This window comes from Arthrobacter sp. Hb9-2, assembly GCF_059091165.1.
The window spans coordinates 1-97,964 of sequence record NZ_JBNHGJ010000015.1; the positions used below are offsets into that span (position 1 = coordinate 1).

The 97,964-nt window shown below is 65.5% G+C and carries 99 protein-coding genes and 2 pseudogenes; 40 read left to right on the forward strand and 61 right to left on the reverse strand.

Annotated features, from left to right (window positions below; translation table 11 throughout):
• The 4 genes from AC5RV1_RS10225 to AC5RV1_RS10240 all read left to right on the forward strand — a co-directional run.
• The coding region (locus AC5RV1_RS10225; protein WP_493994446.1) for a GerMN domain-containing protein at positions 1-568 on the forward strand (568 nt) is incomplete at its 5' end.
• Between the two features lie 81 nt (positions 569-649).
• Positions 650-1,942, forward strand: a complete 1,293-nt coding sequence (locus AC5RV1_RS10230) for an aminotransferase-like domain-containing protein (protein ID WP_493994447.1) — start codon at positions 650-652, stop codon at positions 1,940-1,942.
• Positions 1,943-1,991: 49 nt separating this feature from the next.
• A complete protein-coding gene (locus AC5RV1_RS10235; RefSeq protein WP_493945437.1) occupies positions 1,992-2,420 on the forward strand; it encodes a universal stress protein in 429 nt (142 codons plus the stop codon).
• A 156-nt stretch (positions 2,421-2,576) separates the two neighbouring features.
• Positions 2,577-2,912 (forward strand): hypothetical protein, encoded by a 336-nt coding sequence (locus AC5RV1_RS10240; RefSeq protein WP_493945438.1) that lies wholly within the window; start codon positions 2,577-2,579, stop codon positions 2,910-2,912.
• Between the two features lie 13 nt (positions 2,913-2,925).
• Here the strand turns inward: AC5RV1_RS10240 and AC5RV1_RS10245 are convergent, their stop codons facing one another.
• From AC5RV1_RS10245 to AC5RV1_RS10275, 7 genes are all read right to left on the reverse strand, one after another.
• Positions 2,926-3,543, reverse strand: a complete 618-nt coding sequence (locus tag AC5RV1_RS10245; RefSeq protein WP_493994448.1) for a phosphatase PAP2 family protein — start codon at positions 3,541-3,543, stop codon at positions 2,926-2,928.
• 12 nt (positions 3,544-3,555) lie between these two features.
• Complete coding sequence (locus AC5RV1_RS10250; RefSeq protein WP_493994449.1) at positions 3,556-5,067, reverse strand: dihydrolipoamide acetyltransferase family protein; 1,512 nt, start codon at positions 5,065-5,067, stop codon at positions 3,556-3,558.
• 68 nt (positions 5,068-5,135) lie between these two features.
• Positions 5,136-6,116 (reverse strand): alpha-ketoacid dehydrogenase subunit beta, encoded by a 981-nt coding sequence (locus AC5RV1_RS10255; protein ID WP_493994450.1) that lies wholly within the window; start codon positions 6,114-6,116, stop codon positions 5,136-5,138.
• Positions 6,116-7,393 carry a pyruvate dehydrogenase (acetyl-transferring) E1 component subunit alpha gene (gene pdhA, locus AC5RV1_RS10260; protein WP_493994451.1) on the reverse strand — a complete coding sequence of 426 codons (1,278 nt, stop codon included), beginning with the start codon at positions 7,391-7,393 and terminating at the stop codon, positions 6,116-6,118. Before pdhA ends, AC5RV1_RS10255 begins: the two co-directional genes overlap by 1 nt.
• Before the next feature lie 149 nt (positions 7,394-7,542).
• On the reverse strand, positions 7,543-8,661 hold the full coding sequence (locus AC5RV1_RS10265; protein WP_493994452.1) for a histidinol-phosphate transaminase: 1,119 nt from the start codon (positions 8,659-8,661) through the stop codon (positions 7,543-7,545).
• Between the two features lie 149 nt (positions 8,662-8,810).
• Positions 8,811-10,688: a pectinesterase family protein gene (locus AC5RV1_RS10270; protein ID WP_493994453.1), complete on the reverse strand. Its 1,878-nt coding sequence runs from the start codon at positions 10,686-10,688 to the stop codon at positions 8,811-8,813.
• A complete protein-coding gene (locus AC5RV1_RS10275) occupies positions 10,688-12,058 on the reverse strand; it encodes a pectate lyase family protein (RefSeq protein WP_493994454.1) in 1,371 nt (456 codons plus the stop codon). The genes AC5RV1_RS10270 and AC5RV1_RS10275 overlap by 1 nt, the downstream gene beginning before the upstream one ends.
• A 246-nt stretch (positions 12,059-12,304) precedes the next feature.
• On the opposite strand from AC5RV1_RS10275, the gene AC5RV1_RS10280 reads away from it, so the two are divergent.
• Positions 12,305-12,727 carry a phage holin family protein gene (locus AC5RV1_RS10280; RefSeq protein ID WP_493994455.1) on the forward strand — a complete coding sequence of 141 codons (423 nt, stop codon included), beginning with the start codon at positions 12,305-12,307 and terminating at the stop codon, positions 12,725-12,727.
• A 56-nt stretch (positions 12,728-12,783) separates the two neighbouring features.
• Here AC5RV1_RS10280 and AC5RV1_RS10285 read toward each other — a convergent pair whose 3' ends face one another.
• Both AC5RV1_RS10285 and AC5RV1_RS10290 read right to left on the reverse strand, forming a co-directional pair.
• Positions 12,784-14,130: a hypothetical protein gene (locus tag AC5RV1_RS10285; protein WP_493994456.1), complete on the reverse strand. Its 1,347-nt coding sequence runs from the start codon at positions 14,128-14,130 to the stop codon at positions 12,784-12,786.
• A complete protein-coding gene (locus AC5RV1_RS10290) occupies positions 14,127-14,429 on the reverse strand; it encodes a hypothetical protein (protein ID WP_493945454.1) in 303 nt (100 codons plus the stop codon). Before AC5RV1_RS10290 ends, AC5RV1_RS10285 begins: the two co-directional genes overlap by 4 nt.
• Before the next feature lie 170 nt (positions 14,430-14,599).
• Between AC5RV1_RS10290 and purB the strand changes: the two genes are divergently transcribed.
• Both purB and AC5RV1_RS10300 read left to right on the forward strand, forming a co-directional pair.
• Positions 14,600-16,042, forward strand: coding sequence for an adenylosuccinate lyase (gene purB, locus AC5RV1_RS10295; protein ID WP_493945455.1), 1,443 nt, complete (start codon positions 14,600-14,602; stop codon positions 16,040-16,042).
• Between the two features lie 103 nt (positions 16,043-16,145).
• Positions 16,146-16,820 carry a histidine phosphatase family protein gene (locus AC5RV1_RS10300; RefSeq protein WP_493994457.1) on the forward strand — a complete coding sequence of 225 codons (675 nt, stop codon included), beginning with the start codon at positions 16,146-16,148 and terminating at the stop codon, positions 16,818-16,820.
• Here AC5RV1_RS10300 and AC5RV1_RS10305 read toward each other — a convergent pair.
• From AC5RV1_RS10305 to AC5RV1_RS10315, 3 genes are all read right to left on the reverse strand, one after another.
• Entirely contained in the window at positions 16,817-17,746 is a 930-nt protein-coding gene (locus AC5RV1_RS10305; RefSeq protein ID WP_493994458.1) for a serine/threonine-protein kinase, read from the reverse strand. The genes AC5RV1_RS10300 and AC5RV1_RS10305 overlap by 4 nt on opposite strands.
• On the reverse strand, positions 17,743-17,943 hold the full coding sequence (locus tag AC5RV1_RS10310) for a hypothetical protein (protein WP_493994459.1): 201 nt from the start codon (positions 17,941-17,943) through the stop codon (positions 17,743-17,745). Before AC5RV1_RS10310 ends, AC5RV1_RS10305 begins: the two co-directional genes overlap by 4 nt.
• 199 nt (positions 17,944-18,142) lie before the next feature.
• Positions 18,143-18,655: a MarR family winged helix-turn-helix transcriptional regulator gene (locus AC5RV1_RS10315; RefSeq protein WP_493994460.1), complete on the reverse strand. Its 513-nt coding sequence runs from the start codon at positions 18,653-18,655 to the stop codon at positions 18,143-18,145.
• Between the two features lie 145 nt (positions 18,656-18,800).
• Here AC5RV1_RS10315 and AC5RV1_RS10320 point away from each other — a divergent pair, with 145 nt between their 5' ends.
• The 5 genes from AC5RV1_RS10320 (at position 18,801) to AC5RV1_RS10340 (ending at position 24,068) form a co-directional block, all read left to right on the forward strand.
• Complete coding sequence (locus AC5RV1_RS10320) at positions 18,801-19,304, forward strand: GNAT family N-acetyltransferase (RefSeq protein WP_493994461.1); 504 nt, start codon at positions 18,801-18,803, stop codon at positions 19,302-19,304.
• Between the two features lie 70 nt (positions 19,305-19,374).
• Entirely contained in the window at positions 19,375-19,809 is a 435-nt protein-coding gene (locus AC5RV1_RS10325; RefSeq protein WP_493945462.1) for an acyl-CoA thioesterase, read from the forward strand.
• A gap of 250 nt (positions 19,810-20,059) precedes the next feature.
• Entirely contained in the window at positions 20,060-21,136 is a 1,077-nt protein-coding gene (locus AC5RV1_RS10330) for an extracellular solute-binding protein (protein WP_493994462.1), read from the forward strand.
• Positions 21,137-21,183: 47 nt separating this feature from the next.
• A complete protein-coding gene (locus tag AC5RV1_RS10335; RefSeq protein ID WP_493994463.1) occupies positions 21,184-22,248 on the forward strand; it encodes an ABC transporter ATP-binding protein in 1,065 nt (354 codons plus the stop codon).
• The gene (locus AC5RV1_RS10340; RefSeq protein ID WP_493994464.1) at positions 22,248-24,068 is read left to right on the forward strand and encodes an ABC transporter permease; all 1,821 of its coding nucleotides are present in this window, start codon (positions 22,248-22,250) and stop codon (positions 24,066-24,068) included. The genes AC5RV1_RS10335 and AC5RV1_RS10340 overlap by 1 nt, the downstream gene beginning before the upstream one ends.
• Here AC5RV1_RS10340 and AC5RV1_RS10345 read toward each other — a convergent pair whose 3' ends face one another.
• Positions 24,069-25,124 (reverse strand): FAD-dependent monooxygenase, encoded by a 1,056-nt coding sequence (locus AC5RV1_RS10345; RefSeq protein ID WP_493994465.1) that lies wholly within the window; start codon positions 25,122-25,124, stop codon positions 24,069-24,071.
• A 52-nt stretch (positions 25,125-25,176) separates the two neighbouring features.
• Between AC5RV1_RS10345 and AC5RV1_RS10350 the strand changes: the two genes are divergently transcribed.
• Positions 25,177-25,716, forward strand: a complete 540-nt coding sequence (locus tag AC5RV1_RS10350; protein WP_493994466.1) for a TetR/AcrR family transcriptional regulator — start codon at positions 25,177-25,179, stop codon at positions 25,714-25,716.
• Positions 25,717-25,747: 31 nt separating this feature from the next.
• Here AC5RV1_RS10350 and AC5RV1_RS10355 read toward each other — a convergent pair whose 3' ends face one another.
• The 3 genes from AC5RV1_RS10355 to AC5RV1_RS10365 all read right to left on the reverse strand — a co-directional run bounded on the left by AC5RV1_RS10355 (position 25,748) and on the right by AC5RV1_RS10365 (position 28,942).
• Positions 25,748-26,938: a 4-hydroxybenzoate 3-monooxygenase gene (locus AC5RV1_RS10355; RefSeq protein ID WP_493994506.1), complete on the reverse strand. Its 1,191-nt coding sequence runs from the start codon at positions 26,936-26,938 to the stop codon at positions 25,748-25,750.
• A 120-nt stretch (positions 26,939-27,058) separates the two neighbouring features.
• The gene (locus tag AC5RV1_RS10360) at positions 27,059-27,802 is read right to left on the reverse strand and encodes an IclR family transcriptional regulator (RefSeq protein ID WP_493994467.1); all 744 of its coding nucleotides are present in this window, start codon (positions 27,800-27,802) and stop codon (positions 27,059-27,061) included.
• Positions 27,803-27,874: 72 nt separating this feature from the next.
• Positions 27,875-28,942 (reverse strand): FUSC family protein, encoded by a 1,068-nt coding sequence (locus AC5RV1_RS10365; RefSeq protein WP_493945472.1) that lies wholly within the window; start codon positions 28,940-28,942, stop codon positions 27,875-27,877.
• Between the two features lie 189 nt (positions 28,943-29,131).
• Between AC5RV1_RS10365 and AC5RV1_RS10370 the strand changes: the two are divergent.
• Positions 29,132-29,572, forward strand: a pseudogene (locus AC5RV1_RS10370) (amino acid-binding protein); the annotation flags it as partial.
• On the opposite strand, the gene AC5RV1_RS10375 reads toward AC5RV1_RS10370, so the two are convergent.
• The 17 genes from AC5RV1_RS10375 to AC5RV1_RS10455 all read right to left on the reverse strand — a co-directional run bounded on the left by AC5RV1_RS10375 (position 29,573) and on the right by AC5RV1_RS10455 (position 45,518).
• Positions 29,573-30,490: a diacylglycerol/lipid kinase family protein gene (locus tag AC5RV1_RS10375; RefSeq protein ID WP_493945474.1), complete on the reverse strand. Its 918-nt coding sequence runs from the start codon at positions 30,488-30,490 to the stop codon at positions 29,573-29,575.
• 82 nt (positions 30,491-30,572) lie between these two features.
• A complete protein-coding gene (locus AC5RV1_RS10380) occupies positions 30,573-31,946 on the reverse strand; it encodes an NAD(P)(+) transhydrogenase (Re/Si-specific) subunit beta (RefSeq protein ID WP_493994468.1) in 1,374 nt (457 codons plus the stop codon).
• Positions 31,943-32,263 carry an NAD(P) transhydrogenase subunit alpha part 2 gene (locus AC5RV1_RS10385; protein WP_458780254.1) on the reverse strand — a complete coding sequence of 107 codons (321 nt, stop codon included), beginning with the start codon at positions 32,261-32,263 and terminating at the stop codon, positions 31,943-31,945. The genes AC5RV1_RS10380 and AC5RV1_RS10385 overlap by 4 nt, the downstream gene beginning before the upstream one ends.
• Complete coding sequence (locus AC5RV1_RS10390; protein WP_493994469.1) at positions 32,263-33,432, reverse strand: Re/Si-specific NAD(P)(+) transhydrogenase subunit alpha; 1,170 nt, start codon at positions 33,430-33,432, stop codon at positions 32,263-32,265. Before AC5RV1_RS10390 ends, AC5RV1_RS10385 begins: the two co-directional genes overlap by 1 nt.
• Before the next feature lie 170 nt (positions 33,433-33,602).
• Entirely contained in the window at positions 33,603-33,929 is a 327-nt protein-coding gene (locus AC5RV1_RS10395) for an MmcQ/YjbR family DNA-binding protein (protein ID WP_493994470.1), read from the reverse strand.
• Between the two features lie 128 nt (positions 33,930-34,057).
• Positions 34,058-34,861, reverse strand: coding sequence for an IclR family transcriptional regulator domain-containing protein (locus AC5RV1_RS10400; protein ID WP_493945480.1), 804 nt, complete (start codon positions 34,859-34,861; stop codon positions 34,058-34,060).
• Positions 34,862-34,885: 24 nt separating this feature from the next.
• On the reverse strand, positions 34,886-35,560 hold the full coding sequence (locus AC5RV1_RS10405; RefSeq protein ID WP_493994471.1) for a 3-oxoacid CoA-transferase subunit B: 675 nt from the start codon (positions 35,558-35,560) through the stop codon (positions 34,886-34,888).
• 1 nt (position 35,561) lies between these two features.
• Entirely contained in the window at positions 35,562-36,245 is a 684-nt protein-coding gene (locus AC5RV1_RS10410) for a 3-oxoacid CoA-transferase subunit A (protein ID WP_493994472.1), read from the reverse strand.
• Between the two features lie 3 nt (positions 36,246-36,248).
• Entirely contained in the window at positions 36,249-37,448 is a 1,200-nt protein-coding gene (locus AC5RV1_RS10415) for a thiolase family protein (protein WP_493994507.1), read from the reverse strand.
• A 51-nt stretch (positions 37,449-37,499) separates the two neighbouring features.
• Positions 37,500-37,988, reverse strand: coding sequence for a 4-carboxymuconolactone decarboxylase (pcaC, locus tag AC5RV1_RS10420; RefSeq protein WP_493994473.1), 489 nt, complete (start codon positions 37,986-37,988; stop codon positions 37,500-37,502).
• Entirely contained in the window at positions 37,985-38,803 is an 819-nt protein-coding gene (locus AC5RV1_RS10425; RefSeq protein ID WP_493994474.1) for an alpha/beta fold hydrolase, read from the reverse strand. Before AC5RV1_RS10425 ends, pcaC begins: the two co-directional genes overlap by 4 nt.
• Positions 38,796-40,277, reverse strand: coding sequence for a lyase family protein (locus AC5RV1_RS10430; RefSeq protein WP_493994475.1), 1,482 nt, complete (start codon positions 40,275-40,277; stop codon positions 38,796-38,798). The genes AC5RV1_RS10425 and AC5RV1_RS10430 overlap by 8 nt, the downstream gene beginning before the upstream one ends.
• Positions 40,274-40,846 carry a protocatechuate 3,4-dioxygenase subunit alpha gene (gene pcaG / locus AC5RV1_RS10435; RefSeq protein WP_493994476.1) on the reverse strand — a complete coding sequence of 191 codons (573 nt, stop codon included), beginning with the start codon at positions 40,844-40,846 and terminating at the stop codon, positions 40,274-40,276. The genes AC5RV1_RS10430 and pcaG overlap by 4 nt, the downstream gene beginning before the upstream one ends.
• A 3-nt stretch (positions 40,847-40,849) precedes the next feature.
• A complete protein-coding gene (gene pcaH / locus AC5RV1_RS10440; RefSeq protein ID WP_493994477.1) occupies positions 40,850-41,722 on the reverse strand; it encodes a protocatechuate 3,4-dioxygenase subunit beta in 873 nt (290 codons plus the stop codon).
• A gap of 40 nt (positions 41,723-41,762) precedes the next feature.
• Entirely contained in the window at positions 41,763-43,658 is a 1,896-nt protein-coding gene (locus AC5RV1_RS10445; RefSeq protein WP_493994478.1) for a bifunctional sugar phosphate isomerase/epimerase/4-hydroxyphenylpyruvate dioxygenase family protein, read from the reverse strand.
• Positions 43,658-44,539 (reverse strand): shikimate dehydrogenase, encoded by an 882-nt coding sequence (locus tag AC5RV1_RS10450; protein WP_493994479.1) that lies wholly within the window; start codon positions 44,537-44,539, stop codon positions 43,658-43,660. Before AC5RV1_RS10450 ends, AC5RV1_RS10445 begins: the two co-directional genes overlap by 1 nt.
• Before the next feature lie 154 nt (positions 44,540-44,693).
• On the reverse strand, positions 44,694-45,518 hold the full coding sequence (locus AC5RV1_RS10455) for an IclR family transcriptional regulator (protein WP_493994480.1): 825 nt from the start codon (positions 45,516-45,518) through the stop codon (positions 44,694-44,696).
• Between the two features lie 233 nt (positions 45,519-45,751).
• Between AC5RV1_RS10455 and AC5RV1_RS10460 the strand changes: the two genes are divergently transcribed.
• The 6 genes from AC5RV1_RS10460 to nikE all read left to right on the forward strand — a co-directional run bounded on the left by AC5RV1_RS10460 (position 45,752) and on the right by nikE (position 53,898).
• A complete protein-coding gene (locus tag AC5RV1_RS10460) occupies positions 45,752-47,071 on the forward strand; it encodes an MFS transporter (protein WP_493945495.1) in 1,320 nt (439 codons plus the stop codon).
• Positions 47,072-47,925: 854 nt separating this feature from the next.
• On the forward strand, positions 47,926-48,723 hold the full coding sequence (locus tag AC5RV1_RS10465) for an LGFP repeat-containing protein (RefSeq protein WP_493994481.1): 798 nt from the start codon (positions 47,926-47,928) through the stop codon (positions 48,721-48,723).
• 210 nt (positions 48,724-48,933) lie between these two features.
• Positions 48,934-50,490: an ABC transporter substrate-binding protein gene (locus tag AC5RV1_RS10470; protein ID WP_493994482.1), complete on the forward strand. Its 1,557-nt coding sequence runs from the start codon at positions 48,934-48,936 to the stop codon at positions 50,488-50,490.
• Between the two features lie 27 nt (positions 50,491-50,517).
• Positions 50,518-51,459: an ABC transporter permease gene (locus AC5RV1_RS10475; RefSeq protein WP_493994483.1), complete on the forward strand. Its 942-nt coding sequence runs from the start codon at positions 50,518-50,520 to the stop codon at positions 51,457-51,459.
• Complete coding sequence (locus tag AC5RV1_RS10480; RefSeq protein WP_493945497.1) at positions 51,452-52,282, forward strand: ABC transporter permease; 831 nt, start codon at positions 51,452-51,454, stop codon at positions 52,280-52,282. Before AC5RV1_RS10475 ends, AC5RV1_RS10480 begins: the two co-directional genes overlap by 8 nt.
• The gene (gene nikE, locus AC5RV1_RS10485; RefSeq protein WP_493945498.1) at positions 52,279-53,898 is read left to right on the forward strand and encodes a nickel ABC transporter ATP-binding protein NikE; all 1,620 of its coding nucleotides are present in this window, start codon (positions 52,279-52,281) and stop codon (positions 53,896-53,898) included. The genes AC5RV1_RS10480 and nikE overlap by 4 nt, the downstream gene beginning before the upstream one ends.
• 5 nt (positions 53,899-53,903) lie before the next feature.
• On the opposite strand, the gene AC5RV1_RS10490 is transcribed toward nikE, so the two are convergent.
• Together AC5RV1_RS10490 and AC5RV1_RS10495 are read right to left on the reverse strand one after the other, a co-directional pair.
• Entirely contained in the window at positions 53,904-54,980 is a 1,077-nt protein-coding gene (locus tag AC5RV1_RS10490; RefSeq protein WP_493994484.1) for an ATP-dependent DNA ligase, read from the reverse strand.
• A gap of 54 nt (positions 54,981-55,034) precedes the next feature.
• The gene (locus AC5RV1_RS10495) at positions 55,035-55,958 is read right to left on the reverse strand and encodes an AEC family transporter (RefSeq protein WP_163165099.1); all 924 of its coding nucleotides are present in this window, start codon (positions 55,956-55,958) and stop codon (positions 55,035-55,037) included.
• 170 nt (positions 55,959-56,128) lie between these two features.
• On the opposite strand from AC5RV1_RS10495, the gene AC5RV1_RS10500 reads away from it, so the two are divergent.
• Both AC5RV1_RS10500 and AC5RV1_RS10505 read left to right on the forward strand, forming a co-directional pair.
• Positions 56,129-57,169, forward strand: coding sequence for a TIGR03885 family FMN-dependent LLM class oxidoreductase (locus AC5RV1_RS10500; protein ID WP_493994485.1), 1,041 nt, complete (start codon positions 56,129-56,131; stop codon positions 57,167-57,169).
• Positions 57,166-58,860 (forward strand): alpha-amylase family protein, encoded by a 1,695-nt coding sequence (locus tag AC5RV1_RS10505; RefSeq protein WP_493994486.1) that lies wholly within the window; start codon positions 57,166-57,168, stop codon positions 58,858-58,860. Before AC5RV1_RS10500 ends, AC5RV1_RS10505 begins: the two co-directional genes overlap by 4 nt.
• A 66-nt stretch (positions 58,861-58,926) precedes the next feature.
• Here the strand turns inward: AC5RV1_RS10505 and AC5RV1_RS10510 are convergent, their stop codons facing one another.
• On the reverse strand, positions 58,927-59,322 hold the full coding sequence (locus AC5RV1_RS10510) for a hypothetical protein (protein ID WP_493945502.1): 396 nt from the start codon (positions 59,320-59,322) through the stop codon (positions 58,927-58,929).
• A gap of 165 nt (positions 59,323-59,487) precedes the next feature.
• Here AC5RV1_RS10510 and AC5RV1_RS10515 point away from each other — a divergent pair, with 165 nt between their 5' ends.
• Positions 59,488-59,724, forward strand: coding sequence for a hypothetical protein (locus AC5RV1_RS10515; protein WP_163165091.1), 237 nt, complete (start codon positions 59,488-59,490; stop codon positions 59,722-59,724).
• Between the two features lie 111 nt (positions 59,725-59,835).
• Here AC5RV1_RS10515 and AC5RV1_RS10520 read toward each other — a convergent pair whose 3' ends face one another.
• The 3 genes from AC5RV1_RS10520 to AC5RV1_RS10530 form a co-directional block, all read right to left on the reverse strand.
• Positions 59,836-60,156 carry a MoaD/ThiS family protein gene (locus AC5RV1_RS10520; RefSeq protein WP_493946368.1) on the reverse strand — a complete coding sequence of 107 codons (321 nt, stop codon included), beginning with the start codon at positions 60,154-60,156 and terminating at the stop codon, positions 59,836-59,838.
• A gap of 37 nt (positions 60,157-60,193) precedes the next feature.
• Complete coding sequence (locus tag AC5RV1_RS10525) at positions 60,194-61,300, reverse strand: WD40/YVTN/BNR-like repeat-containing protein (RefSeq protein ID WP_493994487.1); 1,107 nt, start codon at positions 61,298-61,300, stop codon at positions 60,194-60,196.
• Positions 61,301-61,362: 62 nt separating this feature from the next.
• Positions 61,363-61,563: a hypothetical protein gene (locus tag AC5RV1_RS10530; protein ID WP_493945504.1), complete on the reverse strand. Its 201-nt coding sequence runs from the start codon at positions 61,561-61,563 to the stop codon at positions 61,363-61,365.
• Positions 61,564-61,846: 283 nt separating this feature from the next.
• On the opposite strand from AC5RV1_RS10530, the gene AC5RV1_RS10535 reads away from it, so the two are divergent.
• The 6 genes from AC5RV1_RS10535 (at position 61,847) to AC5RV1_RS10560 (ending at position 67,294) form a co-directional block, all read left to right on the forward strand.
• Positions 61,847-62,596 carry a hypothetical protein gene (locus AC5RV1_RS10535; RefSeq protein ID WP_493994488.1) on the forward strand — a complete coding sequence of 250 codons (750 nt, stop codon included), beginning with the start codon at positions 61,847-61,849 and terminating at the stop codon, positions 62,594-62,596.
• A 103-nt stretch (positions 62,597-62,699) separates the two neighbouring features.
• Positions 62,700-63,443, forward strand: a complete 744-nt coding sequence (locus tag AC5RV1_RS10540; protein ID WP_493994489.1) for a class F sortase — start codon at positions 62,700-62,702, stop codon at positions 63,441-63,443.
• Positions 63,444-63,499: 56 nt separating this feature from the next.
• Positions 63,500-64,015, forward strand: coding sequence for a universal stress protein (locus AC5RV1_RS10545; RefSeq protein WP_493994490.1), 516 nt, complete (start codon positions 63,500-63,502; stop codon positions 64,013-64,015).
• A gap of 285 nt (positions 64,016-64,300) precedes the next feature.
• Positions 64,301-64,654 carry a metal-sensitive transcriptional regulator gene (locus AC5RV1_RS10550; protein WP_493994491.1) on the forward strand — a complete coding sequence of 118 codons (354 nt, stop codon included), beginning with the start codon at positions 64,301-64,303 and terminating at the stop codon, positions 64,652-64,654.
• A 66-nt stretch (positions 64,655-64,720) separates the two neighbouring features.
• Complete coding sequence (locus AC5RV1_RS10555) at positions 64,721-64,960, forward strand: heavy-metal-associated domain-containing protein (RefSeq protein WP_493994492.1); 240 nt, start codon at positions 64,721-64,723, stop codon at positions 64,958-64,960.
• A gap of 21 nt (positions 64,961-64,981) precedes the next feature.
• Positions 64,982-67,294 (forward strand): heavy metal translocating P-type ATPase, encoded by a 2,313-nt coding sequence (locus AC5RV1_RS10560; RefSeq protein WP_493994493.1) that lies wholly within the window; start codon positions 64,982-64,984, stop codon positions 67,292-67,294.
• A 24-nt stretch (positions 67,295-67,318) separates the two neighbouring features.
• Here AC5RV1_RS10560 and AC5RV1_RS10565 read toward each other — a convergent pair whose 3' ends face one another.
• Positions 67,319-67,591: a DUF2277 domain-containing protein gene (locus AC5RV1_RS10565; RefSeq protein ID WP_079598081.1), complete on the reverse strand. Its 273-nt coding sequence runs from the start codon at positions 67,589-67,591 to the stop codon at positions 67,319-67,321.
• 214 nt (positions 67,592-67,805) lie between these two features.
• Here AC5RV1_RS10565 and AC5RV1_RS10570 point away from each other — a divergent pair, with 214 nt between their 5' ends.
• Positions 67,806-68,069 (forward strand): WXG100 family type VII secretion target, encoded by a 264-nt coding sequence (locus AC5RV1_RS10570; protein WP_493945514.1) that lies wholly within the window; start codon positions 67,806-67,808, stop codon positions 68,067-68,069.
• Between the two features lie 130 nt (positions 68,070-68,199).
• Here the strand turns inward: AC5RV1_RS10570 and AC5RV1_RS10575 are convergent, their stop codons facing one another.
• Entirely contained in the window at positions 68,200-69,246 is a 1,047-nt protein-coding gene (locus tag AC5RV1_RS10575; RefSeq protein ID WP_493994494.1) for an EamA family transporter, read from the reverse strand.
• Between the two features lie 71 nt (positions 69,247-69,317).
• Here AC5RV1_RS10575 and AC5RV1_RS10580 point away from each other — a divergent pair, with 71 nt between their 5' ends.
• Positions 69,318-69,863 (forward strand): CGNR zinc finger domain-containing protein, encoded by a 546-nt coding sequence (locus AC5RV1_RS10580; RefSeq protein ID WP_493945518.1) that lies wholly within the window; start codon positions 69,318-69,320, stop codon positions 69,861-69,863.
• Between the two features lie 4 nt (positions 69,864-69,867).
• Here the strand turns inward: AC5RV1_RS10580 and AC5RV1_RS10585 are convergent, their stop codons facing one another.
• The 3 genes from AC5RV1_RS10585 to AC5RV1_RS10595 all read right to left on the reverse strand — a co-directional run bounded on the left by AC5RV1_RS10585 (position 69,868) and on the right by AC5RV1_RS10595 (position 72,299).
• A complete protein-coding gene (locus tag AC5RV1_RS10585) occupies positions 69,868-70,224 on the reverse strand; it encodes a hypothetical protein (protein ID WP_493994495.1) in 357 nt (118 codons plus the stop codon).
• Positions 70,225-70,330: 106 nt separating this feature from the next.
• Positions 70,331-70,921, reverse strand: coding sequence for a hypothetical protein (locus AC5RV1_RS10590; RefSeq protein WP_493994496.1), 591 nt, complete (start codon positions 70,919-70,921; stop codon positions 70,331-70,333).
• Positions 70,922-70,946: 25 nt separating this feature from the next.
• Positions 70,947-72,299, reverse strand: a complete 1,353-nt coding sequence (locus tag AC5RV1_RS10595; protein WP_493994497.1) for an MATE family efflux transporter — start codon at positions 72,297-72,299, stop codon at positions 70,947-70,949.
• 107 nt (positions 72,300-72,406) lie between these two features.
• On the opposite strand from AC5RV1_RS10595, the gene AC5RV1_RS10600 reads away from it, so the two are divergent.
• The 3 genes from AC5RV1_RS10600 to AC5RV1_RS10610 all read left to right on the forward strand — a co-directional run bounded on the left by AC5RV1_RS10600 (position 72,407) and on the right by AC5RV1_RS10610 (position 78,729).
• Positions 72,407-72,841, forward strand: coding sequence for a DoxX family protein (locus tag AC5RV1_RS10600; protein ID WP_493994498.1), 435 nt, complete (start codon positions 72,407-72,409; stop codon positions 72,839-72,841).
• Positions 72,842-73,228: 387 nt separating this feature from the next.
• On the forward strand, positions 73,229-77,629 hold the full coding sequence (locus tag AC5RV1_RS10605; protein WP_493994499.1) for a rhamnogalacturonan lyase family protein: 4,401 nt from the start codon (positions 73,229-73,231) through the stop codon (positions 77,627-77,629).
• A 128-nt stretch (positions 77,630-77,757) separates the two neighbouring features.
• On the forward strand, positions 77,758-78,729 hold the full coding sequence (locus AC5RV1_RS10610) for an acyl-CoA thioesterase (protein ID WP_493994500.1): 972 nt from the start codon (positions 77,758-77,760) through the stop codon (positions 78,727-78,729).
• A gap of 55 nt (positions 78,730-78,784) precedes the next feature.
• On the opposite strand, the gene dnaB is transcribed toward AC5RV1_RS10610, so the two are convergent.
• On the reverse strand, positions 78,785-80,167 hold the full coding sequence (gene dnaB / locus AC5RV1_RS10615) for a replicative DNA helicase (protein WP_163165060.1): 1,383 nt from the start codon (positions 80,165-80,167) through the stop codon (positions 78,785-78,787).
• Positions 80,168-80,835: 668 nt separating this feature from the next.
• Here dnaB and AC5RV1_RS10620 point away from each other — a divergent pair.
• Positions 80,836-81,114, forward strand: a complete 279-nt coding sequence (locus tag AC5RV1_RS10620; RefSeq protein WP_493945527.1) for a hypothetical protein — start codon at positions 80,836-80,838, stop codon at positions 81,112-81,114.
• A 3-nt stretch (positions 81,115-81,117) separates the two neighbouring features.
• Complete coding sequence (locus AC5RV1_RS10625; protein WP_493945528.1) at positions 81,118-81,690, forward strand: hypothetical protein; 573 nt, start codon at positions 81,118-81,120, stop codon at positions 81,688-81,690.
• A gap of 53 nt (positions 81,691-81,743) precedes the next feature.
• Here AC5RV1_RS10625 and AC5RV1_RS10630 read toward each other — a convergent pair whose 3' ends face one another.
• The 3 genes from AC5RV1_RS10630 to AC5RV1_RS10640 all read right to left on the reverse strand — a co-directional run bounded on the left by AC5RV1_RS10630 (position 81,744) and on the right by AC5RV1_RS10640 (position 83,697).
• The gene (locus AC5RV1_RS10630) at positions 81,744-82,079 is read right to left on the reverse strand and encodes a TFIIB-type zinc ribbon-containing protein (protein ID WP_493945529.1); all 336 of its coding nucleotides are present in this window, start codon (positions 82,077-82,079) and stop codon (positions 81,744-81,746) included.
• A gap of 45 nt (positions 82,080-82,124) precedes the next feature.
• Entirely contained in the window at positions 82,125-82,751 is a 627-nt protein-coding gene (locus AC5RV1_RS10635) for an FMN reductase (protein ID WP_493994508.1), read from the reverse strand.
• 94 nt (positions 82,752-82,845) lie between these two features.
• On the reverse strand, positions 82,846-83,697 hold the full coding sequence (locus AC5RV1_RS10640) for a PhzF family phenazine biosynthesis protein (RefSeq protein ID WP_493994501.1): 852 nt from the start codon (positions 83,695-83,697) through the stop codon (positions 82,846-82,848).
• A gap of 58 nt (positions 83,698-83,755) precedes the next feature.
• On the opposite strand from AC5RV1_RS10640, the gene AC5RV1_RS10645 reads away from it, so the two are divergent.
• Entirely contained in the window at positions 83,756-84,178 is a 423-nt protein-coding gene (locus AC5RV1_RS10645; RefSeq protein ID WP_493945531.1) for a DUF1801 domain-containing protein, read from the forward strand.
• A gap of 73 nt (positions 84,179-84,251) precedes the next feature.
• Here AC5RV1_RS10645 and rplI read toward each other — a convergent pair whose 3' ends face one another.
• The 4 genes from rplI to rpsF form a co-directional block, all read right to left on the reverse strand.
• Positions 84,252-84,704 carry a 50S ribosomal protein L9 gene (rplI, locus tag AC5RV1_RS10650; RefSeq protein WP_461173125.1) on the reverse strand — a complete coding sequence of 151 codons (453 nt, stop codon included), beginning with the start codon at positions 84,702-84,704 and terminating at the stop codon, positions 84,252-84,254.
• A 17-nt stretch (positions 84,705-84,721) separates the two neighbouring features.
• Positions 84,722-84,961, reverse strand: coding sequence for a 30S ribosomal protein S18 (gene rpsR / locus AC5RV1_RS10655; RefSeq protein WP_003800144.1), 240 nt, complete (start codon positions 84,959-84,961; stop codon positions 84,722-84,724).
• A 125-nt stretch (positions 84,962-85,086) separates the two neighbouring features.
• On the reverse strand, positions 85,087-85,665 hold the full coding sequence (locus AC5RV1_RS10660; protein ID WP_163165048.1) for a single-stranded DNA-binding protein: 579 nt from the start codon (positions 85,663-85,665) through the stop codon (positions 85,087-85,089).
• Between the two features lie 73 nt (positions 85,666-85,738).
• Complete coding sequence (gene rpsF / locus AC5RV1_RS10665) at positions 85,739-86,044, reverse strand: 30S ribosomal protein S6 (RefSeq protein ID WP_015939036.1); 306 nt, start codon at positions 86,042-86,044, stop codon at positions 85,739-85,741.
• Positions 86,045-86,528: 484 nt separating this feature from the next.
• Between rpsF and AC5RV1_RS10670 the strand changes: the two genes are divergently transcribed.
• From AC5RV1_RS10670 to AC5RV1_RS10680, 3 genes are all read left to right on the forward strand, one after another.
• Positions 86,529-89,222: a helix-turn-helix transcriptional regulator gene (locus tag AC5RV1_RS10670; protein WP_493994502.1), complete on the forward strand. Its 2,694-nt coding sequence runs from the start codon at positions 86,529-86,531 to the stop codon at positions 89,220-89,222.
• A gap of 176 nt (positions 89,223-89,398) precedes the next feature.
• Positions 89,399-89,533, forward strand: a complete 135-nt coding sequence (locus AC5RV1_RS10675; RefSeq protein ID WP_493945535.1) for a hypothetical protein — start codon at positions 89,399-89,401, stop codon at positions 89,531-89,533.
• Positions 89,530-90,189 (forward strand): acetyltransferase, encoded by a 660-nt coding sequence (locus AC5RV1_RS10680; protein WP_493945536.1) that lies wholly within the window; start codon positions 89,530-89,532, stop codon positions 90,187-90,189. The genes AC5RV1_RS10675 and AC5RV1_RS10680 overlap by 4 nt, the downstream gene beginning before the upstream one ends.
• Positions 90,190-90,292: 103 nt before the next feature.
• Here the strand turns inward: AC5RV1_RS10680 and AC5RV1_RS10685 are convergent, their stop codons facing one another.
• The 9 genes and pseudogenes from AC5RV1_RS10685 to AC5RV1_RS10725 all read right to left on the reverse strand — a co-directional run.
• Entirely contained in the window at positions 90,293-91,345 is a 1,053-nt protein-coding gene (locus AC5RV1_RS10685) for a metallophosphoesterase family protein (RefSeq protein WP_493994503.1), read from the reverse strand.
• Positions 91,342-91,566, reverse strand: coding sequence for a hypothetical protein (locus AC5RV1_RS10690; protein ID WP_493945538.1), 225 nt, complete (start codon positions 91,564-91,566; stop codon positions 91,342-91,344). The genes AC5RV1_RS10685 and AC5RV1_RS10690 overlap by 4 nt, the downstream gene beginning before the upstream one ends.
• Positions 91,563-91,901, reverse strand: coding sequence for a hypothetical protein (locus AC5RV1_RS10695; protein ID WP_493994504.1), 339 nt, complete (start codon positions 91,899-91,901; stop codon positions 91,563-91,565). The genes AC5RV1_RS10690 and AC5RV1_RS10695 overlap by 4 nt, the downstream gene beginning before the upstream one ends.
• Positions 91,898-93,676: a glycosyltransferase gene (locus AC5RV1_RS10700; protein WP_493994505.1), complete on the reverse strand. Its 1,779-nt coding sequence runs from the start codon at positions 93,674-93,676 to the stop codon at positions 91,898-91,900. Before AC5RV1_RS10700 ends, AC5RV1_RS10695 begins: the two co-directional genes overlap by 4 nt.
• Complete coding sequence (locus AC5RV1_RS10705) at positions 93,673-94,956, reverse strand: lipopolysaccharide biosynthesis protein (RefSeq protein ID WP_493945542.1); 1,284 nt, start codon at positions 94,954-94,956, stop codon at positions 93,673-93,675. The genes AC5RV1_RS10700 and AC5RV1_RS10705 overlap by 4 nt, the downstream gene beginning before the upstream one ends.
• A complete protein-coding gene (locus AC5RV1_RS10710; RefSeq protein WP_493945543.1) occupies positions 94,953-95,765 on the reverse strand; it encodes a glycosyltransferase in 813 nt (270 codons plus the stop codon). Before AC5RV1_RS10710 ends, AC5RV1_RS10705 begins: the two co-directional genes overlap by 4 nt.
• Before the next feature lie 13 nt (positions 95,766-95,778).
• Complete coding sequence (locus AC5RV1_RS10715; protein ID WP_493945544.1) at positions 95,779-96,879, reverse strand: hypothetical protein; 1,101 nt, start codon at positions 96,877-96,879, stop codon at positions 95,779-95,781.
• A 107-nt stretch (positions 96,880-96,986) separates the two neighbouring features.
• The gene (locus tag AC5RV1_RS10720) at positions 96,987-97,466 is read right to left on the reverse strand and encodes a CBM96 family carbohydrate-binding protein (protein ID WP_493994509.1); all 480 of its coding nucleotides are present in this window, start codon (positions 97,464-97,466) and stop codon (positions 96,987-96,989) included.
• 96 nt (positions 97,467-97,562) lie between these two features.
• Positions 97,563-97,964, reverse strand: a pseudogene (locus AC5RV1_RS10725) (Ig-like domain-containing domain); the annotation flags it as partial.

Here is a 97,964-nt window from a genome sequence, read left to right on the forward strand (position 1 = left end):
CGAAGGCACAACCGGGGTAACGCCGGGCGTGGTCCCGCCCAGCCCGGCCAGGACCACGCCCCGCGGCACGCCCACGGCTTCGCCAACGCCCGAAGTACCACCGTTGGAGGGCCCCGTTACATCCGAGCCGGTTCCCTCGGGCAGTGCGGCGGCCCTGCAGACGGTGACCGCCTACTACGTGCTCGTGGACGACGGCGGCAGCAACGGCGTGCGGTTCGGCTGCAATGACAGCCTGGTGGGCGTAGCCCATACCAGGTCCGCCGGAGAGGACCCGCTTCCCGCTGCCATTCGAGCGCTGCTGGAGACGCCGGCTGATGCAGTTCCGCCCCAACCATCACCGGACGTCTATAACGCCCTCCGGGGCTCGGACCTGAAGTTCCTCTCGGGAAGCTTCGACGGCACCACCGTCACGGTGTACCTCGCCGGCACACTCAGCATGGGAGGTGTTTGCGACCTCCCGCGCGTAGAAGCCCAGCTGACACAGACGGCGGTCTCGGCCGTTGGGGCTATCCGGGCGGAGATTCATATCAACGGGCGCAGCCTGGCCGAGGCTTTGCGGCAGGACTAACAGGCGGGTTGCCGCTCACTGGTACTTCTTTACTCAACGAGTGTTGCCTATCCAGCAACACTCGCCTGTATCCTGATTGATGTGAGCCACGAGACACTCGACGCCGCAGCACAGACGCTGCCTGCCGAAGCCATTGATGCCATCGAGCGGGCGGCAACGTCCGCCCACCGCCATGAGGAACTCTTCTCAGAGCGCGCCGCCAACATCCGCCAGTCCGCAGTCAGGGACGTCTTCGATATCTCCCTGCGCCCCGGGCTGGTTTCCCTCGCGGGTGGAAGTCCCTACCTGCAGTCCCTCCCCCTTGACCGGCTGGCCGCCACTGCAGCAACCATCATCGCCGAGGACGGGCTGGCGGCCCTCCAGTATGGCAGCGGCCAGGGCACCGAAGAGCTGCGAACCCAGATCTGCGAAGTGATGGCCGCCGAGGGCATCCTCGACGCCCTGCCCCGGAACGTGGTGATCACGGCAGGGTCGCAGTCCGCCCAGGACGTGGCCACCAAAGTCTTCTGCAATCCGGGAGACGTGGTGCTGGTGGAAGAGCCGACCTACGTGGGCGCGCTGAATACGTTTGAGGCGTACCAGGTCCAGGTGGAAACGGTGGAGATGGACGGGGACGGCCTCGTTCCGGACCTCCTTGAGGCGAAGATCGCAGCCCTGCAGCTCGCTGGGAAGAGTGTCAAATTCCTGTACACCATTCCGAACTTCAACAATCCCTCCGGAATCACCCTCGCCCGCGAGCGGCGGCAGGCGATCGTGGACATATGCCGCAACGCGAATATTCTGATCCTTGAGGACAACCCCTACGGACTCCTGCGCTTCGACGGAGAACCGCTGCCGCCCCTCCGCGCCGACAACCCTGCCGACGTGATCTATATGGGCTCTTTCTCCAAGATCTTCGCCCCCGGACTCCGCATCGGATGGGCCCTGGTGCCCGAACACTTGCAGCGCCGGTACTACCTTGCGGCCGAAGCCGTAACCCTGTGCCCGCCCGCCCTCAACCAGATGCTGGTGTCCGCCTACCTGCGCGACTACGACTGGCGGGGCCAGATCGAAACGTACCGTGGACTGTACGCGGAGCGCTGCCGGGCAATGCTCGCTGCCCTGGAGGCGCACATGCCCGCCGGGACCAGCTGGACCAGCCCGGAGGGCGGATTCTTCGTCTGGGTAACCCTGCCCGAAGGAGTGGACACCTACCCCCTGCTGCACAAGGCGATCGACGCCGGAGTGGTGTTTATCCCCGGCGCCGCCTTCACGCCGTCGGACGAGCCGTCCAACAAGCTGCGCCTGGCCTTCAGTGCGGTGCCGCCGGAAGCCATCACGGAAGGCGTGCGCCGGCTGGCGCCGGTACTGCGGCAAGCCATCGCCGGACTGTAGCCTTGGGCTCACTGACTTAAGCCGCAATAACCAAGCAAAGGAGCAACACATGAGCGGAATCATCGTTGTAGGGGTTGACGGCAGCGGTACAGCCAAAAAGGCAGCGGAGTCCGCCCGGGACCTCGCCGCAGCACTGAGTGCATCGCTTCACGTCGTCTCAGCCTTCGACAGTGACCGCACCGAGGTCTTCGGCAGCGGCAGCGACCAGTGGATCGTCTCCGACGCCGACGCCGCCGAGCACGTGGCCCGCACCGTGGCGGAATCCCTGGGCCGGGACATCAAGGTGACCTACTCCGCTGCCCGCGGCCGCCCGGCCGACGCCCTGATCAAGGAGGCGCTGCGGATGGAAGCCCGCATCATTGTGGTCGGAAACCGCAGGATGCAGGGCATTGGGCGCGTCCTCGGGAGCGTTGCGAACAGCGTTGCCCACAACGCTCCCTGCGACGTTTACATCGCCAACACCTACGACGCCGACTAGAAGTTACCGCGGACACTCCCCTTGGTGGCAAAGGTCGCTACGGGGAGTGTCTGTTCTCACGCCGGATACACCACTGAGGCCTCGGGCGCAACGATAAAATTGGATAAGCCCCCAACGGAGCGGACACCCAGCATCCACGATTATCAAGGGGCACCATTGATCACTCTGCAGCGCCGCCAGCTCGTAGGCCACGATATCCTCCTGGCCCGCCACGGAAACCACATCTGCTCCATGCGCGTCGACCGCAGCAACGGCAGGGTGGTGGCGCTGCTGGACGATGGAACCGTGGACAGCGCACCGAACCTGATCGCCCCGGACCTTCAGCTTCCCGAGACCGTGGCCAGCGTGCTGCGCGAAGACTGGAAGCTGCTGACCGCACTGGGCGGAGCAGGCGCCGTACTCAGCGGTTTGATGATTGCAGCGGCCGTTTCCCTCGGGACTGTGGTGGATCCCTCCACCGTTGAGATGCTCTCGGTTTACTCCACGTACTGATGTACACCTCGGGCTAAAGCACCATCCAGCCCTGCAGTACGCGCCAGATACCGGCCATCACCACCCCGCCGAAGAGCGAACCGGCAACCACCTGCGCCAGCGTGTGGGCGCGCAGCACCACCCTCGACCAGCCCACAGCGGGGATAAGCAGCAGCAGCGGAAGCCACGGGGCTCCGAGCATCAGCACAGCAATCACTGCTGAAGACGAAATTGCGGCAGCATGCCCGCTGATCTTCCAGAATGGGCTGACGCCCGCCAGCACAACCACCCCGGCCACCACTGCCAGGACCATCGCGACGACGCTCTCAGGAGCTCCTGCCGCATACAGCACCAGAAGCCCGGCAACAATCGACGCCAGTGCCATCAGCAGTACGGGCGCCCGCTGTTTGCGGTCGCTGACGTGGTGATCGGTGACTTTGCCCAGCTTCACCAGGAGCAGCAGCAGGAACAGCGGGATCACGCAGACGAACAGCGCCGCCAGGGCGCCGTAGGCCATCGTTCCGGGAAAGCCGGCCTGCGTCAGGGGGCTGATCAACAACTGCACACTCACCACCACTGGCGGCTGCAACAGCTCCGTGATCCATCTGGCTGCCCTGTTCTTGGCACGGATACGGCCGGCGTTATTGACCACTGCTGTCAGTTCCTAGTCCAGCAGCAGCGCCGGCTCCTCCAGGATGGCGGCGACGTCGGCCATGAAGCGGGCGGACAGGTCGCCGTCCACCACCCGGTGATCAAATGAGCCGCCAAGGGTTGTGATCCAGCGGGGAATTACCTCGCCGTCCAGTACCCAGGGCTTCTGCTTGATGGTTCCGAACGCCACGATCGCCACCTCGCCGGGGTTGATGATCGGCGTGCCCGTGTCGATGCCCAAAGCCCCGATGTTTGTGATGGTGAGCGTCCCGCCCTGCATTTCCGCGGGCTGGGTCTTGCCCGCCCTGGCGGTGGTGGCCAGGTTGTTCAGGGCCAGCGCCAGTTCCTTCAGGGATAGGTCCTGGGCGTTTTTGATGTTCGGCACCATCAAGCCGCGCGGGGTTGCCGCCGCAATTCCCAGGTTCATGTAGTGCTTGACCTGGATCTCGGCGCTGCCTTCGCCGTTGTCCACCCAGGTGGCGTTGACACTGGGGTTCCGGGCTGCTGCCCAGATCACGGCCTTGGCGAGGATGAGCAGCGGCGATACCCGGATGCCCTCGAAGTCACGCGAGGCCTTGAGCCTCTTGACGAACTCCATGGTGCGGCTGGCATCCACGTCCACGAAAATGCTGACGTGCGGTGCAGAGAACGCCGAGTCCACCATCGCCTTCGCCGTGGCCTTGCGGACGCCCTTGACGGGGATACGCTCCACCCGCTGGTCCTGCGGCTTTCCGGCTCTACCCCAGAAGCCGTCAGCCTTGTCCAGCTCGGCGTCCCGCTGGGCCTGGTAGCTGACCAGGTCCTCGCGCGTCACCTCACCGCGCAAACCGGTGGCCACAACATCTGCCAGGTCGATGCCAAGGTCACGGGCGATCTTCCGGACCGGGGGCTTGGCCAGGACCTTGTTCACCAGGCCTGTGATGGTGCCGCCAAGCGTTGGACGGTTGTCGACGGCGTCGCCGGCGGTTTGGCCTGGGGCCTCCTTGGCAGCGCCCGCTGTGGTCATTTCCGGCCTGGCCGTCACCGCAGCAGGGGTGTGGGGCTGGACGGGCTCCACTTCCGGGGCATTTATCGTGATGGTGCCCGCTGCGCCACCAGTGTTTGAGCTGGCCGAAATCCGCGGGCGGCGCTTGACGGCGTCGGCCTTGGGCCCGGAACCCACCAGCGGACCGCCTGCCAAGGCACTATCCGAGGTGTCGCCGTCGGGCGCCGGAAGCGTGCCGTAGAGCGGCTGCACGGGCGTCTCGGGAGCCCGCACGTCAGCCGGGGTGGGATCACCGGCAACCTCGCTGCTGACGCTGATAATGGCGGTGCCGACGTCGATGGTCACCCCTTCGGGGACCAGCAGTTCGCTGACGGTGCCGGCAAACGGCGAGGGCAGCTCCACAATCGACTTGGCCGTCTCGATCTCACACAGGACGTCGTTGATTGCGACGGCGTCGCCGGGCTTGACCTTCCAGGAGACGATTTCCGCCTCGGTGAGGCCCTCGCCGACGTCAGGCAGGTTGAACTTGTTGAGAGTCATGGTGTCCTCGGTTCGGGAAGCCCGGCTGCTGTTGGGGAACGGAAGCCGGGCGGAAAGGATGCAGCGGCTCAGTAGGAGAGGGCGCGGTCCAGCGCCTCGAGGATGCGGTCGATGTCCGGAAGGTAGTCTTCCTCCACCTTGGCAACCGGATAGGGCATGTGGAAGCCGCCCACGCGGATCACCGGCGCCTCCAGGGAATGGAACGCCCGCTCACTGATCCGGGCAGCGATTTCACCGCCGATTCCACCGAAGGTGGGTGCCTCGTGGGCCACAATCAGCCGTCCGGTCTTTTTCACCGAGGCTTCGACGGTATCGAAGTCCAAGGGTGAGATGGAGCGCAGGTCGATGACCTCAACGCTGCGGCCGTCCTCCTCCGCCGCGTTCGCCGCAGCCAGCGCCACGGGCACCAGCGGTCCGTAGGCCACGAGCGTGGCGTCCGTCCCGGCCCGGAGCACGTGGGCCTTGAAGGGGTCCTCCGCCAGGCCGGGTGCCTCGACGTCGACCTCTCCCTTAAGCCAGTAACGGCGTTTGGGCTCGAAGATGATCACCGGGTCCTGGCAGTCGACCGCCTGCTGGATCATCCAGTAGGCGTCGTGCGGGTTGGACGGGGTGATGATCCGCAGGCCGGCCGTGTGGGCAAAGAGCGCTTCGGGAGATTCCGAGTGGTGCTCCACAGAGCCGATGCCCCCGCCGTAGGGGATGCGGATGACCACGGGAACGGTGAGGTTGCCGTTGCTGCGCGCGTGCATCTTGGCCAGCTGGGTGGTGATCTGGTTGAAGCCCGGGAAAACGAATCCGTCGAACTGGATTTCACAGACCGGGGTGTAGCCGCGCAGTGCGAGGCCGATGGCGGTGCCGATGATGCCGGATTCGGCCAGCGGGGTGTCCACTACGCGGTCCGGGCCGAACTCGCCGATCAGCCCGTCCGTCACGCGGTACACGCCACCCAGGGCGCCGATGTCTTCACCCATCAGCAGCGACTTGGGGTTGTCAGTTAGTGCTGTGCGAAGGCCCTCGTTGATGGCCTTGGCGAGAGTCATGGTGGTCATCAGTGGCCTGCCTCTTGGTATGCCTGCGCTGTTGCTGCCTGCCGGGCGGGTTCTTCTTCAGTTGCAAAACCCGCTGAGTACTCCTCGAACCAGGCCAGTTCCTCTGCCACCAGCGGGTGGGCTTCGACGTAAGTGTTGGCGAAGGCGGACCGGATATCCGGGGTTTCCAGGTCATGGGTGGTGCGCCGGACGTAGGCTGCGAGCTCGTCACCGTCAGCTTTCACCTTGGCGAAGAACGCCTCGTCGGCCAGGCCTTCGGCGCGCAGGTACTTCTCCAGGCGCATCAGCGGATCCTTGGCCCGCCAGGCGTCCTCCTCCGCCGACTCGCGGTACTTGGTGGGGTCGTCCGCCGTCGTGTGAGCGCCAACCCTGTAGGTGAAGGCCTCGATCAAGACGGGGCCCTTGCCTTGGCGTGCGTGCTCCAATGCCCACTCGGTGACGGCGTGCACGGCAATGACGTCGTTGCCGTCCACCCGGATGCCGGGGAAGCCGTACCCCTTGGCCCGGTTGGACAGGGGCACCCGCGTTTGCACGTTGGTGGGGACGGAGATGGCCCAGTGGTTGTTCTGGCAGAAGAATACAACCGGCGCGTTGTAGGAGGAGGCGAACACCATGGACTCGTGGACGTCACCTTCCGAGCTGGCGCCGTCGCCGAAGTAGGCGATTACCGCGGCGTCCGGGGCGGCAGCCCCGTTGTCCTGACCGTCGGCGCGGACTGCCGCGGCACTGGAGGCTGCAAGCTTCTGGTCCCGCTGAATTCCCATGGCGTAGCCCACTGCGTGGAGCGTCTGGGCCGCCAGGACCAGGGTGTAGAGGTGGAAGTTGGTGTCCTTCGGGTTCCATCCACCGTTGGAGACGCCGCGGAACTGGCGCAGGAGCTCGGCAAGGTCCACATTGCGGGTCCAGGCCACGCCATGCTCCCGGTACGTGGGGAAGATGTAGTCCTGCGGCTGGCTGGCCCGGCCCGAACCGATCTGGGCGGCTTCCTGGCCGGTCAACGGAACCCAGAGCGCCAACTGGCCCTGGCGCTGCAAGGCTGTGGCTTCGACGTCGAACCGGCGGATTGCGGCCATGTCCGCGTAGAGCCCGCGGAGCTTCTCCGGGGTGAGCTTTTCAGCGTATCCGGTGAAGACCGGATCAAAACCCAGTTTCCCGTCGGGGCCGAGGAGCTGGACCATCTGCGCCGGAGGCTCTCCCATCACGGCTTCGGCATCAGCCTCACGCTGATCGTCTACAGCTGTTCCGTCGAACTCGGTGGCAGGCAGATGTGTGCCCATACCGTCTCCTTGCTTGCCGCATCCGGATGCAATGCAATGTCGCTGGGATATATGCTTCAAAAGGAATAGATTCCTCCGGCGGCATATATATTGGCTTACTGATCCTAACTTTATCTTCAGTAAGTAACCGCGGGGCTACTTGTTAAGTGCTAGGAACCGCGCGGGGCCTTTGTATAGTTCGCACACAGAGCGAGAAAACGCGTATTGGCGTCTTCCTCGCCGATACTGACGCGGACGCCTTCGCCCGCAAAGGCCCTCACGGACAAGGCCTGCGTGGCAGCCAGATCGGCAAACCCAGTGCTGTCAGCGCCGAGATCCAGCCAGACGAAGTTGCCCTGGGCATCTGGAACACTCCAGCCGAGGCTCCGCAGGCCTGCCGTGACGCGCTCCCGTTCGTCCACGAGCCTTTGTACCCTCTCTACAACTTGGGGGTAATTCTGCAGCGAAACAATTGCTGCAGTTTCTGCAATCTGCGACACGGCGAACGGTGTGGCCGCAACCCGCAGGTGTTGGGTCAGCACAGGATTGGAGACACTGTAGCCCACCCGGAGGCCGGCAAGCCCGTGTGCCTTGGAGAAGGTCCGGAGCACAATAACGTTCGCGTACTTCCGGTACAGCGCGATCCCATCCACGGCATCAGCCGCCCGCACGAATTCCTGGTAGGCCTCGTCAATCACCACCACCACGTCAGACGGGAGGGAGCGGATAAACGCCTCTGTTTCGGCCGCAGCCAGGGCAGGACCGGTGGGATTGTTGGGGGTGCACAGGAGGATCACCTTGGTGCGGGCCGTGACTGCCGCCGCCATGGCCTTGAGGTCGTGGCGGCCGCCGTCAGCCAACGGGACCGGGACGCCTTCTGCGCCGGAGAGGCCAACACTGATGGGGTATGCCTCGAAGGAGCGCCAGGCGTAGATGACTTCATCGGGCTTGCCGTCTTCGTTCCGCCCGGCGAACGCGGCCAGGAGTTGGTTCAGGGCGCCCAGGCTGCCGGCGCCAGTGACGATGTCTTCGGCGGGAACATCAAGGAACGCGGCGAGTTCGGCGCGCAGCCTGCTGCTCAGCGGATCAGGGTAGCGGTTGAAGTCCGTCTGCCGTGCAATCGCCTCAATGACCGCCGGAATCGGGGGCAGAGGGTTTTCGTTTGAAGACAGCTTGTAGCTGGTCAGTCCGTCCACGGCGACGGGAGGTTTGCCAGCGGCGTAGCGGGGCAGCTTTGCCACCACAGGGCGCGGCTGGATGCCCCCGGCGAGGGTATCTGATGAAGTCATGCAAACCAGCCTACTTCTCCAGCCGCGGGACGGAAGGCGGCATCTGCGCAGGGTCGCACCCCCTGCCGTAGTGGGTCGGGCAGCCGGACGGGCCGCCAAGCACGGACCGTCCGGCCACCTGTTCCTTCTCGGTTCCCTGCCCGGGGGCCCTACACCCGCGGAGTGCTGTCGGACCGGCTGCCCGCCAGCTGGGGGGCCCAACCGTCGGTTCCCTGGAGATACGCCTCCAGCGTGAACTCCTGTGCCAGCCCCGGATCAAGTTGCGGCCTCTCCGGGGTGATGCGGGACCCCGGGCCGTTGTTGTTGAACTCGTGGAAGCGCGCTTCCCGCCAGGAGAAACCGCTCATGTCCGTCCAGGGTGCGGCGGAAATGTGCGCGCCCAGCCAGGAATCCCGGATGAGCACCTGGGCGATGGCATCCACGTCCCCGCTGGGATGCCAGGGGCGGCCCAAATGGACCGAACCGGCAGCGGCGTCTGACACAAAGCGGCAGTCGGTAAACAGATACCCGTGCTTGATCCCGATATTCAGGCTGCCGGCCGAAACATAGCCGTTGTTGCTGTCGGACCCACGGTCAAGGGAGCGGATGTCACTTCCGGAGAAGACTGCAGTGCCACGGCCGAAGATGAAATCTACGTCGCCCTCGATGTAGCAGCCGCTAAAGAAGAAGCGCGCCTGTACCCCGCGGGAGGGGGAATCAACCAGCAGCGTGTCCTGGTTGCCCAGGCACCGGACGTTGTTAAGGACGGCACGGTCCCCTGTCAGGAAGAGCGCCACCGCCTGGCGGTTCTTCATCTCCTCGTTGGCGGCCTCGTCAAAGTCATTGCTGAACGTGACGTTTGAAGCCATGAAGTCCGGCCCGTCAATCCGAACGCTTGCGCTTCCGCCCGTCCCGTAGGGCCCGGTGCCATCCGGTTTAGGAGTGCCGGAGGCGTTGTTGTAAACCAGGACAACGTCTTCCGCTTTCCCGCCGAGCCCGAGAAACGAAATTCTTGGCTTGTTGGCCGGCACCCTGATGGCCTCCCGGTAAACGCCCGGCTGGATCCGGATGAGGGTTCGGCGGGTACTGCCCGTGGGCACGGCGTCCACGGCTGCCTGGACGGTCGGGAACGCCTGGCCCCTGCCCACATCCAGGACCGTGGGCTTGTCCACGGGGCGTTCGCTGGGCCAGTAGATGCCGGTGAGAGCATCCAGCCCGGCGTCGAGGTGCTGGAAGTACCCGGGGGGCAGGGCCTGTTGTGCCCGAAGTTCGGACGCAACCAGCCTGGCGACGGCCAGGGCGCCTTCAGCCTGGAAATGCGTATTGTCGGTCACGCCTTGCGGATACTGCGGATACTGGCCCGGCGAGGCATAGAGGAAGTGGGACTTGGTTCCCTCGGCCCCGAGCTTCTGCCACAGGTCCTTTGAGGAGGCGGTGAGGTCCACCAGCGGGGTCCTAGTGGCCGCCGCAAGTTCGCGTACGGCCTGCGGGTACGCGCCATGCGAGTCCTGCGCGATGCCAAGGGCGCTGAACCGGCGGCGTTCCACCGGCGTCACCAGTACAGCCTTCGCACCACGGCCGGCGGCACCGTCCATGTACTTCTGCAGGTACTCCTTGAAGGTGGTCTGCGGATCGGTTCCCCTGGCGGGGTCCTCCACCTTCTCGTCGTTGTGCCCGAACGAGATGAGCAGGTAGTCGCCGGGCTGGAGCAACGACACTACCTCGTCCAGCAGGCCGGCGTCGGCGAAACTCTTGGACGAAGCTCCGGACCAGGCGTAGTTGAAGACGTCAGCCTGTGGCCCCAACAGCAGCGGGAGGGCCTGCCCCCAGCCGGCCCGGGGACGTTCGGAGTGCTGGTAGGCGGAGGAGGTGGAATCGCCCACCACGAAGATGACGGGCTTGGTTCTTGTCCGCGGCGGGACCGTCACGGCACGGACTGCGGCTTCTGAGCGGGCAACCCCTGGTCCGGCGAGCCCCGCGGCCGCGGTGACGGCTCCGGTGGCCACTGCGGCAAGCAGTGAGCGGCGCGTGGGTTGGAAGCGGCGCATCAGCGGGCATCCCCCGCCGTGAAGATAGGCCCGACGGCGTCCGCCAGGAGTGCGGGAACGGCCTGGGCGGCGTTGACGTGCGTCCGCAGGACAGGCGTCCAGGTGTCATCGGCGCTCAGTTGCCTGTCCGCAGGCGCAGCTTCGTTGTAGGCGGCGCGGAGGTCCACGATTTTGCCGTTGACTGCGTTTCCGCTGGTGGTGATGACCTTCCCCTTGAAGTAGGAGATCAGTGACTGCACGGGGATTTCCGCCGGGAGTGTGAAGGCATTGGCCTCGGCGTGCAGGTGGGACTCAACCCCTGCACCGAACGTGTATCCATATGGGATATCGGAACCTGTGGTCGTCTTGAAGTGGTTGTTGTAGACGTCCACTTGTCCGAAACGGACCCGGGGTGCGCGCTGGCCTACGTTCTCGAAAACATTGTGGTGGATGGTCACCCGCAGCTTGCCGGCGTCTCCCCTGTTGGTCGAGTCCGTCGAGCCGATGAGCAGGAGCTTGTCGTGCTCGGAGAACCGGTTGTAGGACATCGTCACGAGGTCGGAACCGTTGGTGACATCCACTGCTCCGTCGTGCACCTGGTACGGCCGGCCGAAGTAGCTGGGCTGGGCGCTGTCCAGGTTCGGGGCATCCGTGAAGTGTGAGTGGTCCACCCACACATGCTTGGAGCCGTTGATGATCTGCAGCAGGTCATACTCGCTGTTCCAGTTGCCGGTGGCACCGTCCGTAGGGTCCCACGACGGGAAACAGTCGGCGGCATCCCGCACTGTGAGGTTCCGGAAGATGACGTTTTCGGCTCCGTTGATCCTCAGGGCAGCTCCGGTGATGCTGCTGTCCGGGCCGGCCCCCACGATCGTTGTGTTGCTGGGGATGTCCCAGCGGATGGCGGCAGCCTGCCTGGATGCGGCCAGCCGCCGCGCGTTCTCCTGCGTGCCCTCCGGCTTTTTCGCGGTTCCGTAGCGGGCCGGGTCGAAATCATGGAGGTACTGGGTCAGCGAGTAGCCGGTGCCACTGGCGTAGTCTTCACAGCTGATCGGTGCGCCGTCCGGGCTGGCATTCGCAGCAATGTCCCCGTGGACCCGGATGATTTTGGGTTCGGTGCCCGTGGCGAGGGCCGCGAGGAGTTGTCCTTTGTTGGAGACGTCGTAGATCCGGTTTTCCGCAGCGGTCGAGCCGCCAGTGGTTCCGGCCCCCGAAGCTGCCCAGCCATCATTCTGTGGGAGTACTTGGCGTTCAAGGGGTTGGCGTGCGGTCTGGGATGTTGGATCCGCCTGCGGGGATGGAGATGCTATTGAATGGGCAGGGGCTGCGAGCAGGGATACGGCGACGGCCGCGGCGACCGATACGGGCGCGAAGGGCATCTTCTTGCGCATGATCTCTCTTCCTCCGTTGGAATGAACCACGCTTCGGTGCCGGACTTGGAACCGCCAGCACGTCAGAAAGCGATTTCTCAACTATCGGAAAACGCTTTCTTCTTGTCAAGGGTCAGTTGATATTTGACACACGCTTGCGCAGGGTCGTCACGCGCGGTCACTCGGCGGGAGCCTGACCCACTGAACGGGTCCAAGCTGCAGCGCTACCCCCGCAGGGGCCTTCAGGCGGTGTGCAACCATAGGGTCATGCGACTCATTGCCCGGGTACTGATCAATGCCCTCGCCCTCTGGGTGACCAGCTGGATCCTGCCGGGGCTGGAGATCTCCAGTTCAGCAGCCACGGACGCAGTGGCAAAAATCGGCGTGACGCAGGGGGCGGACACCGCTGGGATCGCCCTCGCCTACTTGTTCATCGGCGCCATTTTCGGCTTGGTGAACGCCTTGGTACGCCCGCTCGTGAGCCTCCTCGCGCTGCCCATCACCATCCTGACCCTCGGCCTGTTCACCATCGTCATCAACGCGGCAATGCTCTACCTGACCTCCTGGATCAGCAGCTACACGCCGGTGCACTTCACCATCGACTCCTTTTTCTGGACTGCCGTTTTGGCGGCGATCATCATCACGCTGATCTCACTGGTGGCCGGCCGCATTGCTGGAACCCGAAGGTAGCTGAAGGTTCGAGGCGCTGTGCACACTGCAGGTGCTGAAGCCACGTCCCGGCCCGGCTAGCGTCCGCCATAGCCGCGCTCCTGCCTGCGGGTGTCTGCGGCATGGAGATTTGGCGTGGGGGCCTTGGTCCGGGCCAGGGAAAAGCGGGTAGCGGTGGCTGCCCCGCCGGCTCCCAGCACCGCCCCCAGTGCGGCGGTGGACCCGGCCAGCGAGGGATCGTTGCTCGCCGAAACGAGCCGCGCGCCGTCCTGATAGCCGCTGAGCTGGTGGCCTGGACCGATGCCAACGTTCTCCCCCGTCTGCACGTACAGGTTATCCGTCATCGTGGCTGTGACCTGGTTCCTGGTGTCGGGGTTGGGTGCGCCGTCGGTGCCCGGGACCCAGTCGGTCCGGTGTTCAAGATGGAGGGTATTAACGTTCCGATTCGGCGTGATTCCGGCGACGGGCGACCCTGCCGTGAGAACGTACTTGAGGTCGTAGTCGGCCAGGAATTCCTCGCTTGCCGCCAGGTTCATGGCGTGAATCCCTCCTTGGCTGTAGCCAACGCCCACCACAGTTGCTCCCCTTTGGGCTCCAGCCGCCGTCAGCGCCTCCCTAACGGCCGCCCTGACGTTCTTGGAATTGCTGCCTACCCCTTCGGCTATTCCGCTCAGGCCAAATGGATTCCCGCTCGCAACTCCACCATCCAGTTGGGTCCCCGGGATGACCACCACGTAAACCTTCTGCCCGCCGTGATCGACCTCTATGACCTCGATGAAACCCGCACCACGCTGATCGATCAGCTGTACTCGTTCAAGCAGCCCTGCAGGAGAAGGATCGAGGTCAATTGAAATGCTTTCCTCCCGTTGGACCTCCACCAGCCGGGACCGCATGCCTGGCAGTGCACCCTCCACCAGCGCCTTTAGCAGAGGCGTGGCCGATACCGCCCCTGCAGTCATGTTTTCGAGGGCGCTGTTGTTAAGGAAGCCAGTCCTCCAAAAGTCTGTGTGCCTTTCCCACTCAGCCTCAAGGTTTGGAACGCCAATACTGCGGGCAGCCGCCGCCACAGTCTCCGCCATCTCGTACTCCCGTTTGCAGGCGCGGACCTGGCTGCTGATGCGCTGCAGCTCGGTCCATACTGCGCGAAGGCTCCGCTCGGACTCACCAACCGCGTTCAGGGCCATGGTCCCGGACCACCGTGGCAGGTTCTGGAAGGGAACGAGGTCCTCCCGGATCCGGCGGACCTCAACCTCCAGTTCGGAAAGCCTGGCGGCGAGGTCATCCACCCTTTCAGCACCTCCGGCCAGTTCCTCCAACTGGAAACTGATGCCGCCGACACCGCCACGGACGGTAAGGGGCCCGTCGTCGGGAGGACCGTACAGCCTTATGGAGCCGCTCCCGGACGGCGTAGCTTCCGCCATCATGGCCTGCCCGGAAAAGTGCAATCAGCGGTGAAGGTCTCGAGGGCATGCCGCTCCACAGCAGCCTTTGCTTCAACGAGCGCCTCAAGGGCTCGCCGGAAGGCAGCACACTGCAGTGATACCGCTTCGCGGTAGGCACGGCCGGCCGGCGACTCCCATTCCAGCAACTGAATATCCCTGAAGTCTGCCAGGACGTCCTCTCCGCGACTGAGGCAATAGGCCACGCGGCCGGCCAACTGCTCCACCTGGGAAGCGCGCACCATGTCTTGCTGCAGGTTTGCGCCTGCCGGCTCACTACTCATTGCCCTTCCCTTTCCGGACTGTCCAGCGCCCCGGATGCCCGCCCCTGGAACTACTGACGTGAACGCTACGGCGGGACAACCACCCGGCCAACTCCCGCGTCGTCTATGTGGACAAGTAATCCCGCGGGAACGGCTCAAGCTGGCACAAAAGTTCATGAAAGAATCAGCACATGCCTGAAACTGCCGCCACAGCTGACACCCGTACGCCCTCAGGACGCCTGGCCCTCGCCGCGTCCCCGGAAAGAATCGCGCTCGGCCCGCTGGACGGCCGCTACCAGTCCGCCGTCGCCCCGCTCGTGGATTACCTGTCGGAGGCAGCCCTCAACCGGGACCGCGTGGCCGTGGAAGTTGAGTGGCTCATCCACCTGACCAGCAACAACGTGCTTCCCGGCGCAGGTCCCCTGACCCCCTCGCAGCAGGACCAACTGCGCGCCATCGTCACCGAATTCGACGCCGGATCGGTGGCCGAGCTGGCTGATATCGAAGCCGTGACCGTCCACGATGTAAAGGCCGTGGAGTACTACATCGGCCGGCGCCTCCCGGCCATCGGCATCGAGAACCTCACAGCCATGGTTCACTTCGGCTGCACCTCCGAGGACATCAACAACCTCTCCTACGCGCTGGGCGTCAAGGGTGCTGTGGAGGACGTGTGGCTTCCAGCAGCGCGCGCCCTGGTGGCCCAGATCAGCAAGATGGCCCGGGACAACCGCGCCGTCCCCATGCTGTCCCGCACCCACGGACAGCCCGCCACCCCCACCACGCTGGGCAAGGAACTGGCCGTCATCGCGCACCGCCTCACGCGCCAGCTCGACCGCATCGCCAAAACTGAATACCTGGGCAAGATCAACGGCGCCACCGGCACCTACGCTGCCCATGTTGCGTCGGTTCCCGGTGTGGACTGGCAGCAGGTGTCCAAATCCTTCGTGGAGGCCCTCGGACTGACCTGGAATCCGCTGACCACCCAGATCGAAAGCCACGACTGGCAGGCTGAACTCTACGCCGACGTCGCACGCTTCAACCGCATCCTGCACAACGTCTGCACGGATATCTGGAGCTACATCTCCATCGGCTACTTCGCGCAGATCCCCGTGGCCGGCGCCACAGGATCCTCCACCATGCCGCACAAGGTGAACCCCATCCGCTTCGAAAACGCCGAGGCCAACCTGGAAATCTCCTCCGGGCTGCTGGACGTACTGGGATCCACGCTCGTCACCTCCCGCTGGCAGCGTGACCTCACCGACTCCTCCAGCCAGCGCAACATCGGTGTGGCATTCGGCCACTCACTCCTGGCCATCTCCAACGTGGCCAAGGGCCTGGAACGCCTCGACGTTGCCGAGGACGTGCTGGCCGGAGACCTGGACACCAACTGGGAAGTCCTGGGCGAAGCAATCCAGATGGTCATGCGGGCAGAGGCGATCGCCGGCGTCGAAGGCATGGAGAACCCCTACGAGCGGCTCAAGGACCTCACCCGCGGACAGCGTGTTGACGCCGCCCGCATGCAGGAATTCGTCCAGGGCCTGGGCCTCTCCCCCGAAGCCGAAGCGCGGCTCCTCGCGCTGACCCCCGGCAAGTACACGGGCATCGCGGACCAGCTGGTGGACCACCTGAAATAAAAGTACGACGGCGGCGCCGGGCCTGGGAGGGCCCGGCACCTTCCTTCATTCCTGCCCCCTGCGGCCGGGACGGCACCATGCTTCAAGGTGCGAAACTGGAGGAATGAAGCTGCTCCTGATCCGCCACGGACAAACTCCGGGCAACGTGCTTGGCCAGCTGGACACTGCCCACCCCGGTCCCGGGCTTACTAAACTGGGTGAGCGGCAGGCCGAAGCCCTGGCCCGTTCGTTAGCCAACGAGCCGATCGAGGCCCTCTATGCCTCCACCCTGGTTCGAACCCAGATCACCGCGGCACCGTTGGGCCGGCTGTACAGCCTGGACGTCGAAGTCATGGATGGCCTCCACGAAATCGAGGCCGGGTCACTGGAAAAACTGACCGACCACGAGTCGCACAAACGGTACATGGGCACGGTGTTTTCCTGGGCCGCCGGGGATCTTGACCAGCGGATGCCGGCCGGGCCTGACGGGCATGACTTCTTCGAACGGTTTGATACAGCCATCGCCCGGGTTCTGGACCGCGCATCCGGGGATCAGGCCACGGCAGCAGTTGTCAGCCACGGCGCAGCCATCCGTACCTGGGCCGGACGGCGGGCCGAGGACGCCGACCACGAGTTCGCCGCGAAACATGCTTTGGCCAACACCGGGATTGTGGCGCTCGAGGGTGATCCGCACAGCGGGTGGAGGCTGATCCACTGGGACGGCAGCCCGGTGGGCGGCCTGGCACTTGCCGATCCCACAGCTCAGGACCCTACCGGACGCAATGTGGAAGGGCCCTAAACCAGCTGCCTGATCCGGCGGGCCGGGAACACGACCATTTTTCGGCACTGGCTGGTGCTCTCCACAACGGGTACCTGGTGCACGAGCCGTGCAGCCATAACGGCAGCCTCAGCCGCCGTCGGCCGTGCATCGCCGTCCATGGCCGTAAGGGCCTTCAAAAAGCTGCACCATCCGGGACCGAGGGAATCCGGGATGACCGGGCAGCGAAGGGTCCTCGCCACCAGGGACTCGATGGCGGTGCCGGGAAAGGCTTTGGACCCCGTGAGAAGCTCCAACAGGACCAAGCCCATGGCGTAGACGTCCCACGAGGTCCGGGCCGACCCGCCCGCCGCCTGCTCCGGACTCATATAGTGCGCCGTTCCTGACGAGATGCCCGGTTCGGGAGCCGATCCGGCGGCAGCCACGATGCCGAAGTCGATGATGCGTACCGGACTCCTCCGCAAGCCGCTGAGCATCAGGTTGGCGGGCTTGATATCACGGTGGACCAATCCCTGCCCATGCAGATGCGCAAGGGCCCCAAAGAGGCCGTACGCCCAACCCGCAACGTCACCGGCGCCGGGCCGGCCGCTGCGCGCTGCCTCTGCAAGGCTCGCCCCGAGGGCCAGTTCTTCAACCAGGAATGGTCGGCCGGCAAGCTGCGTCCCGGCGGGCATCACGCCGTGGGCAATGAACCTGATGATGGAGGGGTGTTTCAGTGCGGCCAGGACTTCTGCTTCATTGCGGATCCTCTCGAAGTGCTTTGCGGAGCCGCCAACAGCGACTTTGACGGCGACATCGGGACCGCCCGCAAGGTCGGCAGCGCGGAAAACCTCAGCCAGTGAGCCCCGGCCCAAGCGTTCCCTGAGGTGGTAACGGTCCGCCATCAGGGACATCCCGGGAAGAAGGGGAGCGCTCTTCTGCAGTGGCGCTGCTGCGGCGGAACTCATGCGGAGAGGGCCGCGGTATGGGCTTCTCCCGGATCAGTAAACTGCTCCCGGGAAGCGTAGGGGGAACGGATCCAGGCGTCGAGCTGAAAGCCGCAGCCGCAGCGCCAGACAGGCGGCAGCTGGACGGGACGGCCGTCGTCCGGCTCGAAGGTATAGCCGACGGCGACCGGCCCCACAGCAGGCGTCACCAGTTCCATGGTTGTTCCGCAGTGCAAGGGGGCCCCGTGCCACGCGCCGTTCATCTGCCCTGCAGGGTCCAGCGACAGCCTGTTGGTGCAGGCACTCAGAGCACCAAGGTCAGAAAAAGTTGCCAACGCTCTCACGACTCCAGCCGAAGTTATTTCAGGATTGATCGTAAGCATACATATTACTAGTCGATCTAGCTAGTCCGGCTAGTTACTTGTGTCCGTGCCCTTCATCAACGTCCTGCAACGCGTCAGTCATTCGTTGCAGGAACTCGATGACAACGCGCGCCTCGTCGGCGCTCAACCCCTCAGCAACCGCCATCATGCGGCGGTGCATCGCACCTAGGGTCACGCGGACTTCCTTGTCCGACTCAACGGTTGGAACCACCACCACGGAGCGCCGGTCCGTAGGGTGGGCTTCCCGCCGCACGTGCCCGCTCCGCACAAGCCTGTCTATCAGCGTGGTGGTGGAGGCGCTGGTGATTCCCAGGAACTGGCTCAGATCCTTTGGCGCTGTCGCCTCGCCTGCGGCCTGGACGCGCAGCAGGTAGCGCAGGGCGAGGATGTCCGTTTCACCCATGCCCATGGAGTCACGGGTAGAACGCCGGACGATCGTCTCAGCGGCCCGATAATCCCGCAGGGACTTCAGCACTGCCGCGCTGTAGTCCAGCTGGCCGTCGGGACCGTACCAATAGCCAGAGCCTTCATTACCGGTGGAACGCATGCAAACATTCTAGATCAACTGGTATCTAGACAGCCAAGCGAGTGCCGCCGTAAGCGTTATTCGGCCGCTTACCGAAGAGAAACACCAGCGTAACCAGAGCCTCCTAGCCTTGATTTGCATATCCCTTCGGCGAATCGAGGCAGACATGCAGACCAATCCGCGCCTGAACATCCGGCAGGTCACGTGGTCCAACCCGGTTGGTGCGGACCTGCGCCGTGCCCAGCAAGCTGAACTCGATGCCCGCTTTGGTACCCCTGACCATGAACCCGGCACCCCGCCGTCGGGTGCTGACTGCGCCGTGTTCCTGGTGGCCTATGACAAGGGATCCGGCCAGCCTGTGGGCTGCGGCGGATTGCGGCTCCTCGATGACAGGACAGCAGAAATAAAGCGCTTGTACGTTCTCCCCTACACCCGCGGATCGGGAGTGGCCAGTTCCATCCTGGCGGCGCTGGAAGCCGAGGCCTTTAAGCAGGGAATCACCCGCATCAAAGCGGAGGCCGGGTCCGCCCAGCCTGACGGGCGCAACTTTTACGAGAACTCCGGGTTCGAGCCGGTACCAAACTTCGGCCCCTACATTGGCGTTGCGCACTCCTACTGCTATGCCAAGAGCATCCACGCCCGCAGCGCTGCTCATACCGCCATGGCGTAGCAGGAGCGGCGGGTGGCGCGGGGATCCGTCACACTCGGTGCCGCCCGCAGGGCTCCGCTAACCTCGGGCTATGGAATCAGCAGACATCACCTTCCGCACCCGAAAGTGGGTCCGGCCCGAGGACCTCAACGCCAACGGCACTCTTTTCGGCGGCAGCCTGCTGAAGTGGATCGATGAGGAAGCGGCCATCTACGCCATCCTCCAGCTCGGTAACGGGCGTGCCGTCACCAAGTACATCTCGGAAATCAACTTCGTCAGCTCTGCGGTGCAGGGCGACCTTATTGAGATGGGGCTGACGGCAACACGGTTTGGCCGAACATCCCTGACGATGCGCGCTGAAGTCCGGAACATGATCACCCGCCAGAGCATCCTCACCATCGAAGAGATCGTCTTCGTGAACCTCAACGCCTCCGGCAAACCGGAGCCCCACGGCTACACCCAAATCACCTATGACAGGGACCGGATCCCCACCCATCACCTCACGGACACCCTCCAGCAGGACTGACGCACGGGCAGGACCGGGCACGGCAGGACTGCCGTCCCGCACACTCTGCCCTCCCGGACGACCCGCAGCGGCACCCCGGCAAACGTTAACCGCAGGTTTGCCCGCCCGGCGCCGGGCGTTTCCCTCGTTGGACCACGGTGGACAGTCGGGCTGTTTATCAAATCGATAGCAATAGGGCCCGACTTTCGTCATGCCCGGCTATAGGCTTGCCGGACATGCTCCGATTCCAGTCCAGAAATGAGTCCTGATCGTGCGTAAATTGCAGACTTTGGTTGCCGCCGCCGTCGCCGTCACCCTCCTCGCCGGATGCGGCGGGGGCACAGCAACACCAGCCGCCTCAGGCGATGCCTCCTCGGCCCCCGCAGGGGGTTCAGGGGAGACCCTGGTTGTCTATACGAACTCCAACGGTGAAGGCCGCGGCGAGTGGCTGACCACAAAAGCAGCGGAGGCTGGTTTCAAGATCGAGATTGTCGGTGCAGGCGGCGCAGACGCCACCAACAAGCTGATCGCAGAGAAGAACAACCCTATCGCTGACGTTGCGTTCGGGTTGAACAACATGTACTTCTCCCAAATCACAGCCGAGGGTGCCCTTGAACCCTATGAGCCCGCCTGGGCCGGCGAGGTGGACAAGGAACTGGGCGACGGCGAGACCTACTGGCCGCTGGTCAAGCAGGCCATCCTCCTGGGCTACAACTCCGATAAGTTTGCCAAGGATGCTGCCCCGCAGGACTGGACGGACCTTTGGACGAAGGACGAGTTCAAGGCCCGCTATGAGCGGGTCACGGGCCTGGGCACTGCCACTGCGCAACTGGTTTTCGCCGGAATCCTGAGCCGCTACAGGGATGACTCAGGCGACCTGGGCATTTCTGATGAGGGCTGGAAGCAGGTGGAACAGTACTTCCAGAACGGAAGCCCCGCCGTCGCCAAGACCGACCTCTTTGCCCGCATTGCATCGGGCGAAGTGGACATGGGCCAGATGCCGTCCTCGATCATCGCCGAGCGTGAAAAGTCGTTCAAGGTGGACGTTGAGACGGTGATCCCGTCCGTCGGTGTCCCGCTTGCCGTGGAGCAGGTGGCGCTGGTGAAGGGCACCAAGAAGAAGGAGCAGGCCCAAAAGTTCATCGACTGGTTCGGCAGCGCCGACGTCCAGGGCGAGTTTGCGCAGCAGTTCAACTCCATGCCGGTGAACAAGTCTGCTGAAGCGAAGGCCAACCCCGAGGTGGTGGACTTCTTCGCGGACCTCAAGCAACAGGATATCGACTGGGAGTTCGTGCAGGAGAACATGGGCGCCTGGGTGGAGAAGATCGAGCTCGAGTACATGACGTAACCCGCGGTTTCCGGCCCTCCCACCCGCTTCACCAGACAGGTTTTGCCATGATCCGCTTGGACAACATCACAGTATCCTTTGGTGACTTCACCGCCATTCCGCATCTGGACCTGCACGTCCGGCCAGGCGAGTTCTTCACCTTGCTGGGGCCTTCAGGCTGCGGCAAAACGACCGCGTTACGCACCCTGGCAGGTTTCATCCAGCCCTCCGCGGGGACAGTCCAGGTGGATGGCAAGGACGTGACCCGGCTTCCCAGCGACAAAAGGCAGGTGGGCATGGTCTTCCAAAACTATGCCCTGTTCCCCAGCATGAGTGTGTGGGAGAACATTGCCTTCGGGTTGCGGGTGCGGAAGGAGAAACCAGCGGACAGCGACCGCCTGGTCCGGGACATTGCCGGGCGGGTGGAGCTCAGCGATGAGCAGTTGTCCAAGAACGTGGCTGAACTTTCCGGCGGCCAGCAGCAGCGGGTGGCGGTGGCGCGGGCACTCGTGCTGCGGCCCAAGATCCTGCTGCTGGATGAACCTTTGTCCAACCTTGACGCCAAGCTCCGGCATCAGTTGCGGCAGCAGCTGAAGGACCTGCAAAGCGAGTTCGGGATTACTACTGTCTACGTCACCCATGACCAGGACGAGGCATTGGCGATGAGCGACCGCGTGGCAGTCTTCAACAAAGGCGTAGTGGAGCAGGTGGGAACCCCGCAGGAGATTTATGATCACTCCGCCACCGAGTTCGTCTGCAACTTCATCGGGGACAGCTCCGCCCTGACGCCTGAGTTCGTGGCGGAACTGAACCGGCTGTCAGGTGCGGGGCTCAGCCCGGACGCGAAGTCCTATCTCCGGGTTGAAAAAGCGTCGCTGAACCCGGCGGCGGACGGGAGTGCCGCCGTCGGACTTCCCGGAACGGTGACGTCCCGCACGTACCACGGCCTTCACAGCCGCTACGTGGTGCGGAGCCATGGCGCGGACATCCGCCTGCTGGTGAAGGAAGACGGCGGCGCCCATCCTGAGCCGGGCACGGAGACCACCATCTACCTCCAGCCCGCCCACGTGCTGCAATACCATCCCGGGACCGGCGCCGTACTCAAGCGGGAAGACCAGGCGGTATCCCTGTGATGGCCGGGACACCGGTCCGCCGCATGGCCCGCTCCCCCTTCGTCCTGGTGGTCGGGGCTGTCCTCACGTGGTTCATCGCTGCGTTCCTGGTGTGGCCAAACCTCAACGTCCTGATCGCCACCTTCTTCCCGGACGGCAATTTTTCGGGACGCGCTGCCGAAAAACTCTTCTCTTCCCAACGCGCCATGAAAGCCCTGGGAAACAGCTTCCTGCTCGCCGTCGCCCTGTCCATCACCGTGAACCTGGTGGGAATATTTATTGTCCTGGTGACGCACTACTTCCGCATCCGGGGCTCAAGGATCCTTTTCCTCGGCTACGCCTCCACCTTCATCTACGGCGGCATCGTCCTGGCCGCCGGTTACAAGTTCATTTACGGGGACAAAGGAATCGTCACGTCCCTGCTCGTGAAGGTTTTCCCGGCCATGGACCCGGGGTGGTTTTCCGGGTTCTTCGCAGTCCTGGTAGTGATGACTTTTGCCACCACCACCAACCACATGCTCTTCGTGGCCAACGCGCTGAAGGGCATCGATTACCAGACCATTGAGGCAGCCCGGAACCTCGGCGCCTCAACCTGGACCATCCTGCGGCGGATTGTGCTGCCCATGCTCAAGCCAACGCTGTTCGCCGTCACCATCCTCTCCTTCCTCACCGGCCTCGGTGCGCTGAGCGCCCCGCAGGTGCTGGGCGGCCGGGATTTCCAAACGATCACGCCGATGATCCTGACGTTTACGAACAGTCCCACCTCACGCGACCTGGCGGCGCTGCTTGCAGTCATCCTGGGCGTGGCCACCATCCTGATGCTCGCGGTGATGTCGCGCCTCGAGAAAGGCGGCACCTATTTTTCCGTGTCAAAGGTTTCATCAGCCCTGGAGAAGCAGGACATCGCCAATCCAGTGGCAAACGTGGCGGTCCACGCCGTGGCGTACCTGCTCTTTGCCGTGTACACCCTGCCGGTAGTTCTGATCGTTGTGTACTCGTTCGCCGACGGCGCGGCCATCCAGACCGGACAGCTCACGCTGGGAAACCTGACGCTGGACAACTATGTCCGGGTCCTGACCCAGCAGTCCGGGTTGCGTCCGTTCGTCGTCAGTGTGGTGTACAGCGCGCTGGCTGCCCTGATCGCCGTCGGCGGCCTGCTCTTCGTGGCCCGGCTGCTGCAGAAGTACAGGAACTGGGTGTCGGCGGTCTTCGAATACCTGCTGCACATCCCCTGGGTCCTGCCGTCAGCCCTTCTGGCCCTGGGCCTGATCATCAGTTACGACCATCCGAATCCGCTGGTGGGTGGGGCTGTACTTACCGGAACCACCGTGATCCTCCTTATCGCTTTTGTCACCGTAAAGATCCCGTTCACGCTTCGCATGCTCAAGGCGTCCTTCGCCTCGGTTAATTCCTCACTCGAGGAAGCGGCAGCCATCATGGGCGCCAAAACCCTCTACGTGTTCCGGCGGATCCTCCTGCCGCTGGTGCTGCCCGCGGCCGCCGCCATCACGGCCCTGAACTTCAACAGCCTGCTGGACGACTACGACACAGCCATCTTCCTTGCCCACCCGCTGGTCCAGCCCCTCGGCCTGGTCATCAAGGCCAACACGGACGGGGCCGAGGGCGTGGAAGGCGTGGCGAATACCTTCGTCTACACCGTGCTCCTGATGGTTATCACCGGTGTCACGATGTATCTCGTCTACGGCCGGTCCCGCCGGCGCGGGTCAGCAAAGAAGCGGCTGCCGGGCATCCCGCCTGCCGCACCCGTTGCCGGGCCCACCCTCGCCGGCGCCCCTGTGCCCACCGAGGACACCACTCAGCCCGCAGCTGCCGCTCGCTGATCAGCCGCCGGAACTGGTGCCGGCGACGGCGCGCTGGCTCCGCCGTCGGGCAAGCCTTAGCAGGCCGTCGCGCAGCGGTTGGGCACGATCCGCAAGGGCGACGCGCACCAGCGCCGAGGACGCCAGGCTCAGGGCGCCGGTCGACAGCACGCGCCGCCGGTCGTAGGCACGGAGTGCCTCATCCACGGGCAGTGTATTGAGGAGGTCAGCCAGGGTTACCGCGTCCACCAACGACTCGCAGGCGCCACGCCCGAGGCTGGGAGCCATGGCGTGCGCGGCGTCGCCGATGAGCACAAACCTGCCGCGGACGAAGGACCTAAGACGGGGAGCCGTCCAGATCCGCTGCACCAGGATGCCTTCAGGCGTAGCGGCAGCGAGCACCTGGCGTATGGCTGGTGAGTGCCCGGCGTAGCGCTTCCGGGCCTGCTCCAAGGCTGCCGCAGCATCAATTCCATAGGGGCCAAGCCCGGACCGGTAGCTGGCGTACCAGAACAATCCATCCTGTGCAGCGGCGAGGCCGAACAAGTCCCCGCGGCCCCAGTACTCGCCCACCACGTCCGGGTTGACCCGGGAAGGGAGAGTCCCGCGGAGGGCAAGGTATGGCGTGAGTCTGGCAGCGGTGCGGGCACCCCACACCTCGCGGCGTACCATGCTGTGCACGCCGTCCGCCCCTACCACCAGGCCGTTGGGGGCCGGAAGCGCCTGGACATTGCCCGTCATCCGGCGCACCGTCCCAGGTACGGCCGCATCAAGCAGCCGCAGCAGGTCAACCCGGGAAATCGCGAACATATCCCCACCGCTGACAGTGACCCAAGGCGCGCCAGCGGCGTTGCGGACCGACCCGCTGCCGATCACGGGACTGACTGCCCGCGCCTCCTCTAGCACCCCGATCCGTTCGAGCGCACGTTGGGCGTTCGGCCACATCCCCAGCGCGTTACCAACGGTGGGCAGCTCTGGCCGTTTCTCGTGGACGGTCACGTCGAAGCGGTCCGGGTCCAGGCAGGAGGCCAGCGCCAGGCCGGCAATGCCGCCGCCAACAATCGAGATTGCTTGCATGGGGCGATTCTACTACTTTTGTAGTACATGGGAAGGGCCATACACTGGGCCAATGCCTGACCGCCGCACAGAACTGATGGATGCCGCCTTGAAGGTCGTGGCGGATAAGGGGATGAAGGGCCTCACCCACCGGGCCGTTGATGCAGCGGCCACACTGCCCCAAGGCACAACTTCCAACTACTACCGGAGCCGCGCGGCGCTGGTCGACGCGGTGCTGGACCGTCTGCTGGAGCTGGACGCCGCGCTCCTGCAGGACCAGGGACCGGCCGGCCCGCCGCAGACCGTTGAGGAGCTTGCAGCCGAACTGGCCGCCCTGGTGTTGGCCCTGGCAGGACAACACGAGGGCCTCACCCGAGCCCGGCTGGCCCTCTCTCTGGACCAGCCCGAATCAGTAACAGCCGGGCATTTCCGGCTGGTGGGCGGCCTCGAACAGGCCCTCGCGGTATTGGGCATAGCCGATGCACCCGCCCGGGCCCGGGACGTTGCCGACTATGGTGACGGCGTGCTGCTCCACCTGCTGACGGTTAGGCGGGACGAGCAGCCCGACGCTGCAGCCATTGCCGCAGCAGTCCGGCGGCTGCTGGCCCCCTGAGGCGTTCTTCCCCACCGCGCCCCCGGAGCTGTCAGGCCTGGCCGGGCCAGCCGGTGTAGGCCTCGGCGAGGTAGGCCATGCCGTGGCGGGAAGAGACGACGGAATGCAGTTCGCCGAGTTGGCGCGCGCGGGAGAAGTCATCGGCGTCGGTAGGGGTGTGCAGCATGGTGGTCATCCAGTAGGAGAACTGCTGGGCCTTCCACACCCGTTCGAGGGCCCGGTCGCTGTAGCCCTCGAGGAGGCGGCCGGAGCCGGAGTTGTAGTGGCTGTCGAGTCCTTCGAAGAGGACTTTCACGTCGTGGATCGCCAGGTTCAAACCCTTTGCGCCGGTGGGTGGCACGGTGTGTGCGGCGTCCCCGGCCAGGAACAGGTTGCCATAGCGCATGGGCGTGTGGACGAAGCTGCGGAACGGCAGGACCATCTTCTCGATGACCGGCCCTTCGTTGAGCTCGAAGCCGTTGCCGTTGACCCTGCGGCGGAACTCGGCCCAGATCCGGTCGTCATCCCACTCGGCAACGTTTTCCTTGGGGTCGCACTGGAAGTACATCCGCTGCACGGTCGCGGTGCGCTGGCTGATCAGGGCGAACCCGTTCTCGGAGTTTGCGTAGATCAGCTCGTCGGAACTGCGCGGGGCTTCGGCGAGGATGCCGAACCAGGCGAAGGGGTATTCGTGGAAGTACCACTTGCGGTGCGCTTCCGGGATCTGGAACCGGCAATGGCTCCGGGACCCGTCAGCACCCACCACGAAGTCCGCCTGGATCTCGTACTCCACGCCCCCGTCATCGGTGAACCAGACCTTTGGCTTGCCCTCAAGGTCGTGGACGGAGGTGTCCGTGACGCTGTAGCGGACGTCGCCGCCGTCGGCCTTCCTGCGGGCAGCGAGGTCCAGGAACACGTCCGTCTGCGGGTACAGCCACACGGACTCCCCCACCAACTCTTTGAAGTCCACGCGGTGGCTCTCACCGTTGAAGCGCAGTTCGATGCCGTCGTGCCGGTCGCCGTCACGCAGCACCCGGTCCGAGACCCCGCTGTCCACCAGCATGTTGACCGTCCCGTGCTCCAGGATGCCGGCGCGGACCGTTTCGGAGATCTCCTTGTGGCTGCGGACTTCGATCACGGTGGAGTCGATGCCGGATTTGGCCAGGAGATGGGAGAGCATCAGCCCGGCAGGCCCGGCTCCCATAATGGCCACTTGGGTGGTGATGATTTTTCGTGCTGCCATGGCGTTGTCTCGCTTCATTGCGGGCTCCGCGGGGGCGGTGCCGGGTTTCCTGGTCTGGCACCCAGTGTGCGCCACACAGAGTGACCACGGGCACACTGATTCCGTTGAATGGAGGAAGCGTCAGGAATCGGCCAGTTGGCGGGCGATACCGCGTGCGGCTGTCTGCAGCACGGGCACCAGCGCCTGCAGGCGCATCTCGCGCAGGGGCACCACGACGCCGAGCGATGCCGCGGCGCGCTGCCGGCGGTTCAGCACGGGCACAGCGATACCCCAGGTGTCCGGGTCCACCACGCCCTTCAGCTGGGCGAATCCCTGGTGCGCAGTTTCGGCCAGCAGCCCCCGGACGTCGTCCGGCGTGACCTTCCCGTCAGGGTCGGCGAACTGGTCCAGGTACTGCCCCTGGAGGGCCTTGTCCTGGTGCGCCATTAACGCCAGCCCGGCAGAAGAAATGTGGACCGGCATCCTGCCTGCCACCTGGGCCCGGTTGGCCACCGAACCCCGCCGGGACAGCCTCTCCACGAAGAGCGCCTCCCAGCCGTCAAGCACCGCGAGGTTCACGTTCTGGTTGAGGACCTGCTGGATGTCCTCCATAAAAGGCATCGCCGCCTGCCGGAGAGCCAGCGTGGGAGAGGTCCGGTTGACCAGCTCCCACAGCCGGAGTCCGGGCCGCACCGTGCCACCGGGTCCGGCTTCGAGGAGGCCATGGCCGGCGAGCTGGCGGACCAGCCGGTGGGTGGTGGTCAGCGGAAGGCCTGCCCGTTCTGCAAGTTCGGAGAGCTGCAGGGCGTGGACATCCTGCGGGAAGGCAGCGATAAGGCGAACGATCCTGTCCACCACCGAATCACCTGACGCGGAATTAGCCACCACACACCCGCTTCCGTTCAATGGGACGTTCCCAGCCTACCGCCGAAAGCCCCCCGTGGGCTGGCGCACCCGCTAGACTCCCGCCGTCGTCCGTCCACGAACGCGGCGCCAGACCTCCGGGGCCAGCACCACGGCAATGCCGACGGCGGCCCCAATCACCGTTTCAATGATGCGGTCCCGGAGCAGGATGGCAGGCGGGGACGGAACCACCAGGAGGGTGGAAATCAGGGCGAGGGGTGTGACGAAAAGCTGGGCCAGCAGGTATTGGCGGATAATGAACATTTCCGCGCCGAACTGGCACAGTGCCATGACCAGCACCGTCTGCCAGGGTTCCAGGTCCAGCAGCACAATCCCGGCCAGGATCACCAGGCCAAGAACCGTGCCGATGATCCGTTGAACGCCACGGCGGATGCGGTGCCGGGTGGTGTGCCCCACCAGCGGCACAACGGCTGCCACCATGGCCCAGTAGTTGTGCCCGAAGCCCAGCAGCTGGCCGGCCCAGGTGGCCAGGGTCCCGGCCAGGCCTGCGGCGATGAGGTAGCCGAGGCCCTCCAGCCAGGCGGTCCGTTTTTCGTTGGGCGTGCGGCGGACGGGCCTTGGCCGGATCCAGGGGGTCCGGTGGCTGGGGAGGATCCTGGAGGAGAAGCCCACCAGCAGGCAGAACACTGTGGTGAGGACGGCCACCAGCATGGCCTGCCACAGCGGAGGCTGGTTCGGAATGGAAGCGATCGCCGCGAACGCGAAGATGTGGAACAGCGAGCCGGCCGGACGCATCCGCCACCAGGAAATGATCAATGAGCAGGCGCCAGCCACCAGGGTGGTGGCTGGAACCAGGAGCCACGCTGTGCCGGCGCCGTCCAGTTCGAGGGCCGCCGCTGCCCTCGCCGCCAGGGTGGCCAGGAGAATGACTGCGAGCATCAGCAGCCCGGCCCGCAGTTGGAGCGCGAACCGGGTTCCGTGCGGTTCGCCGCGGCCGTAGATTCCGGTGAAGGCGCCGAAGGATGCGAAGATTGCCAGGTCCAGCCGGCCCAGCAGCACCAGCGTGAGGAGCGGAACGAAGACGCCCACGGCGCACCGCAGTGCGGGGTGGTGGTCCTTGTTGCCGGGACCAATGCTGAACATCTCAGCGAGCATCTTCACGAAAGGAGCGCCTTCCTGCGGGTGGACTTCTGACGGGCGGCCGCGCTGACGTTCCTGCTAAATCCTACGTCGGGGCCCTCCGGAGCCGGCCCGGGCGTTCCCATGAATGGAACCGCGGGGCAACACCGCTGAAACAGCTCCCCCTGATGCTTGAGGCATGAAGCCTCCCGTACCGAACACGCATGCGACATCCACGTGCATCCGGTGGCGGACGGGGTGCTGGACGAGTTTGTCCTGTCAGCCCCGGGGCACCTTGGCGAGCGCGGGCTCCTGGACGCGCTGCACGAGGGCGGCGGGACACGCTCGCACGTCTGGCCCACCACCGCCTTGGCCATGGCGGACGGGCAGACCAGGGCACTTAGCCTTGCGGCGCGGATCGCGGACGCACCGGACGAACTTCCGCTGGCGGTGGCCGAGCTGCTCCGGGCGCGGATCCTCACTCCTGCGGCGGCCGCCCTGGAAAAGGACGACGCCGGCACCCGGCTCAAGATCCCCACCGCGTGGCACGGCCCCATCATCTTCGTCCGGCCCGGGGAACCGTTCACGCCGGCGGAATCAGCCCGGGCCCACCGGCTCGCAGAGCTCGCCGAAATCCTGTCGCACCAGCGGGCGGCGGGCACACCCCACTAGCTACATCCGGATGGTCAGTGCGCCCGGGTCCAAGGACATCAGGACGTGCTTGCCCTGACCTTCGTGGTCGCCGTCCAGCTGGTAGTCGTCATTGTGCTCCAGGGTTATTTCCACGGTCTTGCCCTGGAAGTACTCCACAGCGGTGTCCTTGCCCCGGCCCTTGCCGATCATTCCGGCCACCACCGAGAGCCAGCCCAGCCGGCCATGGTGGGGAGCCAGCACCGCCACGTCGAGCAATCCGTCATCCATCTTGGCTTCAGGAAAAATTTCCAGGCCGCCCTGCACCTTGCCGCAGTTGCCCACCATGACGCTGCGGACCCCGCGGCGCACGGCCTGCTGGCCGTCGATCACGATGGTTGCCTTGACCGGTTTGCCCGGCAGGTTGCGGATGCCGGCATCCACGTAGGCCAGCCAGCCCACCTTGTGCTTAAGCTCCTCGTCGGTGTCGGCCATGATGGTGGCGTCGTACCCCACACCGGCCATCACCAGGAAGAGCTGCTCCTTCTCGGGGTCGCTCCGGCGGGCACGGACGACGTCGATCTTCCGCTCGGTGCCGGCGAACGCGCCGGCCATGGCGCCGTCGTAATCCGTGACATCCATGCCGAGGTTGCGGGCCAGCAGGTTGCCGGTGCCCAAGGGAAGCAAGCCCATGGGTATATCGCCCCCCGAGAGTACTTCGGCCACGCAGCGGACCGTCCCGTCGCCGCCGCCGGCGATGACGATGTCGGCCCCCTGCGCGAGGGCTTCCTTCGCCTGGCCGACGCCGGGGTCCTCCTTGGTGGTTTCGAACCACAGCGTTTCGCCCCAGCCGTTTTCGGCGCTGTGCTTGGCTGCCAGTTCGCGCACATCGATGTCCACCGGCTTGGCAGGGTTGATGATGATGGCTGCGCGTTGCGGGGCATTGGAGTTGGCAGTCATGGCGTCCTTCGGTGGCGAATGGAAAGGCTACTTCTCACAGAAGACTAGCCTGCCTGCTAAGAGCAGGTCATCAGCTTGGCGGCTAAAGCGTTTTTACTGCTCCGAGAACCTGGGCGAGGGAGTCCTTGGCGTCGCCGAAGAGCAGGGACGTCTGGGGTTCGTACAGCAGGTCGTTCTCGATGCCAGCGAAACCCGGCCGCATGGACCGTTTCAGGAACACCACCTGCCGGGCGTCGGCAACTTCCAGGATGGGCATGCCGTAAATGGGCGACCCCGAGGAGGTCTTGGCCGCCGGGTTGACTACGTCATTGGCACCCACCACCAGCGCAACATCCGCGGTCTTGAACTGCGGGTTGATCTCGCCCATCTCCTTGAGCGATTCGTAGGGCACGTTGGCTTCGGCCAGGAGCACGTTCATGTGCCCGGGCATCCGGCCAGCCACGGGATGGATGGCAAAATCCACCTCGATGCCGCGGGCCTCCAGCGCCTGGGCCAACTCTGCCGCCGTGTGCTGGCCCTGCGCAACGGCCAGGCCATAGCCGGGGACGATGATCACGCGCTGCGCGTAGCCCAGGAGCACCGCCACGTCCTCAGCGCTGGAAGAGCGTACCGGACGCTCGCTCACGGCCGTGGATCCCGCCGTCGAACCTCCCCGGAAGGCGCCGAACAGGATGCCGGCAACGCTGCGGCCCATGGCCGCTGCCATGGCGCGGGTCAGGATGGTACCCGAAGCGCCCACCAGCGTGCCCGCCACCACCAGCAGCACATTGCCCAGCACCACGCCCGACGCCGCTACGGCCAGTCCAGTGAAGGCGTTCAGCAGCGAGATGACGATGGGGACGTCCGCGCCGCCCACGGGCAGCACCAGGAGGATCCCGGCGGCAAGCCCCAGGACCAGGAGCAGCACCGCGAGCGCGGCAGAACCGGTGAGGATGACGGCGACGCCGTCGGCCACCGCCGCGAGCAGCACCACGCCCATCATGGCCGGAAGCCCCTTGAACACCACGGGCCGTGTCGTCATCAGTTCCTGCAGCTTCGCGAAAGTAACCCCTGACCCGGCAAAGGAAACAGCACCCACCAGCAGGGTGAACACAATGGCAAGGCGGACCCAGGGATCGTCCGTATGGCTGAGTTCCAAGAGCGCCACCAGCGCCGCAGCACCACCGCCCACGCCGTTGAAGAGCGCCACCAGTTGCGGCATCTGCGTCATTTTGACCCGCCGGGCCACAGGCGCAGCCACCACTGATCCCACGACTATCGCGGACACGATCCACGGGATGTTCTCCAGCCGCGAAGACAGGAAGACAGTGACGACGGCGATCAGGGCACCCAGCGCGCCGATGAGGTTTCCACGGCGGGCGGTGCGGGGCGAGCTGAGGCCGCGCAGCGCCAGGATGAAAAAGACGGCGGCGGCAAGGTACAGGAGCGATGTCCACACGGGATCGAGGAGGCTCACCTGCCTTCCACCTTCCCGGCGCCCTCTTTACGTGCCACTTGCTTGCGCGCATGGAACATGTGCAGCATCCGGTCGGTCACCACAAAACCTCCCACAAGGTTCGCGGTGGCCAGGACGACGGCGAGGAGGGCTACTGCGAGCACCCAGGGGTCTGCTGCCTGGCCGGCAACAATGATGGCACCGACCAGGATGATCCCGTGGATGGCGTTCGCGCCGGACATCAGCGGCGTGTGCAGGGTGCTGGAAACCTTGGAGACCACCTCAAAGCCGACGAACACCGCCAGGACCGTGATGGTCAGCAGGCTCATCCCGTCCATCAGAGAACCCCTTCCCGCCGGCTGCCTGCCCTGGCGGCCAGCAGTTCCGCGGTGGGCTGGTGCCGGACCGTGCCGTCGTGGGTCAGGCAGGAGCCTGCCAGCACCTCGTCGTCGAAGTCGGGCGCCAAGGCACCGTCCCGGATCATCAGGGCCAGCAGGTTGGCGACGTTTTTGGCGTACAAGCGGGAGGCGTCTGACGCCATTGCGGAGGGTGCGTCCTTCAGGCCGACCAGGGTGACGTAGCCGGAGCCGTTGGCCGTGGGAACGGGAATGTCCTGCCCTGGCACCACCGCTTCCACGTTGCCGCCGGACTCAGCGGCGAGGTCGACGACGACGGACCCGGCCCGCATGCCCTGCACCATCTCAGTGGTGACCAGGAGGGGGGCACGCCTGCCGGGGACGGCCGCCGTCGTGATCAGGACATCCGCCTGGGCAACGTGCGGGGCGAGCAGCTGCCGCTGCCGGGTCCCGGCGTCGGAACTGAGCTGGCGGGCGTACCCTCCGGCTGCCTCAGCGGTTTCCAGGTCCAGCCGGATGAAGGTACCGCCCATGGACGCCACCTCGTCCGCGGAGGCGGGCCGGATGTCATTGGCGAAGACCCGGGCGCCCAGCCGTTTCGCGGTGCCGATGGCCTGCAGCCCGGCCACCCCCGCTCCAAGGACCAGGACGCGGGCGGGCGGGACGGTGCCGGCGGCGGTCATGTACAGCGGGAAAAACCGGGGCAGCCGGATGGCGGCTTCCAGGACGCAGCGGTAGCCGGCCACCAGGGCCTGGGAGCTGAGGGCATCCATGGACTGGGCCCGGGAGATGCGGGGCACGAGCTCAAGGGCGAAGGATGTGACGCCGGCGTCCGCGAGCGCCTGGACGGTGGGCAATTCGGACGACGGCGATGCCAGCCCCACCGTCACGGCTCCCCTTTTCAGGGACGCCGCCGTGTGCGGATCAAGTGGCCGGACGTGGGTGAGGACATCCAGCTGGGCTTCGTCGAGCTGCGGGACGATGTGGGCTCCGGCCTGGCGGTAGTCCGCGTCCGGGTGGCCGGCGGCTGCACCGGCGTCCGCCTCAAGAAGTATTTCCACGCCCAGGGCCGCCAGTTGCTTCACCGTCTCCGGTGTGGCGGCCACGCGCCGTTCACCCTCCCGGCGTTCCCGCGGTATGCCCAGTTTCACCCGCTGACTCCCCTCGCTGCACGGGTGCGGCAGCGCCGCCCTGCCGGGCCGTGTCCGTCTGGATCAGAGGGCTTCGCGGAGCGGCGTTGCTGCACGTAGTTGGCTAGAGTCTATGGCCCGCACCGCTGCGGCGGGAGTAGGGCGGCTGGCTTGGGTGGCAAAGAGTTACCTTAATGGTTCCCCGGCCGCTGCTTGGGCTCCCCTCCGGCGAGCCGGTAGGAATCCTGCAGCAGTTCATCCAGCAGCTTGGTGTCGATCCGGTTCAGCCGTACCAGGACCAGCCGGGGAGAGCGCTCATGGTGGGGAGTCCAGAAGTACGTTTCCGGTTCGGTTCCCGCCAGGGCCTCGCGCTCCTCCGTTTTGACCGTGAGGACTCCGGGCTCCCAGATCCGGGCCATTAGGGTCTTGGCGAACCAGGCCGGCTGGCCCCAACTCGGCCGCTCGGTGACGCCGGGCAGCGCCAAGGCAGCTTTTCGGACGTCATCCTCGGTGGCCATGTGCCACAGTCTGCCTGCGCTGCGGCCGTCGAACAAGACCCGCCGTGACCAAAGAGTTTTTGTCCAGATATGCCGACTTCCGCGCCTCTGCAGCCTGCATACGTGGACACAAGCTCCATCAAAGGCGATTAGCCGCGGGCGGTGAGGTCCGCGGAGACCAGTTTCGCCGTCGCTACGATTTCCTGCGCCACTGACGCCAGGTAGGCGTCCGGGTCCGGCTGCGCCGCCACGGACTGCGCCTGGAGTGACACATTCACCGCGGCCACCACTTTGGTTCCGTCGTAAACCGGTGCGGCTACCGACATCAGGCCCAACTCCAGTTCCTGGTCCAGGAGGCACCAGCCCTGGGCACGGACAGTCTCCAGGACGGCAACCAGCTCCTTAGCCGTGCCCAGGGCGCGCGGGGTCAGCGGTTTGATGTCCGCGGCCGCCAGGTACGCCTTCAGGTCTGCCGGCGGCAGCCCGGCCAGGAGCACCCGGCCCATGGAGGTGGCATAGGCCGGGAACCGGGTGCCCACGGTGATTCCGACGTTCATGATTCGGCGGGTGGTGACCCGCGCGATGTAGGCGATGTCTGTGCCGTCCAGCACTGCGGCGGACGTGGACTCCCCCAGCTTCAGGGAGAGCTCCTCGAGGTGCGGCTGCGCCAGCTGCGGCAATGACAAGCCGGACAGGTATGCGTACCCCAGCTGCAGGACCTTCGCCGTGAGCGCGAATGTCTTGCCGTCGGTCCGCACATAGCCCAGTTCCACCAGGGTGTGCAGGAACCTCCGCGCCGTAGCCCGGGTCAGGTCGGTCCGGGCTGCCACCTCGGTCAGGGTCATGACGGGATGGTCGGTATCGAACGCGCGAATGACGGCGAGCCCGCGCGCCAGCGACTGGACGTACTGGTCACTGGCCTGCGGGGCGCCCGCTACTGCTGCGTCGGTCATGGTTATCAATCCTAGGGCCCCGCCTTAGGATGCCGGGGCGGCCTTCAGCGGGACGGGCACCAGCTCCTGGAGTTCTTCGAGGGTGCAGCCGAAGGTTTCGCGGACGGTGACGCCGTCGGGGCCGGTGAGGAAGACGGCTTTGTCGGTGTAGACGCGGGTTACGCAGCCGACGCCGGTGAGCGGGTAGGTGCAGGCTTCCACGATCTTGGAGGCGCCTTCGCGGGTGAGCAGGGTCATCATCACGAAGACGTCCTTCGCGCCGGTAGCCAGGTCCATGGCACCGCCGACGGCGGGAATGGCACCGGGTGCCCCGGTGTGCCAGTTCGCGAGGTCGCCGGTGGCCGAGACCTGGAACGCACCCAGGACACAGATGTCCAGGTGCCCGCCGCGCATGATCGCGAAGGAGTCCGCGTGGTGGAAATACGAGGCGCCGGGGAGTTCGGTGACGGGGATTTTCCCGGCGTTGATCAGGTCGCCGTCGATCTCGTCGCCCTGCGCTTCGGGTCCCATGCCGAGCATCCCGTTCTCCGTGTGGAGCGTGATGTTCTGCTCCTCCGTGAGGTAATTGGAGACCAGGGTGGGCTGGCCGATGCCCAGGTTCACAAAGGATCCGGGGGCGATGTCCCGGGCCACCAGGCGGGCAAGATCGTCCCGGCCCATGGCCGTCTCCGAGGTTTGGAGGGACGTTGCGGTGCTCATCTCAGGCCACCTTCTCTGCACTGCTGCCGGCTACGCGGACAATGCTGTTGACGTAAATTCCGGGGGTGACGACGTTCTCCGGGTCCAGGCTTCCGGTGGGGACCACCTCGGACACCTGGACGATGGTGTGCTTCGCCGCGGCGGCCATGATGGGCCCGAAGTTCCGGGCGGTCTTGCGGTACACGAGGTTGCCCTTGCCGTCGGCTTTGAGGGCCTTGATGAGGGCGACGTCGGCGTGGATGGGGGTTTCAAAGACCTGGCCGCGGCCGTCGATGATCCGGGTTTCCTTGCCCTCGGCCAGCATGGTCCCGTACCCGGTGGGCGTGAAGAACCCGCCGATCCCGGCCCCCGCTGCCCGGATCCGCTCGGCCAGGTTGCCCTGCGGCACGAGTTCCAGCTCGATCTCGCCGGCCTTGTACTTCGCGTCAAAGTGCCAGGAATCGGACTGCCGCGGGAAGGAACAGATCATCTTCCGCACCCGGCCCTCCTTGATCAGCAGCGCCAGGCCCTGGTCGCCCTGCCCGGCGTTGTTGTTCACCACAGTCAGGCCGGTGGCGCCGCAGTCCATCAGCGCATCAATCAGTTCAAACGGCTGCCCGGCATTGCCGAACCCGCCGATCATCACCGTGGAACCGTCCTTGATCCCGGCCACAGCCTCGTTTACGGAGTCAACAAATGTCAGCATTACCTAGCCCTTCACGCCAGTAGTTACGTTTTCGAGGACCACGGCCAGTCCCTGCCCCACGCCGATGCAGATCGCCGCGACACCCCAGCGCTCCCCCGAGGCCTGCAGGGACCGGGCCAACGTGCCCAGGATCCGGGTTCCGGACGCACCGAGCGGGTGGCCCATCGCGATCGCGCCGCCGTGCCGGTTCACCATCGCCGGATCAATGCCCCAGGCATTGATACACGCCAGGGACTGCGCGGCAAACGCTTCGTTAAGTTCGACGGCGCCCACCTGGTCCCAGCCAATGCCCGCCTTCGCGAGGGCCTTGTTCGCCGCCTCCACCGGGGCGAACCCGAAGTACTGCGGATCATTGCCGTGCGCGCCGCGGCCCGCGATCCGGGCCAGCGGCTCCAAACCCAGCACCCCGGCGGCGCTTTCGCTGCCGACCCAGGCCGCGGAGGCGCCGTCGTTCAGCGGGGAAGCATTCCCGGCGGTAACCGTGCCGTTCTCAGTCCGGAATACCGTCTTCAGCCCCGCCAGCTTCTCCGCCGACGAGCCTGCCCGGATCCCCTCGTCCCGGACCAGGTCAGTTCCGGGCACCGGCGCCACGAGGTTGTCGTAGAACCCCTCGTCCCACGCGGCGGCGGAGAGGTTGTGCGAGTCCGCGGCGAACTGGTCCTGCTGCTCCCGGGTGACACCATACTTCTCACGCAAACGCTCGGTGGCCTCCCCCAGGGAGATCGTCCACTCCTTCGGCATCGCCTTGTTCACCAGCCGCCAGCCGAGCGTGGTGGAGGCCAGGGTCATGTCCCCGGCCGGGTACGGCTTCTCCGTCTTCGGCAGCACCCACGGGGCCCGGGACATCGACTCGGCGCCGCCCACCAGCACCAGGTCCGCGTCGCCGGCGTTGATCTGGCGGGAGGCGATGATCGCCGCATCCAGGGACGAGCCGCACAGCCGGTTCACCGTCGTGCCGGGAATCGACACCGGAAGCCCGGCCAGCAAAGTTCCCATCCGGGCGATGTTGCGGTTCTCCTCACCGGCACCGTTGGCGTTGCCAAACACCACCTCATCAATCCGCTCCGGGTCAAGACCCGGCGCGCGCTTCACGGACTCCCTGATCACATGCGCGGCAAGGTCATCCGGACGGACCCCGGCAAGGCCGGACCCGAATTTGCCGAACGGGGTGCGCACGGCGTCATACACAAAAGCCTGGTTCATCATTTCCTCGAATTCTGTCTGGTGATCCCAACTAAGTTGGATGGGACGGGGCTAGCCGGTGGGGGTCGTGTCCGGGGCAGTGCTGTCAGGGCCGGTGCTGTCAGGGGCGGTGTTGTCCATTTCCTGGAACACCTGCTGTGCTGTTTTGAAGGCGGTGTTGGCGGAGGGGACTCCGCAGTAAATGGCGGTCTGCAGCAGGATTTCCTTGATCTCGTCCCTGCCCAGGCCGTTCGTGAGGGCCGCGCGGATGTGCATGGCCAGTTCGTCCCAGTGCCCGTGCGACACCATCGCCGTAATGGTGACGGCGGAGCGCATCTGCCGGGTCAGGCCCGGGCGCGTCCAGATGCCACCCCACGCGATCCGCGTGATCATGTCCTGGAAGTCTTCCGTAAAGTCGTCCTTGTTGGCGTTGGCCCGGTCCACGTGCCCGTCGCCCAGGACTTCGCGGCGGACCTTCATGCCGCCGTCGTAAATCTCCTGGCTGGTGGCGTCGGGCTGGACCACGCCGTGCCGCTCACCACCGGGCTGACGGCCGCTCATGCGCTTGCTCCCCGTGACTCAACCCAGGAGAGAAGGCCGCGCATCAGCTCGGCAACGTGCGCCGGCGCCTCGGCGGGAGCAAGGTGGGCCACGCCCTCGAGCGTGACGGCGGTGGCGGTGCCGCCGCCGGCGGTGATGCCTGCTGCCACTTCCTCGGCAAACGACGGCGGGGCCACACCGTCCAGAGCCCCTGCGATGACTTGGGTGGGGACGCGGATGGAGCCGAGTTCCCCGCGCACGTCGAAGGCCGCCAGTGCTTCGCAGCAGAACGCGTAGCTGAAGCGGTCGGCGTCGCGCAGGGCGTGGAGGAGCCTGCTGCTCAGCTCGGGCTCGCGGTCCATAAAGCCGGGGGCGAACCATCGCTGGGCCGAGCCCTGGATTATGACCGGGGTACCTTGGCTGCGGACGGTTTCGGCACGTTCGAGCCATCCCTCCGGCGTGCCCAGTTTGGCGCCACTGCACTGAACGGACAGGCTCTTGAGCCGTTCGCCGTGTTTGATGCCCAGCTGCAGGCCGGTAGCTCCGCCGAGGGAGACACCGGCGTAGTGGAAGGACTCGCCGGGGGCGATGGAGTCGATCAGGTCCACCACGGCATCAGCCAACGCCACGACGTCAAACGCTTCCGTTGCAACCGGTGAGACGCCGTGGCCGGGCAGGTCCCATGCCACGACGTCAAAGTCGTTGCCCAGCAGGGATGCCGTCCTGTTCCACAGGACGGTGGAGGTGCCCAGGGAGGGGCCCACCACCAGCAGGGGGTGCCCGCCCATGGCCCGCTGGGGCGACAGCAGGGCGGCTTTCAAGGCAGGTTTAGCCACGGCGGGCTCCGTTCGCGTCGGTTTCTGCAAATGCTGGAGGGAAAAATTCAGGGTAGGCGGCCAGGATGCGCCGGGCGATTTCAGCGGCCTCGCCCAGGTAGCTGGCCGGGTTGAGGAGTTCCTCGAGCCGGAGATCGGAAAGCGCCCCGGGCGGGACGGCTTCACGGAGCAGCTTCCGGTAGGTGGCTGCCTGCTCCGCGGGCGGCGCCTGCAGGGTCCGGTCCACGACGGCCTGGAGCTGCTCCTTGCCGTTGCGGCCGTCCTTGTCTTCAAGCAGGGGCGCCACAGCGGCGGCCACGCCTTCGGCCAGCAGCAGCGGACCGGCAAGATCCAGGTTGCGGCGCATGGCGTCCGGGAAAACCTGCAGCCCCTCGGCGAGTTCCCTCAGGTGGCCTGCGGCGCCAAGTGCCAGGGCCAACAGCTGCCGGAGTGCGGGCCACTCCGTGTGCCAGGCGCCGTCCGGGCGTTCGTCGTTGAAGTTCCCGGCGGCCAGGTGCAGTTGGGCCACCAACTGGGGCGCCTGGAGCGCGGCGCTGCGTACCAGCACGGACAGCACCGGGTTCTGCTTCTGCGGCATGGCCGAGGAAACGCCACGGCCCGCCACGCGCGGTTCGGCCAGCTCGCCCACCTCGGGCCGGCTCAGGAACAGGACGTCCGCGGCGATCTTGCCAAAGGCATCCAGCACGGCTGCCAGGACATGGCCCAATGACGTGGTAGCCAAGCGGTTGGTGTGCCAGGGAGCGGGCGCGGGGGCGAGGCCCAGCTGGGCGGCCAGGGCGTCAGCAAGGCTGAACGGCGTTGCCGGCGAACCGGAGGTGAGGACGGTTCCGGCCGCCAAGGTACCGGCAGCACCACCGAACTGGACCGGAAGCGCCAGGCCTTCCAACAGCCGTCCCGCGGCAGCGAGGCCATGGAACCACTGCGCCGCCCGGAGCCCGAACGTGAACGGCAAGGAATGCTGGGTCAGGCTCCTGCCCACGCACAGCGTGCCCGCATGGCGCTCCGCCACGGTGGCGAGCGCCGCCGTCGTGCCTTTCAGGTCAGCCAGCAGTGCCTCGATAGTGTTCCGGGCAACCAGCATCAGCGCCGTATCCAGCACGTCCTGGCTGGTCAGCGAGGTGTGGACGGCCTTCCCGGCCCCCACATTCGAGGCGTCCAGAACCGAGACGTGCGTGCGGAGGTCGGCCAGCAGCGGGATCACGGGGTTGCCGCCGCCCTGTGCCCGGCGGGCGATATCGGCGAGGTCGTAGCGGCTGGCCTCCGCAGCAGAAGCGACGACGGCGGCGGACCCGGCGGGCACCAGACCCGCCTTCTCCAGCACGGCAGCCCAGCCGGACTCGACGGCGAGGATCGCCGCGAGCACTGCCCGGTCCCCCGTCAGCGCCGCCACCAAAGGCGACGCCGAGACAGGGGTGAGCAGGCCGACGTCGCCATCGGCACCGCTTCCGAAGTTGCCCGGGACTGCTTCAGTCACTGGAAGTCCAGGAAGACTGTCTCGCCCTTACCCTGAAGGCGGATGTCAAAGGTGAGTCCGCCGTCGGGATCGCGGCGCGCGATCAGCGTCTTGCGGCGCTCCGGTTCCAGCGAGCTGAGCAGCGGGTCGTTGGCCAGCGCCTCCCCGTTCTCCGGGAGGTAGATGCGGGTGAAGAGCCGGTTGGTCAGGCCGCGGGCGAAGACGGCCATCGAAATAAAGGGCGCCGCGGCTGGTTTTCCGGGGAGCTGCCTGGTGGGGCCGGGGTTGACGGTGGTGAACGTGTACACGCCGGAGTAGCCTACGGAGCCGCGGCCCCAGCCGGTGAAGGTGTAGCCGTCACGGACCAGGGACCCGGTCTTCTGGACGATGTTGCCCTCGGCGTCGGGCTGCCAGATTTCCAGGATGGCGTCCGGAACTGTCTCGCCGGCGCCGTCGTACACGGTGCCCTGGAGCCGGATGGAGCCGGGCGAGCCGGGGGCGAGGAGTTCGTTGTCCTTCTCGAAGGGCAGCGCGTAGCCGTAGAACGGGCCAACGGTCTGGCCGGGGGTGGGTACCAGTTTGGTGCTCATTTTCTATTCCTCATCGCCCTCTGCGCCCAGCGCCTCGTTTTCGGTCCAGGTCCGCTTGGGACCGGTCAGGACGATGTCCCAGTTGTAGCCCAGCGCCCACTCCGGCTCCGTGAGGTTGTGGTCGTAGTTGGCCACCAGCCGGTCGCGGGCGTCCTGGTCCACGATGGTCTGGTATATCGGATCCAGCGGGAAGAGCTGGTCCCCGGGGAAGTACATCTGGGTGATGATCCGCTGGGTGAATTCGCTGCCGAACAGCGAAAAGTGGATGTGCGCGGGGCGCCAGGCGTTGAGGTGGTTCTTCCACGGGTAGGCGCCCGGCTTGATGGTGGTGAAACGGTAGGAGCCGTCGGGGCCGGTGATGCAGCGGCCGATGCCCGTGAAGTTGGGGTCGATCGGTGCGGGGTGCTGGTCGCGCTTGTGGATGTAGCGGCCGGAGGCGTTGGCCTGCCAGATCTCCACCAGCTGGCCTGCCACCGGGCGGCCGTTTCCGTCCAGCACCTTGCCTGCCACGATGATCCGCTCGCCCTGCGGCTCGCCGTTGTGCTGGATGGTCAGGTCCGATTCCAGGGCGTGCACGTCCTGGTGGCCGAACGCCGGGGAGTACAGCTCGATGGTCTCCGGGTCCGCGTGATGCAGGCTCTTGGTGGGGTGCCGCAGGATGCTGCTGCGGTAGGGCGGGTAGTCCAGCCGGGGCTGGGTCTCGGCCGGGGCGCCGTCCTTGAGGGCACGCGCGTAGGCGTCGGCCAGGCCGTTGATCTCTGCGCTGAGGTCAGCCTGGGTCTCGACGGCGCGGTTCAGGGGCAGGTGCGCTGCGTGGGGTTCGGCGGCCGGTACGAGCTCGTCGGCTTCAAGCCGGGCGTTGATGTCCTGCGGCACGGCTGGCTCCTTTCGTTGGTGGTTTCCTGTGGATGTCGTTTTAGGGGTGATGGAGCGAGTCGTATTGGACGGCATGGCGCACCGGAGCGTTCGGCGCCCCGTAGCCGTCGTAGTTGCCGCGGCGTTCCACCATTTCAAAGAACACACTGCCCACGGTGGCGGTGTAGAAATGGAGGAATTCGCCGTCGGCGTCCCGGTCATACAGGAGGTTCAGCTCCTGAAGGGTGGCCAGGAAACCCGGGTCAAGGTCGAAGCGGGCGTCCAGGTCCTCGTAGTAGTTGGCCGGAATCTGCAGGAACTCCAGGCCGCGGTCCCGGGCGGACCGGGCAGCGGACACGAGATCGCCCACGGCGAACGCGATGTGTTCCTGGTACGTCTTGTGCTCCTGCTGCGCCGGGGCCTGCTGGTTGGGCGCCAGGTTCAGGACCAGCCGCACCGCACCGTCGGAGGTCTGCATGACCTGCGAGCGCACCAGTCCGCTGGGGCTGGGCACCTCCGCGAACGGCTGCGGTTCGAGGGCGAGTGCGCTGGTGTAGAAGAGGACGGCTTCGTCGAAGTGCTGCCAGGGCTGGGCCAGGTTCACATGGTCAATGACCGCGTTTCCTGCCTGCCGCGGGTGTTCCAGCCCTTCGCCGGACCCGCTCCCCTGCCCGAATTCGGCAGTCCAGGCGGCGGTACCGTCAGGGCTGCCCTGGCACAGGAAGATCTCCGTGGAGTCCGGGGCGGAGATGCCCTGGAAGACTTCCTCGTCGGCCTGGACCTTGCGGGCCACTACCGGCGCCTTGAGCTGCTGGGCGCGGGCGGAGGCAATCACCGGCGAATCGACGTCGAACCCCAGGGCGGCGATCGCCGGTTCCGAGTGTGACGCCGCCTGCTCGTTGATGATGACGCGGGCCTGGCCCATGGTCCAGAGCTGGACGTTTTTGGTGCGGTGCCGGCCTTCGAAGGCGAAGCCGAGCTGGCCCAGGAGTTTCTCCAGCCGGGCGGTGTCGTCCGCTTTCACTTCGGCAAAGTTGAACCCGGCCGGTTCGCTCACCTTGGGCAGCGTGGCCAGTTCCATGGGATAACGACGGCGGGAGGCGGCACTGCTGCCGCCTTCGGTTTCCGCTGGATTGCCCGCAAGCCACTTGGCGCTCTGTTCCTCCAGCCAGATGAGCGAGCGCATGGCGTCCACGGCGGTGCGTTCGACGTCCGACTGGCGGAAGACGTCGTTGAAGACCTCAAGGGACACCGGCCCGGTGTAGCCGGCACGGACCACATGGCCCATGAATTTGGCGAGCTCGAACTGGCCCTCACCGGGGAACACGCGGTAGTGGCGGCTCCAGGAGAGCACATCCATGGAGAGTTTGGGGGCGTCGGCAACCTGGACGAAGAAGATCTTCTCCGGGTTGAGCTTCTCGATGGGCGCGGTGTCCCAGTCCCTGGACAGGATGTGGAACGAGTCCAGGCAAGTGCCGAAGTTGGGGTGGTCCACCATCTCCACCAGCCGGTACGCGTGCTCGTAGTCGTTCACGTACTTGCCCCAGGCCAGGGCCTCGTAAGCGACCTTGACGCCGTGGTCCCCGGCCAGCTCCGCGAGCTCGGCGAGCTGCGAGGCGCGGAGACCGTCATCGTCGATGGTGGCGGTGGCCACGTTGGAGCAGACCAGGATGGTGTCCATGCCCAGCCGGGACATCAGCTTGAACTTGGCCTCCGCCCGCCGGAGGTTCGCCTTAAGCAGGTCCGGCGTCACGCCGTCGAAGTCCCGGAACGGCTGGTAAAGGTCCAGTCCCAGGCCAAGGTCGGCGGCCATGGTGCGCACGTCCCCGGGGCTCAGGGGCGAGGTGACCAGGTCCTGCTCGAAGATCTCGATGCCGTCGAACCCCGCGATGGCGCAGGCCTGCATCTTCTCCTTCAGGGTCCCGGACAGGCAGACGGTAGCGATTCCGGTGCGCATCAGGCAGCCACCTCCTCGGCTGCGACGAGCTCCAGGAAGTGCGACCGCATGCGCTCCGGGTCAGGTTCGAGGCCGGTGAAGATCCGGAAGGCGTCAGCTGCCTGGCCCACCGCCATGCGGCCGCCGTCAAGGACATCACAGCCCTTGGCGCGGGCACCTCGGACGAGTTCGGTGTCGATGGGGCGGTAGACGATATCCGCCACCCAGTGCCGGGATTCCAGCAGGCCAAGATCCAGCGGGACGCCGGGGTGGGCGGCCATGCCCACCGGGGTGCAGTGCGCCAGGCCGTCGGCCAGCGGCATCAGCTGCGGCAGCTCTGCCGTCGTACGCGCCGTGACGGTGCTGTCCGGGAAGAAGCCGGCCAGTTCCTCCGCCCGGGCTGCGCCGCGGGCAGCGTCCATGTCCACGAGGTCCAGGTGGCGGACCCCGGCGCCAAGCAGGGCATAGGCGACGGCGGATCCCGCCCCGCCTGCCCCGAGCTGCACCACGCGGTCCAAGCGGGCACCGGGAAGACCGGAGGCGAGGGCGGCCGCGAAGCCGGAGAAGTCTGTGTTGTGGCCGACGAACCGGCCATTCTGGATCACCACGGTGTTGACGGCGCCAAGCCGCAAGGCGTCCGGGGACACCTCGTCCAGGTGCTGCAGGACCAGCTGCTTGCAGGGGTGGGTGATGTTCAGGCCATTGAAGCCGAGGCTACGCGCGCTCTGCAGCAGCTGCCCCACGGATTCGCCAGGCAGGCCCAGTTCCAGCAGGTCGATCGGGCGGTAAAGGTAGCGCAGGCCCTGCACATCACCTTCGCGTTCGTGCATGGGCGGGGTGAGTGACGGCATCACGCCATCGCCGACCAGTCCCACCAGGTAGGACTCAGTTCGATTACTCATCCGTGCAGCTCCTTCGATACGGCACCGGGCAGCTTCCTTGCGGAGAGCGTGCTGCCGGGTGATGGAAATTACGGTACATCATTTGTTCTCTTTCCGCACTACTGTTCGTAATACGAACGGAGGTCGTGGAAAGCAGCCCGGCGAGCCGCTTCCGCTACCGCTGCGGCAGCCTGGCCGCAAGTTCCGCGGCCGCCTCCTGCAGCAGGGGGACGTGCGCCTCCAGGTCCTCAAGGCTCAGGCGGAAGACGGGAACCGCGGTGGCCAGGGAGGCGAACGCGTGGCCCTGGTCATTGAAGAGCGGGACCGCGACGGCACGCATCCCGGTCTCGTTCTCTTCATCCATCACCGCGAACCCGCGGCGCCGGATCAGCTCGATCTCCGCGCGGAAGGCGTCCCTGTCCGTGATGGACTTTGGCGTGAGCGGCTCGAGCGGCAATTCGGCCAGCAGCTTTTCGCGCTCGGAGTCCTCGGCGAATGCCACCAGCGCCTTGCCCACGGCGGTCGTGGACAGCGAGCCGAGGTGCCCCGGATCGCTGGTCACACGGAACATCTGGGGACCGTCCACTTTGTTCACGGTGAGGTGGTGGTGCCCGTCGCGGACACTGAGGATGGTCGCCTCCCCCGTCTGCTCGGTGACGCGGCGGAGGACCGGCATGGCAGTCCCGGCGAAGCCGTGGTGGTTGGAGACCCGTTGGCCCAGCTGGAAAATCCGCAGTCCCAGGTGGTACCGGCGGCCCTCGGCCTCGTAGTCCACGAAGCCGGCCCTGGTGAGGGAGCCCAGGAGGCGGTAGGTGGTGCTGAAGGGCAACTGGGCCCGCCGTGAGATCTCTGCTGCACTGGCGCCGCGCGGCTCATCACCAAGCAGGACCAGGAGCCCCAGGGCCTTGCCCACCATGTCAGTGCGGTCGGACCGCCCGGCCTTCGGGGAGTTTTCTTCAGCGGCAACGTCATCGTCTGCTGTGGCTTGGTTCACACTCATATCTTGATGTTGCCACAATGTGAGAGCTATTGCCAGTGAATGATTATTTTCTTGACAAGTGACTGCCCTCACAGTCACCATTGCTGTATCGCACAAGTAGCTCCCACCATGTGGCTACTGTCCGGGTTTTCCCGCACCTCCAGCCGTGCCGCGCCAAGCCACCATCCCAGGCAGCGCCGGCTGCGAGTCCCCCTGATCCATTCGCGACAATGTCGTCACATCAAAGGAACTCCATGAGCCAGATACTTCCGTCCGCCGAGCCAGGCATTGATGCCCCGGCCGGGACGCCGAAGAAGGCAGCCCTCGCCAGCTTCCTGGGCAGCGCCGTCGAATACTACGACTTCTTCATCTTCGGCTCCGCCGCCGCCCTGATCTTCCCCACGGTCTTCTTCCCGGATGCTGACGCCAACGCGGCAATCATGTCCTTCGCCACCTTCGGCTTCGCCTACGTTGCACGCCCCGTGGGCGCAGTCATCCTGGGCCACTTCGGCGACCGGGTTGGCCGCCGGAAGGTCCTGATGTTCACCCTCCTCCTGATGGGTGCCTCCACCTTCCTGATCGGCTGCCTCCCGGACTTCAACACGGTTGGCTGGTGGGCTCCCGCACTGCTGGTGCTGGCCCGCCTCTGCCAAGGCCTTTCGGCCGCGGGCGAGCAGGCCGGCGCCTCCTCCATGACGCTTGAACACGCCCCGGACAACCGCCGCTCCTTCTTCACCTCCTGGACCCTCACCGGCACCCAGGGCGGCCAGATCCTCGCCGCCCTCGTCTTTATCCCCGTGCTCGCACTTCCGGACGAAATCAAGTACGGCATCGGCTGGCGGATCCCCTTCTGGCTCAGCGCCGTCGTGGTTGTAGTCGCCTTCTTTATCCGCCGCACGCTGCACGAGCCGCCGGCCTTCGAGGAAGCCCAGAAGACAGCCCAGATCTCCAAGCTCCCCGTCGCCGACCTGCTCAAGGGCCACTGGCGCGACGTCCTCCGGGTCATCTGCTGCGCCTTCATCGCCGCGGTTTCCACCGTCTTCGGCACCCTCGCCATCAGCTACGCCAAAACCGTGGCCGGCGTGGACGGCACCACCACCCTGTGGCTCGTGGTGGGCGCCAACCTCGTGGCGCTGGGCACCCAGCCGCTGTTCGGAATGCTGGCGGACAAGATCGGCCGCAAGCCCGTCTTCATCTACGGCGCCGTTGCCAGCGCGGCCTTGACGCCCGTCTTCCTGCTCAGCCTGGAATCGGGCAGCGTGCCGCTGATGTTCCTGGCCGCCATCGGCTTCTTCTCCTGCGGCTACGCAGCCTCCAACGCAGTCTGGCCGTCCTTCTACGCCGAGATGTTCAGCACCAAGGTCCGTTTCTCCGGCTTGGCCATCGGCACGCAGCTGGGCTTCCTGATGGCAGGCTTCGCCCCCGCCATCGTTGCAGCCATGGGCGGCATCAAGGCCGGCGGCTGGGTACAGATCAGCATCTTCACCGCCGTCATCTGCACAGTGGCAGCCATCTCCGCGCTGACCGCCAAGGAAACATTCAAAGTTCCCACCAAGCAGCTCGGCCTGAAGTAACTCCCGGAGCGCCGTTGGCTCCTCGCCGGTTGCACGGTGAAAAGCCAAATATCCCTCCTAAACTGCTCCCCGGAACTCGGACTCCGATATTGAGTTCCGAACCGGGGAGCATTTTTTTGCTCTGCGTATAACGTTCGGATGAATATGCGTGGACGGCCCCTTTGTTCTCATGAGACTATTTAGCGTTCTGTAGACGCTGGGGGGAGTCCCCCTAATTGGGGGCCTTTGTGAAGCACAATAAAAATTTGTCATTTCAACCTGCGCACAAAGCGTCCTATCGGGTCCGGCTTCGGAGCCTTCTAGCGGCATTCGCATGCGCCCTATTTGTCGTCATGCCAAGCGCCGGCAGCGCTGTGGCCGCCTCTGCACCTCCTCCTCCAACGCCGCTTCAGTACTCAACGACAGCCATTGAACGGGCTTACCAGGAGAATAGCGCTGTCCTCGGTGAGCCCGCAGGAATCACCGAATGCCGCACGGACAGTTATCCCTGCTGGCGAACGTTTAATACTGGCGGAATCTATGTTCTTGGCGCCGCCCGGCAGCCGATTATTGTTTCCGGGGCCATTTACCTGAAGTGGAATACTCTCGGCGGACTGTTCGCGGCCACCGTTGGGTCGCCTGTTGCGGGAATGGATTGTGATGGTGCCCTGAACTGCCAGCAGCGGTTTCACGATGGAACCATTTACGCCCGGAGCACGGGCCCTGCGATCCTGGTCCCCGGGAAGGACTCGATCTACTCCCATGCGAACGAGCTTGGCTGGCCGTTGGCGGACCCCACGTGCTCCTCAGGTTCCATCTGCAGCCAGACATTCGAGCGCGGCTTGTCTTACACGCGCGGAGACGAACATCGTGCCGTGACATATGGCGATATTTATACCTACTACAAAGACAAAGCCTCAGCGCTGGGCGGACCCTTCGGTGTCCCCGAATGTTCCGACCGCGGATGCACCCAGGCCTTCGACCGCGGAAGAGTGTTCTCGTCACCCCGGCTCGGGACGTTCACCATGACGGGGGCGATAAAAGATTTCTACCTTACCTATCCGGGGCCCGAGCTTGGGTGGCCCACGTCTGAGGAACAATGCGGCCTGGCCGGCGGCGGTTGCCGGCAGCAGCTTGAAGCGGGCCGGGCATACTGGGCCCCTGTGGTGGGCCCCTCGATGATCAGCGGTGGCATACTCAGTGCCTGGTCCTCATCAGGGGCGGAAAGCGGCGCCCTTGGATACCCGCTCTTCAAAGAGATCTGCTACGCAGGCACTTGCTATCAGCGGTTCCACAGCGGCGCCTACTTGGTGTGGAGTCCTGGGGCAGGTACTCAGCTCACAGCAGGCGCAATCGGGGCAAAGTTCGAACGATATGCCACTTACCTCGGCGGGCCCACTACATCACGCGAGATGTGTGGGCTGCGATCCGGCGGCTGCCTGCAGCAGTTCACCTACGGCAAGATGTACTGGGCTCCGGGAGTCGGCGCCTGGCCTATCCGCGGCGGCATGGAAACCAGGTGGAGGTCGGCCGGTGCAGAAAATGGTTCGCTGGGATATCCCACAAGCCCTGAGTATTGCAGTCTCGACGGCACCGGGTGCGTCCAGTACTTTCAGGGAGGCCAGCTGACCTGGGGCCTCGGTATCGGCGTTGGAGGAGGTTACGCGCCGTAACCTCCGCTGTTTCGGTGCCATGGCAAAAGCCCGGACAGTAATTGGGCAGGAGAAGCACGGCGGCGGGTACCCGGCAGAGGGGCATACCCCTCCCCGGGCGCTGAGCAGCAAAGTCATCAATTCACGTATTTGCGGAAGGGAAGGCTACCCTAAGTCGTCCCCTTTTTTATTTCTGCCCTTCCCCGAGGCAGCCCTGCTAGGCGGTTTTCAGTGCGTACGTTCCTCCGTCCCCGCGTCCTCCTGGCCGCGGCCGCTGCCCTCACCCTGACCGGCTGCGGCTTCAGCGGCACCCAGACCCAGTCCTCCCAGCCGAGCGCTGCGGCTGATACCAGCCAGCGGATTGTTGTGGACAACTTCCGGGCACCGGTAGCCAACTGGGCCGTCGAGTCCGACGCCGCCTACATCCTGTCCCTGTCCGGCTGCCTGGAAACCCTGACCACCTACAACCAGGCCGAAGGCAAGGTGCTGCCTTCGCTGGCCACCGAGTGGAAGCAAACCTCACCTTTGGACTGGGACTTCAGCATCCGCGAGGGCGTCAAATTCCAGGACGGCACCGACCTCACCGCCGAGTCCGTGGTGTCAGCGCTTAACCATGTCCTGGATGCAAAGGTCCCCGCCCGCGCCTTCAACCGGACCATGATCAGCAGCGTCACCGCGGTGGACGCCCAGACCGTCCGGGTCAGCACCCCGGCGGAGAACCCGTTGGTGCCGTATCGGCTGGCCAGCGTCAACACTGGAATCCTGGCACCCGCCGCCTACAAGGCCGAGGGCCTGGACCCGTTCGGCCACTGCACCGGTCCCTTCACTCCCGTCTCTGAGAAGGCAAAGCAGTCCCTCACCCTGGACCGCAACGAGAACTACTGGGGCGGCGACGTGCAGCTCGCGGGAGCCGAGATCCGTTTCATCACCAACGGCGCCACCCGCGCCGCGCAGGTGCAGACGGGCGAAGCTGACATCTCGCTCTCCATCCCCGTCGCGAGCCTCGCGGCGCTGAAGGCGGACGACGGCGTCTCCGTGCTGGGTGCCGATTCCCCCCGCACTGCCACGCTGTACATGAACAACGGCCGCGCACCGCTGGACAACGTTGACGTGCGCAAGGCGGTCCGGGAGGCCCTCGACCTCGACGCCCTCGCTGCCAGCGTCTACGAAGGCGCCGCCCTCCCGGCCACCGGGCCTTTCGCTCCCTCCGAGCCCTGGGCAGGCGACAAGCAGGACAAGCAGCAGCAGAACCTTGAGGAAGCCCGGAAGCTGCTTGCCAGTGCCGGCTACACCGCCGACCGCCCCCTGGAAATCATCGCCATCGTGGAGCGCGCCGAATTCGCCGACGTTGCCGCCGTCGTCCAGGAAAACCTGAAGAACATCGGCATCCCCGTCTCCATCCAGTCCAAGGAATACGCCTCCGCCGAGCCTGACGTCCTGGCCGGCAACTACGACATGCTGCTCAGCCAGCGGAACCGGCTGATTGACATCGCCGACCCCATCGGCTTCCTCACCGCCGACTACACCTGCAAGGGCACCTACAACCTGAGCCACTTCTGCGACCCTGAGTACGACCGGATCATCGCCGAAGCCGCCACAAAAGTTGACACGAACGAGCGCTACAAGCTGTACGCCGAGGCCGGGCAGATCCTCCAGGACAAGGCAGTGAACGCGTGGCTCGTGAATGAACAAGCCACCGACGCGATCCGCACCAACGTCCTGTCCTACGTCCAGGATCCGCTGTCCCGCTACGTACTGACGGCCCAGACGGGCAAGGCTGCGTCCTAGCCCGGCTCCCCCGAAAACCCGCCGCGAATGCTGCAGTTCATCACCAAACGGACGGCCACCCTGGTGGCCGCCGTTGTGGTGTCCTCTTTTGCGGTCTTCCTGATCCCGTACTTCACGCCAGGTGATCCGGTGCGGAAGATCATCCGGTCGCGGGTGGCGGGTGACGCCGTCGACGAGTCCGCGGTGCAGGGCCTCAGCGAAAGCCTTGGCCTGAACGATCCCCTGGCGGTCCAGTACTTCCGTTGGCTCGGGGACTTCTTCAGCGGTGACATGGGGCTGTCCTTTGTCAGCCGCACGCCGGTGGCTGAGCAGGTACTCCCGGCCCTCTCGGTCACGCTCAGCCTGGTCACCATGGCGCTGGTCCTGGCCGCCGCCATATCGCTCCCTCTGGGGATCATTGCCGGACTACGGCCCGGAAGCACCCCGGACAAAGCCATCACCGCCATTACCCAGGCGCTTATTGCCATGCCGGAATACTGGGTTGCCCCCGTGCTGGTGCTGGTCTTTGCCCTGAAACTGTCCGTCCTGCCCACTGCTGGATGGAACGACCTCTCGTCCGCCGTCCTGCCCGCACTGACGCTGGCCCTGCGTCCCATCAGCTTCTTCACCTCAGCGGTACGGGCCGGCATCATCGATGCGGCGGCCGCCGAGCACGTGCCCGCCGCCCGCGCCAGGGGGCTGAGCCAAGGCCAGGCGATACTCCGCCACGTGGTGCCGAACGGGCTGGTGCCGCTCTCCACCCTGTTCGCCGTATGGTTCGCCGGCCTGTTGGGCGGGTCGGTCATTGTGGAGGTCATTTTCGCCGTGCCCGGCATGGGCAGGCTGCTCTTCGACGCCGTCGTCAACAGCGACATCCCGCTTGCCCAGGGCGGCGTGGTGGTAGTGGTGGCCCTCGCCGTCGGCGTAACCACGCTTGCGGACCTTGTGCACCGCTTCCTCAGCCGCACGGTGGGAGCTTCCCTTGCGTAAATGGTTCAACGTCACAACGCTGGCCGCGGCGGTACTTGCCCTGATTGTGCTGGCGGTCCTGCTCGCCCCGTGGATCTCGCCCTACCCGCCCGCGGAGCAGAACCTGGCCGAACGCCTGGCTCCACCTTCAGCGGGGCATTGGCTGGGAACGGACAACCTCGGCCGGGACACCCTCAGCCGGATCCTCGAAGGGGGCAGGTTCTCCATGTCCGTGGCCGCACTGGCCACGCTGCTGACCTGCCTTCTGGGCGTGGGCATCGGCATCCTCAGCGCACGGCGGCGGGGCTGGGTGGATGAATTCCTGACCCGCACCAACGACGTCCTGCTGGCACTGCCGGAGATGGTGGTGGCACTGTTCATTGTGGCGGCGCTGGGCACGGGCTTCGGGCCGCTGCTGCTCGCACTCGTGGTCACCGGGTGGACGCCCTTCGCCCGCCTCGCCCGCACACTGGCCTACGACGTCTCGGCCCGGGGCTTCGTTGACGCTGCCCGCGTGGTGGGCTGCACGCCGTCGTTCATTATCTTCCGGCACGTCCTGCCGCACCTCGCAGCCCCGATTTTGGGCCAGGCGACGCTGCGGTTCGGGCACCTGCTCATCAGCGTGGGTGCCCTCTCCTACCTGGGCCTGGGCGTCCAGCCGCCGCAATCGGACTGGGGCTCCATGCTGGCGGCGGCCCAACCGTTCGCGGACCGCGCGCCGCTGGGGATCCTCGCCCCGGGCCTGGTCATTTTCACGGTTGCCCTCTGCGTGACCCTGATAGGCCAGCGGGCAGCCCATATGGCCGCGGCGCCGCTGCTCATGCCGCAGATGGCGGAAAAATGAGCCCCGCGAACGCGCACCTGGTTCTGGACGGCCTGCAGGTGAGCCACAAGACCCCCGACGCCGGGACTCCCGGCAAGCCCCTGCTTTCCAATGTTTCCCTGTCCGTGGAGCCTGGTGAATTTGTAGCCTTGGTGGGCAGTTCCGGCTCCGGCAAGACGCTGACCGCGATGTCCTGCCTGCAGCTGCTGCCGCCCGGACTGGGCATCAGCAGTGGTTCCGTCCGGCTTGGGGACCTGGACCTGACCCGCGCCTCCGAGCACCAGCTCAACTCGGTGCGTGGCGGACGGCTGGGGATGCTGTTCCAGCAGCCCAAGCGGATGTTCAACCCGAACCGGACCATTGAGCAGCACCTCAAGGAACCCCTGCGCCTGCATGCCGGCCTGCGTGGCTCGAAGGCGCGGAGCAAGGCGCTGGAGCTGCTCGAGGAGGTGGGCTTCGCGGATCCAGGGAAGGGAATCCGGGCCTATCCGCACCAGCTCTCCGGCGGCATGGCGCAGCGCGCCATGACGGCCCTGGCCCTGGCCGGGCAACCAGGGATGCTGCTGGCAGACGAGCCGACGTCGGCGCTGGACAAGGTGCTGGAGCGCCAGATCCTGCAGCTGCTGGACAGGGAGCGCCGGGAACGAGATTTGGGCATTCTCTACATCACCCACAACATCGCATCCGTTGCTGCGTTCGCAGACCGGGTGCTTGTGATGAACTCGGGCAGCATTGTGGAGGCAGGTCCCGTTGGTGAGCTGCTCACCCGGCCCAAGACCGACTACACCCGCGAGCTGCTGGCCGCAGCGCGCCTGGCGCCGGAGTCCCGCCGTCGTCCGCCTTCCCGGGAGCGCGACATCCTGGTGCTGGACAGCGTTGGCAAGCACTTCGGATCGCGGCGGAAGCTGGGCCACGCCGCGCTGCAGGACGTTTCGCTGACCCTTAAGCGCGGGGAGATCCTGGGTGTCTTGGGCCAGTCGGGGTCCGGCAAGAGCACCCTGGCCAAGGCCATTGTGGGACTGGAGGCGGCGAGCACGGGCACCATCTCCCGGCAGCTGGACGCTGCGGGTCCGCGTGAGGCCACCGCAGTGCAGCTCGTGTTCCAGGAACCCCACAGCGCTTTTGACCCGCGGATGACACTGCGCACCAGCCTCCAAGCGCCGCTGCGCCCACGGCTTGATCTTTCACCGGAACAGCGTGACGAGCGGATTGCGGCGGTGATGGCCGAGGTGGAGCTGGATGCAGCCTTGCTGGACAAGCGGCCGGGCCAGTGCTCCGGCGGCCAGCTCCAGCGCGCCACGATCGCGCGGGCCCTGCTGCTGGAACCCCAGGTCCTGATCTGCGACGAAGCCACCTCGGCACTGGATGCCCTCACCCAGCGCACCATCCTGAACCTGCTGCTGCGCCTGCAGCGTGAACGGAACCTGGCCCTGATTGTCATCTCGCACGACATGGATGTGGTCCGGTACATGTGCGACCGGGTTGCCGTCCTGCTGGAGGGGCGCGTCGTGGAGGTGGCGGAAACCAAGGACTTCTTCGCGGCACCGCGGCACCCGCACAGCCAGGCGCTGGTTGAGGCCTCCATTCCGTGCCGCGCGGACGGCTTGTGGAGCGTCCTGGATGTGGCGAAGCCCTAGGTGCGCTACGGCCGGCCGGTCTCCAGTACCGATGCCAGATCGAAGTTGACGGGTTCCTCAAGCTGGGCGTAGGTGCATGACTCCGGGTCCCGGTCCGGCCGCCAGCGGTTGAACTGTGCCGTGTGGCGGAACCGGTCGCCTTCCATGTGGTCGTACCGGACCTCCACCACCAGTTCCGGGCGCAGCGGCACGAAGGAGAGGTCCTTGCCGGCGCTCCAGCGGCTGCCTTCGGCGTTGCGCGGGGTCCTTTCCCCTTCCTCCTGCTTGCCCCAGGCCCACGGGTGGCCCTCAAAGTCGGTGACCAGGGGCTGAAGCTGTTCGTACAGCTCCTGCCGGCGCTTCATGGGGAAGGCACCGATTACGCCGACGCTGGCCAGGCCGCCGTCGTCCTTGTACAAACCGAGCAGCAGCGAGCCGATGGCGTCAGGTCCGCTCTTGTGCATGCGGTAGCCTGCCACCACGCAGTCCGCGGTGCGCTCGTGCTTGGTCTTGAACATCACCCGCTTGTCCGGCTGGTACCGGCCCGCAAGCGGCTTGGCCACAATGCCGTCCAAACCGGCCCCCTCGAACTGCCGGAACCACCGTTCGGCCGTGTCCTTGTCCGTGGTGGCGGCTGTGAGGTGGACAGGGGCCTTGCTCGCCGACAGGGCCTTCTCCAGCGCTCCCCGCCGCTCGGTGAAGGGCCGGTCCGTATAGTCGTCGTCACCCAGGGCCAGCAGGTCGAACGCCACAAACGAGGCAGGTGTCTGGGAAGCGAGCAGCTTAACCCGGCTCGCTGCGGGATGGATGCGCTGCTGCAGGGCGTCGAAATCCAGCCGGTCCCCTGAGGCGCCCACCAGGATGATCTCGCCGTCAATCACGCAGCGCGGCGGCAGGTTTTCCTTCAGCGCCTCGACCAGTTCCGGGAAGTAGCGGGTCATGAGCTTTTCGTTCCGGCTGCCGATCTCCAGGTCGTCGCCGTCCCGGAAGATGATGGACCGGAAGCCGTCCCACTTGGGCTCGTAGCTGAGCTCTCCTTCAGGGATGCCGCTGACGGCCTTGGCGAGCATGGGCGGGACGGGCGGCATCACGGGAAGTTCCATGCTGCCCATCTTGCCCGGAGGCGGCTGCCCGGGGAAGCCCAACGCGCGGGCGTCCTACCCGGCCAGCAACCAGACGATCAGGATCAGCGCCGGGGCTGCTGCCGCCGTCGAGAGGAGAATCGTTTCGCGTGCCACCGCCACTCCGCGCCCGTATTTGCCGGCAAACAGGAAGACGTTCTGCGCAGAGGGAAGCGCCGCCATCAGCACCACGCCCAGGAGCATGTGCTGGTCCAGGTTGAACAGGAATCGGCCGACGACGAACGCCAGCGCCGGCATCACGGCGGACTTCAGCGCCGTGGCAGTCAGGATTTCCGCCGTGTGCCCGCCGCTTTGCAGCATCCGTGCACCGTGCAGGGACATGCCGAAGGCCAGCAGCACCACCGGGACCGCCGCGCCGCCCAGGAGCGTTAGCGGCGCCATCACCGGATCAGGAAGTTCCACGTTGAACGCGGCCAGGACCACGCCCAGAAGGGAGGCGATGATCATGGGGTTCCGGAACGGCTGCGTGAGCAGCAGGCGGGGCGAAAACCGGCCGGCCTCGGAGAGATCCAGCACGGTAAGGACCAGCGGGGCGAACAGAAGCAGCTGGACCAGCAGGACAGGGGCCACAGGCGTTGCATCACCAAGGGCGTACAGCGTGATGGGGATGCCGATGTTGTTGGCGTTGACGTAGGAACTGGCCATCGCACCGATAGTGGTCTCGGCCAGCGGCCGCCGGAACCACAGCCGGCTGGCCAGCACGTACAGCAGGGCTGTGGCAACGGCGGTCATCAGCGCCAGTGGAACGTACGCGGAAAAGACCACGGAGAGATCCGATTCCAGGACCACCGTGAACAGCAGGACGGGGTTGGTGATGAAGAAGGCTGTACGGGTCAGCGCCGAAACCGTTGGCTCCCCGCCCAGCCCGCACCGTGCGGCGATGTACCCTACGGCAATCACGACGCCGATCACCGCCAGCCCGATCAGCACACCGCCCACGAGTGGTACTTCCTTCCAGTTCCGCCACCTGCGCAGGAGTTCCGGGAAGCGCAGTACTACAAGTTACAAACTTATCTGACAAGTGGCTTGCTGCCGGCACGCGAACCTGCCCGGCAACGCGGGCCAGAAAAACCTCGACACAGCACCACGCCGGACGGTAGAGGTTAACGATGGTTACTGTCGGCTTCCACGCCTCCCACGAACAGATCAGTCCCGGCCAGTTGCTCAAGGACGTCCAGCACGCAGAACGTGCCGGCTTCGACGCAGCCATGTGCTCGGACCACATTGAGCCGTGGTCCGCCCGCCAGGGGCATTCCGGGTTCGCCTGGTCCTGGCTGGGCGCAGCGCTGGCAACCACCAATCTCCGCTTTGGCGTAGTGACGGCGCCAGGCCAGCGGTACCACCCGGCTATCATCGCCCACGCTTCGGCCACCCTTGCCAGCATGTTCCCGGACCGCTTTTGGTTCGCTCCGGGCAGCGGCGAAAACATGAACGAGCACATTACGGGCGGCGGGTGGCCGGCCAAGGACATCCGCCAGCGACGGCTGGAGGAATGCGTTGAGGTGATCCGGCGGCTGCACCGCGGCGAGGAGGTCACCCACCGCGGGCTCGTCACCGTGGAGCAGGCGCGGATCTGGGACGTTCCGGAGAATCCTCCGCCGCTCATTGCTCCCGCGGTGAGCGTGGGCACTGCCCGCCGGGCGGCCTCCTGGGCGGACGGCCTGGTCACCGTGAACCAGCCTCCGGGCAAGCTTCGGGACATGCTGGCCGCGTACCGGGACAACGGCGGGCGGGGCAAGGCTGTCCTGCAGGTCCATTTGTCCTGGGCCGGAAACGAGGACGAAGCAGTTGCCGTTGCCCTGGACCAGTGGCGGACCAACACCTACGATCCGCCCATCCCCTGGGACCTCCCCACCGCCGGACACTTCGACCTCGTGGGTGAACACGTGACAGCGGACCAGGTCCGGACAACAGTCAACATTTCAGCCAGCCTGGAACAGCACGTGGACTGGCTCGCCGGGTACGCAGACCTGGGCTTCGACGAGCTCTACCTGCACTTCGTGGGCCAGGAGCAGGGTCCCTTCATCGACGCCTTCGCCGCGGAGGTCCTCCCGCAGCTTCGCACTCCCGGCAGCACCACGGCCGGTACCCCCGCTGAGCCGCAGCTTGTGACCTCCGCTGCCGAACCGGCGTCCGGCACCCCGGAATGAGGATCGCCGAGACCTCGGACCTCTGGTGGAAGAACGCCGTCATCTATTGCCTGGACGTCGAGACGTTTTTTGACGACGACGGCGACGGAACCGGTGACTTCGCCGGCCTCACCCAGCGCGTGGACTACCTGGCCGCGCTGGGCGTGACCTGCATCTGGCTTATGCCGTTCTACCCCTCGCCGGACCGGGACGACGGGTACGACGTCACTGATTTCTTCACCGTAGACCACCGGCTGGGCACCATGGGTGACCTGGTGGAGTTCATCCGGGCCGCCAAGGACCGCGGCATGCGGGTTATCGCGGACTTCGTGGTCAACCACACCTCGGACCAGCACCCGTGGTTCGTCGAGGCCCGGAAATCCACGGACAATCCGTACCGGGACTTCTACGTGTGGCGGAGCGACACTCCCCCTGACACCTCCTCGGAGGTGGTGTTTCCCGGCGAGGAAACCTCGCTGTGGACCCAGGATGACGCCACCGGGGAGTGGTACCTGCACATGTTCGCCAAGCACCAGCCGGACCTGAATGTCACCAACCCCGGGGTGCGGAATGAAATCGCCAAGGCTATGGGCCTGTGGCTGGAACTCGGGCTGGACGGTTTCCGGCTGGACGCGGTGCCCTTCTTCCTCGAGACCCGCGGCCAGCCCAAGGACGAGGCCGCCAACCTGGATCCGCACGGCTACCTTACGGCGTTGCGGAGCTTCGTCAGCCGCCGGAACGGCAGCGCCGTGCTGCTGGGCGAGGTGAACCTGCCATACAAGGAACAGCTGGAGTACTTCGGCGGCCCGGAAGGCAACGAACTCAACATGCAGTTCGACTTCATGACCATGCAGCACCTCTACCTCTCCCTGGCCCGGCAGGATGCACGGCCACTGGCGGAGACGCTCAAGAGCCGTCCGCCGCTCCATCCCGACAACCAGTGGGCCATGTTCGTGCGCAACCATGACGAGCTCACCCTGGATAAACTCAGCGACGGCGAGCGCAGTGAGGTTTTTGCCGCCTTCGGGCCGGAGAAGAACATGCAGATCTACGGGCGGGGCCTGCGCCGCCGGCTTCCCCCGATGCTGGGCGGTGATCCGGAACGCCTCCGGTTGGTGTACTCGCTGATGTTCTCCCTCCCCGGCACCCCGGTGCTGTTCTACGGCGAGGAAATCGGCATGGGCGAGGACCTCCGGCAGAAGAGCCGTGCCGCAGTGCGCACCCCCATGCAGTGGAGTGACGCGAAGAACGCGGGATTTTCCAGCGCGAAGGCAGCGGACCTCGTGGTGCCGCTGGTCCGCGGGGAGTACGGACCGGAAAATGTCAACGCCGCAGCCGCCAAACGCGACCCCAACTCGCTGTTCAACTTTATGGCCACCCTGATTCGCCGCTACCGGGAATCCCCGGAGCTGGGATGGGGCGGGTTTGCCATTATCGACCAGCCGGAGCCGGCGGTCTTCGCCCACACCTGCAGCTCCGACGGCGGCACCCTGGTCCTCCTGCACAACCTCGGCGAGGAACCGGTGAAGGTCGCGGGCAGGGTTGGCCCGGAGGACGGGCCGCGGCAGGCGTTTAAGGGCGCCATCCTGCTGGACCTGTTCGACGGCGACAACGTGGCTTTGGAGCCCGACGGCGCCTTCACAGTTGAGCTGGGACGCTACGGCTGCCGATGGTTCCGGGTGCACGGAAAGGGGGACCGGCTGGCACCTTAGGTGCCCAGTACACGCCGGCGGCCGCTCGGCCGCCGGGCAACAGTTCGGACAACAATTTGGACACCGTCAGCGGGCGGAAGCCGCCTGCAACAGGCGTTCGGCTTCCGCCAGGATCCGTTCATTCACCGGAGGGGACACCGTCACCGCCCGCCGGCCGTCCTGCTCCTGGTCGCGTATCCCCACGGCCAGGGCGCTCATCAGATCTGCGTCCTCGGCGGTGGCAAGGTCGCTGCCGATGAGTTGGACCAATACCTTCAAGCCGGCCAGGCGGCGCTGCGGGTCGGAATCATTCAGTGCGGAGTCAATGGCCCATTGCGCCCGCTTCCACCATTGGTCCCTCCTGTCCGCACGCGACCGTTGCCGGTAGGTCAGGTAAGCCACCAGGACCACCCCGAACGTTGCCAGCGGCGCTATCGCCGCCGCACCCAGCAGGGCGGCCCAGATCCCGTCAACGATCTCCATGGCACCACCCTAAGGCCCGGTGGTTGCGGACCGCCGTCGGGAAACAGTTCCGGCGTCAAGAACTAACCGGAGCCTAACCGCGAGGAAACCAGCGCGCAACATTGGCCGGCCACACTTGGTAGTGCAGGCAAGAGTCGGCACCAGCTCCAGCCAGGAGGCCCCGCCATGTTGAAGAAAGCAGCAGCCAATGTAACCAGAGTCCGCGCCCTGGACCAGCTCCACCGCGGTGATGAGATTGAAGCCCGGCTCTCGGTGGGCCCTTCCTACGATGACGTAGTGATCCGCCGCGGCAGTGTGCAGGAAACAGCGCCCGGAATCGGCGTGGTATGGATCCTGGACCGGATCACCGGACTGCGGAAAGCCGTCAATACCGACGAATGCAGCGTGTGGCGGATCGCTTGACCCATGCTCTTGTTCCCTTGTGCCTTCCCCGGCAGATAGCTCCGCGAGGGCGGGTGTAGTCAGTAAGGACTGCCCGCCACCGCCAAGCACCACGCCCGAAAAGGCGGCGCGTCAGCCTCCGGCCACTGACTGGATAACCAGCACCTCCTGGCCGGGTGACACTTCGGTCTCCAGTCCCTGCAGCCGACGCACCTCGTCACCGTCCACATAGACATTCACGAAGCGCCGCAACGCTCCCGTCTCGTCACGGAGCCGTCTGGCGAGCACGGCGTAGTCGGCGGTAATGGCATCCAGCAGTTCCGCAACCGTTAAAGGCCCATCGGCGGGCGCAGTCAGGATGGACTGCCCGCGGGCCAGGGGCTGAAGGACGCTGGGAAGAACCACGGCAATACTGGGCGTTGCGGCCTGCCCCCTGTCACCAGCCGGTGCCATCGTGCCGTGGGCCGGCGCGCTGCCCGGCCGTGTGCTGTCAGGCACCGGCAACCACTGCCGCCCGCACGCAGAGCACGTCAGGCAGATGGGCTGCCACCTCGGTAAACGTCTCCCCCTCGTCCGCACTGGCGTATACGGTGCCCCCGCGGGTGCCGAAATAAACGCCGGCCGGCTCCGCGGTGTCCACGGAGGCGGCGTCCCGCAGGACACTGTTGTACTCGCCGGTTGGCAGCCCGTTGCTGAGCCGCTTCCAGGAACCGCCGGCGTCGTCCGTCCGATGAACTGCCAGCTCGCCGTTGGGCGGGATACGCTCGCCGTCGGCCTTCAGCGGGACAACCCAGGCGGTACCTTCCCGCCGGGGGTGGGTCAGCATCACGAATCCGAAGTCGGCGGGCAGGCCCTCTGCGATGGAGTTCCAGGTCTCCGCGTTGTCATCCGTGCGGTAGACGCCGTGATGGTTTTGGGCATAGAGGCGGCCGTCGACGGCGGCATCCGCGGCTATCTTGTGCACGCACTGGCCAAACTCCGGGTTGGGGTCCGGCATGAAGTAGGCCGAGATGCCCCGGTTGCGCGCCTCCCAGGAGGCGCCGCCGTCGAGCGAGCGGTAAACGCCGCCGGTGCTCATGGCGACGTGCACGGTTTCGCGGTCGGGGTGGACCACGATGGAGTGGGCGGCGGCGCCGCCGTAGCCGGCGCCCCATTCACTGCGGTGGGGGTGGTCCCACAGGCCGCGGTTAAGTTCGAAATGTTCGCCGCCGTCCGTGGATTTCCAGACCGAGATGGGCTCGGCCCCTGCCCAAACGACGCCTGGGCGGGACTCGGTGTCCGGATAGATCTGCCAGATCCGCTCCAGTGCGGCGCCAGTGCCCTCCGGGAACCTGATGGCGCCCTGTTCAGGCTCAGACCACGTAGCGCCAAGGTCATCCGAGTGGGCAACAGTTGGCCCCCAATGCTCATTCCGGACACCGACCATGATCCGTGTGCGGCCGTTCCGGGTGTCGATTCCAATGCTCGGAATCTCGCTCATCAGGAAGTGGGGGCCAGTGAAGGACCACTCGCGCCTGTCCTGGCTGGTTGCGAGCCACAGACCCTTTTTGGTGCCGATCGCTAAGACAAAACTCTCTGCGGTTGTCATGCCCCCCATGCAACCACCGCCCCGGACAGCCCGCAACGGTTTTCTTGTGTATCGCCGAAAGCCTGGCTTTGCTAGTCCACGAACTCCGACTGGGTTTCGATGAAGTCCCAGTCGGCCGCGGTCAGGGCAGCCGCGGGGTTTTCAGGATGGGGTCCACCTGCCTCCGCGATACCTTGGAGCACGGGAAGCGGAAGCTCCTCGGCCCGAAGGTTCTCCCGCAGCCATTCCTTGCTCGCAAGGTCCAAGTCAAGCCACCACATGAAAATTTCCATGCCCTCCACGCCCTTTCGTCGCCTGCTTCAACGGTAGGCGCGGTCAACGCCGGCTACAAGGTATTGCGGCTGCACCGAGTGGTGCGTCGATTTTTCCGGGTACCGGCAAGTAACCGCTCCGCCGGGAGCCCCCGAAAGACGAGTACCCCCTACTCGCGACCGGCAACAATGGTCCGCCCTAGCCTGAAAACTCACGCAAGCTGACCGTGCTGCTGGGGCATTCGGCGCATTCGCTGGTCCTCCTCATCATGGTCCGTTTCACATCGAGAACTGGGGAGACATCATGAAACGAGCCATCACAACGTTGGGGGTGCTGGGCCTGGCGGCATTTGCCGTCGCGGCTCCGGCGGTAGCGGACCGCGGATCCGACGACGACGACAAGATTGTCATCTGCCACGCAGGATCGGGCTCCAACTCCGGGCACTTCACCGAGAACTTGGTTGCCCTCCCGGGGCTGAACGGCCATGACATTCACCCGGCGGACATCATTCCGCCCCATGACGGCATGGAAGAGGGGCAGAACTGGGCCGCTGGGAGCGCCACCCACGCCAATGGGTGCAAGGTCCCGACGGTCGTGGTCCCACCCGTGGACAACCCGACGGTCGTGGTCCCACCCGTGGACAACCCGCCAGGCGGAAACACCCCCGTAGAAAACCCGCCCGTCGAAAACCCAGGTGGTGTTAATCAGCCCGTCGTCGAGCCGCAGATTGTTACACCTGTGGTTGAGCAGTCCACTGTTGTCCCACCGGCGGCCGTCGCGCCTCCCGCAGCGGCCGTCGCGCCTCCCGCAGCGGCCGTCGTCGTGCCCGAACAGCCGGCGGCAGCTCAGCCGAGGGCAGCTGCTCCACAGCGGGCGGCCACGGCGCCAGCTGCTACCACAAGTCTGGGAACCAACCAGGGGTACAACGCCCAGACCGCCGTCGGCGGCTCCGACGGTGCACCCTCCTGGCTGGCCGGCCTGGGTGCACTGTTTGCAGCGGGAGCGGCAGTAATGTTCCGGCACAAGTCCCACACCGCACGCCTGGCCGACTGACGCCAGTCAGGCCGCAGCCACGGCCACCTGACAAGGAAGGCGTTCCGCCAGTGCCCGGCGGGGCGCCTTCCTTCCTACCCCGTTACCAGCGGTCAGGAGCAGCATGTTAAAGGAACGCAGCAGGCATGCGGACAGAAAACCGCGCAGGTGGAGGCGTTGGAACCGCGCCGACCTGGCCATTCTCCTGTGCGGAGTCCTGGCCTTTTTGCTCATCACTTTCGGCGCCCCCCTGTTCCATCAGGCGCAACCCTCTGCCCTAAGAAGCGGGACGGTGACCGAATCAACCCCCTCCATCATCAACTCCGGGGAACCGGCGCCGATGGCCGTAACGGGCACACCGGAAGAGTGGAGATCAATCCCCGCCGATTCACCTGCACAGGAAGCTGCGGCTCCTGCCCTTCCCGCAGCGGCGCAACCGGTGCGGATCCGCTACGCGTCGGCCGCTTTCGATGTGGCCGTGCATGCGCTGGAGCTGGACGACTCCGCACATGCCAGCCAAACAATCGTGCCGCCTGCCACCAAGGACGGTTACTGGCTGACCCCCTTCGGCACCCCGGGACACGGCTCGGCCAACACCACGTACGTGATTGGCCATAGCTGGGAGGGCGCGGAGGCACCCTTCAACCATCTGAGTTCAGCGGCAGCCGTGGGTGATCGGTTCGAGGTGGACACCACAACCGGCACGATTGCCTATGAAGTGGCCAGTGTGACGACGTACCTGAAGTCCAACCTGAAAGACAGTCCCATCTGGGACATCGTGCCCAACCGGCTGGTCCTGATCAGCTGCTTTACCGAAGATCCCTGGGGCAAAAACGTGGTGGTCACGGCTTCGCCTGCCACGCCCTGACCTTCCATGGCGTAACGCCGCTGTTCAAGAGGGTCCAAGGAGGCCGAGAATAAACTATGTCAGAACACCTGCGCGGTACTTCTCCACTGCTGGTGGGCGTGGCCCCCGGGCAGCATCCGGAGGTCCTGCAAACCGCCGCCGGCCTCGCTGCGAAACTGGGTACCCGCTTGCTTTGTGCCTACGTGGACGAGGCCAGCTACCTGGTGGAATGGGACCCCGCCCGGTCCGCCCACCGGCTCTCGCTCCACCCGGACGCTGATGCTGAGAACATCGGCGGCGTGACGATGGAGCTTAAGGCTGCGATCGAAGCTGCGGTGGCCCAAGTACCGCCTGGCACGGCGGCTGCGGAATGGACCCTTGAGACCCTGACGGGGGACCCTGCCCGCGCCCTCGCCCAACTAGCAGCAGAAACCAACGCGCCGATGATCATTGTGGGAACCTCTGAGCGGGGACTCTCCCACCGCCTGGCGGAGGCACTCAGTGGGTCGGTAGGTGCCTGGCTCACCCACCATCAGAGCAGGCCAGTACTCATCGTCCCGTACCGGAGGGCTGCCCACGAGGACCGGCCTTGAGCTGCGAAAAGACCTCGCAAATGCGCCGAAATTACGGCAAGGAAAGTAAAGCGAAAGTAGTTATTCCGGATGCTGGCGTAGTGGACTACCAGCCAGTAAGCTGATTCAAGCAGGCCGGTTCCACAGACGTGGAAGCTTGGTTTGCCCAAAAGCTGCTCCGGAGTGCGTATCCCCCAATAACGCACTCCGGAGCTTTTTGTTGCCCAAAAACTGCGGTCACCGGCGGCAGGCTATACCCCCTAGGGGTACTTGCGACGATACCCCTAAGGGGTATACGGTTGATGCATGAGCGCACCCGATGAAGCAGTCACAGAGCCCACGGCTGACCAGGAACAGGTGGCGCCGGAGCACGGCTATACCGGGAACAAGGATGCCTATCTCCGCCGGCTCAAACGCATCGAAGGCCAAGTGCGGGGAATCGCGCGCATGGTGGATGAGGACAAGTACTGCATCGACATCCTCACCCAGGTCTCCGCTGTCACCAAGGCGCTGCACGCGGTCAGCCTGGGACTCGTCGAAGAGCACATCGGCCACTGCGTGGTTGGTGCGGCAGCTGAACCGAACCCCGAACTGCGCGCAGAAGCCATCGATGCCAAGGTCAAGGAAGCCGCCGACGCCATCGGCCGGCTCCTGCGATAGCAGCCCACCTTCCCGGATGCCGCCGGGCGCCATCATCAACCCCTTCCCAACAACAAGGAGCAGCACATGAGCACCACTTCTCCCACCACCACAACCGTCAGCGTCTCCGGAATGACCTGCGGGCACTGCGTCTCGGCCGTGAGCGAGGAACTTGAAGCCCTCGCGGGAGTAGAGGCGGTGGACGTCGAGCTCAACGCCGGCGGCATTTCCACCGTCACCATCACCTCCAGCAATGAACTGTCACCTTCGGAAATCGGCGAAGCCGTAGCGGAGGCCGGTTACCTGGTCGTCGCGAACGAAGCCTGATTCCACCAACCGGGATGCCGCATGAGTAACCAGGAACTTCTCCACCAGCCCGAAACCAGGGTGGTGGAACTCGACATCGAGGGCATGACCTGCGCCTCCTGCGTCAACCGGGTGGAAAAGAAGCTCGGCAAGCTCAACGGCGTACATGCCCTGGTCAACCTGCCCCTGGAATCCGCCCACGTGACAGTGCCGACAGGAATCACCGATGAACAGCTGGTAGCAACCGTCAACGCGGCCGGCTACAAAGCAAAGGTCCACCAGGCCGCGCCGGTGGTGGAGGACGAACCCGTCGGCGGCGGGGTCGGGATGACTGATGATGGTGCAACTGGTGCCGCGTCCCTGCTTCGCCCGCGCCTGATCCTCGCCGCCGCCTTTACCGTGCCGGTGTTCCTGATTTCCATGGTCCCTGCGTTCCAGTTCCCGCAGTGGGGTTGGGTGGCGGCGGTACTTTCCCTGCCGGTGGTCACATGGTCGGCGTGGCCGTTTCACCGGGCAGCGGCCATCAACGCCCGCCACTTCGCCTCAACCATGGACACCCTGGTATCGATCGGCGTTGCCGCCGCATACCTTTTCTCGGCCTGGCAGCTGTTCTCGGATCCCCTGATGACCCTGCACCCTGGCATGGAGGGTATGGAGCAGGGCGGCCTTTACTTCGAGGTCGCGGCGGTGGTCACCACGTTCCTGCTTCTTGGGCGCTACCTGGAAGCCAACGCCAAGCAAAAGGCCGGCGACGCCCTGCACGCCCTCCTCAGCCTCGGCGCAAAAGACGCCACCGTTCTCCGCAATGGCACCGAACACCGGACCCCTGCCGACCGGCTCCAGGTAGGCGATGTCCTGGTAGTCCGGCCCGGCGAGAAGATCGCCACCGACGGCGTGGTGATCGAAGGGACGTCGGCGGTGGACGCCTCACTGGTCACCGGCGAATCAGTACCGGTGGAGGTGGGCCCGGACAGCCGGGTCACCGGCGCAACCATCAATACCTCCGGCCGCCTGCTGGTCAGGGCCACGCGGGTGGGTTCGGAGACCACGCTCGCGCAGATGGCGCGGCTTGTGTCCCAGGCGCAGAGCGGCAAGGCTCCCATTGCCCGCCTCGCGGACCGGATCAGCGCTGTGTTTGTTCCGGTGGTCCTGGCAATCGCCGCTTTCACCTTTGTGCTCTGGCTGCTCTTCGCAGGTGCGGAAGGCGGAGGACTGCGTTCGGCTTTTATCGCGGCCGTCGCCGTCCTGGTGATCGCCTGCCCGTGCGCGCTGGGATTGGCCACGCCGGTCGGCCTGCTGACAGGGACCGGCAGGGGCGCGCAGTTGGGCATCCTGATCAAGGGCCCGCAGGTCCTGGAGGACACGCGCACCGTGGATACCATCCTTTTGGACAAGACCGGCACCGTCACCACCGGAATGCTGGCAGTTGACTCCACGCTCGCTTTCGGCGGGTTTGAGGAGCATGAGGTACTGCGGCTGGCCGGCGCTGTGGAAGCGGCGTCCGAGCACCCTATCGCCCGGGCCATCGCCGCAGCGGCAGTTGCCCAGGAGGCGAAGAGAGCCATACAAACAGCGGCCGACGGCGCGCGGTTGCCATACGTGCACAACTTCCGTTCCGCCCCGGGCGGCGGCGTCACGGGAGCCGTCGAGGGCCGGCTGGTGACCGCCGGGCGTACCGGCTGGCTGCAGGAAAACGGCATCGCCATAACTGCGGAACAACTGAAGCTGCTTGCAGCGGCGGAAGCTGCCGGTGCCACCGCCATTTGGCTCGCCGTGGACGGTACTGCTGCGGGCATCATCAACCTCCGGGACACCATCAAGGACGGCTCTGCAGCCGCCGTCGGACGGATGAAGTCCTTGGGCCTGCGGCCCATTCTGCTGACCGGTGACAACGCCGCCGCAGCTTCCCAGGTGGCCGCCGCCGTCGGCATCGATCCCGCAGATGTCTACGCAGGCGTCCTGCCCGAGGGCAAGGTGGAGGTGGTGCGCGCGCTGCAGGCCAGCGGCGCTACCGTGGCCATGGCCGGCGACGGCGTCAACGATGCTGCTGCGCTTGCCCAGGCTGACCTTGGCATCGCCATGGGATCCGGCACCGACGTTGCCATCGAGGCAGCCGACCTCACCGTGATGGGCAACGACCTCTCCCAGGTGGTGCAGGCCATCGAACTGTCCCGCAAGACGCTGGCGACGATCAAAACCAACCTGTTCTGGGCGTTCTTCTACAACGCCGTGGGCATCCCGATAGCGGCCTTGGGGCTTCTCAACCCGATGATCGCTGGCGCCGCGATGGCGGCGAGTTCGGTCCTGGTGGTTGCGAACTCGCTGCGGCTGCGGAGCTTCGGAACGAAGGCGTAGGGCCCAAGCCCTGAAGCCGAGGCCTCAGGCCGCGCCGTAGCGCACTGCGGCACGTGCCTTGGCTTTGGCGGCCTCCGTCTCCCGGTCCTTGGGCGGAGCCTGTGACACCAGCGAGTCCAGGAGATGCTGGGTGATGTGGGCAATCTCGTGGACCGCCTCCTCAAAGGCTTCCTGGTTGGCCTTGGACGGCTTGGTGCTTCCGCTGACTTTGCGCACATACTGCAACGCTGCGGCGTGTACCTCCTCCGACGTTGCGTGCGGCTCGAAGTTGTGAAGGGTTCGGATATTCCGGCACATACAGCCATGCTAGGCTCTGGAGCGCCTGTGATCGACCCCTCCCCGCAGGGTTTACCCGCCCGCGTCCGCGGGGCCCGCGGCATGGGCAGGGGTGCCCATCGACACTGTTTTCAGGGCCGGGGTAGGTTTGAGGCAATGGATCTTTCGGATGAGCCGGAGGGCCGCTGGGGATGCCGACCTTATTCGGATCCACTTTTCGTACAAGGAGAAACTGATGGCTATTTGGGGTGCAGACGTTCAGCAGCTTCGTCAGCTGGGCAGCAAGCTTCAGGCAGGTGCGTCCGAGATCGAGGCGCAGAAGTCCACTCTCACCAAAGTCCTGAGCAGCACCAACTGGGAGGGCCCCGACGCTGACAAGTTCCGCAACGAGTGGTCCGGAACCCACACCACCATGCTGACCAAGGTGGCGGAAGCACTCAAGGAAGCCGGCGACAAGGCCAGGCGCAACGCCGAAGAGCAGGACCAGGCTTCGCGCTAGTCCCGCAGCAGTGCAGGTTCCCGAAGGAGCCGAAGCACTGCCAGGGCCCGGACACTTTCGAGAGTGTCCGGGCCCTGCCATTTAAGAATCGGGGTTGTTCAGGCGACAGTAACCCAGGCGACAGGCACGCCTAAGGCACGGGTTCGACGTCGTTCGCGTGTTCCAGCGGGGACGCCGCCTTGGGTGCTTCCGGCCCGCCGGTCGTGGCCGACACCGGTGCGGGGGCGCGCAGTTCGTCGAGCCGGACCAGGATGACGCCGCCCACGATCAGCGCGCCGCCCAGGAGCTGGATGGCGCCCGGCAGTTCGCCCAGCAGCAGCCACGCCCACACCACGGCAAAGAGGACCTCGGTCAGCGACACGAAAGACGCCACCTTCGAGCCCAGGGCCCGGGCGGCCATAATGCCGGACACGTACGCCAGCACTGTGGCCAGGACCACCAGCCCGGCCAGCGAAACCCACCAGGGAGTCACCCATGGGCCAAGTTTGGTGTCGGCCGTGCTGAAGGCCATGGGCAGCAGGCCGGTGGCCGCCGCCAACCACATGACGCCGGCCCCCACCAGGAGTCCGCCGGACGCCAGGACGATGGGCGGCAGCGAGTCGTTCTCCTTCGCGGTGATGAAGAAGTAGATGGCAAGGCACACTGCCGCGGCCATGCCCCAGAAGACCCCCACAAGGTCGATCTTCACCGCGCCCGTGAGGTCCAGGACCAGGACCAGGCCGGCGAGGGAAAGCAATGTTCCTCCGAAGGTCAGCACCCGCGGCCGCTTCCGGCTGGCCGCCCACAGCCAGAGCACAATGATCACCGGTGCGAGGTACTCGAGCAGGAGTGCCACGCCCACGGAAAGCCGGGCAACGGCGTTGAAGTAAAACAACTGGCAGGCTGCAACCCCGATGAGGCCGAAGAGCAGGATGGTGACCCAGTTGTCCCGGAGCTGGTGCCAGCGGCCGCGCAACGCGGGAACCGCAGGAATGGCGAGGATCAGGGCAGCCCCGGTGAGCCGGGCGGTGACCGCAGCTCCCGGCGACCATCCTGTTTCCAGCAAGGCTTTGGCAAAGGACCCGGAGAGGCCAAAGACAGCAGACGAGAAAAGCGCAATGCCAAGGCCGGAGGCGAGGAAGCTGCGTTTGTCTGCGGGTACCCTCAGGCCGGGGGTGTGGTCGCTTGCGGCAGACATCGTGGCCTCCTGTCAGGAGTAAAGTGGGGTTATGGTCATGACAGTACGGGAGAGCACTGTAAGGAGTCAAGATGGTTTTTGCCCCTGACACTGAGGTGGCTCTGCGCAGCGTGGTGAATTTGGTCAATTCGGCGGCCAACGGAAGCGAGGGACTGGCATCCACAGAGGACCTGGACCGCTTCCTGGCAGCGGAAGGATTCAGCGGGTCGCGCACTTGGGATGACGACGAGCTGGCGAGCGTGCGCCGACTGCGCCAACAGCTTGCGGCGCTGTGGACCGCGGACGAAGACTCCGCCGTGGAGACGGTCAACCGCCTGCTACGGGAAGCCAGGGCCCTGCCGCAGTTGGTGAAGCACGACGACTGGGACTGGCACCTTCATGCCACCACTCCCGAGGCCCCGCTGGTGGACCGCATGAGCACGGAAGCGGCCATGGCCCTGGCAGACGTGATCCGCGGGAAGGAGATGGACCGGATGCGGATCTGCGAGTCAGAGGATTGCGATGCTGCGGTGCTGGACCTCAGCAGGAACCGCTCAAAGCGGTACTGCGATACCGGGAACTGCGCCAACCGTGCCCACGTTGCCGCTTACCGGGCACGCCAGGCGGCAACAAGTTAGGTGCCTAGCGGGGGCCCGGGTTGCCGGACTCGTCAGGGGATGCCGGGTCCTGCGGGCCCGGGGCACCGAAGCCGTGTGATTTCTTCGGAGCCGAGCTAAGGTTCACGCCCGACCCTTTACCCAGGTAATCGGCGTTGTCCTTGTGGCTCATGGAGAGCATCGCGGCAATCACCAGGGTGACAATAAAGGCAATGCCGGCAGCGGTGAAGGCCAGGTCGAAGCGGGGGGCACGCGCACTGCCGCCGGAGGCGAAAATCACGACGGCGACGAAGGCGATCGCGGCCCAGAATGCGGAGAACATCAGCGGGCCCTTCACCGAGGTCCGCACCTTGCGCGGATGTCCTGGTTGCTGGTCTGCCACGTTGATTCCTCCCTGCAGGCGGCGCGCCGGCCAGCCTGGGTTAATGTCTTTCGGTAGTACGCCCGGCTATCTTCTACGCTAAGTAGAACCCCGGACATCTCCTAGTTTACGGGTTTCCCGCTTCAGTGCGGGCATCGTGCCGGATGGTCAGCCCGGCAAGGGCCCAGAGTACGCCGGAGATGATGGCCCCGCCGCCGGCAACGCCCAGCAGTGCATGCGCCCCGAGGCTGATGAAAAAGGGCAGGATAACGGCCGTGCCGAGGCCAATAATTCCCGAGGCAATCCAGTCCCGGGCCAGCACGTGCCGGCCGCGGAATGCCAGCCCGCAGTGCAGCTCCAGAGCTCCCGCTACGCCCAGGCCCAGGGCGGCAATCACGCCAAACAGCAGGTCCCCATGCAGCACTATCAGCGCAAACCCCGCGCCGGCAAGCACGGAACCGGCGGCGGAAAGCACTTTGCCCGTCCTGCTGTCCCGCTGGAAGCCGGTTGCCGGAATACCCCACATCAGCAGCAGCCCGGTGGCCAGCAGGTAGAGCCCGCCCGACCAGCCCATAACTTCCACAGACGGCGCCGCCCAGAAAATGGTCACAGCCCCAAAAACTAGCGCCGCTGCGGAACGGAGCAGCACCGGCTTCCACAGCTCGCCCGTGGGAGCCGTTCCGGAAGCAGTACCTGCGGGTGTTCTCGGTTGGGTCACCGGTCCAGTTTAGTGGGGCACCGCCCTACGGCGAACCCAGCACCATCCAATGGTCTGACCGCGCCCGGGCGCCGAGCGTGAGGGCACGCGCCGCCATGTAGCCCAGGGCAAAGGCTGCCCACAGCCAGCCCAGACCTGCCGCGCCTCCCGCACCTGACAGGCCTACAGCGATCAACAGCGGCGCGTACGCGGCGAGATTAACCACCCCGGCGAGTGCCAGGTATTTGGCATCACCGGCGCCAATCAACACCCCGTCGAGGACAAAGACATAACCGGCCATGGGCTGGCCGGCGGCAAGGATCCACAGGGCGATGGCCAGGACTCGCTGAACGTCAGGATCCGAGGTGAAGAGGGAGCCAGCCCACGGTGCGGCCGCGGCGAGGAGCACGCCGGTGACCGCTCCGAAGCCGAGTCCCCATCGGGTCATGGTCCTGGTCAGGAGCCGTGCCTTTGCAGGGTTGGCGGCGCCTAGCTCCTTACCAATCAGCGCCTGCGCGGCGATGGCGAGGGCGTCCAGGGCGAAGGCGAGGAAGGAAAAGATGGTCATGGCCAGTTGATGGGCCGCAAGGTTGACCGGCCCCTGCGCGGTCACCACCACCACTGTCGCCAGGATGGCCACACGCAGGCTGAGCGTGCGCAGCATCAGCCAGGACCCAACGCGCGTCATGCTCCGAATCCCACGCCAGCTCGGCAGGAGGCTGACGCCGTTCCGCTGGGCATTCCGCTTCACCATCATCAGGTAGACGGCGGCCATGGCCCATTGCGCCAGGCTGGTACCCACGGCGGAACCCGTGACGGACCAGCCCAGGCCGTAGACCAGCCACAGGTTCAGGATGATGTTCAGGGCGAACCCGGCGGTGGCCACCACCAGCGGCGTCCGGGTGTCCTGCAGGCCGCGGAGCAGCCCGGTGCCGGCAAAAATGAGCAGCATGGCCACCAGCCCCGGCATGGACCAGCGGAGGTAATCAACGGCGAAAGTGCGCACCTCGCCCTCCGCCCCCAGCAGTCCGATCAACGGGTCTGCGGCCAGGAAGCCGGCCACGGCGAGGACGGTCCCGAGCAGCAGTGCCAGCCAGACGCCGTCGCGCCCGGCCGCCAGGGCCTTGCCCAGCTGGCCGTCTCCGATGGCGCGGGCCACGGCGGGAGTCGTGGAATAGGCCAGGAAAACCATCAGGCCGACGGCGGTATGCAGCACGGCCGACGCCAGCCCCACCCCCGCGAGCTGCGCCACGCCAAGGTGGCCCACAATGGCCGAATCAGCCAGCAGGAACAGGGGTTCGGCGACGAGCGCACCGAAAGCCGGCACAGCCAGTCGGAGGATTTCGCGGCCGTGTCCCTTCGGTCGCGCGGCCGCCGTCGGGGCAGGTAATTGGGGCACTCAGCCAGCCTAATGCGCCTTACGCGTATGGCCACGAGAGCATGACAAGCGCCACATTGTGACGGATTGGTTGACTCTTCAAGTATTAGCAGGAAGACTTAAGTCCTATGAACCAGTCACGACTTACCACGACCGCCATTACCGCCCTCCGGATTGTCCTCGGCTTCCTCTTTGCAGCCCACGGCTGGCAGAAGTTTAACGAATGGACCATCGCAGGCACCCAGGCGTCATTTGCCAAGATGGGAGTCCCGGCGGCGGAAATTGCTGCGCCGGCCATCGCCGTACTGGAACTGGCCGGCGGAATCGCCCTGATCCTTGGCATTCTCACCCGCGTGGTTGCAGCACTCCTGGCCCTGGACATGCTGGGCGCCCTGTTCCTGGTCCACGCCCCTGCCGGCGTTTTCGCGGCGAACGGCGGCTACGAACTGGTCCTGCTCCTCGCGGCAGCAGCCTTCGCCCTGGCCCTCACCGGTGCCGGCCGCCTCTCCGTGGACCGCGCCGTCTTTGGCCGAAGCAACTCAAAGCTGGCCGTTCTGGCCTAACCAACGACGTCCGGCATAAGCCGGAAAAAGAGCGACGGCGGATGGGCACTCGGTGCGCATCCGCCGTCGCGCGTTTAATTGCCGGAGCTGCACGGCCGGCATGCCACTTACTGATGCCTGCAGCGCGGGGCACTGGGAACAAACCGGAACATCCGGCACCAGAAACTCACGGGAAAGTTGGGAAAACGCTTGCCAGACTGCTGGTGCGGCTGATAAACCAATGAGTGCTGCAGTGAGAGCTGCACCACTTCATCCCAGGTCTCAGCCCCATTGCCGGCCACCTCCGGTAACCCCATAGCTTGAAATGCGCTGCCAACCGCAGCACGATCCTGCTTTGAATCGTTCCAACCTTCCTGGGTACCGCTTTGCCATCGCTCATCGAAGGAGATGTCCGTGAACACACCCCCGCAAATGCCTCCACTTTCCAAGGAAGCTCCGCCACCGCGCCAGCGCAGGCTCCCGCCCGGAGCGAAAGCAGTCACAGCCGCCGTGGCCTCCGCTGCCATCGCTTTCACCGGGCTTCCGGCAGCCCAGGCGGATACCGCCCTGCCCCCGGTGGGAAGCGGCTTTAAATTCGACTTTGGCCCCGGCACCACCGCGGACGGCTACACGGCCGTAGCCGCCGGCACCCAGTATTCGGCCGGCATCAAGTTCGGCTTCACCGACACCGCCGTCACCTCCGGCGTGGACCGCGGAACGGGCGACCCGTTGCGGTCCGACTTTGTCCAGGCCCAGGGGAGTTCGTTCCTGGTGGACCTGCCCAATGGGGATTACACGGTCAAGCTGATCGCCGGTGACGCAGCCGAAGCCACCAACATCGCCATCACGGCCGAGAAAATGGCCAAGGTCCAGGCAACGGACAAGCCCGCCGGCCAGTACCTGGAAATGGAATTCCCCATCTCGCTGGTGGATGGCCAGCTCAACCTGGACTTCACCGGCACTGCGGCCAAGATCAACTCCCTGGTCATCGCGGCCCGCGCTCCGCGCACCGCCACCACTGACCCCGGCGTCTATCTCGCGGGTGACTCCACCGTGCAGACCTACGACCCGGGTTTCGCTCCCCAAGCGGGCTGGGGCCAGATGATCGACCGGTATTTCGACGACAGCGTCACCTTCAAGAACCACGCCATCGGCGGCCGGAGCTCCAAGAACTTCATCAGTCAGGGACGGCTGGACGAAATCCTGCGCGTCATCAACCCCGGCGACTACCTGATGGTCCAGTTCGGCCACAACGATGCCACCGTCGGCGTCGATGACCGCTATGCCTCCCCCGCCGACTACAAGGAATACCTCCGGACCTACGTCAACGGCGCCCGCCAGCGCGGCGCCACACCCGTCCTGGTCACCCCTGTGGGACGCCGGGACTACGACGAAGCCACCGGCAACTTCCGGGTCAGCTTCCCCGAGTACGTGGCCAAGATGCAGGAATTGGCCGCTGAGGAAAACGTGGCCCTGGTTGACCTCTCCGCCTCGAGCCGCGCCTACTACGACGCCATCGGCCCGGAGGACACCAAGTCCGTCTTCCTCCACGTCGACGCCGGCGTCTACCCCAACCGCCCCACCGGCACGGTGGACAACACCCACTTCCAGGAATACGGCGCCATCCAGATCGCGCGCCTGGTCGCCGGCGGGGTCAAGGAGCTCAACGTTCCGCTGGCCTCACGAGTCAAAGAGGCAGCGCCGCCGTCGTCGGTTCCTGCCAAGCCGCAGGGACTGGTGGCGGGCAGCGTCTCTAACGCCGGGGCACTCCTGAAGTGGCAGCCCGTCGAGGGCGCGGACATCTACAAGGTGTACCGCAAGCTGGCCTCCGAGCCGGACAGCGCCTACAAGCTCACCACCACTTCAACTGTCCCCACCGCCAACCTGGGCGGGCTGGCCGAAGGTACCGCCTACAACGTCCGGGTCGCCGCCATGAACGGCAAGGGTCTTTCCGAACCCAGCGACACCCTCAGCGTGACCACCAAGCAGGCAAAATACAAGTTCGACTTTGGACCCGTAGGGGCGCCGCTTGAAGCCGGCTACACCGAAGTCAACCGGACCATGGCCTACACCCCCGAGCGGGGCTTCGGCTTCAAGGACATCTCGGTGCTCAGCGACCGGGACCGGGGAGCGGTGACCAGCAACCTGCTGCGCGACTTCGTCCTCAGCGGCTCCAGCTTCGAATTCCAGCTCGACGTTCCCAACGGCACGTACGCCCTGAAGACCTACCACAGCGACTGGATCGGCTCCACGCGGACGGACGTCGCCGCCGAGGGCACTCCCTTCGGCCAGGTGTCTTCCAGCCGGGCATCCTCGGCAACCAAGATCATCAACCAGGTCCTGGTCTCCGATGGACAGCTCAACCTGTCCATCAGCGGCTCGGGCCAGCGGCTCAACGGCCTGGAGGTTACGCCCCTGCTGGTTGGTCCCACCAACCTGCACACGGCTGCGGTGAACGCCGCTGCAGAACCGCCTACCGTGGACCTCGCCTGGGATGCTGTGGCAGACGCCGCCGCGTACAAGGTGTTCCGCCAGGGATCCTTTGAAGCCCAGCCACAGCTGATCGCCGAAAACGTGACGGCAGCGTCCTTCCAGGACACCACTGCTTTCGCCGGCTTGAAGTACAAGTACTTCGTCACTGCGCTGGACAGCACGGGCCTTGAATCGGTGCCCTCCAACACTGTGGAGACCGCCCTGGTGGATCCCAACACACCAGTCCCGGCGGCCACCGGCAAGGTGGACGTGAAGGCCGTCGAGAAGACCAGTGTCACGCTCAAGTGGCAGAAAGTCTCCGGCGCTGCCGCGTACCAGGTCTACCGGTCCACCTCACCCGACGGCCCCTTTGACTACGTGGGCCGTGCCACCGAGGCGAACTACACCGACTACACCGTGCTGACCACCATCAAGTACTACTACCGCGTTACCACCGTGAACAAGGGGGGCGAATCCGTGCCCTCCCCCGTGGTGGGAACGGAAAAGGTCACCGTGGTGAACCGGCAAATGGAGCAGTTGGACCGCGCCCCCGTGGCCGTGCTGACCAGTGACGGCGTGCGGGTGGGCTGGCGCATGCTGGGCCTGGACCCTGAGCAAATCGGTTTCCATGTGATCCGGGACGGCGTCCAGCTCACGGACGAGCCGATCCGCAGCAGCACCACCTACCTGGATCCCGCTGGAACAGCATCCTCCAGGTACGTCATCAAGACCGTGGGCAACGGTGGGGACCAGCTCACCGCCGAGTTCACGCCGCTTGCCCAGGACTACCTGTCCATCAAGCTCGACAAGCCCGCGGACGACTACACCAAGGACGGCCAGCCCTACAGCTACTCCGCCGGTGACTCCAGCGTGGCGGACCTGGATGGTGACGGGACCTACGAAGTCATCCAAATGTGGGCACCGTCGAATTCCAAGGACAACTCGCAGGCGGGCTACACCGGCACTGTCTACGTGGACGCCTACAGGATGGACGGCACCAGGCTCTGGCGCATCCACATGGGGCCGAACATCCGTGCCGGCGCCCACTACACCCAGCTCCTCGCCTATGACTTCGACGGCGACGGCAAGGCTGAGGTGGCCATGAAGACGGCCGACGGCACCCGGGACGCGGCCGGCACAGCGATTGGCAACCCCAGCGCCGACCACCGCAACAGCACCGGCTACGTGCTGACCGGCGATGAATTCCTGACCGTGTTCCACGGCACCACCGGCACCGTGATGGACACGGTGAAGTACGATCCTCCCCGCGGCGACGTGGGGGCCTGGGGCGACACCTACGGCAACCGCGTTGACCGGTTCCTCGGGGCCGTTGCGTACCTCGACGGCGAGCACCCGTCCATGATGTTCAGCCGCGGCTATTACACCCGTGCCGTGCTCGCTACGTACGACCTGGTGGGCGGCAAGATCGTGAAGCGCTGGGTCTTCGATTCGGACTCTGCCGGCGCGCAGTACCGCGGCCAGGGCAACCACAACCTGTCCGTCGCTGACGTTGATGCCGACGGCAAGGACGAGTTTGTCTTCGGGTCCATGACGATCGACGATAACGGCAAGCCGCTGTACAACACAGGCCTCGGCCACGGCGACGCCATCCACACGAGCGACCTCGATCCGTCCCGCCCGGGGCTGGAAACCTTCGCCGCCCACGAGGACATGGGTTCCAGCGGCAACAAGGGTGCGACATTCCGGGACTCACGGACAGGTGAAGTGCTGTGGAGCATTCCGGCCACCAAGGACACCGGACGCGCTGCAGCCGGAGACATCGACCCCCGCCATGCGGGTGCAGAAGGCTGGGCCATCGGCGGCGACGCCGCCTGGAACTCCCCCGTCGGTGAGCTCCGCTCAGCCAAGGGCCAGCTGATTGCCAACAACATCCCGGCAGCCAACTTCCTGGCCTGGTGGGACGGCGACCTGCTGCGCGAAATCGTCGACCATGACTGGAACGCCGCCACCAACTCGGGGACCCCCAGCATCGCTAAGTGGAACTGGGAAACGGAAGCCAGCGACAGGCTGCTGACAGCAACCGGTGCCAAGACCAACAACAGCACCAAGGGGAACCCTGCCATCCAGGCGGATCTCCTGGGTGACTGGCGGGAGGAACTGGCGTGGCCTTCGGCCGACAGTACGGAGCTGCGGATCTACACCACCTCCGCAGCCACGGATGTCCGGCTCCGTACCTTGATGCATGATCCGGTGTACCGGCTCTCGGTTGCGCGCGAGAACATCGCCTACAACCAGCCGCCGCACCCCGGCTTCTTCATCGGAGAAGGCATGGAGCTGCCTGCCCAGCCGGACATTGTGTACACCCGTGCCGGTTAAGTTGCCGCGATCGCACTGAGCTGACCAAGCTGCGCCCCGTCCGCCCTTCGGCGGGCGGGGCGTTGCTGTTGGCTCGTATGTTGCATGCCCGACCCATGGGTAACCAGTGGCTTCAGTAAGATCGCACCATGACTGAGACCGGTACTCCCAACTCCGTGACCCTCCGCTTCCTGGCCGCCCCCATGGACGTGGGCCACAGCGGTTCTGTAGACGCCGGAACCGTCCTCGAGTGGGTGGACAAGGCTGCCTACGCTGCGGCCGTGGGGTGGGCAAAGTCCTACTGCGTGACGGCCTATGTGGGGAACATCCACTTCGCCGACCCCGTGAACAGCGGAGACATGGTGGAAGTGGAAGCGACCATCGTCTACACCGGACGCTCATCCATGCACATCCGGACCGTAGTGTCCTCGGGGGATCCCAAGGGCGGCCCGGCCACCATGCGCAGCCAGTGCATGGTGATCTTTGTGGCCGTCGGCGAGGACGGAAAGCCTATACCGGTGAAGCAGTTCGAGCCTGGCACGGCTGAAGAAATCGAGCAGCGGGACCACGCCCTTGCCCGCATTAGGATCCGCGAGCAGATCGTCGAAGCCATGAACCGGCAGGAATATACGGATGCGGGCACTGCCGAGCGGGTTACGCTGCGGTTTATGGCCAAACCCACGGATGTGAACTGGGGCGGAAAAGTCCACGGCGGCATCGTGATGAAGTGGATTGACGAAGCCGCCTACGTCTGTGCGTCCCGCTACTGCGGGATGGACACCGTGGCCGTATTCTCCGGCGGGGTCCGGTTCTACCGCCCGCTGCTGATCGGCCATGTGGTCGAGGTGGAAGCCCGCCTGGTATACACCGGAACGAAGGGCATGCACATCGCCGTCCACGTCCGCTCCGGCGATCCCAAGGGCGGCGAACTGAACCTCACCACCTATTGCCTCACCGTGATGGTGGCGCGCGACGCCGACGGCAACTCCGTGCCCGTCCCAGCTTGGGTGCCCGTCAGCGAAGAGGACAGGAGGCTCCACGCCCACGCCCGCGAACTGCTAGAAATCAGGGGCACAGCGCCGGGAAACCGGCTGCCGAACCATCTGCTGGCGCAGGGCTGAAGACCAGCGCCCGAAAGTCCGCTGGATGGCCCGCCCCCGCGGAGGAGCGCCGGCCCTAGAAGCCTCCGCCGCCGGCGTCGGCCGCCATGTTGGCGAAGCGGGAGTAGTGGCCCTGGAAGGCCACCACAATGTCCTTGGTGGGGCCGTTACGGTGCTTGGCCACCAGGATGTCGGCCTCACCCGCGCGCGGTGATTCCTTGTCGTAAACGTCCTCGCGGTGGAGCAGGATCACCATGTCCGCGTCCTGCTCAATGGAGCCGGATTCACGGAGGTCGGAAACCATGGGGCGCTTGTCCTGGCGCTGCTCGGATCCACGGTTCAGCTGGGACAGGGCGATAACCGGGACCTGGAGTTCCTTGGCCAGCAGCTTCAGGGCGCGGGAGAATTCCGAAACTTCCTGCTGGCGCGACTCCACCTTTTTGCCGGAGCTCATCAGCTGCAGGTAGTCGAGGATGACAAGCTTAAGATCGTGCTGCTGCTTCAGCCGCCGGCACTTGGCACGGATTTCCATCAGGGACATGTTGGGACTGTCATCGATAAACAGCGGAGCGTCATTCATCCGGCCCATCGTGGTGGCGATCTTGGACCACTGCTCATCCTTGATGGTTCCCTTGCGGAGATCCTGCAGGCCAATGGTGGCTTCGGCTGAGAGCAGGCGCATGGCGATCTCGTTGCGGCCCATTTCGAGGGAAAACATCACAGTAGCCAGGTTGTTCTTGATGGCGGCGGACCGGGCAAAGTCCAGGGCGAAGGTGGACTTACCAACTGCGGGCCTCGCTGCGATAACAATCATCTGGCCGGGGTGGAGGCCGTGCGTGAGCTCATCAAGTTCGTAGAAACCGGTTGGCACACCGGTCATTCCCTCGCCGCGGTGGCCGGACGCCTCGATCTCGTCCACAGTGGACTCCATCACGTCCTTGAGCACCACGTAATCCTCAGCGGTGCGCCGCTCGGCCACGGCATAGACCTCGGCCTGGGCCTGGTTCACCAGGTCCTCCACCTCGCCGTCCGAGCCGTAGCCCAGCTGCACGATCTTGGTGCCGGCATTAACCAGGCGCCGGAGGACCGCCCGTTCGGCAACGATCTCTGCGTAATAGCCCGCGTTGGCTGCAGTTGGAACGGTCTGGATCAGCTCATGCAGGTAGGCGGGGCCGCCGATCCGGTTGATCTCGGCGCGCTTGGTGAGCTCATCGGAGACTGTGACGGCGTCGGCCGGCTCACCCCGGCCGTAGAGGTCGATGATGGCTTCATAGATGGTTTCATGTGCCGGCCGGTAGAAATCCTGGCCGCGGAGGATTTCCACGACGTCGGCAATGGCGTCCTTGGACAACATCATTCCGCCAAGGACCGACTGTTCGGCGGGGATGTCCTGCGGTGGCTTCCGGCTCACGTCCGATCCGCGGGTGGCCTCGATCGGATCCAAATGCGCTACTGACAAAGCTGCCGTCCTCCATGTGTACCGGGGACCGAAGTGCCCGGTGGCTAACCATCCTGCTAAAGGCGTTGCGCCGCCCAAGCTGCGCTCCACCACCTGTCCAGGTTTACCGGCTGGGTCTGACAATCCTGCGCAACCCGCGGGTGTGCGGGCTTTTGCCGGAGTTATCCCCACTATCCACAGGTTTTCCACATTTGGCCGCCCCTGCAGGTTGCAGCGGTCCCGCCCTGTACCGTTTCATAGCCCTTTTGAAAGCCGTAGCGGGCACCGAAGAACAGGCACCCCGCTACGCTAGCCGCCAGGAGTTCAGCCTCCAAGCCAGCATGCGGGAGGGGTTGTGGATAACCTGTGCAGTACCGGGCATAGCTTGTGCACAGCCTGTGGGGAAAGCTGTGGAAACAAAAAAACTTTGGAACTGCTTGTGCGGCTGACCTGCGGAAACGTCTTTGGCAGCATGTGGAGTAAATATTTCTTTTGGGGAATTTCATCCACAGCCTGCACCTCGGACCCCGGCAACGAGAGACGCCCGGGGAGCCGCCAGCTGATACCGCCGGCGGCCTTGTGGCAATCATCATATTCCGCCCTGCCGATTTGACCCGGCCCCCTGCCCGCCTTTATGCACCATGCTGAATATTGCTGTGGATAACCCGGATCTGGCATAAGCTCTATGCATGGGCGAACTACTGCTGATGCTGTTGCCTGCGATTGTTTTGGTGGCGCTCATTTGGGGTCTTTTCACCGCCCTGAGCCCGCGCGACTCGGGGATGTCCGACGCCGAAAAATACCAGCGCGACCTGGCGGAGCGTTCGGCTCAGCATTACGCAGCCCAGGTCGAGGCTGCCACCGCCGCCCGCGCCCGGCTGGAACGGAATACGATGCCCAGCCAGAACACTGCCCAGGCAAAGCAATCAGATCTGGCTGCTGCCAGGAAGCACATAGAACGGCTTTAGACAATGGAATCGCTCGTGGCCCCTGTCCTTATCCTCCTGGCAGTTATTGCCGGAGTAACGCTGGCTGCCCGCGCCATCAGCAGGCGGAAAGCCGCCCGCAGCGCCGAACCGGCGGAACCTGCCGTTACCCCCGCCGAACTGGCGCGCGCGGCCGCCGCCAAACTTTCCGAAGAGGAACACCGCAGGCTTTATGCCTTGATCGCGCAGGGCCAGGCTATGGCGGCCATCAAGCTGTACTACGAGGCCACAGGAGAGGGCCTCCGGGCGTCCCGTGACGCCGTCGGGGCCCTGGCAGCCCACCCACAGCCCTACCGGGGAACAGAGGCTCCCCCTGCCCCCGTTGAAGACGACGAGGACGAGGAGCCGCAGCGCTTCCCCTACCGCTACCGGGCAATTGCCAGCAAAGGCGATGTGACCCGGGAAGTCAGCAGCAACATGCTCAATGACGAGATCTACGGAAGGATCCGCACGCTGGCCCGCAGCGGGGACACGGAAGCTGCTGCCACCGCGCTGACCCGGCACTCCGACATCACGATGAAGCAGGCAAGGGAATTCATCGAACTACTGGACGACTGACGTACGGGGCGCCGGCTTTCCCGGCGTGGCCCGGCGTCCTGTGTGGGCCAGGCCTAGAAGTCGAACATCTCTCCCAGCCAGCCTTCCTTCTTCTTATGGCGCCGCCGGTCAGGGTCCCGGTCGTAGTCCTGCTTGCCGTACCTGCGGTCGTCGTAGCCGCGCTGTTCCCTGCGCGGTTCGAAATTGGGATACAGCGGCGGGGGCGCTGCCGCGGGCGCGGGGGCCGGGCGTGCCGGTGCAGGGCCAGGCACGGAATCCGCCGCCCGGTCCAGGATTTTGTCCAGTTCGCCGCGGTCCAGCCACACCCCCCGGCATTGGGGGCAGTAGTCGATCTCAACCCCGCTGCGCTCGGTCATCAACAGTTCCACTGAATCCACAGGACATTTCATGCCCACACAACGTCCCGCGCCGCCCGAAAGTTCGGCGCGGCCGGCTTACCGTGATCCGGAGATGCCTGCCAGCAGCTGCTCAAAGGGCAGGGACTCCATCGGGGCAGGCTTCCGCCCCGGCTGCGGTCCTTCAAGCAGGCGCGTAAATTCGCCGGCGGCCCGGTTGATGCGCTCCGCAAGGCCGGAGCCGCCGTCGTCCGTCGTGCCCCAGTCCTGGGGGCCGGCGAAGACGCCAGTGGCTGCCGTCCGCGTACGGAGGTAGCTGAACAACGGCCGCAGGGCGTAGTCCAGGACCATCTGGTGGCGGTCCGTTCCGCCGGTGGCACCCAGCAGGACAGCTTTGCCGTCCAGTGACTTGGGGTCCAGGACGTCGATGAACGACTTGAACAGCCCGCTGTAGGAGGCACTGAAGACCGGCGTCACCGCGATGATCCCGTCTGAGGCTTCCACGCCTCCAATCACTTCGGCGAGGCGGGGGGCCGCGTAGCCGGTGACAAAGTTGTTGGCGATGTCCACGGCAAGGTCGCGAAGCTCCACGACGTCAATCTGGGCACTGAATCCTGCCGCCCGAAGTTGCCGCTCAGCAGAGGCGGCAAGCTGGTCCGCCAGCAGGCGGCTCGAGGACGGTACGCCGAGTCCGGCGGAAAGGACTGTGATGCGGCGGGTGTCCATGGCATTCTCCTGTTGCTCGTTCATTCCATCATACATGCGTATGCATCTATCTTCTGAACCGGGGGAGCTCTCCATCTATTCCCGTATTCCGGTTCTACAGCACCACTGATCCCCTAATGCATGTGGTCGAATGTCCGCCTACCCAGATGTCGGCGTCTTCAGCCTTGATGTGAAGGCGACCGGCCCGCCCGAGGACGGTTCCCTGCGCGGCCTCGTACTCGGCCGGGGCTCTGTTGCTGCTCATCAGCCACTGCGCCACTCCGGCGTTGAAACTGCCGGTAACGGGGTCCTCCATGATGGCATCACCGGGGAGGAAAGTCCGCACCTCAAAGTCGGCATCGGCTCCGGGTTCGTAGGCTCCGACGATTCCCACCTTCAACCCGCCCATCGCCGCGAAATCCGGCTGGACGGCCAGCACCTGCTCGGCAGATTCGAGCAGGACGCCGATCCATTGCGGGCCGTTAACCAGCCATGACGCATCAAGGATCCCGGATTCGGGAAGCCGCAGGCCGGCTGTCAGCTGCCGCCGAATGATGTCCTCCACCGGGCCGAAGCGGGTGAGCGGCGGGGCCGCGAAGGCCAGCCGGCCGGCGTCGTGCTTCACCCTGACCAAACCGGCACCGCACTCCTGCACCACAAAGCCGTCTGACTTTGGCACGCCCCCGGACTCCAGCCAGGTGTGCGCCGAACCAAGTGTCGGATGCCCCGCGAACGGAAACTCCTCGCTGCCCGTGAATATCCGCACCCGGTAGTCCGCGCGGGGATCTGTAGGGGGCAGAAGGAACGTCGTTTCGGAGAGGTTGGTCCAGTTGGCGAACTGCTGCATCTGTTCCGCGGACAGTCCCTCGGCGTCAACGACGACGGCGAGCGGGTTGCCGCGGTACGGCTCGCGGGAGAAGACATCCACCTGGTGGAAGGGGCGGCTGCGCGGGGAGGGTGAGGTCACCGGTGCAGATTATCACCGGGTGCTGGCCGGCGGTGGTCCGGTCTGCGACACTACGACCATGGCAGAGAACAAGACCCAGCCCACCGCGGTGCCCGTAGATGAGTTCCTGGCGTCGGTGGAGCACCCTGGCCGCCGTGCCGACAGCTTCGAGCTGCTCGAACTGATGGGCAGCATCACCGGGCAGGAAGCGGTGATGTGGGGACCGGGCATCGTTGGTTTCGGCAGTTACCACTACCGGTACGCCAGCGGACGGGAAGGCGATGCCGCTGCCGTGGGTTTTTCTCCGCGCAAGACCAACCTCGCCCTCTACGGACTGACCTACGGCCCGGACGCCGAGCGGCTGCTCCCGGCCCTGGGCAAGCATAGGACGGGGGTGTCCTGCCTCTACATCAGCAAGCTGCAGGACGTCGACCGCGACGTGCTCGCCGAGATGGTGCGGACGGGTTACCACCACGTGATGGCGGAGCTTCACAGCCCGTAAGCGGAAGCGGGAGGGCACGAAAAGACCCCCACCACCGGAATCCGGCGACGGGGGTCCTTGCGCAGTCAGGAGACTACTTACCTGCCACTACGTCGAGTTCGATGACAGCAGCAACATCGTCGTGCAGACGGACGTTGGCCTGGTAGGAACCAACCGACTTGATGTGTGCCGGCAGTTCAACCTTGCGCTTGTCGATGCGGCCAAGGCCAGCGGCCTCAACAGCGTCAGCTACGTCGGCCTGCTTGACGGTGCCGAACAGGCGTCCGGTCTCACCAGCCTTGACAACGAGCTTGACCGGCTTGGCGGAGAGTGCAGCGGCCTGCTTCTGAGCATCTTCCAGGGAAGCGTGCTCGCGGGCGGCGCGGGCAGTCTTGATGGACTCAACCTGCTTCTCGCCACCCTTCGACCAGGTCAGGGCGAAGTTGCGGGGGAGCAGGTAGTTACGTGCGTAACCGTCCTTGACCTCTACAACATCGCCAGCAGCACCGAGACCGGTTACTTCGTGGGTCAGAATGAGCTTTGCCATGTTAGTTAATCCCTTCCTTAGCCGCGGCCAGCGCCGGAGTAAGGCAGCAGGGCAACTTCGCGGGCGTTCTTGATTGCCTGTGCGATCTTGCGCTGTTCCTGCACCGTGACGCCAGTGACGCGACGGGCGCGGATCTTTCCGCGGTCGGAGATGAACTTGCGCAGCAATGCTACGTCCTTGTAGTCGATGACAGTGATGTCAGCGGCCTTCAAGGGGTTGGACTTTGGTTTGGGCTTACGGAGTTCAGCCTTAGCCATCGTGGAGCTCCTATTCTAGGGAGCCCGTGGATATTGATCCACGGGATGGTGGTGGTCCGACGGCGGCAATCACCTTGGTGCCTTGCGGCATTTCCGGTGTCCCGTCGTCGGGCCTTAATTGGTTGTTAGAAGGGAGGTTCGGAATCGGGGCCGTTGCCCCAGCCGCCTGCATTGGAGACACCGGGCGTTGCCCAAGGATCATCCTGTGCAGCCTGCTGGTTGCCGCCGCCCCAGCCTCCACCGGAGTTGCCGCCCTGGTTTCCACCAGGAGCGCCGCCTCCGAAGCCACCGCCGCTGTTGCCGCCGCCGAAGCCACCCTGAGCACCCCCAGCGCCGGAGCGCTGGGTGCGGTTGACCTTGGCATTGGCGTAGCGCAGGCTCGGGCCGATTTCATCGACCTCGAGCTCGATAACGGTGCGCTTTTCGCCTTCTTTGGTTTCGTAGGAACGGCTCTTCAGGCGCCCGGTAACAATCACGCGCATGCCCTTGGTGAGGGACTCGGCGACGTTCTCGGCCGCTTCACGCCAGACAGCGGCGCGGAGGAACAGGGTTTCCCCGTCCTTCCACTCGTTGGACTGGCGGTCAAAGGTGCGGGGGGTGGAAGCGATGGTGAAGTTCGCTACTGCTGAACCGGACGGTGTGAACCGCAATTCCGGGTCATTGGTGAGATTACCGATGACCGTAATGGTGGTCTCGCCTGCCATCTACTGCCTCCTTGTTCGATCCTGGGTGAAGAGTGCGTTTCCTGCGGGGTAAAGAATGAAAATTGGGCTGAAATTACTCAGCAACAACCTTCTGCTCTTCGGGGCGGGTGATCTTGGTGCGCATGATGGTCTCGTTAAGAGACAGCTGGCGGTCAAGTTCCTTGGCGGTTTCCGGCTTGGCGGTGAAGTTCACCACGGCGTAGATACCTTCGGACTTCTTCTTGATGTCGTAAGCCAGCCGGCGACGGCCCCAGATGTCAACCTTTTCGATGGTTCCACCATCGTTCGTGATGACGTTCAGGAACTTCTGAAGCGACGGCTCAACGGTACGCTCTTCGACCTCGGGGTCGATGATTACCATCAATTCGTAAGGACGCATATGTGAACCCACCTCCTTTGGGCTAAGCGGTTACGGCATTTCCGTAACAGGAGGTTCATTTGCGATGCCATGCAATGCCCCACCACCGGAACGGAGGCAGGACGCAGCACAGACTTCAATATCTTAGTGCATTTGGACCGGATAGGCGATTCGCGCTTGACTCCAAGCTAAGCGTCCGGCAGCGGCGCGGAAACCACTGCTGCGCCTATGTGGAAAACTTGCCGCTCGCGCTGGTATCCGGACTCGGGGCGGCCATCCCACCCAGCATGGGCATCACCAAATATGAGTACTTGAAGGCCCGGATCTCTCTGGTGCGGATTATGGATCAGGGTTATATTGGCAACCATCGGCTGGGTACCGTGCTGGATGCGACAAGCGGACAGACATTTGGTCCGCTGGACGTGCATTCGGCTGGCGGCCCAAATAGGCGGATTTGGACAGTACAAAGGAATACAGGTCTCCTTCTTCGATGGATGGGGACCACATGTCGTTAATAGGCCGAAGCAAGGAGCTGGACCGGATCCTTGCCGTGATCCGGGGGCCCAACGAGTCCGCACTGAGGGTCGTCGGCCAGCGAGGTGTAGGAAAATCCTCCCTGCTGTCCGAGATTCCCAGGCTTTCCGACTACCGGACTGTCTTCCTGCGGGCAAGCGCATCAGAGTCAGACTGGCCGCTCTCCGGTCTTACAGCGCTCCTGGACGGAATCGACGATCCCGTCCTTAACCGCTTCGCGGACGACTTGCTCCGCGATTCCACCGGCACCATGGACATTCCCACGGTCTCCACCATGCTCCTCAACGCACTGCACCAGCGCTCGTCCTCCCGCACGGTGATTGTCGTGGACGACGCTGACCGGCTGGACCCCAGCAGCCAGGCGGTGATCGGATTCCTGGCGCGCCGCCTTTCCCGAACCGACATGGCGCTTTTCATCAGCGTGCGCGAAGAAACCCCTGACAGCACGTTCGCAAGCCTGCCGACCCTTCTACTCAGGCCACTGAGCTACAACGACACCGTACGGATGCTCGAGTCAATCCCGGCTCGGCAGGCCGCGACCGCGGCCGCCCATGTGGTTGCCGCCGCAACCCGGGGCAACCCGCTCGCCGCCGTCGAGCTCTACACCTGCCTGCTTGAACGGCAGGCCGAAGGGAAATATGCCCTTCCGGTGCCTTTGCCCTGCAAGGGCAGCTTCGAATCCGAGTTCGCCGCGACCGTTGGCGGGCTGAGCCAGGATGCACGCCACGTCCTGGATCTCCTCTCGTTGTCCTGCCGGAGCGACATCGCGACTTTGGAAAAGGTGTACAGCCAGCTGTGGCCCGGGATCGACGAACTCCTGGCCACCGGCATGGTCAGCAGGACCGGAGCGCACCTTCGGATCCAGGACCAGCTGCTCCGCGGCTACGTCTTCGCGGCCATGACACCGGCAGTGCGGACCGCCAACCACCGTGCCATGGCCGAAGCCGCCGACCCCACTGACCCCTATGCCCGGCGGTGGCACCTGAGCTTTACCGCGTTGGAGCGGCAGACGCCGTTCGGCCTCCTCGGGTTTGCCGTTGACCTTATCCGCAGCGGGGAAATCGCCTTCGCCGTCGAATACATCGAACGTGCCCTCACCATCAACCCTTGGGAGCCCGAGGCTGCCGCCCGCCTCACTGCTGTGGCCGAACTTCTGTTCAACAGGGCCGAGTTTGTCTATGCCAAGCGCTACCTGGCCTGGGCACAACGGGTGACGGGCAACCCTGCCCTAATCCTTCGCCTGACCGGACTTGCCTTCGAGATCCAGTTCATCCAAGGGGCCGCGGTGCGCTCCAGCATGGTGTTGCGCCTGGTCAGGGAATTCGGCCAGCACGACCCCGTGTTCGCCTCGAACCTGCTGGCCATGGGTTCCCTCTACTACGCCGAGCGTTGGGAACTGGAGGACGCAGTCAACCTGCTGCAGTACATCGAGAAGTTCCGGGATTCCGCGTCCGTGGAGTGCTTGGCGATTGCAGGGCGCGCCCAGCAGCTGATCGAGGTTATCGGCGGAAACACAGAACACGCCGGCCGTAAGCATGGGGCCGGCCGGCGTGACATGGTGGCGGCGCTCCTGGTCCAGGGCCGCTCCCTGAGCTATGCCGAACACCACGAACTCGCCCAGGAGGCGTTCACCATGGTCCGGAACTCCGTTGAGGCGGGCAACATCAACTGGCGGGAAACGGCGAACTTCCTTGCGGTGGACAACGAGATCCGCGCCGGCAATGTCCGAACGGCAATCAAACTTATTGAAGACCTGGAACTCTCTGAGCCGGAGACCAAATACCATCGCGGGATGCGGCACATCTTCCGGGTGTGGCGGGCGAACGCTTTGGGTGATGAGGCACTGGCACGTGTTTATCTGGCAGAGGCACAGCACTCCTTTGGCGCCGAAAGCCACCCGGCCATGACCGCCCAACTGGCCGCCTGCCAGGGCCATTTTGCCCTCATGCGCGGCAATCTTGCGGAGTCATTCGCGCAGTTGTCCCGGGCTGCTGAGATCGGCATGGCCTTCCGAAACCCCGCCCTGCTGCGATGCGAGGCGGACCTGGTGGAAGTCCTGGTCCGCCTGGGACGGCACAGGGAAGCGACGGAAGTGCTCTTCCGCCTGGAAGGACGTTCCGTGGGCCTGCGCTCACCATGGCTCATGTCCGCTATTGCCCGCAGCCGGGCGATGCTGGCCGACGGCGAACAGTCCCTGCAGCTGTTCAGCCAGGCGCTGGAGGGCAGGATCGGCCGCGAGTCTCTCCTGGAGCGGGCCCGGACAACACTCTGCTACGCGGAGCGGCTGGGTGCGTTTGGCCGGCTGCGCGAAGCCCGGGAAGGGCTGCTGCGTGCGAAAGTGATGTTCGACGAAGCCGGAGCCGATGCCTGGACCCAGCACGTGGATTCCCTGCTGCTGGACGAGCGGGTGGAACCCGTCCGCGTCCCTGGCAACCCCGCCATGCTGATGCTCGCCGACCACGAACGGGCACTGGCAAAAATGGTGGCACGAGGGATGCGGAACAAGGAAATCGCCGCCACGCTCTACGTGTCCGTCCGGACCGTGGAAGTGCGCCTCACGGCGATCTACCGCAAGCTGGGTGTGGAATCCCGTGCCCAGCTGACGGCACTGGCAGCAGGTAAGGAAGCCGCGTCCCGGGAGCCCTACGTCCTGCCCGTCCTTTAGGCAAAGCCCGAGCCGAAGGCCAGGCAAACCGGGCCATTGCAGGTAGCCGCAGTTTCCACAGTCTTCCCTTCCGGTACCCACAGAGGCCCTGCCTTTCCCCGCTATAGCCGCCTTCGAAGGGCTATTTTGGTATCAGGTCACAGCACAAGAGCGGGCCACGCCGGGAAGGGGTAGTCATGGCAGGAATATCACTTGCCCGGTCCCACCGCGCAGCCTTTGGCTGGCCCGTTGCGTGCGTTGCTGCACAACCAGTTGGCCTGGGCCCTATCCGGGAGACGGCGGCAGAGTACATCGCCGGTGCGCAGGCGTGAGCGAGCTCATCCTTATCACCGCGAGCGGCCTTGCCCGCGAGGTCCTGGCGATGGTGCGCAGCAGCGGCCAGTACGACGTCGTGGGCCTGCTCGATGACGACAAGGAGATGGCGGGCGTCACGGTGGACGGCGCGCCGGTCCTGGGAACCATCGATGATGCCCGCAAGTACACGCACGCGTTTGTGCTCGTATGCATCGCCTCCGGAAGGTCAAGGGAAGCAGTGGTGGAGCGGCTGACAGCCATGGGCCTGCACGAGGCCCGCTACGCCACGGCAGTTGACCCCTCCGTGCAGCCGCCCGAGGGGTGCAGGATCGGCCGCGGCAGCATCCTGCTGCGGAACGTTACCCTGACTGCGTCAGTCACCTTGGGAAGCCATGTAGTGGCCATGCCCTCGGTGACCTTCTCGCACGACGACGACGTGGCGGACTTCGCCACGTTCGCCGCCGGCGTCTCGCTGGGCGGCGGCGTCCGGATCGGGCGGGCGGCCTACCTCGGGATGAACTCCAGCGTCAGGGAACGGACATCGGTCGGAGCCTATGCAACCGTCGGCATGGGCGCCGCCGTCCTCAGCAACGTGCCCGACGGCGAGACCTGGGCAGGCGTCCCTGCCCATGAAATCGACCGGGACGCGTTTGGGTTCGCTAACGGACGATGAGCGCCACTGCGCACTTCGGGCGACAGACTCTGGCGCACGTCGGCATTTCTCTAGGCGCGCACAGAGTCCGCCGCCCCGCCCGTGCGCTTACCCCTGTGCCGGCTCAGCTGCCGTCCGGACGCCAGAACCGCAGACCGCCGCTGGTGGCGCCGTCGGCGGCCACATCGACCAGGGCGTACGGGAACACCCGCCTGTCCGACTGGTCCGGTCCTCGGCCGCGGACGTCCGAACTCCACGTACCGGTGTTGATGTACCGGGCGGAGCCACCCTCGAGCGCCGACTCAAGGGCCCGGTGGGTGTGGGCTGAGACGTACCAGGCCACCCCGGACCCGTACGTCTCAAGGGTACGTACGAACCGGCCCGCTGCAGCAGGAGCCTTGTCCCCGGAGGTTGTACGTCCGGCGGCCGCAAGGACCATGCGAGTGGCGGTGCGCGGGAGCGCCGACACCGTTCGGAACCTGGACAGGCGCGCCAGGTCCCGAACGGCCACTTCATCGAGCGCGAGCCGCAGTGATTCGGTCTGCAGCAGCTCACCATACCCGGGCTCCCGGACGCGGCGTTCCGCCCGCTCAGATGCCAGGCAGGCCCGGGCAACGGCCCCGGCGCGGCTCAGGCGCGACCTGGACGGATGGGCGTGCCAGGCTGCGAGAGGTGGCAGGTCCAGCTCGTCAGTGCCATTGACTGCCGCGCGGAGTACCTCGGGAATCCGGTGCAGCGCGTGGTGCTGGTGCCCGTGCTCCGCCACGAGTACGTGGGGCACGTGCAGGAACCACGGGTGCACCCTGACCCGTGTTGTCTCGGCCGGTGACAGGAGAGCGGACAGTCTTGCGGCTACCGCCGGCCGGGCCAGCTCCACGTCGTGGTTGCCGCACACGAAGTGCAGCTGCACTCCGTGCGCTGCACTTGCCTGCAGCGCACGGTACGTGTCGGGATGCCGGACCAGGATGGACTCAAGCCGGGCCAGGCTCTCGTCCTCGTCGAACCCCGCCAGCTCGAACGTGTCACCGACAAAGACGACGTGCCGCTGCAGACCGGGGGCTGCGAGCACCTCGCGGTGCAGGAAATCGGGCAGCACTGTGCCGGGGCGCCGGGGGTCGACGCCGGACACACCCAGGTGCAGGTCGCTGAGGAGCCACCAGCGGGCCGGGCGGCTCACGCGAGCAGTTCCAACACGCGCGGCAGGAAGAAGAGCAGGGACACTATCCACATGACGGCTACGACCCTGCGGCTCACTGTCCTGCCGAGTAGCGTTGGCCGTGTCGTGGGTTGCCCGGCTTCCGGTCCAACGCGTCGGACCTCAAGCCCGACAAGGGTAACGAGCAGGGCGAGGGTGACGACCAGCGCGGCCGTCCCGATTATTGCCGACAGATCGATCATGACACGGCCTCCTGGCGTGCGCGTGCTACGCACGCGAGGATGGTGATGACGCCCATCGCGACAATGCATGCCTGCCACGACCACACAGCGAGGTAGAACATCGCCGTGGACACCGCCGTGAGGGCGGCGAGGCCAAGCGCCAGGACCAGCAACGCGCTGAGCGCGAAGTCGGTAACCGGCGTGAGTCGGGCCAGTGCCTGCCCTGGAAGCACGACGAGGACGGCTATCGCTGCGACCGCCTGCAGCGGTGTCGGAAGCCCGATGAGCGTCACGAGCGACAGCACGACGGCCGCAGCAACGACCACCGCGGTGGGCCGGCTGATGGCGGCGCTCATGGCGTCACCCGGTAAACGCGTGCGTCAACGTTGCTGAACACGAGCTCCACACCTTCCTGCGCGGTCAACCACGCTTCCAGTTCATCGAAACTACCCTCGTTGCTGACGCCCCGGACTACGAGGCTCGCTTCCGACGAGCGCGTGAGCAACACGACGGCACCGGCAGCGTTGTCCTTGGCGTTTTTGTAGACGAGCGGTCCGCACGTCGGCGTCGACAAGTCGGACTTGCACATAAAGTCGATCGTCCGGTACCGGTGTTCGAGGTATGCCTCGCTGCGCCACGGCGTCGGGGTGGACGCCGAGATCATCATTGAACCGGGGGGCGCGAGGCGCTGTGCAGCGGCGACGGCGGCGATCTCATTGTCGGTGAAGACGTCATACTGGGCGTTCCCGAACCTGCCTGTCACGGTCATCCCGGCCAACAGGAGGCACGTGAGCGCAAGGCCACCCGCGGCGCGGGAGGAGGGGCGTGTGCTGCCGTCCGCGGGGAGCAGGACTGAGCACGCCTGCAGGGCGATGAAGGGCAGCGCGAACAGCGAGACGCGGATGAGCATCTCCCCGCCGTACAACTGGACGGGGAAGAGCAGCAGTGGGGTGAGGGCAAGGAGGACCACCCGGATGTCGAGACGCCCCCTGCGCCAGTCGCGCACGGCCCCTGCCGTGGCAAGCGCCCACAGCACGAGGGTGAGAAGGACCCGGACCTGCACCACGAGCACGTGGCCCGCAGTTCCGCTCACGCGGTCGACGACATTGGCGTCGATTGCGGCCAGCAGTCCTCCTTCCGCCAGGGGTGGGTTACCGGCGAGGTATGCGCTTGCGGGGTAGACGAGCCAAAGCGCCAGCACGACCCCGATGATCAGAGGCAGCCGGCTGGGCCAGACACGTCCGCTCAGGGTGAGGGCGGTGACGGTAATGAGCACCAGGAACGGCGTCAGTTGATGGCTGGCGCAGATGACCGTGATCAGCAGGAGGGTCACCGCGAGGGCGGTCACCCGGTGCCCCGGCCGGTGCTCGGCGGGTGACCGCCCTCGCCACCACTCCACCAGGTCGGCGCGTCCGAAGCCGAGGAACTTGGGTGTCCGCGCGGCCAGCGGGCCGAGGACCAGCGCGATCACAACGAGGTACAGGAAGAAGCCAAAGGCCTGGGGAGACAGGTAGTCCTGGTCCTGCCAGTTGCCGAGGCAGAAGATCCAGAGCACGAGCCAGCGCCGCCGCGCATCGCGGGTCAGGTAGCCCGTCAGGACACTCAGGGCAGCGAGCCATAGACCCATGTTGAGCACCGGCGCCCATAGGGCAACGGTCACCGGGTCCAGACCGGTCGCCTTAAGCACCGTTGCCAGGAGGGCGAAGAAACCCGGCCAGTTGAAGTAGGCATCGATGTCCGGGTTGACCCCTTCGGTGCGCGTGAGTGCGTCCGCAATGCCGAGATGGCGGAACGCGACCTCACCCCGCGGTATGTCCGTCACGAAGGATGCGGTCCCAAAGAGCACGAGGACCAGCACCAGCACCAGCCACAACATAACCGGGCGGCTTGCCGGGCCCGTGGAATCTCCGCGCAGCGCCACGACAAAGGCGACGTTCAGGACCAGAAGCCCCACCCAGAACGGGTAGGGCAGGACGGCGACGAGCCCCAGATCGCTGTTTACGGGTAGTGCCACCGTGGACGCGGCCCATACGGTAAGCACCAGTGACACTACTCCCGCCAGTGCGCACCCCACGTCACGGGGCTTCCAGCGGGCCTGGATACTGCTGGGTGCATCAATTGTGGTGGTCATCTTGACTCCTTGGTGATGCGCCGGAGAACGGCGACTAACCGTAGGCCGACCGCAACGGCCCCAATGGACAGCACCACCAGCCACGCTTGGGCCATAGCACCGGGGCCTGTTTCGGCGACCCACAGCGCTGAAACGCAGAGGGCGACTCCGATCGTCACGCCGACCACGATCGGCTCCGTGTAGCGGCCGAGAGCCCGGCACACGGCGTTGTAGGCCTGCAGCACCGCGTACGGCAGCAGTCCGGCCGCCAACCACCGCAGCGCGTCAGCGGATGCGTCGGCGTACCGCTCGCCCAGCAGACTAAGCAGCGGGTGAGCGAGGAGGACGAGGACGACTGCGGCCAGGCCTCCTACGGCGAGCGACCAACGAAGACTCGCCCAGGTTGTGGACACCAGGCGGTGCGGGTCGCGGACACCCTCGGAAAACTGGACGATGCCCATCAGCATCGGAGCGGAGTAGGCTGCCCAGGCCATCATCCATGCGGGATACCAGTAGGCAGCGGTCTCCGGTGCCACCGTGTGGGCGAGCAGGAGCGGCAGCACCAGCCCGGGGGCGCGCTCCGTGAGGGTGAGGAGCTGGTACGGGATACCCACCGCCAGCAGTGGACGGCCGCGAGCCGAGCGCAGGGATGGTCGCGGCCGGTAGCCAATCAGTTTTCGCAGCTGGACCACGCCGACGACGCACGCCACCGTATTCCCGAGGGTCCAGCAGGCCATCACCACGTCGGCGGAGGCGCCGTGCGCCTGCCAGGCCACGAGCGCTGCCGCCCCGAGTGAAACCCCGCCGCCCAACGCGTACCGCAAGCTAGCGCTGGCACCGCGGCCCAACGCCACGAGCGCCTGGTCCAGGACGATCACCAGGGTGCCGGTGACGGCAGCCGCAAGGAATGTAAGCCAGAAGAGAACCGAGGCCGACGCCGTGTCCGGCGCCACAGCCGACTGCAGCACGAGGTAGCCGACGGCCAGCACGGTGCCGGCTACCCCCACGATGGCGAACGCCGCATCCAGCACCCGAGCGGGCGGCTCTCCCCGCCCCACGGCAACAATTACGGCCGACCCGGCACCCAGCACTGCGAGCTGCGTGCAGATCATCACTGCCGCAACTGCGGCCATGGTGAGCCCGACCTCACGGTCTGACGTCGCACGCGCCGCCACGACCCAGAAGGCAAAACCCCAGCCAATCTGGGCGCCCTTGCCAACGATGAGGCCAAGGGAACTGCGCAAGGCGGAGTGCCGAACGGTTGAGGGGTCCGTGACGGCGGTCCCAACCTCGGCACTCATGACGCGAGACCTTTTCTCAGGCCCGCATAGTTGTACCAGCAGAAGGCGAGGTAGTAGCGCAGCCACCGGGGCTGGCCGGAGGCGAGGCTTAGGGCGCTGCCGCGGACTGCCGCGGCGGCGGGCAGCAGCGCCAACCTCGCACCTCGCCAGCCGTGCTTGCGGATCATCCGTCCCAGTCCTGTTCCGTCCATAAGGAACTGGTCGAGCGCAAAGTCGAAGTCGTCCGCCGCGAAGCGGTGTTCGACAACGACCCGTTGTGACACGCCGGTTCGCAGCCCTGCCTGCCGCATCCGCCAACGCAGCTCGATGTCCTCCCCCGACTTGAACTTGTCGTCGAAACCGACACCCAGCATGAGCTCCCGGTCGACGACCGTCGCCACGAGCCCGAACCAGTTGCGGCTGCGGCCGGTGCGGTGGTGGTGTGCGAGCGCCTGCCCCCAGTAGCCGGGTCCGGCGACACTCTCCAGACCGGCCTGGAGTGCGTCGTAGCCGCCTTCGACCAGCTCCGAGAGCAGGTCTGCGACCCCCGTTGGCCCGAACACGACGTCGGAATCAACGAGCAGGACCCAACGGGTGTTGCTGTTCTGCACACCGAGCGTTCGGGCCCACGGCAGGCCACGGCCCTCGTCACTCAGGATCCTGGCACCGGCCGCGAGGGCGATTTCGACGGTCCTGTCGGTAGAGCATCCGTCCACCAGGATGATCTCGGCGACGCCGGACTGGCGCAGGGCTTCCAGGCAGCGCGGGAGCATGAGCTCCGCGTTGCGGGCCGGAACAACCGCGGTGATCTCGGAAGGGCTTGGACCCACTCTGTCCACCCCCTCAGATCTGCTCGTCGAGGACCGACGGCAGCAGCTCCTCGAGATACCGGACGATGTCGTCCGACGCCTCGTCCGCGCTGTACGCGGCAGGCACCTGCAGCAGGTGGCAGGGCCGCCCGTCGAGGGCTTTGCTCAGCACTACGCCTTTCGCGGCGAAGTGCTCACGCCATGGGACGACGGACGTGGCGGCCAGGCCTGTCACCACATGCTGCGAGAAGCCAGCCATCTCGATGTGGAAGTTGCCGAGCATCCGGTCCACCATCCAATCGGTTGTCCGCTCGACAATCCGGGACCGGGAGCCCTCGTAGCGCTCAATGTAGATGGCCGCCGCGAGCGGGGCCGTGGTGGTCACTTCGCGGCCGGGAAACGCCTTCGCAGCATCAACCATGCGGTGCTCCGGCGACCACCGCCGGGAGAAGTCCGCGAGGCGCGGGTAACGGATGACGTAGGGATGCACCACCGTGGTGAGGCGGCCGACGCTCTTCGAGAGCTGCGGCGGGACGAGGGGCTTCCGGACACCTTCAAACAGGTGCGGGTAGATGGCCCGGTGGTGCGGCTTGATGAACATCGGCTTCGCGTAACCGAGCAACGTGGCGTCCTCGGCGAGGAAGGCCCAGTCATCACCCATGAACGACCACCCTTCGCGCCGCATCAGCTTGGCGGCGGTGCTCGTCTTACCGGTCCCCCCGGCGGCCGGAAGCGCGATCGCGTGCCCCCGGTACGCCATGGTTGCCGCGTGGATCATCCCCGCTCCTCGAGCGACCATGGCGGCATCCAGAACAGGGACCACGGAGGTCAACAGCTCGCCCGGGCCGTGGATGCGCCACTGGTTTCCGTCCCTCACGACCTGGAGCCGCTCGGCCTGGAAGCGCACGCTGTTTTCCGTGTACGCGAGCTCGTGCTCAAGCAGACCGGCATCCGGCATTGGCTCCAGTTGGTCATCCACCGTGATATCGGCCGGCCGTTCGGTGTCGGTAGCGAAACACGCCAACATGCTTCGGAGCTGCGGCGCTGACGGCGCCGCTGCGTCAACGCGGAGCGTGATGCGGCCATGGATGTCGAAGTGCAGTGCCTTGGTGTTGGTTTCGGTCTGCTTGTGCATTGTTTGTCCCCTGTTTTAGTGGTGCCTGTTAGATGGTTTTGCTGGTAGATGTGTCGGACGGATGGTTGCTCATGTGGACGGGTGTCGGTCGTGTCGACGGCGTCCGGCTAGTTCGCCAGCGTGAGTACCAGCTTGGGTGCGTATATGCCACTGCTGGCCTCCTTGGAATTAAGGTCCACGCCGTCGCTGCTGCTGGAGTCCATACCAAGAGAGAGTTCCTGGCCGAGCTCACCTATCAAGGCGGTGGCGTTCAGCGAAACGTTGTAGTTGGTGTTGGTTGCTGTTGGCCCGAGCGTGCCGAGAATGCTGGTGCCGAGCGCGGGCTTGTTGCTGTAGGTGATGCCAGTCTCGGTCCAGCTGTCAATAGCAACCAGCTTGACGTTCTGCGTACCCGTGGACCCGCTCCCGGCGCTGCGCAGCTGCAACACTGCACCCTGCAACGTTCTGCCTGCATAAGCCTGCAGGTTGAACTTCAAGTACGTGATCTCCTCGGTGCTGGCGTCTACGCCCAGCATGGTACTGGTGCCATTGTTCACTGTCACCGCCCCTGCCGAGACGTAGCTGTCAGCGGTGGCAGTGAGCGTCACGGTCTCCGTCGTGCCGCCGCCACCCGCCGGAGCCGCCGTGGTGAAGGTCCAGGTCCTGTCCGCTTCCAAGGCGTTACCTGCAGAATCCTTCACGCCGCTGGCGCCACCCTTGATCGTCGCCGTGTACAACGTACTCGCCGCAAGATCCGCAGTAGGATTCAACGTCGCAACGTTGCCCGCGTACGTCACAGCCGCCGACACCGGCGTCGTCCCCGGCCCCGTCAACGTGAACGTGCTCGACGAAACAGTCGAGGCAGTCATTGCCTCCGAGAACGTCCCCGTCACATTCGACGACACCGCCACAGCATTACCGGATGGCGACGTAGCCGTCACCGTCGGAGGCGTCGTATCACCGCCGCCGGCTGGAGCCGCCGTGGTGAAGGTCCAGGTCCTGTCCGCCGCCAAGGCGTTACCTGCAGAATCCTTCACGCCGCTGGCGCCACCCTTGATCGTCGCCGTGTACAACGTACTCGCCGCAAGATCCGCAGTAGGATTCAA

What these genes read in the sequence shown, in the direction of transcription:
- AC5RV1_RS10235 (WP_493945437.1), top strand. Translation starts at nt 1,992, where the DNA reads ATGAGCGGAATCATCGTTGTAGGGGTTGACGGCAGCGGTACAGCCAAA.
- AC5RV1_RS10250 (WP_493994449.1), bottom strand. Translation starts at nt 5,067, where the DNA reads ATGACTCTCAACAAGTTCAACCTGCCTGACGTCGGCGAGGGCCTCACC.
- AC5RV1_RS10255 (WP_493994450.1), bottom strand. Translation starts at nt 6,116, where the DNA reads ATGACCACCATGACTCTCGCCAAGGCCATCAACGAGGGCCTTCGCACA.
- pdhA (WP_493994451.1), bottom strand. Translation starts at nt 7,393, where the DNA reads ATGGGCACACATCTGCCTGCCACCGAGTTCGACGGAACAGCTGTAGAC.
- AC5RV1_RS10265 (WP_493994452.1), bottom strand. Translation starts at nt 8,661, where the DNA reads ATGACTTCATCAGATACCCTCGCCGGGGGCATCCAGCCGCGCCCTGTG.
- AC5RV1_RS10270 (WP_493994453.1), bottom strand. Translation starts at nt 10,688, where the DNA reads ATGCGCCGCTTCCAACCCACGCGCCGCTCACTGCTTGCCGCAGTGGCC.
- AC5RV1_RS10275 (WP_493994454.1), bottom strand. Translation starts at nt 12,058, where the DNA reads ATGCGCAAGAAGATGCCCTTCGCGCCCGTATCGGTCGCCGCGGCCGTC.
- AC5RV1_RS10280 (WP_493994455.1), top strand. Translation starts at nt 12,305, where the DNA reads ATGCGACTCATTGCCCGGGTACTGATCAATGCCCTCGCCCTCTGGGTG.
- AC5RV1_RS10285 (WP_493994456.1), bottom strand. Translation starts at nt 14,130, where the DNA reads ATGATGGCGGAAGCTACGCCGTCCGGGAGCGGCTCCATAAGGCTGTAC.
- AC5RV1_RS10290 (WP_493945454.1), bottom strand. Translation starts at nt 14,429, where the DNA reads ATGAGTAGTGAGCCGGCAGGCGCAAACCTGCAGCAAGACATGGTGCGC.
- purB (WP_493945455.1), top strand. Translation starts at nt 14,600, where the DNA reads ATGCCTGAAACTGCCGCCACAGCTGACACCCGTACGCCCTCAGGACGC.
- AC5RV1_RS10300 (WP_493994457.1), top strand. Translation starts at nt 16,146, where the DNA reads ATGAAGCTGCTCCTGATCCGCCACGGACAAACTCCGGGCAACGTGCTT.
- AC5RV1_RS10305 (WP_493994458.1), bottom strand. Translation starts at nt 17,746, where the DNA reads ATGAGTTCCGCCGCAGCAGCGCCACTGCAGAAGAGCGCTCCCCTTCTT.
- AC5RV1_RS10310 (WP_493994459.1), bottom strand. Translation starts at nt 17,943, where the DNA reads ATGGAACTGGTGACGCCTGCTGTGGGGCCGGTCGCCGTCGGCTATACC.
- AC5RV1_RS10315 (WP_493994460.1), bottom strand. Translation starts at nt 18,655, where the DNA reads ATGCGTTCCACCGGTAATGAAGGCTCTGGCTATTGGTACGGTCCCGAC.
- AC5RV1_RS10320 (WP_493994461.1), top strand. Translation starts at nt 18,801, where the DNA reads ATGCAGACCAATCCGCGCCTGAACATCCGGCAGGTCACGTGGTCCAAC.
- AC5RV1_RS10325 (WP_493945462.1), top strand. Translation starts at nt 19,375, where the DNA reads ATGGAATCAGCAGACATCACCTTCCGCACCCGAAAGTGGGTCCGGCCC.
- AC5RV1_RS10335 (WP_493994463.1), top strand. Translation starts at nt 21,184, where the DNA reads ATGATCCGCTTGGACAACATCACAGTATCCTTTGGTGACTTCACCGCC.
- AC5RV1_RS10340 (WP_493994464.1), top strand. Translation starts at nt 22,248, where the DNA reads ATGGCCGGGACACCGGTCCGCCGCATGGCCCGCTCCCCCTTCGTCCTG.
- AC5RV1_RS10345 (WP_493994465.1), bottom strand. Translation starts at nt 25,124, where the DNA reads ATGCAAGCAATCTCGATTGTTGGCGGCGGCATTGCCGGCCTGGCGCTG.
- AC5RV1_RS10350 (WP_493994466.1), top strand. Translation starts at nt 25,177, where the DNA reads ATGCCTGACCGCCGCACAGAACTGATGGATGCCGCCTTGAAGGTCGTG.
- AC5RV1_RS10355 (WP_493994506.1), bottom strand. Translation starts at nt 26,938, where the DNA reads ATGGCAGCACGAAAAATCATCACCACCCAAGTGGCCATTATGGGAGCC.
- AC5RV1_RS10375 (WP_493945474.1), bottom strand. Translation starts at nt 30,490, where the DNA reads ATGACTGCCAACTCCAATGCCCCGCAACGCGCAGCCATCATCATCAAC.
- AC5RV1_RS10385 (WP_458780254.1), bottom strand. Translation starts at nt 32,263, where the DNA reads ATGGACGGGATGAGCCTGCTGACCATCACGGTCCTGGCGGTGTTCGTC.
- AC5RV1_RS10395 (WP_493994470.1), bottom strand. Translation starts at nt 33,929, where the DNA reads ATGGCCACCGAGGATGACGTCCGAAAAGCTGCCTTGGCGCTGCCCGGC.
- AC5RV1_RS10400 (WP_493945480.1), bottom strand. Translation starts at nt 34,861, where the DNA reads ATGACCGACGCAGCAGTAGCGGGCGCCCCGCAGGCCAGTGACCAGTAC.
- AC5RV1_RS10405 (WP_493994471.1), bottom strand. Translation starts at nt 35,560, where the DNA reads ATGAGCACCGCAACGTCCCTCCAAACCTCGGAGACGGCCATGGGCCGG.
- AC5RV1_RS10410 (WP_493994472.1), bottom strand. Translation starts at nt 36,245, where the DNA reads ATGCTGACATTTGTTGACTCCGTAAACGAGGCTGTGGCCGGGATCAAG.
- AC5RV1_RS10415 (WP_493994507.1), bottom strand. Translation starts at nt 37,448, where the DNA reads ATGAACCAGGCTTTTGTGTATGACGCCGTGCGCACCCCGTTCGGCAAA.
- pcaC (WP_493994473.1), bottom strand. Translation starts at nt 37,988, where the DNA reads ATGAGCGGCCGTCAGCCCGGTGGTGAGCGGCACGGCGTGGTCCAGCCC.
- pcaG (WP_493994476.1), bottom strand. Translation starts at nt 40,846, where the DNA reads ATGAGCACCAAACTGGTACCCACCCCCGGCCAGACCGTTGGCCCGTTC.
- AC5RV1_RS10445 (WP_493994478.1), bottom strand. Translation starts at nt 43,658, where the DNA reads ATGCGCACCGGAATCGCTACCGTCTGCCTGTCCGGGACCCTGAAGGAG.
- AC5RV1_RS10450 (WP_493994479.1), bottom strand. Translation starts at nt 44,539, where the DNA reads ATGAGTAATCGAACTGAGTCCTACCTGGTGGGACTGGTCGGCGATGGC.
- AC5RV1_RS10455 (WP_493994480.1), bottom strand. Translation starts at nt 45,518, where the DNA reads ATGAGTGTGAACCAAGCCACAGCAGACGATGACGTTGCCGCTGAAGAA.
- AC5RV1_RS10460 (WP_493945495.1), top strand. Translation starts at nt 45,752, where the DNA reads ATGAGCCAGATACTTCCGTCCGCCGAGCCAGGCATTGATGCCCCGGCC.
- AC5RV1_RS10475 (WP_493994483.1), top strand. Translation starts at nt 50,518, where the DNA reads ATGCTGCAGTTCATCACCAAACGGACGGCCACCCTGGTGGCCGCCGTT.
- nikE (WP_493945498.1), top strand. Translation starts at nt 52,279, where the DNA reads ATGAGCCCCGCGAACGCGCACCTGGTTCTGGACGGCCTGCAGGTGAGC.
- AC5RV1_RS10490 (WP_493994484.1), bottom strand. Translation starts at nt 54,980, where the DNA reads ATGGAACTTCCCGTGATGCCGCCCGTCCCGCCCATGCTCGCCAAGGCC.
- AC5RV1_RS10500 (WP_493994485.1), top strand. Translation starts at nt 56,129, where the DNA reads ATGGTTACTGTCGGCTTCCACGCCTCCCACGAACAGATCAGTCCCGGC.
- AC5RV1_RS10505 (WP_493994486.1), top strand. Translation starts at nt 57,166, where the DNA reads ATGAGGATCGCCGAGACCTCGGACCTCTGGTGGAAGAACGCCGTCATC.
- AC5RV1_RS10510 (WP_493945502.1), bottom strand. Translation starts at nt 59,322, where the DNA reads ATGGAGATCGTTGACGGGATCTGGGCCGCCCTGCTGGGTGCGGCGGCG.
- AC5RV1_RS10515 (WP_163165091.1), top strand. Translation starts at nt 59,488, where the DNA reads ATGTTGAAGAAAGCAGCAGCCAATGTAACCAGAGTCCGCGCCCTGGAC.
- AC5RV1_RS10520 (WP_493946368.1), bottom strand. Translation starts at nt 60,156, where the DNA reads ATGGCACCGGCTGGTGACAGGGGGCAGGCCGCAACGCCCAGTATTGCC.
- AC5RV1_RS10525 (WP_493994487.1), bottom strand. Translation starts at nt 61,300, where the DNA reads ATGGGGGGCATGACAACCGCAGAGAGTTTTGTCTTAGCGATCGGCACC.
- AC5RV1_RS10530 (WP_493945504.1), bottom strand. Translation starts at nt 61,563, where the DNA reads ATGGAAATTTTCATGTGGTGGCTTGACTTGGACCTTGCGAGCAAGGAA.
- AC5RV1_RS10535 (WP_493994488.1), top strand. Translation starts at nt 61,847, where the DNA reads ATGAAACGAGCCATCACAACGTTGGGGGTGCTGGGCCTGGCGGCATTT.
- AC5RV1_RS10540 (WP_493994489.1), top strand. Translation starts at nt 62,700, where the DNA reads ATGTTAAAGGAACGCAGCAGGCATGCGGACAGAAAACCGCGCAGGTGG.
- AC5RV1_RS10545 (WP_493994490.1), top strand. Translation starts at nt 63,500, where the DNA reads ATGTCAGAACACCTGCGCGGTACTTCTCCACTGCTGGTGGGCGTGGCC.
- AC5RV1_RS10550 (WP_493994491.1), top strand. Translation starts at nt 64,301, where the DNA reads ATGAGCGCACCCGATGAAGCAGTCACAGAGCCCACGGCTGACCAGGAA.
- AC5RV1_RS10555 (WP_493994492.1), top strand. Translation starts at nt 64,721, where the DNA reads ATGAGCACCACTTCTCCCACCACCACAACCGTCAGCGTCTCCGGAATG.
- AC5RV1_RS10560 (WP_493994493.1), top strand. Translation starts at nt 64,982, where the DNA reads ATGAGTAACCAGGAACTTCTCCACCAGCCCGAAACCAGGGTGGTGGAA.
- AC5RV1_RS10565 (WP_079598081.1), bottom strand. Translation starts at nt 67,591, where the DNA reads ATGTGCCGGAATATCCGAACCCTTCACAACTTCGAGCCGCACGCAACG.
- AC5RV1_RS10570 (WP_493945514.1), top strand. Translation starts at nt 67,806, where the DNA reads ATGGCTATTTGGGGTGCAGACGTTCAGCAGCTTCGTCAGCTGGGCAGC.
- AC5RV1_RS10575 (WP_493994494.1), bottom strand. Translation starts at nt 69,246, where the DNA reads ATGTCTGCCGCAAGCGACCACACCCCCGGCCTGAGGGTACCCGCAGAC.
- AC5RV1_RS10580 (WP_493945518.1), top strand. Translation starts at nt 69,318, where the DNA reads ATGGTTTTTGCCCCTGACACTGAGGTGGCTCTGCGCAGCGTGGTGAAT.
- AC5RV1_RS10600 (WP_493994498.1), top strand. Translation starts at nt 72,407, where the DNA reads ATGAACCAGTCACGACTTACCACGACCGCCATTACCGCCCTCCGGATT.
- AC5RV1_RS10605 (WP_493994499.1), top strand. Translation starts at nt 73,229, where the DNA reads ATGTCCGTGAACACACCCCCGCAAATGCCTCCACTTTCCAAGGAAGCT.
- AC5RV1_RS10610 (WP_493994500.1), top strand. Translation starts at nt 77,758, where the DNA reads ATGACTGAGACCGGTACTCCCAACTCCGTGACCCTCCGCTTCCTGGCC.
- AC5RV1_RS10620 (WP_493945527.1), top strand. Translation starts at nt 80,836, where the DNA reads ATGGGCGAACTACTGCTGATGCTGTTGCCTGCGATTGTTTTGGTGGCG.
- AC5RV1_RS10625 (WP_493945528.1), top strand. Translation starts at nt 81,118, where the DNA reads ATGGAATCGCTCGTGGCCCCTGTCCTTATCCTCCTGGCAGTTATTGCC.
- AC5RV1_RS10630 (WP_493945529.1), bottom strand. Translation starts at nt 82,079, where the DNA reads ATGAAATGTCCTGTGGATTCAGTGGAACTGTTGATGACCGAGCGCAGC.
- AC5RV1_RS10635 (WP_493994508.1), bottom strand. Translation starts at nt 82,751, where the DNA reads ATGGACACCCGCCGCATCACAGTCCTTTCCGCCGGACTCGGCGTACCG.
- AC5RV1_RS10645 (WP_493945531.1), top strand. Translation starts at nt 83,756, where the DNA reads ATGGCAGAGAACAAGACCCAGCCCACCGCGGTGCCCGTAGATGAGTTC.
- rplI (WP_461173125.1), bottom strand. Translation starts at nt 84,704, where the DNA reads ATGGCAAAGCTCATTCTGACCCACGAAGTAACCGGTCTCGGTGCTGCT.
- rpsR (WP_003800144.1), bottom strand. Translation starts at nt 84,961, where the DNA reads ATGGCTAAGGCTGAACTCCGTAAGCCCAAACCAAAGTCCAACCCCTTG.
- AC5RV1_RS10660 (WP_163165048.1), bottom strand. Translation starts at nt 85,665, where the DNA reads ATGGCAGGCGAGACCACCATTACGGTCATCGGTAATCTCACCAATGAC.
- rpsF (WP_015939036.1), bottom strand. Translation starts at nt 86,044, where the DNA reads ATGCGTCCTTACGAATTGATGGTAATCATCGACCCCGAGGTCGAAGAG.
- AC5RV1_RS10670 (WP_493994502.1), top strand. Translation starts at nt 86,529, where the DNA reads ATGTCGTTAATAGGCCGAAGCAAGGAGCTGGACCGGATCCTTGCCGTG.
- AC5RV1_RS10675 (WP_493945535.1), top strand. Translation starts at nt 89,399, where the DNA reads ATGGCAGGAATATCACTTGCCCGGTCCCACCGCGCAGCCTTTGGCTGG.
- AC5RV1_RS10690 (WP_493945538.1), bottom strand. Translation starts at nt 91,566, where the DNA reads ATGATCGATCTGTCGGCAATAATCGGGACGGCCGCGCTGGTCGTCACC.
- AC5RV1_RS10695 (WP_493994504.1), bottom strand. Translation starts at nt 91,901, where the DNA reads ATGAGCGCCGCCATCAGCCGGCCCACCGCGGTGGTCGTTGCTGCGGCC.
- AC5RV1_RS10700 (WP_493994505.1), bottom strand. Translation starts at nt 93,676, where the DNA reads ATGACCACCACAATTGATGCACCCAGCAGTATCCAGGCCCGCTGGAAG.
- AC5RV1_RS10705 (WP_493945542.1), bottom strand. Translation starts at nt 94,956, where the DNA reads ATGAGTGCCGAGGTTGGGACCGCCGTCACGGACCCCTCAACCGTTCGG.
- AC5RV1_RS10715 (WP_493945544.1), bottom strand. Translation starts at nt 96,879, where the DNA reads ATGCACAAGCAGACCGAAACCAACACCAAGGCACTGCACTTCGACATC.